This window comes from Sulfitobacter sp. IGS-18, assembly GCF_059628195.1.
Genome location: NZ_CM184556.1, coordinates 2,578,471 through 2,691,333 on the forward strand (window position 1 = coordinate 2,578,471; position 112,863 = coordinate 2,691,333).

Annotated in this window: 106 protein-coding genes (2 of these 106 cut by a window edge); 52 read left to right on the forward strand and 54 right to left on the reverse strand. The window is 63.8% G+C overall.

Translation table 11 applies throughout. The annotated features are described in order from the left end of the window. The 3 genes from ACWNZ3_RS12450 to ACWNZ3_RS12460 form a co-directional block, all read left to right on the forward strand. Window positions 1–134 carry the final stretch of a sugar transferase gene (locus tag ACWNZ3_RS12450; RefSeq protein WP_269363895.1) on the forward strand. It extends 631 nt beyond the left edge of the window, so the window shows 134 of its 765 coding nt (coding positions 632–765); the start codon falls outside the window, past its left edge; it ends in the stop codon at window positions 132–134. 76 nt (window positions 135–210) lie between these two features. After that, window positions 211–1,272 (forward strand): CpsD/CapB family tyrosine-protein kinase, encoded by a 1,062-nt coding sequence (locus ACWNZ3_RS12455; protein ID WP_496900129.1) that lies wholly within the window; start codon window positions 211–213, stop codon window positions 1,270–1,272. A 227-nt stretch (window positions 1,273–1,499) separates the two neighbouring features. Then, window positions 1,500–2,810: a GumC domain-containing protein gene (locus tag ACWNZ3_RS12460; RefSeq protein WP_496900130.1), complete on the forward strand. Its 1,311-nt coding sequence runs from the start codon at window positions 1,500–1,502 to the stop codon at window positions 2,808–2,810. An 876-nt stretch (window positions 2,811–3,686) separates the two neighbouring features. Here ACWNZ3_RS12460 and ACWNZ3_RS12465 read toward each other — a convergent pair. Continuing rightward, on the reverse strand, window positions 3,687–4,991 hold the full coding sequence (locus ACWNZ3_RS12465; RefSeq protein ID WP_496901905.1) for an oligosaccharide flippase family protein: 1,305 nt from the start codon (window positions 4,989–4,991) through the stop codon (window positions 3,687–3,689). 151 nt (window positions 4,992–5,142) lie between these two features. Between ACWNZ3_RS12465 and ACWNZ3_RS12470 the strand changes: the two genes are divergently transcribed. After that, complete coding sequence (locus ACWNZ3_RS12470) at window positions 5,143–6,339, forward strand: glycosyltransferase (protein WP_496900131.1); 1,197 nt, start codon at window positions 5,143–5,145, stop codon at window positions 6,337–6,339. Window positions 6,340–7,026: 687 nt separating this feature from the next. Here ACWNZ3_RS12470 and ACWNZ3_RS12475 read toward each other — a convergent pair. The 9 genes from ACWNZ3_RS12475 to ACWNZ3_RS12515 form a co-directional block, all read right to left on the reverse strand. Next, window positions 7,027–7,860: a glycosyltransferase family 2 protein gene (locus ACWNZ3_RS12475; RefSeq protein WP_496900132.1), complete on the reverse strand. Its 834-nt coding sequence runs from the start codon at window positions 7,858–7,860 to the stop codon at window positions 7,027–7,029. Then, the gene (locus tag ACWNZ3_RS12480; protein WP_496900133.1) at window positions 7,857–10,394 is read right to left on the reverse strand and encodes a hypothetical protein; all 2,538 of its coding nucleotides are present in this window, start codon (window positions 10,392–10,394) and stop codon (window positions 7,857–7,859) included. The genes ACWNZ3_RS12475 and ACWNZ3_RS12480 overlap by 4 nt, the downstream gene beginning before the upstream one ends. Then, window positions 10,391–11,347 (reverse strand): hypothetical protein, encoded by a 957-nt coding sequence (locus tag ACWNZ3_RS12485; protein ID WP_269367409.1) that lies wholly within the window; start codon window positions 11,345–11,347, stop codon window positions 10,391–10,393. The genes ACWNZ3_RS12480 and ACWNZ3_RS12485 overlap by 4 nt, the downstream gene beginning before the upstream one ends. 4 nt (window positions 11,348–11,351) lie before the next feature. Beyond that, the gene (locus ACWNZ3_RS12490; RefSeq protein WP_496900134.1) at window positions 11,352–12,029 is read right to left on the reverse strand and encodes a 4'-phosphopantetheinyl transferase family protein; all 678 of its coding nucleotides are present in this window, start codon (window positions 12,027–12,029) and stop codon (window positions 11,352–11,354) included. Next, window positions 12,022–16,644, reverse strand: coding sequence for a MupA/Atu3671 family FMN-dependent luciferase-like monooxygenase (locus ACWNZ3_RS12495; protein WP_496900135.1), 4,623 nt, complete (start codon window positions 16,642–16,644; stop codon window positions 12,022–12,024). The genes ACWNZ3_RS12490 and ACWNZ3_RS12495 overlap by 8 nt, the downstream gene beginning before the upstream one ends. Next, entirely contained in the window at window positions 16,641–17,633 is a 993-nt protein-coding gene (locus ACWNZ3_RS12500) for a glycosyltransferase family 2 protein (protein WP_496900136.1), read from the reverse strand. The genes ACWNZ3_RS12495 and ACWNZ3_RS12500 overlap by 4 nt, the downstream gene beginning before the upstream one ends. Next, the gene (locus ACWNZ3_RS12505; RefSeq protein WP_496900137.1) at window positions 17,633–24,085 is read right to left on the reverse strand and encodes a type I polyketide synthase; all 6,453 of its coding nucleotides are present in this window, start codon (window positions 24,083–24,085) and stop codon (window positions 17,633–17,635) included. Before ACWNZ3_RS12505 ends, ACWNZ3_RS12500 begins: the two co-directional genes overlap by 1 nt. 328 nt (window positions 24,086–24,413) lie before the next feature. Continuing rightward, entirely contained in the window at window positions 24,414–24,743 is a 330-nt protein-coding gene (locus ACWNZ3_RS12510; protein ID WP_496900138.1) for a hypothetical protein, read from the reverse strand. A 78-nt stretch (window positions 24,744–24,821) separates the two neighbouring features. Then, entirely contained in the window at window positions 24,822–26,279 is a 1,458-nt protein-coding gene (locus tag ACWNZ3_RS12515) for a hypothetical protein (RefSeq protein WP_496900139.1), read from the reverse strand. A 205-nt stretch (window positions 26,280–26,484) separates the two neighbouring features. Between ACWNZ3_RS12515 and ACWNZ3_RS12520 the strand changes: the two genes are divergently transcribed. Next, complete coding sequence (locus ACWNZ3_RS12520) at window positions 26,485–27,231, forward strand: WecB/TagA/CpsF family glycosyltransferase (RefSeq protein WP_496900140.1); 747 nt, start codon at window positions 26,485–26,487, stop codon at window positions 27,229–27,231. Between the two features lie 9 nt (window positions 27,232–27,240). Here ACWNZ3_RS12520 and ACWNZ3_RS12525 read toward each other — a convergent pair whose 3' ends face one another. From ACWNZ3_RS12525 to ACWNZ3_RS12555, 7 genes are all read right to left on the reverse strand, one after another. Next, on the reverse strand, window positions 27,241–28,176 hold the full coding sequence (locus ACWNZ3_RS12525) for a glycosyltransferase family 2 protein (protein ID WP_496900141.1): 936 nt from the start codon (window positions 28,174–28,176) through the stop codon (window positions 27,241–27,243). Further along, entirely contained in the window at window positions 28,173–29,216 is a 1,044-nt protein-coding gene (locus ACWNZ3_RS12530; protein ID WP_496900142.1) for a glycosyltransferase family 2 protein, read from the reverse strand. The genes ACWNZ3_RS12525 and ACWNZ3_RS12530 overlap by 4 nt, the downstream gene beginning before the upstream one ends. Window positions 29,217–29,304: 88 nt before the next feature. Next, window positions 29,305–30,339: a diguanylate cyclase domain-containing protein gene (locus tag ACWNZ3_RS12535; protein WP_496900143.1), complete on the reverse strand. Its 1,035-nt coding sequence runs from the start codon at window positions 30,337–30,339 to the stop codon at window positions 29,305–29,307. Beyond that, window positions 30,336–30,923: a heme NO-binding domain-containing protein gene (locus tag ACWNZ3_RS12540; protein WP_269367399.1), complete on the reverse strand. Its 588-nt coding sequence runs from the start codon at window positions 30,921–30,923 to the stop codon at window positions 30,336–30,338. The genes ACWNZ3_RS12535 and ACWNZ3_RS12540 overlap by 4 nt, the downstream gene beginning before the upstream one ends. Before the next feature lie 382 nt (window positions 30,924–31,305). Continuing rightward, window positions 31,306–32,868, reverse strand: a complete 1,563-nt coding sequence (locus ACWNZ3_RS12545) for a trimethylamine methyltransferase family protein (protein WP_496900144.1) — start codon at window positions 32,866–32,868, stop codon at window positions 31,306–31,308. 91 nt (window positions 32,869–32,959) lie between these two features. Continuing rightward, window positions 32,960–33,670: an HAD family hydrolase gene (locus ACWNZ3_RS12550; RefSeq protein WP_496900145.1), complete on the reverse strand. Its 711-nt coding sequence runs from the start codon at window positions 33,668–33,670 to the stop codon at window positions 32,960–32,962. Beyond that, window positions 33,667–33,951, reverse strand: a complete 285-nt coding sequence (locus ACWNZ3_RS12555) for a DUF3572 domain-containing protein (protein ID WP_269364947.1) — start codon at window positions 33,949–33,951, stop codon at window positions 33,667–33,669. Before ACWNZ3_RS12555 ends, ACWNZ3_RS12550 begins: the two co-directional genes overlap by 4 nt. A gap of 100 nt (window positions 33,952–34,051) precedes the next feature. Between ACWNZ3_RS12555 and ACWNZ3_RS12560 the strand changes: the two genes are divergently transcribed. Continuing rightward, window positions 34,052–35,473 (forward strand): diguanylate cyclase domain-containing protein, encoded by a 1,422-nt coding sequence (locus ACWNZ3_RS12560; protein ID WP_496900146.1) that lies wholly within the window; start codon window positions 34,052–34,054, stop codon window positions 35,471–35,473. 73 nt (window positions 35,474–35,546) lie between these two features. On the opposite strand, the gene ACWNZ3_RS12565 is transcribed toward ACWNZ3_RS12560, so the two are convergent. Continuing rightward, entirely contained in the window at window positions 35,547–36,155 is a 609-nt protein-coding gene (locus ACWNZ3_RS12565; protein WP_496900147.1) for a thiamine diphosphokinase, read from the reverse strand. A 246-nt stretch (window positions 36,156–36,401) separates the two neighbouring features. Between ACWNZ3_RS12565 and ACWNZ3_RS12570 the strand changes: the two genes are divergently transcribed. Then, the gene (locus ACWNZ3_RS12570; protein ID WP_496900148.1) at window positions 36,402–38,660 is read left to right on the forward strand and encodes a hypothetical protein; all 2,259 of its coding nucleotides are present in this window, start codon (window positions 36,402–36,404) and stop codon (window positions 38,658–38,660) included. Window positions 38,661–39,175: 515 nt separating this feature from the next. Here ACWNZ3_RS12570 and ACWNZ3_RS12575 read toward each other — a convergent pair. Together ACWNZ3_RS12575 and ACWNZ3_RS12580 are read right to left on the reverse strand one after the other, a co-directional pair. After that, on the reverse strand, window positions 39,176–39,400 hold the full coding sequence (locus ACWNZ3_RS12575; protein ID WP_496900149.1) for a DUF2842 domain-containing protein: 225 nt from the start codon (window positions 39,398–39,400) through the stop codon (window positions 39,176–39,178). A 9-nt stretch (window positions 39,401–39,409) separates the two neighbouring features. After that, window positions 39,410–40,702 carry an adenylosuccinate synthase gene (locus ACWNZ3_RS12580; RefSeq protein WP_114275760.1) on the reverse strand — a complete coding sequence of 431 codons (1,293 nt, stop codon included), beginning with the start codon at window positions 40,700–40,702 and terminating at the stop codon, window positions 39,410–39,412. Between the two features lie 181 nt (window positions 40,703–40,883). Between ACWNZ3_RS12580 and ACWNZ3_RS12585 the strand changes: the two genes are divergently transcribed. Then, window positions 40,884–41,279 (forward strand): DUF6524 family protein, encoded by a 396-nt coding sequence (locus ACWNZ3_RS12585; protein ID WP_067293478.1) that lies wholly within the window; start codon window positions 40,884–40,886, stop codon window positions 41,277–41,279. Window positions 41,280–41,306: 27 nt separating this feature from the next. Here ACWNZ3_RS12585 and ACWNZ3_RS12590 read toward each other — a convergent pair whose 3' ends face one another. From ACWNZ3_RS12590 to nthA, 3 genes are all read right to left on the reverse strand, one after another. Continuing rightward, window positions 41,307–41,630, reverse strand: coding sequence for a nitrile hydratase accessory protein (locus tag ACWNZ3_RS12590; RefSeq protein WP_496900150.1), 324 nt, complete (start codon window positions 41,628–41,630; stop codon window positions 41,307–41,309). Continuing rightward, window positions 41,627–42,304, reverse strand: coding sequence for a nitrile hydratase subunit beta (gene nthB, locus ACWNZ3_RS12595; RefSeq protein WP_496900151.1), 678 nt, complete (start codon window positions 42,302–42,304; stop codon window positions 41,627–41,629). The genes ACWNZ3_RS12590 and nthB overlap by 4 nt, the downstream gene beginning before the upstream one ends. A gap of 102 nt (window positions 42,305–42,406) precedes the next feature. Continuing rightward, on the reverse strand, window positions 42,407–43,015 hold the full coding sequence (nthA, locus tag ACWNZ3_RS12600) for a nitrile hydratase subunit alpha (protein WP_114275947.1): 609 nt from the start codon (window positions 43,013–43,015) through the stop codon (window positions 42,407–42,409). 351 nt (window positions 43,016–43,366) lie between these two features. Between nthA and secG the strand changes: the two genes are divergently transcribed. Beyond that, window positions 43,367–43,723, forward strand: coding sequence for a preprotein translocase subunit SecG (gene secG / locus ACWNZ3_RS12605; RefSeq protein WP_269364930.1), 357 nt, complete (start codon window positions 43,367–43,369; stop codon window positions 43,721–43,723). A gap of 175 nt (window positions 43,724–43,898) precedes the next feature. Continuing rightward, entirely contained in the window at window positions 43,899–45,545 is a 1,647-nt protein-coding gene (gene pyrG / locus ACWNZ3_RS12610; RefSeq protein ID WP_496900152.1) for a CTP synthase, read from the forward strand. A 66-nt stretch (window positions 45,546–45,611) separates the two neighbouring features. Here the strand turns inward: pyrG and ACWNZ3_RS12615 are convergent, their stop codons facing one another. Further along, complete coding sequence (locus ACWNZ3_RS12615) at window positions 45,612–46,277, reverse strand: hypothetical protein (RefSeq protein WP_496900153.1); 666 nt, start codon at window positions 46,275–46,277, stop codon at window positions 45,612–45,614. 638 nt (window positions 46,278–46,915) lie between these two features. Between ACWNZ3_RS12615 and ACWNZ3_RS12620 the strand changes: the two genes are divergently transcribed. The 6 genes from ACWNZ3_RS12620 to ACWNZ3_RS12645 all read left to right on the forward strand — a co-directional run bounded on the left by ACWNZ3_RS12620 (window position 46,916) and on the right by ACWNZ3_RS12645 (window position 50,951). After that, window positions 46,916–47,755, forward strand: coding sequence for a hypothetical protein (locus tag ACWNZ3_RS12620; protein ID WP_496900154.1), 840 nt, complete (start codon window positions 46,916–46,918; stop codon window positions 47,753–47,755). A 525-nt stretch (window positions 47,756–48,280) separates the two neighbouring features. After that, window positions 48,281–49,054: a 23S rRNA (adenine(2030)-N(6))-methyltransferase RlmJ gene (locus ACWNZ3_RS12625; RefSeq protein WP_496900155.1), complete on the forward strand. Its 774-nt coding sequence runs from the start codon at window positions 48,281–48,283 to the stop codon at window positions 49,052–49,054. 9 nt (window positions 49,055–49,063) lie between these two features. Then, on the forward strand, window positions 49,064–49,357 hold the full coding sequence (locus ACWNZ3_RS12630; protein ID WP_496900156.1) for a DUF1330 domain-containing protein: 294 nt from the start codon (window positions 49,064–49,066) through the stop codon (window positions 49,355–49,357). A 21-nt stretch (window positions 49,358–49,378) separates the two neighbouring features. Continuing rightward, window positions 49,379–50,029, forward strand: a complete 651-nt coding sequence (locus tag ACWNZ3_RS12635; protein WP_496900157.1) for a hypothetical protein — start codon at window positions 49,379–49,381, stop codon at window positions 50,027–50,029. Between the two features lie 10 nt (window positions 50,030–50,039). Beyond that, complete coding sequence (locus ACWNZ3_RS12640; RefSeq protein ID WP_269364918.1) at window positions 50,040–50,477, forward strand: tellurite resistance TerB family protein; 438 nt, start codon at window positions 50,040–50,042, stop codon at window positions 50,475–50,477. Window positions 50,478–50,513: 36 nt separating this feature from the next. Further along, window positions 50,514–50,951 (forward strand): tellurite resistance TerB family protein, encoded by a 438-nt coding sequence (locus ACWNZ3_RS12645; RefSeq protein WP_269364916.1) that lies wholly within the window; start codon window positions 50,514–50,516, stop codon window positions 50,949–50,951. Between the two features lie 120 nt (window positions 50,952–51,071). Here the strand turns inward: ACWNZ3_RS12645 and ACWNZ3_RS12650 are convergent, their stop codons facing one another. Next, a complete protein-coding gene (locus tag ACWNZ3_RS12650; protein ID WP_496900158.1) occupies window positions 51,072–52,241 on the reverse strand; it encodes an MFS transporter in 1,170 nt (389 codons plus the stop codon). Between the two features lie 90 nt (window positions 52,242–52,331). Here ACWNZ3_RS12650 and ACWNZ3_RS12655 point away from each other — a divergent pair, with 90 nt between their 5' ends. From ACWNZ3_RS12655 to ACWNZ3_RS12665, 3 genes are all read left to right on the forward strand, one after another. Continuing rightward, entirely contained in the window at window positions 52,332–53,690 is a 1,359-nt protein-coding gene (locus ACWNZ3_RS12655) for an aminotransferase-like domain-containing protein (protein WP_496900159.1), read from the forward strand. A 156-nt stretch (window positions 53,691–53,846) separates the two neighbouring features. Then, a complete protein-coding gene (locus ACWNZ3_RS12660; RefSeq protein ID WP_269364910.1) occupies window positions 53,847–54,623 on the forward strand; it encodes an ABC transporter ATP-binding protein in 777 nt (258 codons plus the stop codon). A gap of 34 nt (window positions 54,624–54,657) precedes the next feature. Then, window positions 54,658–55,392 (forward strand): transporter substrate-binding domain-containing protein, encoded by a 735-nt coding sequence (locus ACWNZ3_RS12665; RefSeq protein ID WP_269364908.1) that lies wholly within the window; start codon window positions 54,658–54,660, stop codon window positions 55,390–55,392. Between the two features lie 47 nt (window positions 55,393–55,439). Here ACWNZ3_RS12665 and ACWNZ3_RS12670 read toward each other — a convergent pair whose 3' ends face one another. Then, window positions 55,440–55,673, reverse strand: coding sequence for a hypothetical protein (locus ACWNZ3_RS12670; protein ID WP_114275775.1), 234 nt, complete (start codon window positions 55,671–55,673; stop codon window positions 55,440–55,442). Window positions 55,674–55,778: 105 nt separating this feature from the next. On the opposite strand from ACWNZ3_RS12670, the gene ACWNZ3_RS12675 reads away from it, so the two are divergent. The 7 genes from ACWNZ3_RS12675 (at window position 55,779) to ACWNZ3_RS12705 (ending at window position 63,594) form a co-directional block, all read left to right on the forward strand. After that, entirely contained in the window at window positions 55,779–56,660 is an 882-nt protein-coding gene (locus tag ACWNZ3_RS12675; RefSeq protein ID WP_269364962.1) for an ABC transporter permease, read from the forward strand. Continuing rightward, complete coding sequence (locus ACWNZ3_RS12680) at window positions 56,657–57,463, forward strand: ABC transporter permease (protein WP_274577690.1); 807 nt, start codon at window positions 56,657–56,659, stop codon at window positions 57,461–57,463. The genes ACWNZ3_RS12675 and ACWNZ3_RS12680 overlap by 4 nt, the downstream gene beginning before the upstream one ends. Before the next feature lie 89 nt (window positions 57,464–57,552). Then, window positions 57,553–58,887: a glutamine synthetase family protein gene (locus tag ACWNZ3_RS12685; RefSeq protein WP_274577691.1), complete on the forward strand. Its 1,335-nt coding sequence runs from the start codon at window positions 57,553–57,555 to the stop codon at window positions 58,885–58,887. Between the two features lie 8 nt (window positions 58,888–58,895). Next, window positions 58,896–59,573 (forward strand): type 1 glutamine amidotransferase, encoded by a 678-nt coding sequence (locus ACWNZ3_RS12690; protein WP_496900160.1) that lies wholly within the window; start codon window positions 58,896–58,898, stop codon window positions 59,571–59,573. Further along, window positions 59,573–60,931 carry a glutamine synthetase family protein gene (locus tag ACWNZ3_RS12695; protein ID WP_496900161.1) on the forward strand — a complete coding sequence of 453 codons (1,359 nt, stop codon included), beginning with the start codon at window positions 59,573–59,575 and terminating at the stop codon, window positions 60,929–60,931. The genes ACWNZ3_RS12690 and ACWNZ3_RS12695 overlap by 1 nt, the downstream gene beginning before the upstream one ends. A 38-nt stretch (window positions 60,932–60,969) precedes the next feature. After that, window positions 60,970–62,274 (forward strand): NAD(P)/FAD-dependent oxidoreductase, encoded by a 1,305-nt coding sequence (locus tag ACWNZ3_RS12700; RefSeq protein WP_496900162.1) that lies wholly within the window; start codon window positions 60,970–60,972, stop codon window positions 62,272–62,274. 141 nt (window positions 62,275–62,415) lie between these two features. Continuing rightward, a complete protein-coding gene (locus ACWNZ3_RS12705; protein ID WP_496900163.1) occupies window positions 62,416–63,594 on the forward strand; it encodes a DegT/DnrJ/EryC1/StrS family aminotransferase in 1,179 nt (392 codons plus the stop codon). Window positions 63,595–64,119: 525 nt separating this feature from the next. Here the strand turns inward: ACWNZ3_RS12705 and phaR are convergent. The 3 genes from phaR to ACWNZ3_RS12720 form a co-directional block, all read right to left on the reverse strand. Continuing rightward, window positions 64,120–64,695, reverse strand: a complete 576-nt coding sequence (gene phaR, locus ACWNZ3_RS12710; protein WP_114275949.1) for a polyhydroxyalkanoate synthesis repressor PhaR — start codon at window positions 64,693–64,695, stop codon at window positions 64,120–64,122. 127 nt (window positions 64,696–64,822) lie between these two features. Next, window positions 64,823–65,266 (reverse strand): phasin family protein, encoded by a 444-nt coding sequence (locus ACWNZ3_RS12715; RefSeq protein ID WP_269364892.1) that lies wholly within the window; start codon window positions 65,264–65,266, stop codon window positions 64,823–64,825. A 178-nt stretch (window positions 65,267–65,444) separates the two neighbouring features. Further along, complete coding sequence (locus ACWNZ3_RS12720) at window positions 65,445–67,250, reverse strand: PHA/PHB synthase family protein (RefSeq protein ID WP_496900164.1); 1,806 nt, start codon at window positions 67,248–67,250, stop codon at window positions 65,445–65,447. A gap of 100 nt (window positions 67,251–67,350) precedes the next feature. On the opposite strand from ACWNZ3_RS12720, the gene phaZ reads away from it, so the two are divergent. Together phaZ and ACWNZ3_RS12730 are read left to right on the forward strand one after the other, a co-directional pair. Then, window positions 67,351–68,631 carry a polyhydroxyalkanoate depolymerase gene (gene phaZ, locus ACWNZ3_RS12725; RefSeq protein ID WP_269364888.1) on the forward strand — a complete coding sequence of 427 codons (1,281 nt, stop codon included), beginning with the start codon at window positions 67,351–67,353 and terminating at the stop codon, window positions 68,629–68,631. Window positions 68,632–68,634: 3 nt separating this feature from the next. Further along, window positions 68,635–69,222 (forward strand): DUF6151 family protein, encoded by a 588-nt coding sequence (locus tag ACWNZ3_RS12730; RefSeq protein ID WP_496900165.1) that lies wholly within the window; start codon window positions 68,635–68,637, stop codon window positions 69,220–69,222. A 15-nt stretch (window positions 69,223–69,237) separates the two neighbouring features. Here the strand turns inward: ACWNZ3_RS12730 and ACWNZ3_RS12735 are convergent, their stop codons facing one another. The 7 genes from ACWNZ3_RS12735 to ACWNZ3_RS12765 all read right to left on the reverse strand — a co-directional run bounded on the left by ACWNZ3_RS12735 (window position 69,238) and on the right by ACWNZ3_RS12765 (window position 76,141). Continuing rightward, window positions 69,238–69,948 (reverse strand): alpha/beta fold hydrolase, encoded by a 711-nt coding sequence (locus ACWNZ3_RS12735; RefSeq protein ID WP_274577746.1) that lies wholly within the window; start codon window positions 69,946–69,948, stop codon window positions 69,238–69,240. 31 nt (window positions 69,949–69,979) lie between these two features. After that, the gene (locus ACWNZ3_RS12740; protein WP_496901906.1) at window positions 69,980–70,651 is read right to left on the reverse strand and encodes a hypothetical protein; all 672 of its coding nucleotides are present in this window, start codon (window positions 70,649–70,651) and stop codon (window positions 69,980–69,982) included. Window positions 70,652–70,668: 17 nt separating this feature from the next. Then, window positions 70,669–71,097 carry a VOC family protein gene (locus tag ACWNZ3_RS12745; RefSeq protein ID WP_269364883.1) on the reverse strand — a complete coding sequence of 143 codons (429 nt, stop codon included), beginning with the start codon at window positions 71,095–71,097 and terminating at the stop codon, window positions 70,669–70,671. A 4-nt stretch (window positions 71,098–71,101) separates the two neighbouring features. Next, window positions 71,102–71,854 carry an alpha/beta hydrolase gene (locus tag ACWNZ3_RS12750; RefSeq protein ID WP_496900166.1) on the reverse strand — a complete coding sequence of 251 codons (753 nt, stop codon included), beginning with the start codon at window positions 71,852–71,854 and terminating at the stop codon, window positions 71,102–71,104. Between the two features lie 103 nt (window positions 71,855–71,957). Next, entirely contained in the window at window positions 71,958–72,203 is a 246-nt protein-coding gene (locus ACWNZ3_RS12755) for a hypothetical protein (RefSeq protein WP_269364879.1), read from the reverse strand. 85 nt (window positions 72,204–72,288) lie between these two features. After that, window positions 72,289–73,542 carry an MFS transporter gene (locus ACWNZ3_RS12760; protein ID WP_496900167.1) on the reverse strand — a complete coding sequence of 418 codons (1,254 nt, stop codon included), beginning with the start codon at window positions 73,540–73,542 and terminating at the stop codon, window positions 72,289–72,291. 157 nt (window positions 73,543–73,699) lie between these two features. After that, window positions 73,700–76,141 (reverse strand): GcvT family protein, encoded by a 2,442-nt coding sequence (locus tag ACWNZ3_RS12765; RefSeq protein WP_496900168.1) that lies wholly within the window; start codon window positions 76,139–76,141, stop codon window positions 73,700–73,702. 370 nt (window positions 76,142–76,511) lie between these two features. Between ACWNZ3_RS12765 and ACWNZ3_RS12770 the strand changes: the two genes are divergently transcribed. From ACWNZ3_RS12770 to ACWNZ3_RS12795, 6 genes are all read left to right on the forward strand, one after another. Beyond that, a complete protein-coding gene (locus ACWNZ3_RS12770; RefSeq protein ID WP_496900169.1) occupies window positions 76,512–76,898 on the forward strand; it encodes a VOC family protein in 387 nt (128 codons plus the stop codon). 1,068 nt (window positions 76,899–77,966) lie between these two features. Then, entirely contained in the window at window positions 77,967–79,952 is a 1,986-nt protein-coding gene (gene thrS, locus ACWNZ3_RS12775; RefSeq protein ID WP_496900170.1) for a threonine--tRNA ligase, read from the forward strand. Between the two features lie 201 nt (window positions 79,953–80,153). Further along, complete coding sequence (locus tag ACWNZ3_RS12780; protein WP_269364958.1) at window positions 80,154–80,459, forward strand: BufA1 family periplasmic bufferin-type metallophore; 306 nt, start codon at window positions 80,154–80,156, stop codon at window positions 80,457–80,459. Between the two features lie 75 nt (window positions 80,460–80,534). After that, window positions 80,535–81,383 (forward strand): MNIO family bufferin maturase, encoded by an 849-nt coding sequence (bufB, locus tag ACWNZ3_RS12785; RefSeq protein ID WP_496900171.1) that lies wholly within the window; start codon window positions 80,535–80,537, stop codon window positions 81,381–81,383. Continuing rightward, window positions 81,380–82,120, forward strand: coding sequence for an HvfC/BufC family peptide modification chaperone (locus ACWNZ3_RS12790; RefSeq protein ID WP_496900172.1), 741 nt, complete (start codon window positions 81,380–81,382; stop codon window positions 82,118–82,120). The genes bufB and ACWNZ3_RS12790 overlap by 4 nt, the downstream gene beginning before the upstream one ends. Window positions 82,121–82,133: 13 nt before the next feature. Next, window positions 82,134–82,682 carry a DoxX family protein gene (locus ACWNZ3_RS12795; protein WP_269364866.1) on the forward strand — a complete coding sequence of 183 codons (549 nt, stop codon included), beginning with the start codon at window positions 82,134–82,136 and terminating at the stop codon, window positions 82,680–82,682. A gap of 10 nt (window positions 82,683–82,692) precedes the next feature. On the opposite strand, the gene ACWNZ3_RS12800 is transcribed toward ACWNZ3_RS12795, so the two are convergent. Next, the gene (locus tag ACWNZ3_RS12800; RefSeq protein ID WP_496900173.1) at window positions 82,693–83,016 is read right to left on the reverse strand and encodes an arsenate reductase family protein; all 324 of its coding nucleotides are present in this window, start codon (window positions 83,014–83,016) and stop codon (window positions 82,693–82,695) included. 165 nt (window positions 83,017–83,181) lie between these two features. Between ACWNZ3_RS12800 and ACWNZ3_RS12805 the strand changes: the two genes are divergently transcribed. Beyond that, window positions 83,182–83,388, forward strand: a complete 207-nt coding sequence (locus ACWNZ3_RS12805; RefSeq protein WP_114275799.1) for a cold-shock protein — start codon at window positions 83,182–83,184, stop codon at window positions 83,386–83,388. Window positions 83,389–83,432: 44 nt separating this feature from the next. Here ACWNZ3_RS12805 and ACWNZ3_RS12810 read toward each other — a convergent pair whose 3' ends face one another. The 3 genes from ACWNZ3_RS12810 to ACWNZ3_RS12820 form a co-directional block, all read right to left on the reverse strand. Continuing rightward, a complete protein-coding gene (locus ACWNZ3_RS12810; RefSeq protein ID WP_269364862.1) occupies window positions 83,433–83,726 on the reverse strand; it encodes a hypothetical protein in 294 nt (97 codons plus the stop codon). 112 nt (window positions 83,727–83,838) lie between these two features. After that, entirely contained in the window at window positions 83,839–85,023 is a 1,185-nt protein-coding gene (locus ACWNZ3_RS12815) for a cytochrome P450 (protein WP_496900174.1), read from the reverse strand. Window positions 85,024–85,243: 220 nt separating this feature from the next. After that, the gene (locus tag ACWNZ3_RS12820) at window positions 85,244–85,570 is read right to left on the reverse strand and encodes an arsenate reductase family protein (protein ID WP_496900175.1); all 327 of its coding nucleotides are present in this window, start codon (window positions 85,568–85,570) and stop codon (window positions 85,244–85,246) included. Window positions 85,571–85,599: 29 nt separating this feature from the next. Here ACWNZ3_RS12820 and ACWNZ3_RS12825 point away from each other — a divergent pair, with 29 nt between their 5' ends. Then, entirely contained in the window at window positions 85,600–86,109 is a 510-nt protein-coding gene (locus tag ACWNZ3_RS12825; RefSeq protein ID WP_496900176.1) for an REP-associated tyrosine transposase, read from the forward strand. A 423-nt stretch (window positions 86,110–86,532) separates the two neighbouring features. Here ACWNZ3_RS12825 and ACWNZ3_RS12830 read toward each other — a convergent pair whose 3' ends face one another. Both ACWNZ3_RS12830 and thyX read right to left on the reverse strand, forming a co-directional pair. After that, the gene (locus tag ACWNZ3_RS12830; protein WP_496900177.1) at window positions 86,533–87,453 is read right to left on the reverse strand and encodes a DUF4238 domain-containing protein; all 921 of its coding nucleotides are present in this window, start codon (window positions 87,451–87,453) and stop codon (window positions 86,533–86,535) included. A 234-nt stretch (window positions 87,454–87,687) separates the two neighbouring features. Next, complete coding sequence (thyX, locus tag ACWNZ3_RS12835; protein ID WP_496900178.1) at window positions 87,688–88,602, reverse strand: FAD-dependent thymidylate synthase; 915 nt, start codon at window positions 88,600–88,602, stop codon at window positions 87,688–87,690. A 199-nt stretch (window positions 88,603–88,801) separates the two neighbouring features. Between thyX and ACWNZ3_RS12840 the strand changes: the two genes are divergently transcribed. The 5 genes from ACWNZ3_RS12840 (at window position 88,802) to ACWNZ3_RS12860 (ending at window position 93,164) form a co-directional block, all read left to right on the forward strand. Beyond that, window positions 88,802–89,764, forward strand: a complete 963-nt coding sequence (locus tag ACWNZ3_RS12840) for a thymidylate synthase (RefSeq protein WP_496900179.1) — start codon at window positions 88,802–88,804, stop codon at window positions 89,762–89,764. A 9-nt stretch (window positions 89,765–89,773) separates the two neighbouring features. Further along, on the forward strand, window positions 89,774–91,192 hold the full coding sequence (locus tag ACWNZ3_RS12845) for a tetratricopeptide repeat protein (RefSeq protein WP_496900180.1): 1,419 nt from the start codon (window positions 89,774–89,776) through the stop codon (window positions 91,190–91,192). Window positions 91,193–91,279: 87 nt separating this feature from the next. Continuing rightward, on the forward strand, window positions 91,280–91,714 hold the full coding sequence (locus ACWNZ3_RS12850) for a VOC family protein (protein WP_496900181.1): 435 nt from the start codon (window positions 91,280–91,282) through the stop codon (window positions 91,712–91,714). Window positions 91,715–91,731: 17 nt separating this feature from the next. Continuing rightward, window positions 91,732–92,409 carry a DUF1194 domain-containing protein gene (locus tag ACWNZ3_RS12855; RefSeq protein ID WP_496900182.1) on the forward strand — a complete coding sequence of 226 codons (678 nt, stop codon included), beginning with the start codon at window positions 91,732–91,734 and terminating at the stop codon, window positions 92,407–92,409. Then, complete coding sequence (locus ACWNZ3_RS12860; protein ID WP_496900183.1) at window positions 92,406–93,164, forward strand: DUF1194 domain-containing protein; 759 nt, start codon at window positions 92,406–92,408, stop codon at window positions 93,162–93,164. Before ACWNZ3_RS12855 ends, ACWNZ3_RS12860 begins: the two co-directional genes overlap by 4 nt. Here ACWNZ3_RS12860 and ACWNZ3_RS12865 read toward each other — a convergent pair. After that, on the reverse strand, window positions 93,158–93,658 hold the full coding sequence (locus ACWNZ3_RS12865; protein WP_269364848.1) for a MarR family winged helix-turn-helix transcriptional regulator: 501 nt from the start codon (window positions 93,656–93,658) through the stop codon (window positions 93,158–93,160). The two genes, ACWNZ3_RS12860 and ACWNZ3_RS12865, sit on opposite strands and share 7 nt — an antisense overlap. A gap of 565 nt (window positions 93,659–94,223) precedes the next feature. Between ACWNZ3_RS12865 and ACWNZ3_RS12870 the strand changes: the two genes are divergently transcribed. Then, window positions 94,224–94,976 (forward strand): SDR family oxidoreductase, encoded by a 753-nt coding sequence (locus tag ACWNZ3_RS12870; RefSeq protein WP_496900184.1) that lies wholly within the window; start codon window positions 94,224–94,226, stop codon window positions 94,974–94,976. 88 nt (window positions 94,977–95,064) lie between these two features. Here ACWNZ3_RS12870 and ACWNZ3_RS12875 read toward each other — a convergent pair whose 3' ends face one another. Together ACWNZ3_RS12875 and ACWNZ3_RS12880 are read right to left on the reverse strand one after the other, a co-directional pair. Then, entirely contained in the window at window positions 95,065–95,337 is a 273-nt protein-coding gene (locus ACWNZ3_RS12875; RefSeq protein WP_496900185.1) for an FAD assembly factor SdhE, read from the reverse strand. Beyond that, complete coding sequence (locus ACWNZ3_RS12880; protein ID WP_269364840.1) at window positions 95,330–95,728, reverse strand: helix-turn-helix domain-containing protein; 399 nt, start codon at window positions 95,726–95,728, stop codon at window positions 95,330–95,332. The genes ACWNZ3_RS12875 and ACWNZ3_RS12880 overlap by 8 nt, the downstream gene beginning before the upstream one ends. A 97-nt stretch (window positions 95,729–95,825) precedes the next feature. Here ACWNZ3_RS12880 and ACWNZ3_RS12885 point away from each other — a divergent pair, with 97 nt between their 5' ends. After that, entirely contained in the window at window positions 95,826–97,028 is a 1,203-nt protein-coding gene (locus tag ACWNZ3_RS12885) for a pyridoxal phosphate-dependent aminotransferase (RefSeq protein WP_496900186.1), read from the forward strand. A 10-nt stretch (window positions 97,029–97,038) separates the two neighbouring features. Continuing rightward, a complete protein-coding gene (locus ACWNZ3_RS12890) occupies window positions 97,039–97,440 on the forward strand; it encodes a hypothetical protein (RefSeq protein ID WP_269364835.1) in 402 nt (133 codons plus the stop codon). Window positions 97,441–97,953: 513 nt separating this feature from the next. Here ACWNZ3_RS12890 and ACWNZ3_RS12895 read toward each other — a convergent pair. Genes ACWNZ3_RS12895 through ACWNZ3_RS12905 form a run of 3 tightly spaced genes read right to left on the reverse strand, consistent with a single transcriptional unit; the run spans window position 97,954 to window position 100,179 of the window. Beyond that, window positions 97,954–98,376, reverse strand: a complete 423-nt coding sequence (locus tag ACWNZ3_RS12895) for a VOC family protein (RefSeq protein WP_269364833.1) — start codon at window positions 98,374–98,376, stop codon at window positions 97,954–97,956. Then, complete coding sequence (locus ACWNZ3_RS12900; RefSeq protein WP_496900187.1) at window positions 98,373–99,740, reverse strand: MATE family efflux transporter; 1,368 nt, start codon at window positions 99,738–99,740, stop codon at window positions 98,373–98,375. Before ACWNZ3_RS12900 ends, ACWNZ3_RS12895 begins: the two co-directional genes overlap by 4 nt. A 52-nt stretch (window positions 99,741–99,792) precedes the next feature. Continuing rightward, entirely contained in the window at window positions 99,793–100,179 is a 387-nt protein-coding gene (locus ACWNZ3_RS12905) for a DUF4260 domain-containing protein (RefSeq protein ID WP_274576987.1), read from the reverse strand. A 91-nt stretch (window positions 100,180–100,270) separates the two neighbouring features. On the opposite strand from ACWNZ3_RS12905, the gene ACWNZ3_RS12910 reads away from it, so the two are divergent. The 8 genes from ACWNZ3_RS12910 (at window position 100,271) to ACWNZ3_RS12945 (ending at window position 107,325) form a co-directional block, all read left to right on the forward strand. Further along, window positions 100,271–101,131: a LysR family transcriptional regulator gene (locus tag ACWNZ3_RS12910; RefSeq protein WP_496900188.1), complete on the forward strand. Its 861-nt coding sequence runs from the start codon at window positions 100,271–100,273 to the stop codon at window positions 101,129–101,131. A 142-nt stretch (window positions 101,132–101,273) separates the two neighbouring features. After that, a complete protein-coding gene (locus ACWNZ3_RS12915) occupies window positions 101,274–102,152 on the forward strand; it encodes an alpha/beta fold hydrolase (protein ID WP_496900189.1) in 879 nt (292 codons plus the stop codon). A 159-nt stretch (window positions 102,153–102,311) separates the two neighbouring features. Next, a complete protein-coding gene (locus ACWNZ3_RS12920; protein WP_269364823.1) occupies window positions 102,312–102,443 on the forward strand; it encodes a hypothetical protein in 132 nt (43 codons plus the stop codon). Window positions 102,444–102,601: 158 nt separating this feature from the next. Further along, complete coding sequence (locus tag ACWNZ3_RS12925) at window positions 102,602–104,563, forward strand: DNA gyrase/topoisomerase IV subunit B (RefSeq protein ID WP_496900190.1); 1,962 nt, start codon at window positions 102,602–102,604, stop codon at window positions 104,561–104,563. 11 nt (window positions 104,564–104,574) lie between these two features. Next, on the forward strand, window positions 104,575–105,279 hold the full coding sequence (locus tag ACWNZ3_RS12930) for a hypothetical protein (RefSeq protein ID WP_269364819.1): 705 nt from the start codon (window positions 104,575–104,577) through the stop codon (window positions 105,277–105,279). Between the two features lie 703 nt (window positions 105,280–105,982). Continuing rightward, entirely contained in the window at window positions 105,983–106,111 is a 129-nt protein-coding gene (locus ACWNZ3_RS12935) for a hypothetical protein (RefSeq protein ID WP_274576978.1), read from the forward strand. Window positions 106,112–106,196: 85 nt separating this feature from the next. Then, window positions 106,197–106,598 (forward strand): PaaI family thioesterase, encoded by a 402-nt coding sequence (locus tag ACWNZ3_RS12940; protein WP_496900191.1) that lies wholly within the window; start codon window positions 106,197–106,199, stop codon window positions 106,596–106,598. A 49-nt stretch (window positions 106,599–106,647) separates the two neighbouring features. After that, entirely contained in the window at window positions 106,648–107,325 is a 678-nt protein-coding gene (locus tag ACWNZ3_RS12945; RefSeq protein WP_496900192.1) for a hypothetical protein, read from the forward strand. Here ACWNZ3_RS12945 and ACWNZ3_RS12950 read toward each other — a convergent pair. The 6 genes from ACWNZ3_RS12950 to proS all read right to left on the reverse strand — a co-directional run. After that, entirely contained in the window at window positions 107,322–107,732 is a 411-nt protein-coding gene (locus ACWNZ3_RS12950) for a c-type cytochrome (RefSeq protein WP_496900193.1), read from the reverse strand. The two genes, ACWNZ3_RS12945 and ACWNZ3_RS12950, sit on opposite strands and share 4 nt — an antisense overlap. Window positions 107,733–107,833: 101 nt before the next feature. Further along, window positions 107,834–108,817 (reverse strand): Ldh family oxidoreductase, encoded by a 984-nt coding sequence (locus tag ACWNZ3_RS12955; protein ID WP_496900194.1) that lies wholly within the window; start codon window positions 108,815–108,817, stop codon window positions 107,834–107,836. A gap of 91 nt (window positions 108,818–108,908) precedes the next feature. Beyond that, window positions 108,909–109,592, reverse strand: coding sequence for an ABC transporter ATP-binding protein (locus ACWNZ3_RS12960; RefSeq protein WP_496900195.1), 684 nt, complete (start codon window positions 109,590–109,592; stop codon window positions 108,909–108,911). After that, window positions 109,585–110,874 carry a lipoprotein-releasing ABC transporter permease subunit gene (locus tag ACWNZ3_RS12965; protein ID WP_274576972.1) on the reverse strand — a complete coding sequence of 430 codons (1,290 nt, stop codon included), beginning with the start codon at window positions 110,872–110,874 and terminating at the stop codon, window positions 109,585–109,587. Before ACWNZ3_RS12965 ends, ACWNZ3_RS12960 begins: the two co-directional genes overlap by 8 nt. Before the next feature lie 47 nt (window positions 110,875–110,921). Further along, on the reverse strand, window positions 110,922–111,446 hold the full coding sequence (locus tag ACWNZ3_RS12970; protein WP_331284236.1) for a DUF2937 family protein: 525 nt from the start codon (window positions 111,444–111,446) through the stop codon (window positions 110,922–110,924). 96 nt (window positions 111,447–111,542) lie between these two features. Beyond that, window positions 111,543–112,863 carry the 3' portion of a proline--tRNA ligase gene (proS, locus tag ACWNZ3_RS12975; protein ID WP_496900196.1) on the reverse strand. The gene runs 20 nt beyond the window's last position, so only the last 1,321 of its 1,341 coding nucleotides appear in the window; the start codon falls outside the window, past its right edge; the stop codon is at window positions 111,543–111,545.

Genomic DNA, 112,863 nt, shown 5'->3' on the forward strand with positions numbered 1-112,863 from the left:
GCGCCCGGAACAACAACAAGTTCACCTACCGCCATGGGGTCGACGAGGCCTATGAAAACGCCCTGACCTTCCGGCTCGACCTGACCATCCTGTACAAGACGGTGGGTGTGGTCCTGCGCCAGACGGGGTATTGAGCCTTGCCTTGCTTTTGCACCGATAAACACTGTGGTATCATCCCTCCCCATGTCAGACACCCCGAAGGAGCCCGGTATGAAGGATAATCTTCACAGGGCCGCCGCCACAGCACAGAGCAATGACAGTGAATCCTGGGCCCGGACCAGCGGCCTGCGGCACAGCATCAGGCCGCGCCGCCGCTTGCCGGATGATCTGATGGCGTCGGATGATCTGAAGGCGTCGGATGATCTGATGGCGGAGGTGATGCGCGCCAGGGCACCGGCACAGACCGCGCCGGAGGTGGCGGAAACAATCGCTGAGCCAACATTGGCCGAGCCCAGCGTTCAGGCCCCGGCGCGGTCCGCTGCGGCCCTGTCCATCCCTGCCCTGTCCGTCCCGGCCGAAACCGCCATGCGCCATGTGCCGGGTGCCGGGCTGGCAGAGCGGAACGTGCCGCAGTGGGAAGACCTTGAGCTGGTGACACCGGGCAACCGGCCCAACCGCGCAACGGCGATCCCGGTGCTGGATGCGGCGCGCGACAGCCTGGCCGTGCAGGCCTTTGACCTGCTGCGCACCCGTCTGCGCAAGACCACCGGCGAAAACGGCTGGGTCAATATTGCGGTCACCGCGCCGACCCGGGGATGTGGCACCACCTTCACCGCGCTCAACCTCGCGCTGAGCCTGTCGCGTATTGCCGGGTCCCGCACCGTGCTGATGGATCTGAACCTGCGCGATCCGGGCCTGGACCGCGCGCTGGACGTGACGGCACCGGGCGAGATGCGGGATTTTCTGAGCGGTGACGCGCGGATCGAGGATCATGTCCAGCGGGTCAGCGACACCCTGGCGCTGGGGCTGAACGCCCGGCCGGACATGGATGCGGCGGAAACCCTGCAGCACCCCGCGCTGTCGCGGACCCTGGACCAGATGCGCGCGGCGCTGCGCCCCGATCTGGTGATCTATGACATGCCGGCCATGCTGGGCCATGACGATGTTTCGGCCTTCCTGCCGCAGCTTGACGGCATCCTGCTGGTTTCCGACGGGTCGCAGACCATGGGCAAGCAACTGGTCGAATGCGAACAGATGCTGGACGGCCAGGTCCCGCTGCTGGGGGTGGTCCTGAACAGGGCGCGCAGCAACAGCCTGCCGCACTACAAATAAGGCGTTTCGGGAAATCGTCGCGTCAGGTAGATCGCAGATGTCCCGAGAGCGCGAAGCGCGGCAGGGTATGTGCGATTGAACATTTTCCCGAAACGCTACAGGTCGGAAAACCGGTGCGATCCGGCAAATTTGTGCCTCAACTTCGCCCGATTTCCATGGTGAAAGCCGAAGAACCCCTTGATGGCCGTGGCTGTCCCGGGGGCATTTTGCATTGAGGTGACGGGTACATGGGGCCGATCTATTCCCTGGCGGATTTTCTGGACATGGTGCGCCGCCGCATCGGGGTCATCTCGTTCGTCTTCATCGCCGGGTGTTTCGCCTCGCTCTACTGGGCCCTGTCGCAGCCGCATGTCTATGAATCCGCCGAAGTCATCCAGATCGAACAGCCCAAGATTGCCGATTCGCTGGCTCCCTCGACGGTCGAAGGATCCTCGGCGCGGCGGCTGCAGCTGATCCAGCAGCAATTGATGGCGCGCAGCAGCCTGTTGGAAATCATCGAGAAATTCGACCTGTTCGAGAATCTGACAGCCCTGCGCATGTCCGAAAAGGTCGATCTGCTGCGCCGCTCCGTCACGATCAACGGGGTTGCCGCCACGCGCGAGGGTTATGCCGATGACGGCACCATCGCGGTTCTGACCATCACCGCGCGGCTGGACAATGCCGAACAGGCCCAGGCCGTCGCCCATGAATTTGCCAACCGCACCCGCGATCTGACCGCCGCCCAGCGGCGCGAACAGACCCGCGAGACGCTGGAGTTCTTCTCTGCCCAGGAAGACCAGCTGATCGCGGAAATCGCCCGGCTGGACGACGAAATGGCCGCCTACCGCAGCGCCCATGACATCTCCATCGAGGGGACGCTTGAATTCGTCCGCTCCGAAATCGCCAGCCTGAATGACGCCTTGCTGGAACTGGACCGCGAGATCATCGCGACCCAGCTTGCCCGCAGCCGGATCGACCGCAACGCGCGCGCCGCCACCGTGGCCAAGGAAGAGGCCGAACTTGACGGGGAACTGGCCAGTCTGGGCACCCAGCGCGATCTGCTGCAGGAACGCCGTGCGGAACTGGCGGCCAGCATTGAAACCTCCCCCGAGGTCGAAAACACATTGACCAAGTTTCAGCGCCGCATGGAGCAGTTGCAGGGCCAGCTTGACGTGATTGCGACCCGCCGGAATGAGGCGGAAGTGGGATATTCACTGGAAACCGCTGCGCGGGGCGAACGGCTGATCACCCTGGAAGAGGCCCGTGTGCCGGATTTCCCGGTCAGCATGAGCCGCAAGAAACGCGCGGTGATGGGGGCCGGCGCGGCGCTGATGGCAGGGCTTGCGCTTGCGTTCCTGCTGGAGCTGCGCCGCCCCGTCATCCGCACCGCCCGCCAGATGGAGCGGGAAACCGGCCTTGTCCCGGTTGTGTCGATACCGCAGGTCGGCCGGGTGAAGCGCAGCAAGGGTCTTGCCAAACTCTGGCAGGAACGCAGCGAAGCCGGTCAGAAAGGGCGCAATGCCCGTCTGGCCCGGCAGACGGATGTCCGGCGCAGCTGAGCGGCGGTTCTGTCGAATGTCGCGCAAGCCGGCTCCTGGCGGCGCATTTGCTGAATCATGTCGCTGGGCCGTGGCGGTCATGCCTGACCGCGCTGCCAGGCATTTCTGATCCAGACCGGACTTCAGGCGTGGTATGGATCGAGGCCAGGTGAGCGGGGCTTTGCTGCCGTTCGCAACGAAACCCCAAGCCGCGCATTGACGGGCCGTGGTACGGCGATCTGACCTCAGTGACTGGCACTTTATGGCAGCCAAGCACATCCAAGCCATCCGTGGCACACGACAGCAGCCAAATCGCCGTGCCAGGGGACGGCCCGGCGATGCGCGGCGGCCTGCGGCCTTGATTCCGCGCTTGAGAAAGCGGAAAAGGGCTCTTTCCGGACGTTCGCTGCGACACGTGTGAAGGCCAGGTGAGCGGGGCTTTGCTGCCATGTCCAACATCCGAAATTGGTCGCGCCCGAACCGAGGGGTGGGCGAGTAGCGCCCGCCCCGTGGGGGCGGTTCGGGCGCTGCCAAAGCTTTGCTTTGGCAATAGGTCTTCACTTTGAGCGCACAGGCTGGGCTCCCTCCCCCCGTCCGCTGCAATTTTCACGAGTGACCGCGGGGGTGGGTGCGAAACGCTGCGGCGCATCAAACCGCAACGGACGACATGTCATACATGACATGTCAAAAATGACAGGTCTTGCATGACATGTCTGCAAGTGCGGGAAGTGGGCGGCACATGTCGGCAGCCAAAGCGCAGAGCGTTAACAGCAGAGCGCGAAGTGTGAAGAGCAAAGCGCGAAGCCTGGCGTTCCGGCTTTGTCCCCAACCACCTGAAGTCACCTGAAATCAAGGATTTCAATGCGTCAATGCCCGCACGAAACACCCCCTGCCGGATCAGACCGAGGCGCCAAGGGCGCGCAAGGTGTCAAGATGAAGCCAGAGCGCAAGGGCAGCGGCGACCACGCCCGCCACGAAGAAGGTCAGATCATGCCGCGCATCCCAGACGGCATGGACCCGCGCCAGCCAGATCAGCACCAGATGCGACAGCGCCATGGCCAGCCCCATGCCCAGGATCGCCCCCACCAGCCCGGCATGGATCGCGCCTACCAGCAGCATCGACACCTGCAGGCTGGACCGCGCCGCCGAATAGATGAAAAAGCGCCGCGAATCCCCTGCCGCAAGGGCGGCCTGATCATAGGTCATGCCGATCACCTGCGGGATCAGCGCCAGGGCCAGCAGCACCACAACCCCGCCGGAACTGGCGTAGCGGCTGTCATAAAGGTGATCGACCAGCCAGGGCCCGATCAGCGCCATCACCACCAGCATGCCGCCGATGCCAAGGGTCAGCCCATAGCGGATCCGGGCCAGCCGGTGCGGCTCTGCCCCCTCGCGGTAGATCGGGATCATGACCCGGCCCGTCACGCTCAGCCCCAGCAACAGCGGGAAACTGGCCAGGAAATAGCCGATGTTGTAGATGCCCAGCGTCTCCAGCGTCAGGAACTTGCCCAGGATCGCCTTGTCGCCCTGGCTGGCAAAGAACCAGAACAAGGTGGAGAGGAAGATCCACTTGCCGAAATGGATCAGCTCGGTCGCGGCGGTCCTTTCCCAGCGGAAGCGGTTGCGCTGGCCCGGCAGGCCATAATGGGTCAGCAGCAGCTTGGCCCCTGCCCCCACGACACCACCGATGACCAGGGCGGAAACCGATTGCAACACCACCGCAAGGCCGATCATCACCGCGATGCCGATCACCTGAGAGCTCAGGTCCAGCACCGTCAGCCGCCCCATCAGCAGGTGGCGCTGCGCGGTTTCGATCCGGGTCGGGTTGAACCCGCCCAGGATCAGCGCCAGACCGGCAATGGGCAGATAGCGGGCCAGGTCGGGCTGGTCGTAGAACAGGGACACCGGATAGGCCAGCACGCAGGCCGCACCCCAGAGCCCGATGCCGCGCAAGACCTGGATGGTCCAGGCGGTGTTGAGGAAATCCGGGTCATCGCCCCGCTTGCTCTGCGAAATCGAGGGCGAGATGCCGACATCGGAAAACAATGTCAGGCCCACGGTGATCACGCTGATCAGCGCCATCAGGCCAAAGGCTTCGGGGAACAGCAGCCGTGTCAGGATCAGGTTCGATGCCAGCCGGATCGCCTGCGAAGCGCCATAGCCCAACAGGATCCACGAGGCCGAGCGCAACGCGCGCGCCATCAGCCGGTTGTCCTTCAGCACTTCAAAAACCCGTGCAAACACTCGAAAAAAGCCTCACTTCTGCCTCAGGCGCTGAATAGAGCGTCCTTGCGTCCTGCGCCAGCGCCATGACACGGCAATGGGGCAAAGTTGTGAAGAACAAGGAAGAGCCGTGAAGATCGCCTATATTCTCAATACCTATCCGCAACCCTCGCAGAGTTTCATCCGCCGCGAGATCCGCGCGCTGGAGCGTCAGGGCCACGCGGTGACCCGGATCGCGATGCGGCGCTTTGACGGCCAGCTGGTGGACCCGCAGGATGTCGCCGAGGCGGAACAGACCGACTATCTGCTTGCCAAGGGGCCGATGACATTGCTGCGGGGCAGCCTGCGCGCCCTGGGCCGCAATCCCGGCGGGTTCCTGACCGCCTTGCGGATGGCGCTGAAACTGGGCCGTCGCTCCGAAGCGGGCCTGTTGCGCCATATGATCTACCTTGCCGAAGCGGCCCATGTGGCGGCGCAATGCCGCGCTGCCGGGGTTACACATGCCCATGCCCATTTCGGCACCAATGCCCCTGCCGTGGCGCTGCTGGCGCGGATGCTGGGCGGGCCGAAGTTTTCCTTTACCGTGCATGGCCCGGAAGAATTCGATGCGCCCCGCGCCCTGTCGCTGGGGGCCAAGATGAAGGCCGCCGATTTCACCGTCGCGATCAGCCAGTTTGGCCGCTCGCAGCTGATGCGCTGGGCCGATCATGCGGATTGGGACCGCATCCATGTGGTGCATTGCGGGGTGGAGCCCGAGCGCTTCAGCGATCCTGCCCCGCTACCCGAAGGGCCGCGCCGGGTGGTGGCGATTGGCCGGCTGGTCGAGCAGAAGGGCCAGATGATCCTGATCTACGCGATGGCACAGGTCAAAGCCGACCTGCATCTGACCCTGATCGGCGACGGCGAGATGCGCGACCAGATCGAGGCGCTGATCGACCGGCTTGACCTGCGGGGCCGCGTCACACTGACCGGCTGGGTTGATGAGACACGGGTGAAGGCGGAACTGGCGGCGGCCCATGCGATGGTCATGCCCAGCTTTGCCGAGGGCCTTCCCATGGTGGTGATGGAGGCGATGGCCGCCGCCCGTCCCGTCATCGCGACCTATGTCGCGGGCACCCCGGAACTGGTCCGCCCGGGGGAGACCGGCTGGCTGGTGCCTGCGGGCGATGTCTCTGCGCTGGCACAGGCGATGGATGACCTTGCCACCCTGCCACAGGCCAGATTGGCCGAGATGGCCGCGGCCGGGCGGACACGGGCGCTGGCGCGCCATGACATCGACACGTCGGCGCAGAAACTGGCGGCACTGATGGGACCCGCTGAGGCGTAGGCTCTGGACCCATTAATTCTATATGCTCAGCGGCGATTTCACGAAATTTCAATGGTTTGGGGCGTGCAGCCAATCCCCTCTCGTGACATTTGCTTTGCAAATGCACTGCCGGGCAGTGGTAGGTTCTATTTGCAAGCGACCCAAGACATTGAAATGAAGTGAAATCGCCGCCCGTCGCTCCGAAGGAGCGCCGAGTCATGTTGGCACGCCTTTGGCGTGACGGGTTTGACGGATTTTCCCGCAGCCCATTGCCCGGCAGGGCATTGCGCAGCAATGTCCCGAGAGGAGGCGGCGCATCTGCTTGAAATAGAACCACTATTCTTGCGCAAATGCTTCTTGTCTGCGAAAAAATCTGTCAAACTGAGTATATAGAACTAATGGGTCCAGAGCCTAGGTCGTGTTGACATTCATTGTCGCCCACCCGCGCGAGACGGATTTTGCCGCTGGCGCCCTGATGTGAGCGCAGCAATGTGATCATTGGAAGCGAACATCCGGGATGGCAGAGGCAAAATCCGCCGCGCCCCGTAGGGGTTTCGCCAAAATTGCCCATTTCTGCGTTAAGAGAGCTTGAAATAGCTGGCTATTCCTGCGCTCTCTTGCCTGGAACTGAGCAATTTTGGACTGAAACGGGTGGACGACAATGAATGTCAACACGACCTAAGGCGCCGAGGGCTGTCAAAGCCCCGGTCAGCGCCCCCGCGCCCAGCGGTTCTTGCTGCGCAGGATCGGCAGGTGGATGGCGATGCGCAGGGCGCAAAAGGCGGCAAAACCCAGCGGGTCGGCCAGGGCGCGGCGCCACAGCGGCACGGCGCCCGCGCCGGGATCATCGTTTGCGATCAGCGCCGGGAAGCGGCTTTCGATCTCGGCCACGCCCAGGTCCTGCCTGCGCCGGACCTGCACCAGCCGCGCAAAGCCTTCGACCATGGGCCAGTCATAGGTCGCAGGCACGGCGACGCGTTCCTCGGGGGTGAAATTCAGCCGCGCATAGGTGTCATCCGAGATGATGTCCGGCCAGTCCCCCCAACGCGCCCGGCCCGCCCGGTTCATGGCAAAGACGCCAAAGCCCGGCACACCGCGCGTCATGAAAGGTGTTGTCAGCCAGAACCTTGTGTAGGGTCCGGTGACCCCGCCGCCGCGCAGCGTCACATGTGGCCGTCCGCTGGCATAGCGCGGCGCATCCACGTCCAGCACTTCGGCCAGCTGTGTTATCAGCGGCGGTGACACGATCACATCCGCATCGAGATAGATCAGCACCCTGCCCGCCGCCGCAGCCTCGCCCGCGTTCAGCGCGCCCAGCTTGTTGCCCTCGGCCCGTTCCAGCACCTGCAGATGCCAGCCCTTCAACCCGGCCTGTTCGGCAAAGCCGCGGGCAATCTCTGCGGTGTCATCGGTGCAGCCATTGGCGATCACGATCACCTCCACGCCGCCCGCGACCTCCTCCGAGGCCAGCAAGGCCCCCATGCAGGCGGCCAGATAGGCGGCCTCGTCATGGGCCGGGATCAGGATGCTGGTGCGGGTCACTGGAAGGCCACCAGCGCATCCCAGCGCGGATTGTCGTCATCCAGATGGCGCAGCGCCCCCCAGGAGCCCCATTTTGTCGGGGCATAGACATCGGAATAGGCGTTGAACAACTGCCCGCCCAGGGCTTTCCACCCCTCCAGCAAGGTGGTGTAGAGCGCGCCCATCTGCGGCGCATAGTTCAGCGCCTGAAAGAAGGCCGTCAGCTCCGCGTCATCGACCATCGCGCCGATGCCCACCACATGGCTGCCGCCCTCGTACATGATCAGGTCCAGCCCATGCGCCTGGGCCACCTGCGCGTGATAGGGCCAGACGCGGGTGATCAGATCACCGACCGTATCGGCAGCGTCACCGCTGACCGCCCCGTCGCGCAATTCGCGCCCTGCCAGTTCAAAGGCAAAATCAAAGCGGTGCCCGGTGATGTAATCCTCTGCCGCCTCACCGGTCAGACCTTCTGCATTGGCCGCAGCCGCGGCCCGTGTCCGGCTTTCCTCCAGCCATGTGCGGACCATCGGCGCGCGTTCTGCCGTGCCAAGCCCGCCCGCGAAATAGCCCGACACCGCATAGGCGTCAAAAGCCTCTGCCGGGGCTGGCAGCCCTTCTGCCACCGCCAGCGGGGCGGTCAGCGCCTCGGTCTCCAGCCCCAGCCAGCCGGTCTGGCTGGAGATCACATTGACCAGCCGCGCGCGGTCTTCCCCGGCAAAGACCCCGGACCAGATCCGCGCCACCTCTGCCGCGCGCAGCCCGTAGAACTGCATCCATTTGTCCTGCGCGTTCCAGCGCGCGCGGGCCTGCACATCGGCCCAGCGGGCCTGTTCGAACTGCCAATTCCAGACCTCGTTGGAGAATTCCACATAGACCTTCAGCGCGGGATCGAGCCTGTCTTTCACCAGTTCCGCGAACTGGCGCAGGAAATCATCATCCGCCAGATGCGGCATGTTCACCCAGATGTCGGTCTCAAGCTCATTGGCAAGCTGCACCATCACTTCGACCGGGACACCGCCCGCCCAGGTCACATCGCTGGGCAAGGGGCGGTCCGCCCATGTGGCCAGCGCGGAATCATTGGTCTCCATCCAGTCCATCATGCGCAACGCGCTGAACTGGCCGATCCGCGCCGTCCAGGCCGGATTGAACAGCTGCCCGGCGGCGTGGCGTTTCAGGTTCTCGACCTTGACGACGGAAATGTCATGCGGCGGGTCGGAGGTGTTGATCCGCTGGATCCGGATGTCCACGCTGCCGGGACCGGGGGTATAGTCAAAACTCACTTCGCCCTTGCCATAGCGCACGTTTTCCGCGCGTCCCGTCACCTCGATCACGCCCTTGCCGTCAAAGGCCAGACGATACCGCCCCTTGAGCGATGCGGCCTCCGGCGGCATGTCGGTCAGGATCAGGGTGCCGATCGAGCTGAGGCTGCGGGGCAGCCGGATCGGCCAGCCGTTTTCATCCAGATGCCCGCCCGCCAGCAGCTCGGCGTATTCCATGCCCCCGAAGCGGCCGGGTTCATGGCCCAGCCAGGGCCGCGCCGTCTTCATCAGGTCTATGAACGGAGCCTGGGTGCTCCAGTCCGTGACGGCGGCAAGGCCGATGGCCACCCGGTTGGTGCCTTCGACCGCCCCCTGCGCTGCCGCGACCAGATCGGCGGCAGGTGCCTCTGGCAGAACCGGCGGGCCGGTGGGGGCCGCAGGGGCGGTGCTGGCCCGCGCCTGCCCGTTGGCCGGGGGCACCGGTGCCACCACCCCGCCGCCATAGGCCTGCACGGCCTCATAGGCCACACGCTGCAGCTGGCGGGCCAGGTCCGCGTCCGGCGTATCGAAGGGCTGCCCCCAGCGGTCGCTGAAATCCACCGGCAGGCCCAGCGGGTCCTGCCCGGTCAGCGTGGCATATTGCACCATGGCGACAAAGTAATGGCCCATGTCATTCAGGTGGATGTCATCGGCAAAGAGCGCGGAAATATCCGCAAGCCCCGGTATCCGCTCTGCCGAGATCTCATCATGAAGACGCGCCATCGCCTGACCTGCGGGGATCAGCCCGACCTGCGCACTGTCCGAGCGGGTGGCGGCGGCGACCTGTGCCACGATCTCTTCCCAGAGCGGCAGATCCTGATCCAGCCGCTCCCGCCAGGGCGTGCCGGCCCCTTCGTCGTGATCCACTGCCGCGCCTGTCCCGCTTTTCAGCGAATGCCAGGTTTCCTGCACGTAGATATGCACATCCGGATTGGCCGAGGCCGCAAGCCCGGCAAAGGCCTGGGCATAGACATAGGTATCTGACCATTTCACATGGTTTGCCAGCGGGATCGCCTCGGTCAGGATCAGGTGGGTGGTGCCGCCCTCCGGCAGGACAGAGCGCGCGTCGATCCCTTCGGCATTGGCGGATTCGTCCCAATTGTATTTCAGCGGCGCGCCATTGATGATCTGGGCGCGCACAATGCCCTGGCCCATGCCTGCGCGCAGGGCCTCCTGCAGCATGTCCGGCCCATCGGAGCCGAACAGGCTGTGGCCGACCATCACGACCGATGCGGCAACCCCGAGCAGGTTCATGCCGCCACCCCGGTTTCGGGATGGCGCGCGATGACTTGCCAGACGACCGCCTGCATCGCGGCGGCGGCATCCGGCGAGGGGGCCAAGGCCCGCGACCCGTCGGCGCGCATCAGTTCATGCGGCAGGCCGCGCGGATCGCGGTGATAGAGAACGGCATAATGGGTCAGCGCCACCAGATAGGCCCCCAGATCGTTGAAATGAATCGTATCCGGCGTGCCATCGGCCCGTTTGGTAAAGAGGTCGAACAGGCTGGTGATGCCGCCGAGGCTGCCTGCGGCCTCAACCTCGCGCACAAAGGCCGCCATGACCTGACCGGCGGGGATCAGGTGGATCGGCGCATCGGTCGCGGCCAGCGCGGGGTATTTGACCCGGCCCTGCCAGAATTTGCGCAGATCCCTGTCGATGCGCAGCAGCCAGCCATTGCCATCGTCGGTGTGATGCCAGGTCTCGTAAAGGTAGATCCGCGTCTGCGGGTTGGCGTCCCAGGCCAGCCCGGCCCAACGGGCGAGATAGGCCGCCGCATCGTGATAGCGGATCGCATCGCGGATCTCGACCATCTCGGTCAGCACCAGGGCGTCATAGCTGCCGCTGGCCAGCGCCTGTTTCGCGGGGCGAAACCGGTCATGGGCGTTTTCCTCGGCAAAGCCGTTGATGGGCACGTCTTCCTCCCAATGGTCGCGCAGGGAGGTGCCCCAGCCCAGCTGCGAATGATAGCGATGACCCGCCCCCGCAAGCTGCGCCAGCATCGCGGGCATGTCGCGCCCCACAAGGCTGTGACCCAGATGATAGACATTGAGCGCCGCATCTGGCGGGTTGAGCGGCACCGCATAAAGCGCCGCCGCCTCTGCCGCGCCCTGTCGCCGGTCGCGGGTCCGCAGATGCTGCCCTGCAGCCGCCGCCAGCGCGAGGGCTCCCAGCCCCGCTAGGGCAGTTCGGCGCGTGGCGGGTTTCATCGGGTCAGGCTCCTTCGCCGTCACGTTGCCCAATCGCAACCCCGGTGACAAGATGCCCGGCCACTTCGGCAAAGCGCCCCGGCAGGCTCTCGCCGATGGCAAAGGGGCCGATGGGCTGCAGGAAGGTCGCGTCGAAGCGGCCCCCGGCGACATCGAATGTCACATCCAGAACTTCAAAGCCAAAGAGCTGGCCCGTCAGCGGAAACTGCGCCTTGTAGGCGGCTTCCTTGGCGGCAAAGATCATCAGGCCAAGGCGCGGCAGCGCAATATCGGCGTGACGCGATATGTCCATTTCAGAACAGATGATTGGAATGATATCTTCATCCAGTCTGTGAAGCTGTTCGGCGTCGAGGCCCAGCGATCTGACGCCGTTCGACACAACCGCCAGGCAAAGCTTATCGGTATGGGTGATGCTGCCCGCCAGCCCCGGCGGCCAGTCCGGCGCGCGGTTGGCCTGAACCGGAACCGCCCTTGCAGGCAAACCGGCATCCTGCATCGCCATCCGCGCGGCGGCGCGGCCGGCTGCGAATTCATTGCGGCGTGCGGGAGTTGCCCCGGTCATGGCCTCCGCCTCGCCGGGCCAGACCGGGGGTTGCGGCAGGCCGGGATCGGTCAGGCCAAGGCCCAGGGGCACTTCGAACAGGCCGCGCACCGCCCGTTCGATTGCCGTGGCATCAGGCATCCATTTTGCGCCGCCCCGCCCGCATCTCCCGGCGTTTCTGAACGATATCAGCGGTTTCGGGCGAAAGAACCGGCAGCGTCGGGCGCATCTCCGCGCCCTGCCGCGCCTCTGTACCCGGCTGTTTTACCGGGCGTCTGCGCCTTGTGCCACCCTTGGCCCTGTCCAGATGCCCGGCCAGCGCCCCAAGGGTCGGGAAGCGGAAGATATCGGTGATCGACAGCGCCACGCCGCCCAGTGCCGCCTTGATGTCGCGGTGCGCCTGCACCGCCAGCAGGGAATGCCCGCCGAGGGAAAAGAAATTGTCCTCCGCCCGGATGTCCGCAACACCCAGGAGCCCGGTCCAGACCTCTGCGATGCGCTGGATCGTCTCTTCGCTGCCCTGCGGCGCGGCCTCCTCGACCAGAGCCGTCGGCGTTCCGGGCCGGGGCGCGGCGGCCCGGGCCTTGGCCTTGGGCGCGGGCAAGGCCTTGCGGTCGATTTTCTTGTTGGGGGTCAAGGGCATGGCGTTCAGTCCGACGATGGCACTTGGGACCATGATGGCAGGCAGATCCTGTGTCAACACGGCCTTGGCCTCGGCCTCCGTCACGGCGTTTTCCGGCGTGACATAGCCGACCAGCTGCGCACCACCGGGGCCATCGCGCGCGATGACAACCGCCTGGGTGACGCCCGGCAGGCCCGCCAGACGCGCTTCGATCTCGCCCAGTTCGATCCGGTGACCGCGTATCTTGACCTGCGCATCGGCGCGGCCTGCGAAATGCAGGCAGCCGCCCGCGTCCCAGGAGACCACATCGCCGGTGCGGTAGAGCTTGCCGGCACCAAAAGGATTGTCCACGAACCGCTCCGCCGTCATCTCCTTCCGGTGCCAATAGCCGAGGGTGACACCATCACCCCCGATCCACAATTCACCCGCAACACCAACGGGTTGCGGCAGCATCTTGTCATCCAGGATGAAGACCTGTGTATTGGCGATGGGGGTCCCGATGGGGGCGGTCACCTCCGTTGCATCCGCCACCATCTGCGTGGTTGACCAGATCGTCGTTTCGGTGGGGCCATACATGTTCTGGATGCTGGCCTGCGTATGCGATTGCAGCGCGGCGACCAGCGTAGCGGGCAAGGCCTCCCCCCCGATCATCAGCTGGGTGACCCCGGCCAGCGCCTGCTGCGCCTCTTCGTTGATGACCAGCATCTGCGCCATCGAGGGGGTGCATTGCAGATGCGTCACCCCGTGGCGCTGGATCTGTGCGGCGATGGAGAAATCATCCGCCGCCAGTTCGGTCCCGCGATTGGCCTCGGCCAGGACCTGCGCCAGCGGTTTCAGCCCTTCCAGCACATCCCGGACGGGAATGCCGTAGTCGATCAGGCAGGCAACCTCGTCCACGCCGATGGATTTGAGCTTTTCGGTGCGGGCAAGCCCATCTGCCACGGTGCCGAACATGCCGCTGTCGTTGAAATAGCGCTGGAATGCGAATTCCAGGATCGCGTCCATTTCCTCGTCGGAGAGACCTTCGAGGTTGACGTCAAAGGGGTTGGTCGCGCCTTCGGGCTTCTTGAAGGCGGGGAAGGCCCAGGCGTATTGCTTGATCAACCCGGCAGCGGAGCGCAGGTAATCCTTCATCGGTTCGCGTGCGACCTCTTCGGCCGCTTCGCGGGTTTCGGCCAGATAGGTGTGCAACATCACCGTCACCTTGAAATCCGCCGGGTCATGGCCCGCCTCGCGCAGGGCGGCGTGGTAGATCTTGATCTTGCCGGCGACTTCATCGACCGATTGGCCCAGCAGGTGGGTCAGCACATTGGCGCCAATCTCGCCCGCTTCTTTCCAGGTCTGCGGGTTGCCGGCGGTGGTGACCCAGATCGGCAGCCTGGCCGAGACCGGGCGCGGCTGGGTGATGACGGCGTGGGGCGTGCCGTCTTTCTTTGGGAATTCAACCGCTTCCCCGGCCCAGAGCTGGCGCAGCTGGTCGATGGCCGCATACATCGCGGGCTTGTTTTCAGGCGGTGTGTTTTCCGGGCGCAGCACAAAATCATCGGGCTGCCAGCCGCTGGCGATGGCCAGCCCGACGCGCCCGTTGGTCAGGTTGTCGATCACCGCCCATTCCTCGGCGATGCGGGCGGGATGGTGCAGCGGGGCGACGCAGGAACCGGCCCGGATGGCGAGGTTCGAGGTCACCGCAGCGACAGCAGCGCCAGTGACCGAAGGGTTCGGATAGGGGCCGCCAAAGGCGTGGAAATGCCGCTCCGGCGTCCAGACCGCGTTGAAGCCATGGGCATCGGCGAATTTCGCGCCTTCCAGCAGCAGCTCGTATTTGGCAGGGCCGACGCCATCGTCATTGCCCCAGTAGAAGATGTTGAAATCAATCGCCTGGGCGGAGCGGGCAAGCGGGCCGTTCGACACCAGCGTGCGGCTTTCGTCGCCGGTCAGCACCAGTTTCACGCCGCGCGAGATTGTCCAGAACAGCTCAAGCACCGAGATGTCGAAGGAGAGCGAGGTCACTGCCAGCCAGACGGAATTGCTGTCATGGTCGATGCGGTCATCCATCCCGGCAAAGAAGTTGGCGACATTGCCGTGACTGACCATCACCCCCTTGGGCGTGCCGGTGGAGCCGGAGGTATAGATCAGATAGGCCAGATCCTCCGGCGTGGCGCTTGCATCGGGGTTGTGGCCGGACATGGCTGCATGATCCGCATCCACCATCACGATTTTTGATTCGTTTTCAGGCAATTGTGCGGCGATCTTCACCTGCGTCACGATCAGCGGCGCGGCGCTGTCGGTGATGTAATGGGCGATGCGGTCAGCCGGATATGCCGGGTCCAGCGGCACATAGGCGCCGCCCGATTTCAGGATCGCCAGCGCCCCGATCATGAGGTCGGGCCCCCGCGTGCAGTAAAGCCCGATGGGCATGCCCGGCCCGGCCCCCTCGGCCAGCAGCGCATGGGCCAGCCGGTTCGCCGCCGCATTGAGCGCGGCATAGGTGAATGTCTGATCCTCGAACACCAGCGCGGTTGCATCGGGCGTGCGGGCCACCTGCGCCTCGAATGCGGCATGCAGGGTGGTGCGGTCATAGGCGCGGTCGGTGGCGTTCCAGCCGGTGAGCATCTGCGCGACCTCGGCCTCCGGCAGCGCCCAGAGCGCCCCGCAGGTGGCGGCATCGGGCAGCGCGGCAAAGGCGGTGTTCAGACGCTCGGCAATCAGGCGGGCCGCCTCCCCGGTCACCCGCGCGGCATCGTAATGCAGCCTGCCGGACAGGCTGACCGTGAGGGCGGTTTGGGGGAGCAGCAGATCCTTGTCGGAGAGGCCAAGGTCGGGCATCGCGCCGGGGTCGATTTGCGGGTCGCGCAAGCCCAGGTCGGCGGCACAGCCGCCGCTCGCGCGCGCGCGGTCCATGCCCCTGGCGATGACCTCGGCAGCGGTTGCAAGCGGCGTGTCATCCTCTGCCCTGACGGCGAGGGGCAGCCAGGGGGCCAGCAGCGCGCTTGTCCCAGCGGCCTCAACCGCCAGCGTCGCCGCCGCCTGGCCGGAAGCGCGCAGCGCGACAAGGGCTGCGGCGCAGGTGATCTGATCCTTGCTCAGGCTGCCGGTGGTCAGAGGCAGGGAGGCCGGTTGCACCGGGCCGGAGGGTGCCGCCGCCAGCAGCAGGTTCAGCGGTTCACTGCCCGCCAGAACCCCGCGCCAATGTGCCTCGTCCGCGACCGGAACATCCGGCAGGGACGACATCGGCAGCACGTCGCCCACCTTCAGCCATTGGGTCAGGTCAAGGGGCGTGCCGTCAAAATCGCAAAACGCGCTCAGGCGCAGGGCCTGTGTTGCCGTGCCAAGGGTGACGGCGTTGCGGGACAGTTCCAGCACCGTGCCGGGGGCGGCGGTCTGGGCAGTGACCTCAAGCGCGCCGATCACCACAATGCCCTGTTCCAGCGCCAGTTTCGGCAGGCAGAGCGGGTTCCAGTACTCCCCGAAGTCCAGCCCCCGCACCAGCGCGGAGAGGTCGGCGGCAGGACGGGTCAGGTCCAGAACGCCCTGCCCCCCGGGCCGCTGGTCGCGGGCGAAATAGCTGCGCTGGGTGAGGTCCTGCGGCCTGCGCTCAAGCTGGTCCGCCTCAAGCTGCGACAGCACCGCGGCAAAACTTTCCATCCCGGCGGCATAACATTTCGAATTGAGGGTGAAGGCGGTTTCATCCGGGGCGATGTCGATCATCTTTTGCGCCAGCAGGTCGCCCTCGTCCACGCCGCCTTCGATCACATGCCAGGAGACGCCATGGGTCGTCTCACCGTTGATGATGGCCCAGGCGGGGGTGTTGAGCCCGGCATAGGCGGGCAATGGTCCGTCGTGGAAGTTGATCGCGCCCTTTGCGGGCAGGGCCAGCACCGCCTCGGGGATCATCCGCAGGTTGGCGATGCTGAGCAGCCAGTCGGCGCTCACCTCTGCCTCCAGCAGGTCGCGGGGGGCTGTGAGCGTGGCAATCCCCTGCCCCTCGGCCCAGCCGCGCACAGTGGCATCGCGTGTGACAACGGCGGTGATGGCATGGCCCCCGGCAAGGATCATGTCGCCACAGGCGATGGTCAGGCTCTCATCCCCGATCAGGATCGCGCTGAAACCGGCGGGCTGGAAGGTGGCGGTCATGTTCTGTCCTCCGAAACGGGGCGACGGGCTGTGGCTCTGCCGGATCCGCTGCGCAGGCCAAGCCCGTGCCGCGCGAGATCGCGGGTGAAGAAGGCGGGGTCCTGCGGGTTGCGCCCGGTCAGGGCGCAACGCAGGGCGTGCAGCGCCGAACCGGTCAGCCGCGCGCCCCAGGCGGCAGCGGCATAGGCCCGGCCATGGGTCTTGATGAAATAATGGCGGCGCGAGGCGAACCAATAGGCCGGCATGCGCTGCCATTCCTTCATGCCGGTGGAGACGGAGCCGATGTGGACCACCCTGGCCTCCGGCACATACCAGCAGGACCAGCCCGCACGCGCGCCGCGCTTCATCAGGTCGGTTTCCTCGAAATAAAGAAAGAAGGTCTCATCGAACCTGCCGATCTCCTCCAGTGTCGCGGCGCGGATCATCACGCTGGCGCCCGCGGCCCAATCGACCCGGGTGGTCTTTTCCGGCAGCGGCGGGGCCACGATGGCATGGGCCAGCAGGCGCGAAACGGGGCCGAAGCGCACCGCCCCTTCGAATTCCCCGGCGATGGAAGGGAAGCGGAAGGCGGTGGTATGGGGCAGATCATCCTCGCCCCGCACATGGCTGGCGGCGAACCCGGCGCGCGGATGGCGGGCCATATGGTCCAGCAGGGTTGCGATGCAGCCCGGATCAGGGAAGGCATCGGAATTCAGCAGATAGAAGAAATCCGGCGCGCTGCCGTCCGACATCTGCTCGGCCAGGCCGATGTTGCAGCCCGCCCCGAAGCCGCCGTTGCGCCCCGACAGGATCAGGCGCACCCGCGCGCCCAGGTCCCAGTCGGCCAGCGCCTGTTCGAAAATGCCCATCGACCCGTCGCCGGAGGCATTGTCGACGATCACCAGTTCCGCCGTTTCCGGCATGTCGGCCAATGCCGCCTTTGCCGCGCGCAGGGTCATCTGCGGGGTGCGGTAGTTCAGCAGCACGACAAGCAAGCGGGGATCAGACATCATTCCGCCGCCGTCGCCCGGACATCATCATGTTGCACCAGCGCCGCTGCGATGACCTCGCGCAATTCCTGCGCCAGCACCGTCACATTCGGGGCCAGCACCATGCTGACGTGATCGCCCGGCACCTCGATGATCTCCATATGCGGGGCGTATTTGCGCCAGTCGTTGTCCGCAAAGACATATTCGCGTTCGGCGCTGACCCAATTGCCCTTTGTCACCTGCCAGTGGAAATCCTGCGGCGGACGGAACAGGGTCATCGGCCCGTCCCAGTCAGGTGTCTGATACTGGCCGACCGCGCCGAGGAAAGCCGCCTGAATCTTGTGGTTGTTGAACTCCGCGCCCGGCGCATCCTGACCGGGGCTGTGCAGGCCCTTGCGTTTCTCCATCTCCCAGGCCCAGCGGTTGCGCGCCCATTCGATCAGATATCCCGGCCCCTTGGCGCGCAGTTCCGCCAGTTTGATCAGCGCCTTGTCCATGCGGTTGAGCGAGGGGCGCACCGGCAGCGGCGTGTCGAGCATCGCAAGCACCGCAACCTCGTCGCCTGCGGCGCGCAGCTGCTGTGCCATTTCATAGGCGGTGATCCCGCCACCGGAATAGCCCGCCAGAAGATAGGGGCCTTCGGGTTGCAAGCGTTTGATTTCGTTCAGGTAATCCTCTGCCGCCTCGGGGATCGTCGCATGGGGCGTGGTCTCTCCGATCAGGCCGCGGGCCTGGACGCCGATCACCCGGCGCTCGGCGCTGAAGGGCAGCGCCATGTGCCGCAGGTTCAGCACGTTGCCGAACATCCCCGCCACCACGAAAAGCGGTGCCGCCTGTTTGTGGCTGCTCTGGTTCAGGGGCACGAGGAACTCGAACTTCTCCGGTGCCACAACCCCGTCACCGGGACCACCCGACACCTCTCCGGCGCCGCCGGTTTCCGCCGCGATCAGGGCGGCGCATTTCGCGATGGTCGGGGCCTCGAACAGGACCGAGATCGGGAATTCCACCTTGAAGGTGCGTTTGACGCTGGCAAAGAGGCGCACGGCGATCAGCGAATGACCGCCAAGGTCAAAGAAACTGTCCTCGACCCCCACCGGGCTGACGCCCAGCAGGTTTTCCCACATCCCGGCCAGACGTTCCTCTATCCCGTTGCGGGGCGCGACATAGCTGCCGTCAAGATCCGGGCGTTCAAAGCTCTGGCCGCTTTTCACCGGGGCCACGGCGGGCACATCGGCCTGCGCCATCAGCGCTTGCAGCGGCAGCGAGGAGACCATGACCTGCGGGCGGTTCAGGGCAATCGCGCGGCGCATGGCCTCGGGCCCCTCAGCGGCGCGGATGCCCTGCGACACCAGATAGGCCAGCCGTTCCTCGGCGGCGGAAAGCGGCGTGTCGTCGCGGGTCTCGTCCTCAAAGCGGACTTCGGCGGCGGTCAGGGGCGTGGTGCCGAAGCCGCCCTCAAGGCGTTTCATCGCGAAATCGCGGACCTCGACCAGCACCTTGCCTGACGGGTCTGTCAGGGTGACGTCGAAGCGGGCAAAACCGTCGCTGGCCTTGCCGGAGGCCAGCCGCACATGCGAGCGGATCTCTGCAGGCAGGCTGCCATGCACCCGGATCAGCCCATAGGAGACCGGCACCCAGAGATGGGTCGCGCCATAGCCCGGCACCAGCGATATGGCCCAGCCGGTTGCAAGGTCCATCAGCCCGGGATGCAGGAGATGCCCGGCTTTGAGGTCATCGCGCGCATCCTCCGGCAGGGCGAGTGTTGCCAGCCCCTCGCCCGCGCCAAGGGCGGTTTCGCGCAGGACGTGCCAGCGCGGCCCAAAGGACAGATGCGCCTCCTGCGGGGAGACAAGGCGTGTCGCGCCCGGTTTTTGCACGGTGCCGCAGCGCGCGGAAATGGCTGCGAGGTCAAGGGCATGGGGCCGCGCCTCGGCCAGCGGGGCCAGATTGGCCTGGGCGTTCAATTGCCAGCCCTGCTTGCCGCCGAACAGGCAATCGCTGCGCATTTCGGCGCTGAAGCCCCGGCCACGGCCCTGAAGCGTGATCCGCATCTGGCGCGCTTCGCCCTCTGCCACCGGCATGGCGCGCAGGAAATAGAGGTCTTCGATATCAAAGGTCCTGAGCCCCTGCGCCGCCGCCGCTTCGGCCAGCAGTTCGATGTAGCCGGTGCCCGGCAGGATCGCCTGCCCGTCCCGGGTGCGGTGCTGGTCGAGCAGCCAGTGGTCGGTGCCCAGCGGGGCGGTGAACACCGGATCGCCGCCCGCATCCGCGCCGGCGGTGCTGATCAGCGCCGCCTCCACGGGGCGCGGTGGCAGCACGTCGCTGGCCGCACCCGGCAGGGCATTGGCCGCCATGCCGACATCCGCCCAGATGCCCCAGTTCACCGCCACAACCCGGGTCTTGCCGCCCCGCCGCGCGGCGGCAAAGGCGTTGAGCCAGGCGTTTGCGGCAACGTAATCGACCTGCCCCGCCGAGCGGGTCGCGGTCGAGGTCGAGGAGAACAGCACCAGCAGTTCCAGCGCGCCATCGGGCAGCAGTTGGTCCAGCACCCGCAGCCCCTGCACCTTGGGCGACAGCACCGCATCCATCTGCGCATCGCTCTTGCCCAGCATCGGGGCGTCATCCAGCACGCCGGCGGCATGGATCACACCGGTCAGCCCGCCGTGCCGCGCTGTCAGATCGTCGATGACGCGGCGCATCTGGGCAAGGTTGGCCACATCGCCGCCCGCCACTTCGACACTGCCGCCCTTGGCTTTTGCGATCGCTTCCAGACGCATCACCGCCTGCATCCGCCGCGCGCTGCGGTCGGCGGTGCCGTTCCTGGCGATATGGGCCTGCCAGGCCGCGCGTTCTGGCATGGCCTCGCGTGCCAGCAACACCACATTGGCCTTGTGCCGGGTCAGGATATCCGCCGCCAATGTCTGGCCGATCCCGCCGAAACCGCCGGTGATCAGATAGGTGCCGCCATCGCGGAATTGCGCCGTCTCCGCCGGGGTCAGCGGCAGGGGTTTATAACCCATCTCGAACCGCTTTTCGCCCCGGAAGGCGCCGATGCGGTTGGCGGGCGTGGCCATCAGATCCTCGATCAGCCGGTTGGTGAGGTCAGGCTGCGCAACCGCCGGGACGGATCTGGCAAACCACCCTGCCCGCGCAATCACGGGCTGCACCGCTTCAAGGTCGATCTGTGTCGCGGTGACACCGGGCACCTCGCGGGTGATCACGCCAACCGGGCCGGACACCAGCGCCTTTTCGGGATGCGGCAGGGCTTCATCCGTCACCTGCGCCGCACCGGTGGTAAAGACGCTCAGATGCAGGGGCGCGTCGATGCCTGCCTCGGTGATGGCCTGGGCCAGCCAGGTCAGGCTCCAGAAACCCTGTTCGATGTTGCGGTCAAAGGTGCTGGAGCCGGGGCGCGGGGCCACCTGATCATCGGTCAGCCAGAAATGCGCGATCCGGTCGGGCATCCGCCCGGCCTCGCGCAGGGTAGCGATCAACTGGTCATAGCCTGCCCGCCCCTGTTCGGCGGCAAGGGTGAAACTGTCTTCGCCGGTCTTGGCAAAGGCATCGCCCGCGCGCACGGTGACAACCCTGTGGCCGGCTTCGCGCAGCTTTGTGCGCAGCGGGGCGGAAAGCCCGGCCTCATCCGCGAAGAACAGCCAGGTCAGCGGCGTTGCCGCCAGATCGTCCAGGACATCGACTGCCACATCGGCAAAGGCAGGCCGCCATGTGGGCACCGCCCCCCAATCGGCAATGTCATCGGCCCGTGTCAGCGCGGGCGCAGGAGCGGCGCTGACCGCCTTGCCGGGTTCGATGAAAAAGCGGGCGCGCTGGAACTGATAGGTCGGCAGCAGCACCCGGTTGCGCCGCGCCTCGCCCCAGATCTGCGACCAGTCGGCAGTGACGCCGCAGGCCCAGAGCCGCGCGAAGACGGAGATGAAATAGACATCATCGGCGATTTTCTGTTCGGGGTGCCGCAGCGACGACATCACCTGCCCCACGCCGACATCGGGATGCATCATCGCAAGCGAGGACAGCGCCTTGCCCGGGCCGACCTCCAGATAGACCCGTTTGCGCGCGGCGCTCAGCGTGCTGATGCAATCGGCGAAATTCACCGTATTGCGCAGCTGCGCGACCCAGTAATCGGGGTCGGTGGCCTGCTGTGCCGTGATCATCTCGCCCGTGCGGTTGGAGGCAAAGGGCATCTGCGGCGCCTGCAGGTTCATACCCGCAAGGAAGGCGCGGTAGAGATCCAGGATCCCTTCCAGCATCCGGCTGTGCGCGGCGATGTCGATGGCGATGCGCCGGTGGTCCAGCCCGGCACCGGTCAGCCGCTGCTGCATGGCATCCAGCGCCGCCTGCGGGCCGGAGACGGCAATAAGCTCTGCCGCGTTCACCGATGCGATGTCCAGATCGTCACCCAGCAGCGGTTCGATCACCGCCAGCGGGGCCGAGATCGACAGCATGCCGCCTGCGGGCACCTCGTCGAACAATCGTCCGCGCAGCAGGACCAGGTCGATCAGGTTCTCGAATGTCATCACCCCTGCCAGACAGGCCGCGACGTTTTCGCCCATGGAATGGCCCACCATGGCGGCGGGTTTCACGCCCCAGGACATCCAGAGCCGCGCCAGCGCATATTCGGTGATGGCGATCAGCGGCAATTGCACGGAAGGTTTTTTCAGCGTCTCGTCGGCGGCCTGCAGCTGGGCGGCGTCGGGCAGCCAGAGCGCGCGGATGTCATAATCCAGTTGCGGTTGCAGATGCGCCAGACCCCGGTCCATCCACTCGGCAAAGACCGGCTCCGTCTCGTAAAGATCGCGCGCCATGCCGGCATATTGCGCGCCGCCGCCGGGGAACATGAAGACCACTTCGGGGTTCTCGCCCAGCGCATCATGGGTAAAGACGCGGCGGGCATCGCCTGCCTCCAGCAGGTCGGCGGCCTGCGCCGCGGTTTCGGCCACCACCACCCGGCGCTTGTCAAAGGCGCGGCGGCCCTGTTTGAGCGTGAAGGCCACATCGGCCAGCGGCTGATCCGGATGGGCGCGCAGATGGGCGACAAGGGCGGTGGTATTGGCATCCAGTGCCGCCTTGCTATGGCCCGAAATCACCAGCGGCTGGAACGGCCAGTCGCTGGCGTCCGAGGCGGCGCGTTCCGGTGCTTCCTCGATGATTGCATGGGCATTGGTGCCGCCCACGCCCAGCGCATTGATCGCGGCGCGGCGCGGTGTGTCGCCGGCGGCCCAGTCGGTCAGCTGGTCGTTGACGCGGAACGGGCTGCCGGCGAAGGGGATCGCGGGGTTTGGTGCCTCGTAACCCAGGGAGGGCGGGATCTGCTTGTGATGCAGGGCCAGCGCGGCCTTGGCAAAGCCTGCGACCCCGGCGGCGGTATCCAGATGGCCGATGTTGGTCTTGACCGATCCGATGCGGCAGAAATCGGTGGCGTCGGTCTCGCTCCGGTAGGCTTCGGTCAGGGCCGCGACCTCGATCGGGTCACCCAGATAGGTGCCGGTGCCGTGGCATTCGACCATGCCGATGCTTTGCGCCGCGACACCTGCGGCATCCAGCGCCGCCGTGATTGCCGCCGTCTGGCCATCGACCGAGGGGGCCAGGTAGCCGGCCTTGGCCGCGCCATCGTTGTTCACCGCCGACCCCTTGATCACCGCCCAGATGTGATCGCCGTCCGCCACTGCATCGCTGAGCCTGCGCAGCGCCACGCAGCCCGCGCCGGAGCCAAAGACGGTGCCCTGCGCCCGGTGGTCGAAGGCATGGCAATGCCCGTCCGGCGACAGGATTTCGTTCTCCTTGAAGAGATACCCCCGCCCCTGCGGCAGTTCGATGGTGACACCGCCCGCCAGCGCCATGTCCACCTCGCCCGCGCGCAGGGCGGCGCAGGCGTAGTGGATTGCGACCAGCGAGGTGGAACAGGCGGTTTGCAGGTTGATCGACGGCCCCTTGAGATCGAACACATGGCTGACGCGGGTGGACAGGAAATCCTTGTCGTTGCCGGTGTGGCGCAGCAGGAACATGCCCACATCGTCCACCAGATCGGGGTTGGAGCAGATGTTGAAATAGAAATAGCTGCCCATGCCGCAGCCCGCATAGACCCCGATGTCGCCGGGAATCGTTTCAGGCGGATGGCCCGCCTGTTCCATCGCTTCCCATGCCACTTCGAGGAACTTGCGGTGCTGGGGATCGAGAATGGCCGCATCCTTGGGGGAAAAGCCGAAGAAATCTGGATCGAATGTCTCGAATCCGTCCAGGACGGCGGCGGCTGGCACGTAGTTCTTGCGGGCGATGGTTTCGGGGCTTTCGCCCGCCTCCAGCAGCGCCTGCTCCGACAGGCGGCGGATGCTTTCCACCCCATCGCGCAGGTTCGCCCAATAGGCGTCAACACTGGCGGCACCGGGGACATTCACGGACATGCCGACAATGGCGATGTCGTCACCGGTCAGGCTGCGGTTTTTAGACGTGCTCATTTTCAAACTTCCCATACCTGAAAGCGCGACAGATCTGGGCCCCATATTCGAGTTCTGAAATACCGGGCGTTTCAACAGGGCAATTACGGCATTTTTATGCCCCATTTCATCGAACATTCATATTTTTAAGAGGTTTTGCAGCAAGTTCGACGGTTCTCAGGCCTTATTTAGCACAACAATCGACGGGCTGTCCGGGGAATTTTGCCGCAGGTGGAAACAGTGGCGCCATATTTGCCAGAATCGGTCGATTCCGCCGGTGACAAAACGGTTGAGTTTTGGCACATTCTGTGGTGCGGAGAAGGTCCGGAACGAGCCCTGAGCAGACAAGCTATTCCCGATATCTTCTTCTGCTGCTTCCTACCAGGCTAACGAATTCGTCAGCTGAAAATTCCTCGGGTTCACAGGCATCCCAATCCTGCAAGAGCGTCACAGTCTGGGCGCGCGGGTCTACTTCCAAGGCGAACGTATTGAATTCCAGTGTGGTAGTATCTTCTTTTTTCAGGGCACTCTTCACACGTTTCATCACTCCAGAAACCCCAGAGCCAGCAATTTCGATATCCAGGTATTGTATCGCAATTGTTTTGTTTGACGGCTTCATTGGAGTTATCTGCACGAGAACATTTAATTGCAGATTCCACGCTTTGAAGCACTGTGTCAAACAGCAGCTCCGTCCCGCAGACCGGACATAAACCCGTTGCCAGAACCTGTGCGGCAAAAACGGTGGTTTTGCCCCGGATCAAAGCACGGTGCGCTTGCCCTCCGGGCGGTTCGGGGACATCGCCGTTTGTCCCAGCGCATGGCGCGGCGCTGCGACCCCTCGCGGCATCAGGCGTTCCGCATGCCCCAGAAGCGCGCCTGCGGTGAGCCAGGTCAATGGCGTCAGCGTGGCGTTCAGCAGCATGTCCACCATGGTGATCCCCAGGATCAGGCACAAGGGCGCCACCAGCGGCGACAGCGCCGCCTCCCCCTGCCGCCGCATGTAGAGCGCCAGCATCGCCAGTGGCAGGGCCAGCAGGCCGAATTCGCAGATGTACCCCAGCCAGCCGAAGGTGCCGAAGATGATGATCCAGCGGCCATCGGGGATTGACAGGATCTGCCCGGTTTCGCCGTCGCGGATCAGGCTGCGGCCCCAGCCGCCCCAGCCGAACAGGGGCTTTTCCGCCGCCCGCGCCAGCAATTGTTCCTCGTTGTTGAAACGGTATTCCAGCGATTGCGCGCGCGCGGGGTTGATCGCCTCGGCCTGGGCGATGATGGCGTCCAGCGGGATCAGCTGGAAATTGCGCAACATCGGATAGACCACTGCAACCACGGCAAAGAACAGCGCCAGCCGGATCTGCCAGCGCAGCGGTGCAAACAGCACCAGCGGGGTCAGCGCCATGCCATAGGCCAGCGACGCAAGGCTTTTGCACAGGATGAGCAGCACCGCGAGATAGGCCACCACGCAGAAGGCCCGCAGCTTTCGTTCCGGTTCGGCCACCCGCGCCAGACCGGCTGCGGCAATCAGCCCGGTGCAGACAAACAGCGCCAGCCACAACCCATGCGGCAGGAAGACGATGGGTCTGAACCCGCCGTCGCGCATCATCTGTTCGAAGGAATGCTGGAAGAAGCCGTAGATCCAGACGTTCATCTGCGGGCTGAGGCGGATTTCGATCAGCGAGGGCACGGAATAGATCAATGTCCCGACCATCAGCGCCGTCAGCAGTTCGCGCAGCCCGCCCTCTGTCGCCAGAAACTGGCGTGCCAGCAGGAAGGGCACCAGGCTCAGCACTTGCGCGATCAGCACCGACCCGATGTCGCGCACCGATTGCCCCGGCAGTTGATCCACCACAAAGACGATCGGGTCGGTATTGCGCAGCACCTCGAAAATGATCGGATCGCCGTTGGTCAGCACCGTCGGGATGGCCGAGAGCACCAGCCCCACCGTCAGCAGCTGCGCCAGCCGCGCATCGGGCCAGAGGGCCACCCGGTGGTGTTTCACCCCGAACAGCAGGATCAGCAGCACGCTCAGATTGGGGATCGAGGTCTTGTCCATTGCCGGGACCAGCGGCAGGTTGAACTCCGCCAGCGGCGGCAGAAACAGATATCCCCCCAGGATCGACCAGATCAGCGCCCGCTCCAGTTTCTGGGTGCGGAACAGGATCAGGCAGACCATCGGCCAGATCAGCAGCATCAGATAGGCAAGGCCGTTGGGCATGGGGTCGGGGCGTATCCTGAGGTCGCGTGAGGGAATAGAGCAGGTAAATTACCATCTGGCCCGCGCCCTGTCATCTGGGTAGATTTGGCAAAACCTGTTGGATTGATCCGGAAGAACCCCGCAAGGCATTGTTAATGAATGGAAATATATCAGTGAATTCGGCATGGCCCCAGGGCGTCCCGTGCTGCGCTTGGGCAGGTGACGTGTGAAATTTGGCACGCCCCCGGCCGAAGTCGCGGTCAATGTGCCGACACGCGCAGGATTGTTTCGCGCCGTCAGGGAAAAATTCAGCGCCCGCGACGGATTCGCGCTGGCCACCCTGAACCTTGATCACCTGACCAAACTGCCCCGTGATCCGGCCTTTCTGGCGGCCTACCGTGCCCATGACATGGTGGTGGCCGATGGCCGCCCCATCGTCTGGCTGTCGAAACTGGCGGGACAGCCGGTCGAGCTCATGCCCGGCTCTGACATGATCCTGCCGCTTTGCGCCCTCGCGGCAGAGATGGGGACCAAGGTCTCGCTGATCGGCAGCAGCGACGCGGCGCTGCAAGGGGCGGCGCAGGCGTTGACCGACCGCACGGCGGGTCTGGAGGTTGTCCACATCCACGCCCCGGCCTATGGGTTCGATCCGCAGGGTGCCGCTGCCGAGGCGCTGCTGGCGGAGCTTGCCGCCTCTGGCGCGGGCCTGTGTTTCATCGCGCTGGGCGCGCCGAAACAGGAGCTGTTTGCCGCCCTGGGCCGCGAAAAGGCACCAAGGGTCGGCTTTGCCTCCATCGGGGCGGGGCTGGATTTCCTCTCAGGTCATCAGGTCCGCGCGCCGCGGATCATGCGGATGCTGGCGCTGGAATGGCTGTGGCGGGCGCTGCAGGCCCCGCGCCGGATGGTGCCGCGCTATGCGAAATGTTTCGCGATCCTGCCCGGCCTTGTGGCGCAGGCGCTGCGCCAGCGCTGAGGGCCGGGGTCATTTGTATTCGATGATCCGGCCCTTGCGGCGGCCCAGAAGGTATTGCAGCGCGCCCTGCGCCTCGGGGAACTTGCCCAGCACGGTGAACACCGCCTGAACCACCCCGCCGCGCCGCGACAGCCGCAGCACCTGCAGTGGATAGACCAGCAGCAGGAGCAGCGCCCAGGGCGTCACAAGAACCGCCAGCACCAGGACCGTCAGCGGCAGGCCCGCGCCCCAGAGCAGCGCGCGCCGGGTTTCGGTCATCCAGTGACGCTCCGGCGGGGCGCCGTGCAGCGCCGCCCCTTCGGCAAAGGCATGACCGGCCCGGCGGCTGCGTTTCCACCATTGGCCGAAGCGGGTGATGTCGGCATCATGCCAGGTCATTTCCGCCTCCAGCCGCCAGACCTGCCATCCGGCGGCGCGCAGGCGGACGCAAAGCTCCGGCTCTTCCCCCGCGATCAGACTGTCGCGGTAGCCGCCCACCGCGCGCAGGGCAGTTACACGCATCAGGGCGTCGCCGCCGCAGGCTTTGGCCTGTCCCGGGGCGGTGTCCCATTCCGCGTCGATCAGCGCGTTGTAGATGCTGGCCTCCGGATGACGTTCACGGCGGCGGCCACAGGCCACGGCGGCCTGCGGATGGTCGGCCAGAAAGGCGCGGGCCGTCTCGATCCAGCCGTCGCGCAAGACGCAATCGCCATCCAGCAGCTGCACCAGATCGGCATCGGCTGGCAGCGCCGCCAGCCCTGCGTTGCGCGCCCGCGCGGCGGTGAAGGGCTGCGTCATGTCCAGCGCGATCACCTGTGCGCCACGCGCCTGCGCCGCCGCGACGGAGTCATCGGTTGAGCCCGAATCCACATAGATCACCGGATCGGCCCGGCCCGAAAGCGCATCGAGGCAGGCCATCAGCCGTGCCCCTTCGTTGCGGCCGATGACAATCGCCGCGACCTTCACGGCGACAGGTCCGCCAGGTGGTCGGCATAATCCTGCGTTGTCACGGTAAAGCCCGCACGGGCCAGCAGTTCCACCCGGTTCCAGCGCCGCGCATCCAGCGAAAACAGGCTCACATCGGGGCTGTCCGACAGCACTCTGGCGCGGGCCGCGTCCTCGCCATGGGCCAGATCGCCCGAGGCCAGCGACGCCGCATCGCGGGCCAGCGGATTGTTGGCAAACTTGTAATGCTGGATCACCGCTGTCACATCCGACACCGTCACCCCCATCGACAGATGCGGATGCGGCGCGGGCGTGACCCCCGGCCCGTTGAAGATCAGCGGATGTTTGGTCAGGCAGCAATTCTCGCCAAACACCTTGCCCCGCACCCCGCCAAAGCAGAATTTGACCGCATCGCTGGCAGTCCGGTTGTCGCGCAGCAGGTCGGAAAAGGCGATCTCGGTGCTGTGGTAGTCATGGCGGGTGATCTGGCTGATGTCGTAATAGACAAAATCGCGCAGCACACGGTCATAGGGCAGATCGGCCACCTGCGACAGTGGCGCCTTGGGGAACATCTCAAGCATCTGCGCCACCATCGCGGTATGGCCCCGCGCCTGCATATAGGTGGTCAGCGCGCGGATGCCGTGGGTCGTGGCCCCCTGGAAATCCAGGATCTCGTCCATATCGACATAGAGGCACCAGCGATTCTGCCCGTAGGTCCGGGCGGGATAGGCGCGCAGCAGGTCCTCGTAGCCGGCCAGCGGCAGGGTGCATTGGTCGATCACCGTATTAGGCTCTGCCGCGATCCGGGTCAGCGTATCATCGGTCGAGCCGTTGTCGATGAAGACGAAATGCCGGATGCCGATGCTGCGGTAATGATCGAGAAAGGCGTCAAGGTAATAGCTGCCGTTGCGCACCAGCACGATGGCAATCACCTCGTCCTTGCCGGTCTCCAGCAGTTTTGGCCCGTGGATATGGCGCAGGGAAGCCGCGAACCGCGCCCGGCGGCGGCGTTCGGCGGCACGCTGCAGGACACGGCGCAGGATATGGAGCGGTGTTTTCATGCATGGGGTGATACGACAGCCCCGCGCTTGGGTCCATGACCCGCCTGCATCTGCCGTGGTTTTGGCGCATCTGTGGCGGCGAAAGACCTCAGGCGGGCTGTTGGCCCCCGGCGCCCTGCGCGGCACCCTTCCCCGCAGTCTCACGCAGTGAAGGGTCATATATGGTCTGGCGGGCGCGCCCGGCGTGTTTGGACGCATAAAGAGCGACATCCGCGTCATCCATCAGCTTTTCCATTGCCGGGCTGATGCCGGATTGAATCCAGACGGTGCCGATGCTGGCGGAAATCCGGCAGAGGTGACCGCTGTAGGCGATCGGTTCCTCCAGCCGGTCGATGATGCGCCGGCCCACGCGGCGCAGGATGTCGGCATCGCGCACATCCACAAGCACGACGGTGAATTCATCCCCGCCGACCCGCGCCACCGTGTCCTTGTTGCGGGTTTCCTCGACCATGATCTGCGCAACGGTCTGCAGGACATGATCGCCCGCCGCATGGCCCAGGGTGTCATTGACGGATTTGAAATAATCCAGGTCGATCTGCATGACGGCAAAGGGCACCCGGCCCGCCACCATCCGCGTCAGCACATTGTTCAGCGCGCGCCGGTTGCCAAGGCCGGTCAGCGCATCGGTATCGGCCTCCTGCTCCGCCGCGATCTTGGCCCCCTGCAGGCGCAGGTTGAGACGGCGGGATTCGTCCATCGCCGCTGTTTTTGCCTCGATCAGGTAGAGCATTTCGATGGCCAGGTCCGTGGCGGCGAAATCGGCATTGCTGAGCGCATAGTCCCGCACCCCGTCCACGATGGAGATGCCGAAGGACAGGTTCACGATCATCTTGCCCTCCCCCTCCGGCAAGGGGACCAGCACCGCCTTGAGCCTGGTCCGCGGTGCGGCGCGCGTTTCAAGATGCAGTTTCGTGCCACCGGACCGCCGCAGGTCTGCCATGCTGGCAACGGCGCGTGGCCGGTTGACGGCAAAGACCTCCAGAAAGCGGGCACCGACCATGGGACTGTCCCCGGCCAGCTTGCGGGCGGTCGGCCCGGCATGGGTGATATGCCCCGTCGCGTTGATCACAAGATGCATGGGACACAGGATATCCAGCACCGATGCGCCGCCCTGCCCCGTCATTGCGCCCGTGCCCCCAGTTCAAAGGCCCGCCCTTCGGCGAAATCCGGTTCGATCAGCGAGATCGAAAGGGTTTCAATCCCCTTCTCCGAGCCGGTCGGCTCAAGCAGCGCCAGCGCGCCGTAGTCATCGGCCATGGCGCGCAGGACACCCATCATCAGATGGGCAAAGCCCGCCAGGGGCGATCTGCAGATCAGACTGTATCTGCCCTCCCCCACGGCGCGCAATTCGATCTGCGGCAGGTGCAGGTCCGGCACCGCCAGCCGCGCCCGGTCCGGCAGATCATCGAGCGAATGCAGAAAATCCTCAAAGCTGACACCCCCGAAGCGCAACAGCCGACGCACCCCTTCAAACTTGGGGTTCGCCACAAGGAACGTCCCGAAATCCTCAAGCAGGTCACTGCGGCTGCGCCGGGTGACATCGACCAGCGCGTCCAGAACGGCATGAGTCAGACTGTCCTCATAGGTCAGCATCGCCTCGAAATTGTTGAATGCCATTCCGGCATGCCGCACGACATCGTCCCACCTGTGCGCGCCGAAACTGTCGCAGATGTAGTTCTGGATGCTGCGGTTGATAAGACCGTGCATTGTTCCCTCATTCCCATAACGCCCCGCTGGCACCTTGGGCCAAAGGAATTAACAGGAGGTCAACAGCTTCAATTGTCTGCAATCTTCCTGCCGTTCGAACACAGGGAACAGAGGCCTAGGTCGTGTTGACATTCATTGTCGCCCACCCGTTTCAGTCCAAAATTGCTCAGTTCCAGGCAAGAGAGCGCAGGAATAGCCAGCTATTTCAAGCTCTCTTAACGCAGAAATGGGCAATTTTGGCGAAACCCCTGCGGGGCGCGGCGGATTTTGCCTCTGCCCTTCCGGATGTTCGCTTCCAATGATCGCATTGCTGCGCTCACATCAGGGCGCCAGCGGCAAAATCCGTCTCGCGCGGGTGGGCGACAATGAATGTCAACACGACCTAGAAATCTGTCGGTGCGCCGCCTTCGGACTTCCGCCGCGCCACGAAATCCGCCAGTTCGTCGCGGATCGCGATGTCCATCGGGGGCGGTTCGAAACTGCTCACGATATCCTTGAACATGTGATGCGCCCGCTCCGGGGTCCAGATCGCGCCCGCGGCCTCCCAGCCCTCGTAGTTCTTCCAGTCGGACAGGAAAGGCTGGTAAAACGCGGTGGTATAGCGGTCCTGGGTGTGCTGAATGCCAAAGAAATGGCCCGTATTGCCCACCGACTTGATCGCATCCAGCGCGATCTCATCCGGGCCGGTGGCGCAGATCTCGGGCTGCATGTAGCGCTGGATCTGCTGCAGCACCTCGCAATCCATGATGAACTTTTCGGGGCTGGCGATCAGCCCGCCCTCCAGCCATCCGGCGGCGTGATACACCATGTTGGTGCCCGATTGCACCGCGGCCCAGAGCGAATTGGAGGTTTCCCACATCGCCTGCCCGTCCGGCACATTGGCGGCGCAGACGCCGGAGGACCGCAGCGGCAGGCCGTAGAAGCGGGCAAGCTGCCCGGTCATCTGGGTCGCGCGCATGTATTCCGGGGTGCCAAAGGCGGGCGCGCCCGATTTCATGTCCACGTTGGATGTGAACGTGCCGATCGCGACCGGGCAGCCGGGGCGGATGATCTGCGCCAGCACCACGGCGCAAAGCGCCTCTGCCAGCGATTGCGCCACGGCGCCGGACATGGTGACAGGGGCCATGGCACCGGCCAGGGTGAAGGGGGTCACCACCAGCCCCTGCCCGCGCCGCGCCAGCCGCATCCAGCCGTCCATCATCGGAAAATCGTGTTTCAAGGGCGAGGTCGAATTGATGTTGGTGTACATATGCGGGGTGGCGTCGAATTCATCATGGGTCAGACCACCCGCGATGCGCACCATTTCCATCACATCCTCGACCCGCTCGCGGCCCAGCGAATAGGCGTGCATGACCTTGTCGGTCAGCGTCAGCTTGTCATAAAGCACGTCAAGGTGCCGCACCGAAGCATGCACATCCACCGGTTCGACGGGATAGCCGCCCGCAAAGTGGATGCAGTTGAAATACTGCGTCAGCTTCAGCAGGTCGCGGCACATCTCGCGGGTGCCGGGGACCTTCTTGCCAATCGCCATATCCCAGTAGTTGGGCGGTGAGGACACATTGCCGAACAGCAGGTTCCTGCCGCCCACGGTGATCCGGCGGTCCGGGTTGCGCGGGGTCAGGGTGAATTCGGCAGGGGCCTTGCCCACCCATTCCATCACGAAGTCGCGCCCCATGCGGACATTCTCGCCATTGACGGTGCAGCCCGCCCTGCCCAGGATTTCCAGCGCCTCGGGGTTCAGAAACTCGATCCCGATTTCTTCCAGTATCCGCATGGCACCATCGTGGATCGCCGCGATGCCTTCTTCGTCCAGAGGTTCGGTGGGGCGGTCGATGTTGACCGGCGGGTTCCAGGGCATCTGCTCGATGACCGCGCTGCCACGCCGGGTCTTGGCCCCCGCGCGCCCGCCGCTGCGCGTTTTGCGTCTGGGTTGGGTCTCTGTCATGGTTGCTCTCCTGAGGTTGCTCTCAGAAAGCCCCAGCCCAGCGGCCACATCCGTTCCGTTCGCGACGAAGGATGTCGCTTCCGGGCCGCCGTTAGCCGGTTATCGGGTGGCGGGCGTCGAGCCAGGCGGGCAGATGGCCGATATCGGGCAATACGGCATCGGCCAGCGGGGCCAGCGTTTCCGCCGTGGCCATGCCGGTGAGGACCGCGACACAGACCATGCCTGCGGCGCGCCCGGCCACCAGATCATGGGTGCTGTCGCCGATCATGGCGATCCGTTCGGCCGGCAGGCCGGTCGCCTCGGCAAAGGCCCGCATCTGGCCCGGCTCCGGCTTGCCGCCATGGCCGCTGTCGAAGCCGGCGATGAAATCGAACTGGTCCTCGATCCCCGCCGCTGCCAGATGCGCCCGTGCAGGCACGATGGCATCATTGGTCGCCACACCCAGCGCCAGGCCGCGTCCGCGCAACCCCGTCAGCAAGGGAATCAGCGGCACCGCCTCGCGCTGCGGCGCGCGGGCGGCTTCCTCGTTCAACACGCCGATCAGCTGCGGGCCGGAAAGTTCGGGAAAAAGCGGCAGGAGCGCCGCCGTCACCTCTCCCGGTGTGCCCGCGATGACGATGCTGTCAGGCGCGAAGACGGCTGCATCATAATCAAATCCGATCCTTGCGCCCGCCTGCAACGCGCGGTCATGGTCGCCGCCGCACAGCCGGGTCAGAAAGGCAGCGGCCCAGACCTCCCATGTGGCGGCAAAGTCGAACAAGGTGCCATCCTTGTCAAAGAGCAACCCTTTGATTTCATTCATGTCCAATTCACCTGCTCGCCACCGGGCAAGGCCGCCCGTGCCATCATCGGCCTGTCATAGGATGCTTTCACCGCGTCACAGAAAGCCACCACCCAGGCATCATCCATCATCAGGAAATCGAGCACACCGCCCAGGAAGGCGGGATCGGCCGCGCGTTCGCGCAGATCGGTCTCGGAGGTCCCGGTGCTGCCCAGGAACACCGGCAGAAGGTCATCATTGCCAACCAGCCAGGCCAGCGCCTGCAGGGCAAAACTTTCGGCGGACTCCCGCGTATCGGACATGGCTCTTCCGTTTTTTAAGGTTCCAGCAACGCTTTGTTAACCAATGGGTTCAAGAAAGAACCTATGGAATGCGTTCTTACATCACGCGGAGGTCGGGGGCATGCAAGCTAGAATCCTCATCGCCGACCCGATTGTCACCAACCGCATCGTGCTGAAGGTCAAACTGGCCAGCGCGTTCTATACCGTCATTCAGGCGGGAACGATGGCCGAGGTCACGGAAATCGCGCTTTCCGATGCGCCGGACCTGATCATCAGCGCCCTGGAACTGCCCGACGGATCGGCGGCGGAGCTTTGCGCACAGCTGGCCAAATGGTCCCAGACCCGGCAGATCGGCATCCTGGCCCTGGCCGGTCAGATCGACCATGCCACGCGCATGGCCACGCTGGAGGCAGGTGTGCATGATATCCTGGTCAGACCCTATGACGAGACCCTGCTGCTGAGCCGGGTGCGCAGCCTGATCCGCACCTATAATGCAGAGGCGGAGTGGCAGATCCGCGACGATACCACGCGCGCCTTGGGCTTTGCCGAACCGGAGGTAACCTTTGGCCCGCAGGGCGAATTCGTGCTGGTGGGGCAGGACCGGACCACAATCCAGCGATGGGCCATCGGGCTGCGCCCCCTGCTGGGCGGCAAGGTCACGCTGGCCAGCGACAAGGAGATCATGGGCAAGCGGCTGGACAAGGGCCCGCCGGACGTCTTTGTCCTTGTGATCGGGCCGGAGACCGCCGGGTCCGGCGACAGTCTGAGGCTGATCTCGGCCTTGCGGACAAATGCAAGGTCGCGCCATTGCGGCATCCTTGTCCTGCAGACGCAGCCCGATGCCACATTGGCAACCAATGCGCTGGACATGGGCGCGGACGACCTGATGACCGATGGTTTCGACGCGGCCGAACTTGCCCTGCGGCTCAAGGCCTTGCTGCGGCGCAAGCTCCTGTCGGAAAAGTTGCGCCAGACCGTCCGGACGGGGCTGAAAGCGGCGATGTACGACCCGCTCACCGGGCTTTACAACCGGCGCTATGCCATGCCGCATCTGGTGCGCGTGGCCGAACAGGCGCGCAGCACCGGACGCCCCTTTGCGGTGATGGTCTGCGACCTGGATCATTTCAAACGCATCAATGATCTTTACGGCCATGCCTCGGGCGATGCGGTGCTGGTCGAGGTGGCCGAACGGCTGCGCAGTTCCCTGCGGGCGATGGACATGGTGGCCCGGATCGGGGGGGAGGAATTCATGATCGTGATGCCCGCCACCACCCTGCCCGAAGCGCGCCAGGCGGCGCTGCGCCTTTGCGACCTGATTGGCGGAAGCCCCTTCGACCTGCCCGGCAGCGCCGATCCGGTCCGCATCACCATCAGCATCGGCATGGCGCTTGATACCCAGCCCCAATCGCCGGAGGGGGCGGGCGATGCCGATATCTCGGCGGAGGATGCGGGGGCCAGGCTGATGGATCAGGCGGACAAGGCGCTTTACGCCGCCAAGGTCAAGGGCCGCAATCAGGTCAAGCTTGGCCGTCCCGCCGCCTGAACCGCCGCCGCCTGAACTGTCGCCGCCTGAACCTCCAATATCACCATGATCGCAATTGCGGCGGGGTCCGAATTCATTCCGCCTGACGGGGCCAGCGCCGTGCATCCGGCGCGCCAAGCGCTGCCACCACCGGAGCAAGCAAGCGCCGGGGCACCATCATCAGGAGCGCCGGCGCATCAACCGTGACCGTCATCGGCCCGGTGGCATGGTTCGATGTGCCGGACTGGACGCCGGGCGCGAAATCAAGCCCGTCGAGCGGCCAGTGCAACCCGGTGCTCTGCGCCGTGACCGGGGCCAGCGGAAACAGGGAGATCACCTCGGCGCGTTCGGTCGGCAGGCTGATGCGGGGCGGAGCAAGGAACAAAAGCTCCTCTGCCCCGATCAGCACACAGGGGCGATCCGCACAGACCATCAGCGTGTGCAATGCCGCCAGCTGGTGGTCGATCCGCCCGCCGGTAAAGCCCACCGCGATGACAACGGGGGCCGTGATGCGGGTCAGCGCCTTTTCGAAATCCGTGCTGTCCTGCTCCGCGATCAGATGCAGGTGACCCGCCGGTATCGCGCGCCGCGTTTCGGGCGAAAGCGAGTCGAAATCGCCGATCACGGCTTCGGGCATGATCCCGGCTGCAAGGGCAAGTGCCGCGCCGCCATCCGCTGCAACGCAGCGGGGTGCCAGCGTCAATGCTTTGTGAAGATCTTGTGGCGTAGCCTGCCCACCACCGACCAACGTGATTGGACCCTTCCCGTGAACAATGCCCTTCGTTTTGGCGACAATGCCGTCAATCATGGCTCATTTGCCCTTATTCCGGAAACAGATCACATTCTGGCCTTAAAATGATACGATGCCTTGCACAGATTCGGACCTCTTTGGTCTTGGACATCGTGGTAAACAGATATCTGCAGAACCGCAGAGGACGAGCATCCGATGATGAGTAACAACAAGATCCTGACCGTCTCATATGGCACGTTTTCGTGCACGCTGGAAGGTTTCGATGACAGCTTCGGCACCATGAAGGCGATTGCGGAGTATTTCCGCGATCTGGCGGCAGATGACCGTTACTTTGGTGCAGAACCTCCGCAGCCCGATGCCGAAATGCTGACGCGGATTGCTCAGAAGGAAATTTCGCGCCGGGTTCAGGCCCGCGAGCATGATGGCAAGATCGTGCTGAGCGCGCTGGAAGATCACAGCGATGCGCCCGAACAACCCGCAGCCAAGGCGCCGGAAGCCGCTCAGGCAGAGGCCAGCGCGCCTGCTGCCGCCGGTATCGCAGCGCTGGCCGGCGCCGCCGCGCCTGCCGCCCCTGCCCCCGTTGAAGCAGCCCCTGCACCCGTCGATGAGGCTGACGCCGCCATCGCCGCAGAAGCGCATGTTGACCTGGCCGATCTGGCCCGGGAAGAACCGGCCGGGGCTGACAGCGACACACCCGCAGAAGAGACAACAGCGCCGGAACCGATCCGCGACCTCACCGAAGAGGCCGTGGCCAGCTCGGCACCCGAGACCTCCGTTCAGGACGAAGACGAGAACGACATCGTCCCGGGCCAGCCCGATTCGGAGGTCGAAGCCTTCTTTGCCGAAAACGCGGCAGAGGGTTCCGTCTCTGACGATTTCGAGGATGACCTGGCAGAGGCCGCCGAACCGGCCGGGACGGCAGAGCCGGTTGCCGCTGCCCCGGCAGCCCCCGCGCCCGACAGCATCGCCGCCAAGCTGCAGCGCATCCGTGCGGTTGTGGCGCAGCATGACGATGCCGACGACGAAGAGGCCTATGCCGAAGACGAAGATGCCATCGCAGGCAGCAATGCCGCGGCTGCGTTTGACGATCTGGAAGACGCCGCAGAGGATGACCACGCCGATGACAACGCGGAGCAGGATCTGATCGCCCGCGCCCGCCATGACATCGAAGACGCCCTTGATGCGGATGACGCGGCGGATCAGGCCGAAGCGGAAGACGATTACAGCGACATCCTGAACCGTCTTTCGATGGATGAAGATGACGCCGTGGCGGAAGCCGTGGAAGACGAGGCCGAAGGTGAGGACGACGGGTCTTCCGAGGTCGAGGATGCACTGGCGAACCTGTTTGACGACGAGGACGAGGCAGAGGCAGAGATCGAGGAAGCCGCCGAAGCGGAGGATGCCTTCGACGCCATCGAGGATGCCGAGGTAGAAGCCGCGCTTGCGGCCGAGCCCGAAACCGCCCCGCAGCCCCGCGCCCGCGTGATCAAGGTCAAGCGCGCCGATCTGGAAGCGGCGATCAACCGTGGCGAGCTGGAAGAATACGACGACGAGGAAGACGACGATTTCGACATGTCCGACCTGGATGATGTGGACCGGGCGCTTGACGATCTGGCACCTTCGAAATCGGCCGACACCTCGCTTTCGCCCGAAGACGAACAGGAACTGGCCCGCGAGCTGGCCGAGCTTGAGAAAGACATCGAAGGCGACAACATCCTGCCGGTCGGGCAAAAGGGCGATGACCGCGCGGCCGGCACGTCCCGGCACACCCTGCCCGCCATCGAGGATGAAGCAAGCGACGACATGTCCCGGCTGATGGCCGAAGCCGACCATCACATGGACGAGCCCGAAAGCACGACACGCCGCAATGCCTTTGCCCATCTGCGTGCCGCGGTTGCGGCCAAGAAGGCTGATGGCGGGATCGGCACCGATGCCGAGCAGGAAAAGAAGGACCGCGCCTTCCGCTCCGACCTGGCAGAGGTTGTGCGCCCGCGCCGCCCGGTTGGGTCCGGCAACCGCACCGCCCGGCCCGAAGAATCGCGTCCCGCACCGCTGAAACTGGTGGCCGAACAGCGCATCGACGTTGAAAAGACCCGTGCCGCGGGCCCGGTGCGTCCGCGCCGTGTTTCCGCCGTTGTGACAGAACCGAAGGCCACCGCCGAGGGCACCGTCAGTTTTGCGGAATATGCCGAGGAGATGGGCGCGCATTCCCTTCCCGAACTTTTGGAAGCGGCAGCGGCCTATATGTCCTTTGTCGAAGGGTTCGAGCAGTTCTCCCGCCCGCAACTGATGACAAAGGTGCGTCAGGTCGGCCCGGAAGAGGGTTTCAGCCGCGAAGACGGTCTGCGGTCCTTTGGCCAGCTGCTGCGCGCGGGCAAGATCGAAAAGATCAAGGGCGGGCGGTTCACCGTCTCCGAGGATATCGGTTATCGCCCCGACCAGCGCGCCGTGGGGTAACCCCGGCGCACCCGCTGCGAAATGGCCGCCCCTCAGGGCGGCTGAGGCTACTGAAAAAGCACGTTCCTGCACCCGCTCCCCCCGAAACAACGAAATCGTTCTTCCACGACGCCAGCCACAAGCCTTGGCGCGGGCTGAAAGCCCGGGCCGCGCCCGACCCTCCCCCCGGGAGGGCGCTTTTGGTGACTTCTCGTATCACACTGACAACATTGATATTTGTTAGGGAAGCGCTCCGAATGCGCGTCTCAATGCGCCCTCCCAGGCTCGGGCGCGGCCCTTCGTTCGAAAACGGAACGCAGAGCGCAGAAGAACGAATTACCTCCGGCGGCAGCCGTTTCCGGGTTTGTCAGCAATCTGGGCCGCCCCTCGGGGCGGCTTTTTCATTTCAGATCAGAGCCTTGCGGATGCCTTCAGTAAACGCGGCAGCTTGCCGGACAAGGGCGGCGGAGTGGCCTCGGCGACCATCGCGTCAGATTTGCGGCTCAGTGAACATTGCTGCCTTGCCCGCAGCCGCTTCAATCGTCGCGCGCTTCCGGGTCCGCCTGGCCGATCCCCTTGAACACGAACTTGAACGGGATCGCCCAAACCACCCCAAGACCCACGTAGATCGCGAGTTCCACGAGAATCGAAGGCCGGTCGAAGAGCGCCACCAGGTTCAGCGCCACGACGATATAAAGCGGCAGACCGACCAGCAGAATCACCAATGCCCAACGGCGGCGTGCCTTATAGCTCAGGGCCATGAAGCCTCCTCAGTCCGCGAAGGGATCGGTGACCAGAATCGTGTCTTCCCGCTCCGGCGAGGTGGAGAGCAGTGCCACGGGACATTGGATCAACTCTTCGACGCGGCGCACGTATTTGATTGCCTCGGCGGGCAGATCGGCCCAGCTGCGCGCGCCTTCGGTCGATTGCGACCAGCCCGGCATTTCCTCGTAGACCGGGGTGCAGCGCGCCTGCTGGTCAGCGGCGGTGGGCAGATATTCCAGCGTCTTGCCGTCCAGCTCATAGCCGACGCAGATCTTGAGGGTTTCAAAACCGTCCAGCACATCCAGCTTGGTGAAGGCGATGCCGTTCACGCCGGATGTGGCGCAGGTCTGGCGCACCAGCACGGCGTCGAACCAGCCGCAGCGGCGCTTGCGCCCGGTCACGGTGCCAAATTCATGCCCCCGCTCGCCCAGCCGCTGACCATCCGCGTCGTGCAATTCGGCGGGGAAAGGCCCCTCGCCCACGCGGGTGGTATAGGCCTTCACGATGCCGAGGACAAAGTCGATGGAGCCGGGCCCGATGCCGGTGCCGGTTGCTGCCTGACCCGCGATCACATTGGAGGAGGTGACAAAGGGATAGGTGCCAAAGTCGATATCCAGCAGTGCGCCCTGTGCGCCCTCGAACAGGATCCGCTTGCCCGCCTTGCGCTGTTCGTTCAGCACCTTCCAGACCGGTGCCGCATATTCCAGAACCGCCGGGGCGATCTCTTTCAGCGCCGCGATCAGCGCGTCGCGGTCCACCGGCTCAAGCCCCAGACCCCGGCGCAGCGCGTCGTGGTGCACCAGCGCGCGGTCCACGCGCAGCTCCAGCGTCGCCTCATCCGCCAGATCGGCGACACGCACCGCGCGGCGGCCCACCTTGTCCTCATAGGCCGGGCCGATGCCGCGCCCTGTCGTGCCGATCTTGGCCACCGAATTCTGCGCCTCGCGGGCGCGGTCCAACTCGCCGTGGATCGGCAGGATCAGCGATGTGTTTTCGGCAATCATCAGGGTCTCGGGGGTGATGGTGACACCCTGGCTGCGCAGCCCTTCGATTTCCTTGACCAGATGCCAGGGGTCCAGCACGACACCATTGCCGATCACGCTCAGCTTGCCGCCGCGCACGATGCCCGAGGGCAGCAGGCTCAACTTGAAGACCTCACCGTCGATCACCAGCGTATGGCCCGCGTTATGCCCGCCCTGGAAACGCGCGATCACATCGGCACGCTCGGACAGCCAGTCGACAATCTTGCCTTTTCCCTCGTCGCCCCACTGGGCTCCGACAACAACGACATTGGCCATATTGAACTTCCCCTTTTGGCAACCGGCCTTGCTATAACGTCGAAGCGGCGCGGGTGAAACTGAAAAACGCGGCATTGCACCGAAGGCCGCATTTTCCCGCGCGCTGCGGGCGGGGACAGCCATGGACTTTCCCCGCGCGAGAGCGGTAATTTCAGCGTGAAACGGTGAAAGGGTCCGCAATATGGGTTTCGTGATGCGCTGGGTCTGCGCCTTTGTCCTGCTGGCAGTGACCTTCAATCCGACCGAATACAATTACACCAACTGGGTGATGGATTACGGCAGCGCCAATATGTCCATCGCGGTGCTGCTGGGGCTGTTGCTGCTGATCGGCTACATCATCTATCTGCGCGCCACACTGCGCTCCATCGGGGCCTTCGGCATGTTGCTGGTGCTTGCGGTCGTGGGGGCCGCGCTTTGGGTGCTTTATGATCTGGGGGTGCTGCGGCTGGACAATTCCAGCTTCAACGTCTGGCTGTCGCTGGTCGCACTCAGCTTTGTCCTGGGCATCGGGCTCAGCTGGAGCCATGTGCGCCGGGCGCTCTCCGGTCAGGCCGATATGGATGATGTGGACGAATAACGGGACGGCGGGCGGGGCGCACTGGCGTCAGCCAGCAGCGTCGTCCAGCCGGACGGGCGCGCCATGCGGGGTGCGTAGATAGGCCGCTTCCCAGGCGTCCCGCAATGCCGCGACATCGCCGGTCTCGGCGAGGCCCGTCTCTGCCAGGAAAACCTCAAGCGTTTCCAGCCAGGCGGCAAAGTAATCCTCGCCGCCGTTCAGTTCCCGCGCCAGACCGTGCCGCCGCAGGGTTGCGCCGAAACGCGCGGCCCAGTCGCCCCAGCTGAACTGGCCGGATTCGTTCAGATGTACCGTCAGGGCAAAGACCTGCGCATGCCAGGGTGCCTCAAACACCGGTTCGGGCCGGGTCATGGGGCAGCGCTCAGATAGCTTTGCCACAGGTCCACCACCACTTCGTCATCCGGGTGTTCGGGGTGGGCCCAAAGTTCGGAGGCCGGGAAAACCACGGCGTAAAGCGGCTCGGGCGCCTCGCCCTGCCCATGGGCATTGCTGTCGGGAAAGACATGTGACCCGTGCAGCCGCAGGATGCGCCCCCGCGCCCCTGCCGCATAGCCGGGCAGCCGTGTATGCCCGCCCGGCACCGCGGCGTTCTCGGCCTGCGCCCGTGTCACCACCGCGTCGCCTGCCGCAAAGAGCGGCTTCACCGCGCTGGGGCGCTCCACCGGGCCGCCGCGCGCCAGAACCTCGGCCACCCTGGCACGCGTCAGCACCTTGTCCGCCAGGGGGCTGGGCCCTGCCTCTGCCGCGCCTGCCAGTTCGTCGCGGGTGACAAGGCCCCGTTCCACCAGCAGGTTCGCCAGCGCCGCCATCCACTTTTCATAATAGGAGAACCGCGCGTAATCCTTTGGGGCCAGGCATTCCCGCGCATGGCGCGACATGTCGATGTTCCATTGCCCCAGCGGGCTGGTCGCCACAGTGACCGCCATGGCACGCGGGTGCCAGTCTGCGTGAAAGATCACGCTTTCGTCTTCGGGCACCACCGCGCCGTCGCCGAACCGCCCGCCCATGTCGTGGACGCGGGTCACGCGGCTGCGCCAGTATGGTTGTGGACGCGGGTCATGGCCGCTGCGCCAATATGGTCGTGGACGCGCGTCACGCGGCTGCGCCAATATGGTGGCAGAAGCGGGTCATGGCTGCCGCGCCAGGCCGGTGCCGATCATACTGTCGCGGCTGACAAGGGCCATCAGCGCCTCCTCCTCCATGCCTTCGGTACCCTCGGGCCTGCGCGGGATCACCAGATAGCGCATCTCGGCAGTCGAATCCCAGACCCGCACCGCTGTTTCCGGCGGCAGTTCAACCCCGAAATCCGCCAGCACCTTGCGGGGTTCGCGCACCACGCGGGCGCGGTAGGCATCCGATTTGTACCAGCCCGGAGGGATCCCCAGGAGCGGCCAAGGATAGCAGCTGCACAGGGTGCAGACGACCATGTTGTGCTGCTGCGCCGTGTTCTCGACCGCCATCATATGTTCGCCCTGACGCCCGTAGAACCCCATCTCGGCCACCACGGCGGTCGCATCCGCCATCAGGGCGGCGTGAAATCCCGGATCGCGCCAGGCCCGCGCCACCACCCGCGCGCCGTTGCGCGGACCGATCCGGTTTTCATAGGTGTCGATGATTTCATCCACCGCCGCCGGGTCGATCAGCCCCTTGCGCGTCAAAAGCGTTTCAAGCGCCTTGACCCGCAGGGCGGGGTCGGAGGGCAGCAGGCTGTGCGGTTCATCATGATCGTGTGGCATGGCCAATCATTGCCAAAGGCCCGCGCGCTTGTCCATGGGCTGAAACCGGCCCGATCGGCCAAGTCCTTCTGATTTCAGATCACTTTACAGGCGAAATGCGCCGAAAAATATGTTATACAGATTGCATGAAGCGAGTCTGATACACCTCATTTCCAGGGAAAACCTCTTAAACAAAGGCGTGGTTGAGCACCGCTTCGAGAAAGACCGCCCACCGCAATGGGCGGTCTTTGTTTTGGGCCGGACAGCGGGGTTTCACCGCTGACCCGCGGCTGATGTGCATCGGGCCAATCCTCCCTTGCCCCGCGTGGCAAAGACGCCTAGATACGCCCAAACTAAATCGAAAGCGGTCCCATGGAAAACGTCCTTCTGATCATCCACCTTCTGCTGGCCCTTGGCCTGATTGCGGTTGTCCTGCTGCAGCGGTCAGAGGGTGGCGGTCTCGGCATGGGCGGCGGCGGTGCCGTTTCGGGCCGCGCGGCGGCAACCGCATTGGGCAAGCTGACATGGCTGCTGGGCGCGGCGTTTCTGGTCACGTCGATTTCGCTGACCATCATCGTGGCGCAGAAATCTTCGGGGGCCTCCGTCATCGACCGTCTGGGCGCGGCACCGGCCACCCAGTCCGAAGATGGCGGCACAGCGCCGGCAAGCGATAACCTGCTGCCGCCGACGGCGGATGACAATGCGCCGCTGGTGCCCGCAGCCGATTAACCTGCAAACACAATACCTTGAGGATGGGATGATTTTCGCAACATGATGTTGCGGGCGACTCTTGCCTCGACCAACCGAATCCTGTTAGGCTTAAGTCCCGTGGTGTTGCGGTTTTCTGCAACGCATCTGGCTGGTTTTTGCCACAGAAATGCGAATACACGGGGGCTGTCCGAACATGGCGCGATATATATTCATCACCGGTGGTGTGGTCTCTTCACTGGGCAAGGGGCTGGCCTCCGCGGCGCTGGGGGCCTTGCTGCAGGCGCGGGGCTTTTCGGTGCGGCTGCGCAAACTGGACCCCTACCTGAACGTCGATCCTGGCACGATGTCGCCTTTCGAACATGGCGAAGTCTTCGTCACCGATGACGGGGCGGAAACCGATCTCGACCTGGGCCATTACGAACGCTTCACCGGGGTCCCCGCAAGGATGACCGATTCCGTCTCCTCCGGCCGCATCTATTCCAACGTGCTGGAGAAAGAGCGCCGCGGCGATTACCTGGGCAAGACCATCCAGGTGGTGCCGCATGTTACCAATGAAATCAAGGAGTTCCTAAACATCGGTGACGATGAGGTCGATTTCATGCTCTGCGAGATCGGCGGCACCGTGGGCGACATCGAAGGCCTGCCCTTTTTCGAGGCGATCCGCCAGTTCAGCCACGACAGACCGCGCGGGCAATGCATCTTCATGCATCTGACCCTCCTGCCCTACCTTGCCGCCTCCGGCGAGTTGAAGACCAAGCCGACGCAACACTCCGTCAAGGAATTGCAAAGCATCGGCATCGCCCCCGACATTCTCGTCTGCCGCTCGGAACAGCCGATCCCGGAAAAGGAACGCGAGAAAATCGCCCTGTTCTGCAACGTCCGCAAGGAATCCGTTGTTGCCGCCTATGACCTGAAGTCGATCTACGAGGCGCCGCTGGCCTATCACGCGCAGGGGCTGGACCAGGCGGTGCTGGATGCCTTCGACATCTCTCCGGCGCCACGTCCGGACCTGGCCATGTGGCACGATGTCTATGACCGCATCCACAACCCCGAGGGCGAGGTGAAGATCGCCATCGTCGGCAAATACACCCAGCTTGAGGATGCCTATAAATCCATTGCAGAGGCGCTGACCCATGGCGGCATGGCCAACCGGGTCAAGGTGCGCGTCGAATGGGTGGATTCAGAGATTTTCGACAAGGCCCAGGATGTCGGCCCGCATCTGGAAGGGTTCCACGCCATCCTCGTTCCCGGCGGTTTCGGCGAGCGCGGCACCGAGGGCAAGATCAAGGCGGCGCAATATGCCCGTGAACACAAGGTGCCCTATCTGGGGATCTGCCTGGGCATGCAGATGGCGGTGATCGAGGCGGCGCGCAACCTGGCCGGCCTGAAGACCGCAGGCTCCGAGGAATTCGACCACGAAGCCGGGAAAAAGCGTTTCGAGCCGGTGGTTTACCACCTCAAGGAATGGGTGCAGGGCAACCACAAGGTTGAACGCAAGCTGGGCGACGACAAGGGCGGCACCATGCGTCTGGGCGCCTATGACGCGGTGCTCAAGGCCGGGTCCCGCGTGGCCGAAGCCTATGGCACCACCCAGATCGACGAACGCCACCGCCACCGCTACGAGGTGGACATCGCCTATCAGGAAACGCTTGAGAAAACCGGTCTGGTGTTTTCCGGCATGTCCCCGGACGGCCGCCTGCCCGAGATCGTGGAATGGCCCGATCACCCGTGGTTCATCGGTGTGCAATTCCATCCGGAGCTGAAATCCAAACCCTTCGCCCCGCACCCGCTGTTCAAGGATTTCGTCCGCGCGGCCAAGGAGAATTCGCGGCTGGTCTAGGGCCTGTGGACAATCATCTTCCTGCGCTTTGTCTCATTGCCTCGACTTCGTTTGTCAGATGGCGATTCAGCGTGAGATTTGGTCCAGGAGATGTTTTAGCTCCGCTGAATTTTCTTCGATGTACTCAATCGCGAGGTTGGCGAATTCTTCCGGGTTGCTGGCAGACAGTCTCTTACCACCAATGTGAGTAGGAACTCTTACCGTAAGCTTTTTCTTTGGATTGTAGATAGGCAACAATCGAACATTGGCCAGGTTTTCTGTTATATGTGTGTTGGGGGCGTCAGAGAGTTTGGTCAGGTTCCCATTTTTTGTTTCTAACGAAAAAGTCCCGGTATTAACTGCGACACCGCCTCTAATAACAATGTTATTTGAATAGTGGACACTTGAAGTTCCACTGACCGGTCCAATGCCACCAACACCAACAAATGCTTCGCGAAAATCGGAGAACGGGGTAAGTCCGTGCTCGGTATGATTTCTTGCCTCTCGCAAATACAGCAAGCCCTCATCATCTTTGGATGAGTGGTTTTTAAGTTTGTGCGCCCAACCGCGAGTCACCTTAAAGTTCATACCGTTTGAGATTAGCCATCCAATCGTAAGGCCAAAGGCATTTACAAATTCTTCCCAGCTTCGTCTTAGGTCGACTCCGGTATCGGCACTTGCAATCCTGTCGAAACACGATTTTGCCTTTTCAAGGCGATAGTTGAACTCATCCCAGTCGACTTTTTTCTTCATCAAAAAAACTCCAAAAAATTATCGTGGATATTGTTGGCCGACTGGCCGCTATCATCATGCCTTCCAAAATCCGTAACATGCAAAGTATTCGGCCTGAACATCGTGAGAAATTAGAGAACCCAAATATCCAAGACAGTTGTGTTCAACAAATGTAAACAGGCCCTTCATCCTAGTATGGCGGAAACGAAATGCGCACCATTTCCCCATGCCTCCGGATCGCTTGCGATCCGGTTCGCACCCGACCCCGCCCCCCAGGGCGGGTGCGAAACTCCGACCTCGCAAGATGCTGCGAAGTATGGAAAAATGGAAATGCCCCGCCAAATGGAGGGCCGCCCTCGGGGTCGGGTGCGAACCTGCCGTTGAGAGCTGCATTCAATGAGCCAAACTTTGATTCCGGGTGACTAGTTGCGCACCCCAAATTAAGCGTTGGACCCTCGTCCTTGCTGAGCCACCAACATATCTACCCTGCGAGACACCTCGCGAACGTGTACAAGCAGGAACAATTGGCCAACCTCACCCGCAAGGAGAAACCGCCCAAACCGGGCAGCGGGGCGGCAAACCCTCCCGTCTTGCGGGAATGATGCATTGGCAGTAGCCTTGGCGGCATTTCACCTCCGCCATTTCAGAAAGCCATACCCATGCAAGTCTTTCAGACCGGTGCCGACCGGTATCAAAATGCGTCAGAAGATCCCTATGCGAAGATCAACCAGCGTACCCTGGCCTTTTTCGTAGGGTTGGTTGCGCTTGGCCTGCCCACCATCATGCTGATCGGCGTGTTCAACCCGGTCTGGCCGACCTGCTACCGTGCCTCCATCAGCCATTATTATTACGCGCCCTTCCTGAGTGGCCCTTTTATCGGGGCGCTGGTCTTTATCGGCACCTATCTGTGGGTCTATCAGGGCGAGGACAAGGACGGCGCGGAGGGGCGTCTGGCCACCTGGGCCGGCATATTTGCCATTGGCGTGGCCCTGTTCCCCACTTCCGGCTTTGGCTGCGATGCGGACAGCTTCACCGCCCGCGCCATGGTCAGCTTTGGCCCCGATCCCGACCATCTGGACCTGATCAAGGTGCCGCCCATCGACGGGCTGCCCGATCTTGCGCCCTACTTCCGGCTCACCTCCTTTTCGGCCAGCCTGCATTACGCCTCAGCGGCGCTGCTGTTTTCGTTCCTGGCCTGGTTCGCGCTGGTGGTCTTTACCGCCGTGGAGCCGCATCAGCGCAATCCCGACGGGTCGCTGAAACAGGCCAAGATCATCCGCAACAGCCTTTATATCGCCTGTGGCGGCATCATGATCTTCTGCATCCTGGCGATGGGGCTTTACGCGGCGCTGGGGGCCTGGACCAGCCTTGACCTGTCCTGGTGGCCCCGCGCGCGGCTGACCTTCTGGTTCGAGACGGTGGCGCTCTGGGCCTTCGGGCTGTCCTGGATGGTCAAGGGCCGGTTCTGGGGCCGCGCGCTGGAGGATGCCCGCTGTTGAATGCCATGCGAAAGTGACTCGAACCAAGGGATTTCCTGAATCTTGTCGGAAGGCCGTGCCGGGCAATTCCGTCTCAAATGCCAGTAATTGCCGACCCGAAGCGGACCCGCGACGCGGCACAGCGGGTGTCTGCTCAGCGGGCATTGCTGCGAAACGTCAAGCCGCGCATCGACGGGCCGTGGTTCGGCGATCCGACCTCAGTGACTGGCACTTTATGGCAGCCAAGCACATCCTAACTAACGATGTGGCATTAGAGCAGCCAAATCGCCGTGCCAGGGGACGGCCCGTCATGTCGGAGACATGCCTCTGGCATGATGCGCGGCGGCCTGCGGCCTTGATTCCGCACCGGGGGGAAGCGGAAAGGGCTCTTTCCCGTCCTGCGCCGCAAAGCGCACGAACGGCAGCTTCTCCCAGGCAGAAACGATCCGGGTCAGCGACCTGACAGGAAAGCCGCTTTTGTCTGACACCTGACACCCGCGAAAGCTGAGCCCTTGCCACGCCGCTGCAATCCACTACACCCGTGCCATGCTGAGTTACCAACATATCTACCACGCGGGGAACCTCGCGGATGTTCACAAACACGGGCTGCTGGCCTGGATGCTGGCCTACCTTACCCGCAAGGACAAGCCGCTGACCTATCTGGAAACCCACGGCGGCCGCGCGCTTTACGATCTCGACGATGCGGCGGCGCGCAAGACCGGCGAGGCGGCGCAGGGCATCGACCGCGCGGCGGGCTGGTTCGGCGCGGATCATCCCTTTCTCCAGGTGCTGAACGAGGTGCGCGCCGACCACGGGCCGCGCGCCTATCCCGGCTCTCCGCTGATTGCGGCGCGGCTGCTGCGCCCCGATGACCGGATCCACCTGGCCGAGCTGCATCCCGCGGAACATGCCGCCCTCGACCTTGCCATGTCACCCTATCCCGCGACCTGCCATCTGCGTGACGGGGTGGAAATGGCCTTTGCCCTGACCCCGCCCACACCGCGCCGGGGGCTGTTGCTGATCGACCCGAGCTATGAGATCAAGACCGACTACGAGAGCCTGCCGCGCAGCATCGCCAAGCTGGCGCGCGCCTGGAACGTCGGGATCATCGTGCTGTGGTATCCGATCCTGACCAGCAAGGCGCATCAGCCGATGCTGGCCGAGCTTGCCCGCAGCCACCCCGAGGCCCTGCGCCATGAAGTCCGCTTTTCCCCCGCGCGCCCCGGCCACGGGATGGTGGGATCGGGGCTTTTCGTCATCAACCCGCCCTACGGGCTGGAGGCCGAGGCCAAACGGCTGGCCACGCAATTTTCAAGATAGGAGCCACCGATGCCCAAGGGATACTGGATCGCCCGGATGGACGTGAAAGACGCGGAAACCTACGACAGCTACCGCGCGGCCAATGCGAAACCCTTTGCCGACTTCGGGGCAAGGTTCCTGGTGCGGGGCGGCACCCAGGACCTGCGCGAAGGCAGCTGGCGCAGCCGCACCGTGGTGCTGGAGTTTGACAGCCTTGCCGATGCGATTGCCTGTTACGAAAGTGATGCCTACCAGAAAGCGAAGGAGATCCGCCTGCCCGTCGCCGAAGGGGATATGATCATCGTCGAAGGGTACGACGGCTGAAATCTATGCTAGGCTGCGCCGATGATCCTCATGCGCGCGCTCTTTCTTTCCCTGCTCCCCACCGGCCTGCTTGCCTGTGGCGCGCCGGTCTGTCTGGTCAACCCCGACAGCCTGGCGCTGACCCGTGTCATCACCTTTGACGACATTCCATCCGGTGCCGGACCGGGCCTGCGGGTGGATGATGTCATGAACCTGGACGGTGCCCAGTTCGGTGAAATCTTCGCAGGCCAGGGGCTGGCGGCGGCGGGCGCCCATGATCAGGTCATCGGCGCGGCGCTGGGTCCGCTGATCCTGCTGCCGGGTGCCCCGGGGCAGAACCTGTCGGTGGTCAACTTCTACGGCAATACGGTGTTGAACGGCTATGGCCCCGCCGGGTTTCCGCGCCGTGAAGGCCAGGGGGAGGGCGCGATTGCCGTGCTCTTCGACAATGACCAGAACGCCCTGTCCTTTGCCCTGCGCGGCGGCGAATCCGGTGCCGCACTTGCCCAGTTCCTGCGCCGCGACGGCTCGGTCATCGGGGCGGTTCCGATAGAGCCCACAGGCGAATTCACCCTGGGGTTTGCCCGCGCCGATGACATCCGTGACATCGCGGGCATGGTTTTGACAAATACTGACCCCGAAGGCATCGCCATCGACACTTTACGCTTTGGAAATCCGCCGGACCTGAGCTAGACAGGCCGTCATGTTCGAACGCCTCTTTCCCCGCCGCAAACCCGCGCCGAAACCCCTGCCGCAGCCGAATGCGCAGCTTGCCCTTGGGGCATTGCTGGTGCGCGTGGCGCTTGCCGACCGGAATTACAATGCAGCGGAGGTCGGCCAGATCGACCGCATCCTTGCCCGGACATTCGGGCTGAAACCGCTGGAGGCCGCAAAACTGCGCGCCACCTGCGAGGCGCTGGAACGGGATGCGCCGGGCACGCCGGAATTCGTGGATATCCTGCGCGAGGAAGTCGATTATGCCCACCGCAGGGCTTTGGGCGAAGCCATGTGGTCCGTCGCGCTGGCCGATGGTGATCGTGACGAAAAGGAAGAAATCCAGCTGCTTGCCATCGAAACCGCGCTTGGGCTGACCGATGACGACATGCAGGCCGCGCGCGAGGATGCGCTGCGCAATCTCTGAGTTGGCAAGGCTCCTGCGCGGGTCTATATCCTGATCATGTTTGCTGATTTCATCAAACGGCTGACCCAGCCGGATCCCGCCCCGCTTGCCGATACCGATGCCCGCCTTGCGCTGACCGCGCTTCTGGTGCGTGTTGCCCGGTCGGACAATGACTATGACGCCGGCGAAATGCGGCGGATCGAGGAAATCGCCCGCGACCGTTATGGGCTGACCCCGGAACAGGCCGCCGCCCTGCGCGCCGAGGCCGAAGCGCTGGAGGCGCAGGCCCCCGATACCGTCCGCTTTACCCGCGCGATCAAGGAGGCGGTGCCCTATGAGAATCGCCTCGGGGTGATCGAGGCGCTGTGGAAGGTGGTTCTGGCCGACGGCACCCGCGCCGACGAGGAAGACGCGCTGCTGCGCCTTGTCGCCAGCCTGCTGGGTGTCGAGGACAAGGACAGCGCCATGGCCCGCCAGCGGGTCGCGGCGCGGTAAAGCGTTTCCAGTTTTCGTTGAAACGAAGCATCGCCAATGTCCCGGGAGCGCCAAAGGCGCGGCAGGGTATTGGCGATACAGCATAAACTGGAAACGCTCCAGGCAAGGCTCAGCGCCGGGTCATGATCCGGCGCCCAGCGCCCTGCTCCGCAAGCGGTCGGTCCTGCGCGCAAATGTCACGATGATCAGGGTCGCCGCGATCTGCAGAGCTGCAAAGACGATCATCGCGGGCAGCAGCCCCAGCACATCCGCCAGCGCGCCGCTGGCGATGACCGGCAGCGAGAACCCTGCATAGGCATAGACAAACAGCCCCGCAGCGGCGCGCGCACGGTCCTGCGGCGCCCGCAGCGACACCTCTGCCAGCGCGGCCAGATAGGTGAACCCATAGCTCGCCGCACTGGTGATGCAGGTGCCGAGCAACACAAGGGCCAGCACCTTGAGCCAGACACCGGCCAGCAGCACCAGAAACCCCAGCGGGATCAGCACAAACCCCAGATTCAGCGCGCCCTGGTTTGTCATGCGCCGGGCCAGCGGCTGGCACAGGAAACCCGCAAAAATCGCCAGAAAGATCACCAGACCGGTCCATCCGCCCAGGTCGTTCGCCGCCAGTTCCAGCGGCACGATGGCAATGGTCATGCCGGTCGTGGACCATGCCAGCGCCATCGCCGCCCCGAAGCGCCAGCTGCCTGCCGGAAACACCGGCAGCCGCAGCAATGACACCGGTCGCAGGCTGTCGTTCCGGGGCAGCATCAAGGCCGTCACCGCAAGCAGGGGCGCCGCGACGAACAGGGCGATATAGCTGACCGGCAGCAGCGTCGGCCCCTGCAGCCCAAGGCTGATCCCCGTTGCCAGCGCCCCGCCACCGAACCCCAGCGAAGTCGCCGAGGTGACAGCCAGCGCCGCGTTCCGCGCCTGCGCCGTTCCCATGATCTCGGCCATATAGGCGGTGCCCGCCGTGGTGGCGAGGCCGGTACCGACCCCCAGCAGACAGCGGGCAACCACAAGCGTGGTCCAGCCCGGCATCAGGACCAGAAGCCCCGTCGCCACTGCCCCCAGGATCAGCGCCAGCGCCAGCGGAATGCGCCGCCCGATCCGGTCAGACAGACCGCCCAGCAGCAGGAGCGTCGGCATCAGCCCCCCGACATAGGCGGCAAAGGCCAGGGTGACCGCCGTCGCGCCCACGCCGCTTTGCGCCGCATAGATGTCATAGAGCGGGGCCTGAAGGTTCACCGCAAAGGTGACAGTGAACAGCGCCAGCCCAAGCAGCGCGGCGGCAAGATTTCCCGACATGGCAAGACCCTCAAAGATTGACTTGCACGGGGCATGCCATGCGCCATAATGCATGACAATTTTTTGATTGTACCAGGTACAGAGGGTGTGATGGGCAAAGCCAAATATCTGCGCCTTGCCGACGCGCTCACCGGCGCCATCGAGAACGGCAAACTTGCGCCGGGCACCAGATTGCCCACGCACCGCGCCTTTGCCGAACAATTCGGCGTCGCCCTTGCCACGGCCACGCGCACCTATGGCGAACTTGAACGCCGGGGCATGGTCCTGGGCGAGGCGGGGCGCGGCACCTTCGTGCGCGATCCAGGCCTGCCGCTCACCCTGGGAGTGCGGCAGACCGACAGCGAAGGGCTGGTCGATCTTGTCTTCAACATGCCCGGCGGTGCCGGGGATGCGGATATGCTGCGCTCCGGGCTGCGGCGGCTCGCGGCCTCGGGCGATCTTGAGGCGATGCTGCGCTATCAGCCCCATGGCGGCCGCCCCCACGAACGCCGGATCATCGCGGAACATCTCTCGACCAGCCTCGGCCCGGTCGATCCGGAGGCGCTGCTGGTCACATCGGGCGCGCAGCACGGGCTGGCGATCACCGCACTTGGGGTGCTGCGGCGCGGGGATGCGGTGGCCACCGACATGCTGACCTATCCCGGCTTCAAATCCGTCGCCGCCCTGCAGGGGCTCGATCTGGTGGGCATCGAGGGGGTGGATGGCGTGATGAACCCCGATGCGCTGGACCGGCAATGCCGCATCCGCAAGCTGCGCGCGCTCTATCTGATCCCGACCGTACAGAACCCGCTGGGCGCGGTCATGGACCTGCCCACCCGGCAACGCCTGATCGAGGTGGCGCGAAAGCATGATCTGTTGATCCTGGAGGACGCGGCATATGCCTTTCTCGAACCGGATCCGCCGCCGGGCTTCCTTGCCCTTGCCCCCGATCTGACGATCCATCTGGGCGGTTTCTCCAAAAGCCTCGCGACGGGGCTGCGGCTTGGCTATCTGATTGCCCCGGCGCGGCATCTCGACGGGCTGCTTGATGCGATCCGGGCAACCACATGGAACGCGCCCGCGCTGATTTCCGGCCTGGTCACCGGCTGGATCACGGATGGCACGCTTGCAGCCTCCGAGCAGACCCGCCGCGCGGATGGTGCCGAACGTCAGCGCATCTGCCGCGCCGTGTTTGGCGCGCGGCCGGTGCTGGGGCATCGCAATGCGGGGTTCGCCTGGCTGCCCCTGGACAGGGGGCTGCGCGCCGGCCCCATCGTCACCCATCTGAAACAAAAGGGGCTTTCCGTCTCCGGTGCGGAGCCTTTTGCCACCACCGCCGCGATTCCCCAGGCGCTGAGGCTGGCCTTTGGCGGCATGAGGACAGAGGAGCTGACCGCCGCCCTGCAAACGGTACTGGACGCCATCGAGAGCCACACGCCCGTGAAACCCACCCCGCAGCCGGGCCCGTGACGCAGCTTTGCCACCGCCCGCGCCGGGTGCCTGCCCTGTCCTTCAGCGATTGACCCTAGGTCAGCCCGCAAATTATGCGGCCCTGCCAAACACGGCGTTGCAATCTGAGGGAAATTATTCCCTTATGTCACATCGAAACGGTAAGAAGTGACACTCGTGGACCCTGAGACCCCCGTCATCCAGATCAACGACCTGCACAAGGCCTATGGCGCGCTCGAAGTGCTCAAAGGCGTCAGCCTGAGCGCCCCCAAGGGCAATGTGATTTCGCTGATCGGATCATCCGGGTCGGGCAAATCGACGCTGCTGCGGTGCTGCAACCTGCTGGAAGACAGCCAGCAGGGCGACATCCTGTTCAAGGGCGAACCCGTCACCTGGAAGGGCAGCCACCATGGCCGCAGGCCCAGCGACCCCAAACAGGTGCTGCGCATCCGCACCAATCTCAGCATGGTGTTCCAGCAATTCAACCTGTGGTCCCATATGACCATCCTGCAAAACGTGATGGAGGCGCCGCTGACCGTGCTGGGGCGCGACCGGGCAGAGGTCGAACAGGCCGCGCGCGGCTATCTCGACAAGGTCGGGATCGGTGACAAATGCGATGTTTACCCGGCCCAGCTTTCCGGCGGCCAGCAGCAGCGCGCCGCAATTGCACGGGGGCTCTGCATGGAGCCCGAGGCGCTGCTCTTTGACGAGCCGACCAGCGCGCTTGACCCGGAGCTGGAGCAGGAGGTGGTCAGGGTCATCAAGGATCTGGCCACCGAGGGGCGCACGATGCTGATCGTCACCCATGACATGAAACTGGCCGCTGATGTGTCCGACCACGTCATTTTCCTGCATCAGGGCCTGATCGAGGAACAGGGGCCGCCCGACCGGCTGTTCGGCGCGCCCACATCAGAACGCCTGCGCGGGTTCCTTTCGGCGACCCACGCAACGTAGACCAGAACGAAAACCAGAACGGGAGTAACACGTTATGAAAAAGATTATCCTTTCCGCCACGGCGCTGGCGATGATCGCCGGAGCGGCCTTTGCCGATTCGCATTCCAGCACCGTCCGCATGGGGACCGAGGGCGCCTACCCTCCCTACAACTTCCTCAACGATGCGGGTGAAGTCGACGGCTTCGAGCGCGAAGTGGGCGACGAGCTTTGCGCGCGGGCCGAGCTGACCTGCGAATGGGTCACCAATGAATGGGACAGCATCATCCCCAACCTGACCTCCGGCAACTACGACACCATCATCGCCGGCATGTCGATCACCGACGAGCGTGATGAAGTCATCGACTTCACGCAGAACTACTTCCCGCCCGCCGCCTCCGCCTATGTGGCGAAATCGGCTGATGCGGATCTGACCGGCGGTGTCATCGCGGCGCAGACCAGCACCATCCAGGCCGGTTATGTTGCTGAATCCGGTGCCACCCTGCTGGAATTCGCCACCTATGACGAAACCGTCGCCGCCGTGATGTCGGGCGAAGCCGATGCGGTTTTCGCCGACAAGGACGCGCTGGCCCCCACGGTCGAGGAATCGGGCGGTGAGCTGAGCTTTGTTGGCGATGACGTGCCGCTGGGCGGCGGTATCGGCGTCGGCGTCCGCGAAAGCGACACCGAACTGAAAGGAAAGCTCGACGCGGCGATCCAGTCCATGAAGGACGACGGCAGCCTGAACGAGCTGATCATCAAATGGTTCGGCGCAGACGCCAAAACCTTCTGATACAACAAAGGCCGGCCCGATGCGGCCGGCCTTTCCGCCCCGAAGCCCTAGCCCAGCAGCGGGTCTTCAAATGCCACAGGAACGAGGAAATCAGTGCCCGCGTCATCCAGACTGAAAGACTGCGGACCGGTCGCGCCAAGCAATGGGTCTTCGAAGCCGTTTTCGACCACCAGACCCAGCACGCGGGGCATCGTCAGACCCAGCAGCGGATCCTCGAACATGCCAGATCCGTTGTCGATCACGGTGGCGGCGGAGCTTTTGAAAATGAATTGGTCTGACATGTGTTTTCCTTTGGCTGAATGCGGATCTTTGAATGCTCCGAGCATTCCAGACCTGTCTCTTGCTGAACAGTCGGGTATTCCTGACCCCGTCGGAGGGCCCTGCTGATCCTTCCCGATTGTACAGATCCCGGAACGCTGGACGGCCTGATCTGGCTGACCTGCTACCTGACCACGGGCAAGCATGTGGCCTTTTACGGCGCCTTCGGCACCGTGCTGCTGCTGCTGGCGATCACCGCCCCCACGGCGCTGGCCTTCGGCTTTGGCGGGGCGATGGCGGCGCGGGCGCAGTTTGCGCCGCTGCGCTGGTTCGGCAAGGGCTATATCGCCATCGTGCGCGGCGTGCCGGACATCGCCTTTTTCCTGTTTTTCGTCATCGCGCTGGACCAGGCCGTGGAATACATGCGCCACCTGTGGAAATGCCCCGACTGGGATCAGCCGATCCGCCAGGGCAGTGATTTCCTGGTCTGCCAGGCGGCCAAGATGCCGCTGGGCAACTCCCCCCAATGGGTGCATGAAACCTATGGTTTCGCCCTTGCGGTGCTGACCTTTGCCATCGTCTTTGGCGCCTTCGCGGCCAATGTGCTGTTCGGTGCCATGCGCGCCGTGCCCCATGCACAGCTGGAGACCGCCGAAAGCTATGGCATGTCCCCGCGCCAGACCTTCTGGCGCATCCTGGTGCCGCAGATGTGGGTCTATGCCCTGCCCGGCCTGTCGAACCTCTGGATGGTATTGATCAAATCCACCCCCCTGCTGTTCCTGCTGGGGGTTGAGGATATCGTCTATTGGGCGCGGGAACTGGGCGCGGCCAAGACCCCGCGCTTTACCGATTTCCCGCATGGCGACTGGCGCGTGTGGTACTTCCTCGCCCTGCTGGTCTTCTACCTCGCCTTCACGCGGGTCTCCGAAATCGTGCTGGGCCGGCTGATGACCCGGCTGACACGCGGGCAGGCCACCATGGGCGGCGAAGCGCAGAGGAAGAACGCATGAGCTGCCTTCAGACCATCCAGGATTACGGCCTGCGGTCGCTGGGCATCGGTGAACGCCTGCTGCCGCGTGACAATTTCACGCTCTGCGACCAGTTCACCCTGATCGGCTCCGGCATGCTGTGGAACATCTATTTCGGCACCCTGGCGCTGATCACCGGCTTTTTCCTGGCCACCGCCCTTGGCCTGGGCAAGGCCAGCCCCAACCCGCTGCTGCGCAAGCCGTCGGAATGGTTCATCTTCATCTTCCGGGGCTCACCGCTCTTTATCCAGTTCTTCTTTGGCTACTTCCTGTTCCTGACCCTGAAACAGCAGGCCGCCTTCTTTGATCCCTTCTCTGCCGCCTGGCTGGGGGCGCTGGTTGTGCTTTTCTGCAACACCGCCGCCTATACCGGTGAAATCTTTTACGGCGCGCTGCTGTCGGTGCCCAAGGGCGACATCGAGGCGGCGGATGCCTATGGCCTCTCGGGCTGGAAACGCTTTCGCCGGGTGATCTGGCCCACCATGCTGCGGCTGGCCTGGCCCGCCTATACGAATGAGGCGATTTTCCTGTTTCACGCCACAACACTGGTATTTTTCAGTGGGTTCCCGGCGGTTCAGCAAAAAGGCGACGCGCTTTATTACGCCAGCTATTTCGCGGACAAGACCTTCAACCCCTTTGTCCCCTATCCGATCCTGGCGGGGTATTTCATCCTGCTGACTTTGGTCGTGATCACGCTTTTCGGGCTGATCAACAAACGGCTGAACCGGCACCTGCCGCAGGAACGCCGCCAAAAATTACGCTTGCGCCCTAATCTGATCCGGTAGTATCAAACTTTTGATCAAATTATCCGGCGGTGGTTGACGGCTGACAGGCTGAAGCCTGAACGCTTGTCCCACAGCCTATCAGGTGTGCAATGAAAAACTGGCTCCGCAAGAACCCTCATGTCCGCACGATCCGTGTGGCCGCCGCTGACCTTAACGGTCAGCCGCGTGGCAAACGTGTCCCGACCCGTTTCGCGGACAAGGTGACAACCGAAGGCACGCGCTTTCCCTTCTCCGTACTGAATCTCGACATCTGGGGCGAGGACATCGACGACAGCCCGCTGGTCTTTGACAGCGGCGACCGTGACGGCGTGCTGAAACCGACCGAGCGCGGCTTCCTGCCGATGCCCTGGCTTGAGACCCCCTCTGCCCTGCTGCCGATCTGGATGTTCCACGAGGACGGCCGCCCCTACGAGGGCGATCCGCGCCATGCGCTGCGCGCGGTGCTTGACCGGTTCAAGGCCCGTGGCCTGACGCCGGTCTGCGCGGTGGAGCTGGAATTCTTCCTGATCGACGATTCAGGCCGCAACCTGCAGGTGCCGATCTCGCCCCGCTCCGGCAAGCGGCGCAAGGCGGCTGAAACCCTGTCGATCCGCGCCCTGGACCAGTTCGACAGTTTCTTCACCGATCTCTACGACGCCTGCGAGGAAATGGACATTCCCGCCGATACCGCGATTTCAGAGGCCGGGCTGGGCCAGTTCGAGATCAACATGATGCATTGCGACGACGCCCTGCGCGCCGCCGACGATGCCTGGCTGTTCAAGATGCTGGTGAAAGGGCTGGCGCGGCGGCACGGCTTTGCCGCCTCTTTCATGGCCAAACCCTATGAGGATTATCCCGGCTCCGGCCTGCACACGCATTTCTCGGTCCTGGACCAATCCGGCAAGAACGTCTTTGACAATGGCGGGCCCGAAGGCACCGACCTGATGAAGAACGCGGTTGCGGGCTGCATTTCCGCCATGCCCGGTTCCGCACTGGTCTTTGCCCCGCATCTGAACAGCTATGACCGGCTGGTGCCGGGCAACCATGCGCCCACCGGGGTCAGCTGGGCCTATGAGAACCGCACCTCCTCCATCCGCATCCCCTCGGGCAGCAGCTCGGCGCGGCGGATCGAACACCGCGTCTCGGGCGGCGACGTGAACCCCTATCTGATGCTGGCCGCCGTTCTGGGCGCCGCCATCACCGGCATCGAGGATGGTGCCACGCCGCCGCCCCCGGTCACCGGCAACGCCTATGACGCCGATCTGCCGCAGATCCCCGACAACTGGCAGGCGGCCATCGACGCCTTCGAGAGCGACCCCTATGTCGCGCGCATCTTCGCGCCCGAAATGATACGAAATCTTGTCCTGACAAAGCGGCAGGAACTGCATTACATGCAGGAACTTACCCCTGAAGAACGGGTCATCATCTATCTCGACACCGTATAGGAGAGGCTATGAAAATCGGCATCCTCATCACCGGCCATCCGCCCGAGGAAATGTCTGACGGCGGGCGTTACGACGCCTATTTTGCGCGGCTCCTGGGCGACCGCGATTTCACCTATCAGGCCTGGTCCGTCGTTGACGGCGAGATGCCGCAGGGCGTGCATGACGCCGAAGGCTGGCTGATCACCGGGTCGCGCCATGGCGCCTATGAGCCCCACCCCTGGATTCCGCCGCTGGAGCAGTTCATCCGCGACTGCTACGCCGCGCATGTGCCGATGATCGGCGTCTGTTTCGGCCACCAGGTCATCGCCCAGGCGATGGGCGGCAAGGTCGAGAAATTCGCAGGCGGCTGGTCCGTGGGCCGCGTGGTCTATCCGATCGAGGGGCAGGATTATGCCATCAACGCCTGGCATCAGGATCAGGTGGTGGAAAAACCCGCAATGGCGCAAGTGATCGGCGCGACGGATTTCTGCGCCAATGCGGCCCTGCTCTATGATGACCGCATCTGGACCATTCAGCCCCATCCCGAATACGAATCCGATGTCATCGGCGGGCTGATCCGCCATCGCGGCAAGGGCGTGATCCCCGATGCGCAGCTCGACAGTGCAACCGCCGCTCTGACGCAACCGCTCGACAATCATGCGATAGCTGCCAAGATGGCTGCATTCTTCAAGAAAGAGAGGGCCTGATGGCCGACAGGATGACAGATCTGCCCGAAGCGGCACAACTTTATCTCGAAGGCAGGCGGCTGGACGAGGTCGAGTGCATCATCTCCGACCTGCCCGGCATCGCGCGCGGCAAGGCCGTGCCCGCGTCCAAGTTCGCGCGCCAGGAATATTTCCACCTGCCCGACAGCATCTTTTTCCAGACCATCACCGGCGATTGGGGCGAAGCGGCGGGGGATGACGGGTTCATCGAAAAGGACATGATCCTGCGCCCCGACATGAGCACCGCAACCGCCGCCCCCTGGACCGCCGACTGGACGCTGCAGGTGATCCATGACGCCTATGACCGCAACAACAAGCCGGTCCCCTATTCGCCGCGCAACGTGCTGAAACGGGTGGTGGACCTTTACCGCGCGCAGGGCTGGGAACCGGTGGTGGCCCCCGAGATGGAATTCTTCCTGGTCGCGCGCAACCTCGACCCCGCGCATGAGATCCAGCCGATGATGGGCCGCTCCGGCCGCCCCGCCGCCGCGCGGCAGGCCTATTCGATGACCGCCGTCGACGAATTCGGCCCGGTGATCGACGACATCTACGATTTCGCGGAAGCCCAGGGTTTCGAGATCGACGGCATCACCCAGGAGGGCGGCGCGGGCCAGCTGGAGATCAACCTGATCCACGGCGACCCGGTCAAGCTGGCTGACGAGGTGTTCTACTTCAAGCGCCTGATCCGCGAGGCGGCGCTGCGCCACGACTGCTATGCCACCTTCATGGCCAAGCCGATCGCGAATGAACCCGGCAGCGCCATGCACATCCATCATTCCGTGCTCGACAGCAACACCGGCAAGAACATCTTTTCCGACGCGCAGGAGGGCGAGACGGACGCCTTCATGTATTTCATCGCCGGGTTGCAGAACCACATGCCCGACGCGCTGGCGGTGATTGCGCCCTACGTCAACAGCTACCGGCGCTACGTCAAGGATCACGCCGCCCCGATCAACCTCGAATGGGGCCGCGACAACCGCACAACCGGCATCCGGGTCCCGCTGTCGAAACCGAACTCGCGCCGGGTCGAAAACCGGATTCCGGGCATGGATTGCAACCCCTACCTCGGCATCGCCGCCAGCCTCGCCTGCGGCTATCTGGGGCTGATGGAACAGAAGAAACCGAAAACCGAATTCATGGGTGACGCCTATGACGGTGACGGTGACATCCCGCAGGTGCTGGGCAATGCGCTGGACCTGTTCGAAGAGGCCACCAAGCTGCACGAGGTTCTCGGACCCGATTTCGCGCGGGTCTATGCCATCGTGAAACGCGCGGAATACGACGAATTCCTGCAGGTCATCTCGCCATGGGAGCGCGAGCACCTTCTGATGAACGTGTAATGCCGCGCGCCGTGCAAAAGCCTGCATAGGAACCTGACGTGAACCTGCTCTATGCCAATGACCGGCGCGGCCAGTATCCCCAAAGCTGGTATGCGGCCACCGCGACCCCGCTGGAACGATTCGGGGTGCTCAAGGGGCATCACAAGGCCGATGTCTGCGTGGTCGGCGGCGGCTACACCGGCCTGTCGGCGGCGCTGCATCTGGCCAAGGCCGGGCGCGACGTCATCCTGATCGACGCGCAGCGCGTGGGCTTTGGGGCCTCGGGCCGCAACGGGGGGCAATTGGGCAGCGGTCAGCGCGTGGAACAGGATGCGCTGGAAAAGATGCTGGGCCAGGACCATGCCACCCGCCTGTGGCAGATGGGCGAAGAGGCCAAGGCGCTGGTCAAATCGCTGATCGCCGAACACGGAATCGACTGCCACCTGAAACCCGGTGTGGCCTGGACCGCCTCTGACAAGGGCGACCTGGCGCATCTGCACGCCTACGCCGCACATCTGGAAAACCGCTATGGCTATGACCAGATCGAGGTGCTGGACCATGCCGCCCTGCAGGGCGTCTGCCCCTCCCCCGATTACGTCGGCGGCATCCTCGACAGGGGCGCGGCCCATCTGCACCCGCTGAACTTTGCCCTGGGTCTGGCCCGCGCCGCGAAAGAGGCCGGGGTGCGGATATTCGAGACCTCCCCCGCCCATCACATCGACGAAGCCTCTCCCTGCACCGTCCAGACCGATGCCGGGCGGATCGAGGCGGATCACGTCATCCTCGCCTGCAACGGCTATCTCGGCGGGCTGAACCGCAAGGTTGCGGCACGGGTCATGCCGATCAACAATTTCATCGCCGCCACCGAACCGCTGGGCGACCGGATCAGCGAGGTGCTGCCGCGTGATGTGGCCGTGGCCGACAGCCGCTTTGTCGTGAACTACTTCCGCCTGTCCCATGACGGGCGGCTGCTGTTCGGCGGCGGTGAAAGCTATGGCTACCGCTTCCCCCAGGACATCGCTGCCAAGGTGCGCAAACCGATGTCGGTGATCTTTCCGCAGCTCAGCGATGTGCGCATCGACTACGCCTGGGGCGGCACATTGGGCATCACCATGAAACGCCTGCCTTATGTGGCGCGTGTCGGGCGCAACATCCTGTCCGCCTCGGGCTATTCCGGGCATGGGCTGGGCACCGCGACCCATGCAGGCGCCCTGATGGCACAGGCGGTGACGGGCGAGAGCGACGGGTTCGACACCATGGCAGCCATCCCCACCACGCCCTTCCCCGGCGGCCCTGCCATGCGGTCTCCGCTGCTGGTGCTGGCCATGAGCTGGTACAGCCTGCGCGACCGCCTGGGCGTCTGATCCAGGGCCTGTGGACGAAGATGAATGTCCACCGGCCCTGCAGCGGGTCACAAAAACTTAACGCGGTGACGCCGCGAAAACACTTTCTGCGTGCAGCTTTTTGTTTTACAAAAACGAAAATGACTATTTGGGAAAGATGAAATGACCCTTCCTGACCTGCACCGCGCCGAACCCATCCCGCCAGCGGCGATGGCCGAGATCACCCGGTTGATGGAGGATGCCGACCTGTTCCGCTATACCGCCGCATCCGACGCGCCGGTGACACTGCTGGAACAGGAATTCGCGCAGATGATGGGCAGCAGCTATGCGCTGGCGGTCTCTTCCTGCTCTGCCGCGCTGTTCCTCTCGCTCAAGGCGCTGGACCTGCCGGAAAAGGCGCCGGTGCTGATCCCCGGCTTTACCTTTGCCGCCGTGCCTTCCGCCGTCCTGCACGCCGATTGCCTGCCGGTGCTTTGTGAAGTGGGCGAGAATTACCGCATCGACATGGATGATTTCGCGGCAAAACTGCCCGGCGTGAAAGCGGTGATCGTCAGCCACATGCGCGGCCATACCTCCGACATGGATGCGATCATGGCGCTCTGCGATGCCGCCGGGATTCCCGTGGTCGAGGATGCGGCACATTCGCTTGGCACGCTGTGGAAGGGCCGCAGGATCGGCACCATCGGCCGGATCGGCTGTTTCTCCTTCCAGTCCTACAAGATGATCAACGCGGGCGAAGGCGGGATCATGATCACCGATGACCCGGACCTGGCGGCGCGCGCCGTCATCATGTCCGGCGCCTATGAGCACAACTGGAGCAAGCACGCGGTGCTCAAAGATGCCTTTGCCCCGCTTCAGAACAGCCTGCCCCTGTACAACATGCGCATGTCGAACCTTGCCGCCGCGGTGATCCGGCCTCAGCTGCCGGAACTGCCGCGCCGGGTGCGCGACGGGCTGCGCAACCACGATCATGTGGCGGCGCGCCTCTCCGCCGCGCCCCATATCCATGTGCCCGCCCCGCTGGAGGGTGAACAGCGCGCGCCGGATTCGATCCAGTTCAACCTGGTGGACATGGATGATGCCGCGATCCGCAGCTTTGCCGCAGCCGCCGATGCGCAGGGCGTCAAGGTGCAGGTCTTTGGCCAGAGCACGGACAACGCGCGGGCCTTCTGGAACTGGCAATTCATCCCCGACCTGCCGGAACTGCCGCGGACCCGCGCCATGCTGATGCAGGCCTGCGACGTGCGCCTGCCCGTTCAGCTGACCATGGAACAACTTGATGCGGTCTGCGACGTGATCCTGAACGCGCTGGCACAGACCACAAAGGCCGCAGCGGCCTGACCACAGGGCAGCGCCGGCAGCAGAGCAGCAGAATGCCGCACAATTCCGACCCAAACCAGACTTTGGGCGTGGTATGGGGCAAGGTCAGGTGAGCAGAGAAGTTGCCGTTCGCCACAACGCCCGGACGCCCCGCGTCCGGGCCGCGCCCGACCCGCCCCCAGGGCGGGCGCGACTGCGTCGCCCCCGGTGCTGCCGCACCCTCCGGCCTCAAAAGGTCCACCGGACCTTTTGCAAGACGGCCTCCGGCCCCGGGTCGGACGCGGCCCTCAGGTTTCGGGATGCCAAGGCACTATAGGCCCGGCCTGCGCCTCATGTCACTCTGGCCTCCCTCCCCCGTTCGCTGCAATTTTCACCAATGACCGCATCGCCCCTGCCCCGCCCTGCGGAGGTCGCGCCGCGCTCCGGGTCAGCGATGTGACCAGAAGCCGGTTTTGCATGGCAATTGGCAAGAGCCAAGGGCTCAGGCCCGCCACATGGCGCCGATGATCGCGCCGCGTGCCCTGTCAGGGGCGCGCGTCCGCAGGATCACTTCATCTTTGACAGCTTGTCCTGCAACTCGGCGAGTTGCTTCTTGATCGCGTCCAGATCCTCGGACTTTTCCGGCTCCGGCTCGTCTTCTTCCGACATGGTCGGCATGGTGGTGCCCATCGCACCCTTCTTGCCGCCCCAGCCGCCGGTCATCGCCTTCATGAAGGCTTCCTGCTGGGCCTTCACCGCTTCCATGCCGGGCATCGTCGCGATCGGATTGATCGTCGACATGTTTTCCATCATCTTGGCCTGCCCGTCGCGCAGCATGTCGAATGACGCCTGCAGGAATTGCGGCACCACGGAAACATTGCCGGACATGTAGCTGCGCACCAGGTCGTTCAGCACCTCGACCGGCAAGACGCTTTCGCCCCGGCTCTCGTGTTCGGCAATGATCTGCAACAGATACTGACGGGTCAGGTCATCGCCCGACTTCAGATCCACAATCTGCACCTCGCGGCCATCACGGATGAAACCGGCAATATCCTCCAGCGTCACATAGTCGCTGGTTTCGGTATTATATAGCCGCCGAGACGCGTAGCGCTTGATCAGCAAAGGCTTGGGTTGGTCCGCCACAATCATCCTCCCGATTACGTGCTGCAATGCAGCTTAGGCGCATGTTTCACAAAAAGAAAGGGCGGGTGCATCAGCACCCGCCCCACGGCATCTTCTTTCAGGGAGGAGGAGATACCGGTAATCGGTCTTACTTCGCTGTCGCCTTCTTGGTGGCGGCCTGCACGTCGCTCGAAGCTTTCTTCATCGCGGCGGTTGCGTCTTCCTGGATGTCCTTGCCGGCAGCCATCATCAGCTCGACGGTGTCCATCTGAACCTTCTTGGCGATTTCCGCGAAAGCAGCCATGTGCTCGGCTGCGGATTCAGCGGAAGCAGAAGCGAAGTCGGACATCGCTTTTGCGTAATCGGCGGGCTCGGACTTCGCCTTGGCCATCTCGGTCATCTTTGCGACGGTGTCTTTTGTCCACTTGGAGGAAACCTCGGTGGATTTCTCAACCGCTGCCAGGGCAACGCCGGACAGTTTTTCGTTCAGGGTCGCGCTTGTTTTGAACGCGCCTTCCATTGCGGCTGTGTCAACCGGGAAAGAGCCCATTACGTCTTTGAAGATCGCGGTCATATCAGGTGTCTTTGTCATGTCTGTATATCCTTAGGTTACGCTGTTTAGTTCGACGGGTCTGTCCCGCCTTTCGCGTCCAGTGGTGAATCCAGCCTTCCGCGTCTGCCTAAATTATATACATGCTGCACCGCAGCATTTCAAGTCTTTTTCTGCATCGCAGCATTAAACTTTCATGACGGCAAAAACTGCTTTCCGATCAGTGATTTGCCTTCTTTGCCACGTATTCTCCCGGCGCATCTCCCAGAATTTTCCTGCCATCATCCCCCGGTTTCCGCGCCTTGATCATCGCGCCGGACCGCTTTTTCAGCCAGGCTCCCCAGCGCGGCCACCACGACCCTTCGTGAAATTCCGCCGCTTCCAGCCAGCCGGTGTGCTCCGCTTCAAGCGAGGGGTTCACGTAATGGCCGTATTTCTTCTTGGACGGCGGATTCACGATCCCCGCGATATGGCCCGACTGGGTCATGATGAAGGTCTTGTCCGAGGATCCCATCTGCCGCACGCCGCGGTAGCTGTCTTTCCAAGGCGCGATATGGTCGGTCTCGCAGGCCACGGCACATAGCGGCACATCCACATCGCCCAGCACCAGATGATGCCCCAGAATGTCGAATCCCCCTTCCGCCAGCTCGTTGCGCTGACACAGGCCGCGCAGGTACTGCATCGCCATCTTGGCAGGCAGGTTGGCCCCGTCCCCGTTCCAGTAGAGCAGATCGAAGGCCGGCGGCGTCTCTCCCATGATGTAATGTTTGACGGCAGGGGCATAAACCAGGTCGTTCGACCGCAGGAAGGAAAAGGTGCGCGCCATGATGACCGAGGGGAGAATCCCCTTGTCCGCCGTCTCCCCCTCGATCCCGTCGATGAAATCGTCGGTCAGGAAGGGTTGGAACTCCCCCTGATCGGAGAAATCGGTCAGCGCGGTAAAGAACGTCGCGGATTTGACCGATTTGTCGCCGCGCTGCTTGAGCAGCGCAAGGACAAGCGACAGGGTGGTCCCGGCAATGCAATAGCCCACCGCATTCACCTTCTTCTCGCCGGTGATCGCCTTGACCTCGCGAATCGCGGCCAGATAGCCATCCTCGATGTAATCCTCCATCCCGACATCGCGATAGGTGCTGTCAGGATTGACCCAGGACACCATGAACAGCGTGTGGCCCTGATCCAGCAGCCATTTCACCAATGAGTTCTGTTCCTTCAGGTCGAGGATATAGAACTTGTTGATCCAGGGCGGGAACACCAGCAGCGGCGTCTTGTGTACCTTTTCGGTGGTCGGCGTGTACTGGATCAGCTCGAACATCTTGTTGCGATAGACCACCTTGCCCGGTGTGCTTGCGATATTCTCGCCCAGCTTGAAGGCCTTTTCATCGGCCAGCCGCACGATCAGCTCACCGTCGTTGGCCTCCAGATCGGAAATCAGGTTCTCGATTCCCTTCACCAGGCTCTCGCCCTCGGTCTCGATCGCGCGTTCCAGCGCGTCGGGGTTGGTGGCCAGGAAATTCGTCGGGCTCATCATGTCGATGATCTGACGGCTGAAATAGGCCAGCCGCTTTTTCTCATGCGGCTCCATGTCGGTGACATCTTCGACCGCCTGTTCCAGCGCCTGCGCGTTGATCATGTACTGCTGCTTGACGAAGTTGAAATAGGGATGGGTCTGCCACAGCGGATTGGCAAAGCGCCGGTCGCTGGGCGTATTGTCCTCCGGTGCGGTCAGCGTGCCCTTGGCCAGGGCCTGCTGAGCCTCGACGAAATGGGTCATCGTCCTGGTCCAGAACGACAGCTGATGTTCCATCAGCTTGGCCGGATTGGTCATGGCTTCGGTCAGATAGGCCTGCTGCGCCTTGGCGAACAATTCCTGGTTCGGTCCGTCCAGCGCCTGCCGGTGGGTCTGGCGATGTGCCATCACCTGCCCCAGCCGCTCGGTCAGCTGCTCCACCTTCTTGAGGTTTTCCACCATCCGGGACAGGGACGCGTCACTCAATGCCGGGTCGTTTTTAGTTTTAGTTGTCATCTTAACCTTTTGCTCCTATCTTCGCAGGTGCAGCATTTCATGGACCGCTTCAGGGGCCGGACCAAGGAGGTGCGCAATCTCGGGCCCAAAGGAGACCCCTATGCGTTACATGGCTTCCTACGATCTGATGGAGACCGTCAGAAATACCAACCAATGGCTCGGCGCGTCAGCGCTTGCCATGGCATCCTACCCTGCTTTTTCAATGTTTCCAAACCCTGGCTTGAACTGGATGGCGGCCTGGGGCGAAGTAACCGAACGGACCTTCAGCCGGATCGTCGTCAAACCCGACTGGAACATCCCCGCGATCCCCGGCAACGACGGCCAGGACCATGTCGTCAGCGCTGAAATCTCCCTGTCGCGCGACTTTGGCGATCTGCTGCATTTCAAGATTTCGGGCCGTCCCACACCGCCCCGCAAGGTGCTGCTGGTGGCCCCGATGTCCGGCCATTATGCCACATTGCTGCGCTCCACCGTGATCAGCCTGCTGCCCGATTGCGACGTCTATATCACCGACTGGCACAATGCGCGCGACATTCCCGTCAGCGCCGGCAAGTTCGATGTCGAGGATTACACCCTCTATCTTGTCGATTTCATGAAGCATCTGGGCCCGGACACCCATGTGATCGCCGTTTGCCAGCCCGCCCCGCTGGCGCTGGCCGCCACCGCCTACCTGGCCGAGGAAGCGCCAGACGCCCAGCCGCGCAGCCTGACCCTGATCGGCGGCCCGATCGATCCCGGTGCCGCCCCCACCGAAGTCACCGACTTTGGCCACAGCGTCACCATGGGCCAGCTGGAACACATGATGATCCAGCGGGTCGGCTTCAAATACGCCGGCGTCGGCCGCAAGGTCTATCCCGGCCTGCTGCAGCTGTCCTCCTTCATCTCGATGAACGCGGAAACCCATTTCAAGGCGTTCAGCGACCAGATCGGCCGCGTCGCCCGGGGCGAGGCGCATGAACACGACAAGCACAACAAGTTCTACGATGAATATCTTGCCGTGATGGATATGACGGCGGAATTCTACCTGTCGACCGTCGACCGGATCTTCAAGAACCACGAAATTGCCAGCAACAACTTTACCGTCGCAGGGCGCAAGGTGGACATCGGCAAGATCACCACCGTCGCGGTCAAGACCGTCGAAGGCTCCAAGGACGACATTTCCGCCCCCGGCCAATGCGTCGCCGCGCTGGATCTGCTGACCGGCCTGCCCGACAGCAAAAAGGCCAGCCATCTGGAAGAAGGGGCCGGACACTACGGCATCTTTGCCGGTGGCAGCTGGCGCGAGAACATCCGCCCGCTGGTGCTGAACTTCATCGACGAAAACAGCGGCGATCCGCAGCCCAAGACAAAAAAGGCGGCGAACAAGAACCAGGCGGCCTGATCCATGGCCAGGCCGCATGATATCGCATTCGCCTGCAACTGCGGCAAACTGGCAGGCACCCTGCGGGGGGCCAGCCCCGGTGCCGGCACCCATTCCGAGTGCTTTTGCCGCGACTGCCGCGCGGCGGAACTGCACCTGGGCCAGCCCGACCCGGCCCCCGGCCCGGTCGGCATATTTCAGACCACACCGGACCGGCTGACCATTACCAAGGGGGCCGATAGGCTGGCGGTCTTTTCCTTTGGCGCGAAAAATGTGCTGCGCTGGCAAGCCGCCTGCTGCGGCACACCGCTGTTCAACACGCCGCGCAGCGCGCGGTTTTCCTTCGTCGGCATCCGCACCAATATCCTGGGGGAAACCGCGCCGCTTGGCCCGGTGGTCGGTCAGGCCTTCCTCCCCACCGACAGCGGCAAGACCCGCCACAAAGGTCTGCCGCGGTTCATCTGGGGCACACTCAGCCGCAGCGCGCTTCAGCTCATCACCGGCAGATGGAAGAAAACACCGTTTTTCAAGGCCGATGGCGTCACGCTGGTCAGCCCGGTCGAGGTGCTGCCACAGGGCACCCGCAAAGCCCTGCTCGACGCCGCGTCCTGACCAAATCCGCTGCCGTTACCGCAACACCAGGGGCTGGCGCATCCATTTGCGCAGCGCCGCCGTGGTCTCTGCGGGTTGTTCCAGGGTTGGCAGATGGCCCGCATCCTCCAGCACCAGAAGCTCGGCATAGGGGATCAGCTCTGCCATGAAACTGTGGCGTTTGACCGGGCTCAACGTGTCATGCCGCCCGCAGAGCACCAGCGCCGGGGACTTGCATTTGCGCAGCACCGCCTGCTGGTCGCGCCGCCGCTGCAAGGCGCGGGACTGGCGGATGAACACCTCCGGCCCCAGCGTCTCGGCCATGTCCAGGGCCAGTTCCAGCACCTCGGCACGCTGGCCGCCGGGCGCCAGGCTGGCCGCCGGAATTTCGTCGCGCATCACCTCAAGCAGCCGCCCCGACCGGACCCGCACGATCTGCGGCTCGCGGTTCGCGGCGGCGACAGGGGTTTCGGCAAGCGGATTGGTGCCCATCAGGCAGATCCGGGTCACCCGGTCCGGCGCGCGCCGCAGCAGTTCCATCGCCACCACGCCGCCCATGCCCTGCCCCGCCACGGCAAAGCGGTTCGGCAAGAGGTCGAGAATGCCCGAGGCGATCTCCTCGATCCGTTCACCCTTTGTGATGGGGGCCAGCATGACAGCCATGTCAGCCGAAAGCTCGGCGATCTGGGGCCCGAAAAGCCGCGCGTCACACATCATGCCGGGCAACAGCACCAGCGGCTCGGCCATATCAGCGCACCTTGTTGATCTCAAAAGTCTTTCAGTCCGGGCGATTGCCCGCTTCATCCTCTATAGCATGGCCGGGGGGTGCCGCAACATCAGGCATCTTGATGCCGCGCAGGGGCGGAAAATCGGCATAGCGCCGCGCACGGGTGGCGGCACTTTCGTCTGGCGCCTCTCCGGCCCGCAGCAGCATCCCGCGCGGCGCGACATAGCTGGAAATCGTGCGCCAGGGCTGCGGACGCCAGACCAGGTTGAAGGCCGCCAGCTTGGGAAAGAACCACATCTCCGAATAGGGCAGATGGTCATGCACCCACCAGGCCAGATCGCGCCAGTCGCGCCCTTGGGCATATTGATCGGCAAACCAGGGGATCACGACGCTGGCCCCGGCCACGGCCCGGTCACCGCCGGCCCAGTCCCAGATATGGCATTCCAGCGGGTTGTCATTGCGCGCGCAGTTCAGGCGGTTCTCGTTGCCGTAGCGGTTCAGCGCCCGGCTGCGATAGCCCGACCGCACTGCGACCCGGCCAAAGGTTTCCTCCAAAGGGTCCATCAGCGCGCTGCAGAACGCCCGCCCGTTCGCGATTGCCAGATCGGGATCGTCCGGCACATTGGGAATGCCGTGAAAGCCCGAAATTTCCGAATAGAGGAAATCGCGCATGTAGAAATGTTTCGACAGGCGGACCCGGCCAAAGGTCTCAAGGCTCCACATGCTGGCCGGTCTGCGCATCAGCCGTGGCCGTTCCAGCGAAAGGCGCCATCCGGGGCCAGCGGCGCAAAGGGGTTGTGGGTGACCTCCCAGATATGCCCCTCGGGGTCCGCGAAATACCCCACATGCCCGCCCCAGAAGATGTCATGCGCGGGCCGCAGGATACGGCCCCCCGCGGCCTCTGCCCGCGCCAGCAGCGGCGCGACCTGTGCCTTGTCCCGCACATTGTAGGACAGCGTCATGGCCCCATGGCCCAGCGTTTCCACCGGCACGCCAATGTCCTCGGCCAATTTCCCGATCGGGTAAAGTCCCAGCGTCTGACCAATCAGATCATAGGCGACAACGCCGTCCGGGCTCTCCACCCGGACCCAGCCCAGGGCGTCGTAAAAGGCGGCCAGCCCGGCCTGATCCCCTGCGCCCAGCGTGATCAGCGAAATACGTTGTTCCATTTTTTCAGTCATTTGCAGCCAAAACCTCATCTATCGCCTGAACAATCAGATCCAGACAGGGACCGTCGGAAAACCGGTGATCCGCATCCTTGACCAGCAGCAGCCGCATGTCCGGCCCGGTGGCATGTTCCAGCAGCCGCGTGGCGGTGGCAACGCTGACGGCGGTATCTGCCGTGCCCTGCAGGAACCGCACCGGGAACGGCAGATGCAGCGGTGCGCGCAGCACCAGCTGTTCACGCCCGTCCGCGATCATGCGCGGCGTGACCAGATAGGGCTCCATGTAATCCGAGGGCAGCTCCACCATCTGCCCCGCCTCGATCTGCGTGCGCTGCGCATCGGTAAAATTCGCCCAATATCCGTCTTCGGTGAAATCCGGTGCCGCGGCGATGGTCACCAGCCCCGCCAGCCGCTCCGGCTGCGCCCGCGCCAGCAACAGCGCCTGCCAGCCCCCCATGGAGGAGCCCACGGGCAGGATCGGCCCCTGCGTCAGCGCCGCCACCGCCTCGGCCGTGTCCTCGGCCCAGTCGCCGATGCAGCCATCGGTGAAATCGCCCGACGATTCGCCATGTCCGGAATAATCGAAGCGCAGAAAGGCCCGCCCGTTGCGGCGCGCCCATTCCTCCAGAAACACCGCCTTGGTGCCCATCATGTCGGATTTCAGACCGCCCAGAAACACGATACAGGGCCCCGCCCCCTCGGTCCGGTGATAGGCCAGCCTGCGCCCTGATTTCGTGTCCAGAAATGCCGGTATGGTCATGGTGCCCCCTTTTTCGGGTCATCATGCGCAACACCGGGTCCAAGGGCAACCGCGAGAATCCCGCGTTACCGTTGTACCGGCGCGCCCGGCGGGCGCGCAGGCCTCAGCCGCTGACGTAGGTCGATGTCTTGGGCCGGTAAAAGATCTTCTGACCGTGAAGCCGCCCCAGCAGTTCCTCGTTCTCGCGCTGGTCATCCTCGATCACCCGGATCGATTCCATATGCGCCGGGTTGTCGCTGCCCAGGGCAAGCCGCATGCGGGACAATTCACGACCACGGGCGCGCAGCGCTTCCTCGATCATGTCGACATCCGCAATCGTCAGGTTGAATGTCCGGTTGTAGCTTGCCATGCCGCGCTCCTTCACGGAAATGTTGCCGGGGTCCTAGTGTCGCTTTTACGCTCTTGAACGTCGCAGTCAACGTATAGTTTGACATTCACAGCCCTTCGGCCTCGGTCAGCCCCCGCGCGGTGAAAAATGCGGCAATCGCCATGACGGCAAAGAGCGTCAAAGTGGCCTCGGGCCCGATCAGCGCCGCCCCGCCGCCCAGCACCCCCACCCCCAGCAGCAAGACCCCGATGACGGTATTGGTGACAGCGGCATAGGCCGCGCGCCGGCCCTCTGGCGCGAGGTCCACCAGATAGGTGGACCGGCCCTGCCGGACCCCGTGATAGGCGATCATCAGGACAAAAAGCACCAGCGGCATCGCCATCCACTGCCCCGCCAACCCCAGCGCCCAAAGGGCAACGCCCGCGCCCATGGCAACAGCCCCGAGAAGGCCCGAGAACATCAGAACCCGGCGGCTGGAGTGATCCGCAAGCCGCCCCCAGACATAGGAGCTGACCAGCGAGGCCAGCGCCGAGGCCAGCACAAGGGCGCCGAGCCTGCCCAGCGTGCTTTCCCCGGACAGGACCACCAGATAGGGCGGCGCCAGTGCCGTCGACACCAGCAGCCCCCGCGTGATGATGAAACGCCACAGCACCGGGTCTTCCCTGAGCACCGCGAAATGGGCAATGGTATCGCCGCCGGTCTCGCTCCTTTCCTCCTCCAGGGTGGTGAACAGCAGGGCGGCAGCCCCCCAGAACAGGGCGGCCAGGGCAATCGCGGCAATGACCAGCCCCGCGCTTTGCCCCGGCCCCAGGATCAGCAGGGCGGCAAAGACCAGCACACCGACAGAGGAGGCCGACCCCGCCAGCCCGGTCACCGCACCGCGCCGGGACAGCGACACCGTCTTGCCCAGGATCGCCTTGTAAGAGACCGAACAGGCCGCCCGGCAGACCGCCAGCAGCGCCAGCGCCGCGCAGATGGCAAGGCCCGCCGCCTGCCCCTCCAGCGACAGCGCCGCCAGCACGATCATGCCCGCCGCCAGCCCCTGACCGGCGCTGCCCAGCACCCATATCCATTTGCGCCGGGCCAAGCGCTGCAACAGCGCCGCAAGCGGCATCTGCGGCAGCAGCGCCCCGGCCTCGCGGATCGGCACCAGCGCGCCCGCAAAGACCGCAGGCGCCCCCAGCGCCGTGAGCAGCCAGGCCAGCACCAGCTTGGGGTCGATCAGCCCGTCCGCCACCTTGGTCATCGACAGCGCCGCGATATGCCGCAAACCGTTGCGCCCTTCGCTCGGGCCGGGCTGGCCGGCCCCTTCCTCACCCGCGATCCTGCTGAAAACGCCCTCTGCCGTGCTGTCCGTCATCCACTTTTCCGCCATGCCCTTGATGCAGATGCAGTTAGGGCGTCGCCTGCGAATGGAAAGCGCGGCCAGTGGCAGATGGCGGGGCTATGGCTTGCGGGCGGTGCAAAACGGAATCGCCGCCTTGCCCTGCCCCCTACATCTACCTCTACCTCTACCTCTACATCCGCGCGCGCGCGCTCGCGGGATCATACATGCTGTCATGGGTCACCACCGCCTCGCGCATCTCGCCATGGACGGAGACCTGCAGCGCCGTGCCTTCGGCCGAAAGGGCCGGTGGCACCAGCGCCATCGCGATGTCATGGGCGAAGTGATAGGAATAGCCGCCCGATGTCACGCGCCCGACCAGTGCGCCCTCCTGATACACCCCCTCGTCCGCGAGGACGGAAGTATCGCAGGACGGCAGTTTCAGCGTCACCAGAACCCGCGCCGGCCCCGCCGCCGCTTCCGCACGCAGCGCATCGCGCCCCAGGAAATCGCCCTTGTCCAGCTTGACGAAACGGCCCAGCCCGGCCTCCAGCGGCGAGATGTCCTGCGACAGCTCGCGGTTGATCGCGCGGTAGGATTTCTCCAGCCGCATCGATTCCAGCGCCCGCAGGCCAAAGGGCACCATCCCATGCGCCGCCCCCGCGTTCAGCAGCAGATCGACCAGATGCCGGTTGTAGGCGACGGGGTGGTGCAATTCCCACCCCAGCTCCCCGGTATAGCTGACCCGGATCAGCCGCACATCCCGTGCATAGCCGACCTCGCCCAACTGGGCAGAAAGCCAGGGGAAGGCCGCGTTCGACAGGTCGTTGTCGGTCAAGGGCTGCAGGATCTCGCGGGATTTCGGACCGGCGATGGCAATGACGCCAAGCTGCTCGGACAGGTTTTCCAGGATCACGCTGCCGTCCTGCGGCAAGAGCCGCGACAGCTGGTCAAGGTTGCGGACCTCGCCGTTCGGCGTGCTGACGAGATAGAAATCGTCTTCGCCATAGCGCACCACCGTAAATTCCGCGTCGATCCCGCCGCGTGGATTGCAGACCACGCTCAGACTCAACCGCCCCACTTTCGGCAGCGCATTGGCCATGATCCCGTCCAGCCAGGCCGCCGCCCCGGCCCCGCGCACGCGGAACTTGGTCATCGGCGACATCTCGATCAGCCCGGCCGCGCTGCGGGTCGCCCGCACCTCGGCCTCGACATGTTCCATCGACCGTGTCCTGCGAAAGCTGGCCTCCGGCAGCGCCAGCTCGGGCGATGGCGCGTACCAGTTCGGAACCTCATAGCCGTCAAGCACGGTCCAGACCGCACCCTTCGCCGTCAGAAGGTCGTAGGACCCCACCGTCTTCAGCGGGCGGCCCGCCGGCGTATCCTCACCCGGGATATGGGCCAGCATGTGCCGCCCCCAGGTCTCGCGCACCTTGTCGGCGGTCCAGCGCTTGGTCACGTAATCGCCAAAGCGCCGCGGGTCGAGCGCCGACATGTCCATGCCCGGGTCGCCGTTCAGGATCCAGCGGCTCAGCCGCGCGCCCATGGTGCCGCCCCAGAGGATGCCACCCGGCACCCCCTCGGCCAGCCACAGCCCCTCGTGGCCCGGGGCAGGACCGCACAGCGGCATCTCGTCCGGGGTCATCTGGAAGGGTCCGCGCGTATTGGCCTTGATCCCCACCTCGCCCAAGGTTGGCACCCGCTCGATGGCCCGCTCCCACTGGCTTTCGACGGCATCGAAATCCTCCGGCAGCAGATCCGCGCCGAAATCCTTCGGCACCCCGTCCACGGCAAAGAGCTTGAGATCCTTCTCGAATTCATAGGGTCCGAACTGAAAGGCGCCCGTGTCCTCGCGCAGATAGGCGCCGTAATCCTCGTCGCGCAGGATCGGCAGTTCGGGCAGCCCCGCAGCCTTGCGGTCTTTCAGCGCGGGCACCACTTCGGTGGTCCAGTATTGATGGACAATCGGAATGCAGGGCAGATCGAGGCCCACGCGCTTTGCATTCTCGCGGGCATAATTGCCGGTGGCAAAGACCAGGTGATCGCAGGTGATCTCGCCCTGCGAGGTGACAACCTTCCAGCCGCCGCCGGGCCGCTTCTCATAGGACAGCGCCTCGGTGTTCTGATAGATCTTGGCACCCTGATCCCGCGCCAGACGCGCCAGCCCCTGGGTGATGTCGGCCGGGTTGATATAGCCATCCTCGCGGTGAAGGATCCCGCCGAAAATGGAGTTGCTGGGCGAAAGATAGGGATGCTGTTCCTGCACCTGCTCAGGCGTCAGCAGCTCTGCCGGAACGCCTGCCGCCTCCGCGATGCTGATATAGCTCTGGAACTCGTCCCAGCGGTCCCGGGTGTTGGCAACGCGCAGCTGGCCCACCTGACGCAGCCCGCAGGAGGTGCCCAGCCGGCGTTCCACATCCGCATAGATCCGGATCGTTTCCATCGTCATCTGGCTGATGACATGCGAGCGCACGAAGGTGACCAGCAACCCCGCCGCATGCCAGGTCGACCCGGCGGTCAGCTGGCTGCGCTCCAGCAACACGGCATCGGAACACCCCTGTTCGGTCAACCCGAACAGGATGGATGCGCCAACACATCCCCCTCCTACGACAACGACCTTGGCATGTGATTGCATGAGCATCCCCTTTGAAATTTCTGGGCGAGGCTATTCCGCCAAACCGCAGTTGTCCCGTGCAAAACCGCAACCCGAAAATCGCGCCGCGCAGCTGCGGCGCTGCGCCCGAATCCCGCTGGACGACCTTACAAGGGCGGAGACTACGGTCAGTTGCCGCAGGGTGAAAGCCGGGGATGCATTTGCGCTCGTCCGTCTGTCAGCCTGCAGCAACTGACCCGGCGCGCGGCGCTCTGACCGAAGAAGGACGGGCCAAAAGCCAAGCGGTCAGTCGTGAGAATGCAGCGATGGGCGGGATCGCGCCCCTTGCGGCCATTCTCCCATCTCGCGACAATGCGGGCAGACAATGGAAATTGAGTGTCAGGCGAACCGAATGCTGGAAATTTCACATCTGGACCATCTTGTTCTTACGGTTTCTGACCTGGACAAGACCTGCGCGTTTTATGAAAAAGTTCTTGGCTTCGAGATCATCACCTTCGGGCAAGGAAGGAGGGCGATGGCGTTTGGCAAACAAAAGTTCAATCTGCATCAGGCAGGTCAGGAGTTTGAACCAAAGGCACTGCGCCCCACACCAGGGTCGATGGATCTGTGTATGATAACGTCGCTCTCTCCGGACATCGTTGTGGAAATGCTCAGGCGTGCGGCCGTTCCGATAGAGGCCGGGCCCATCGCACGCACCGGCGCCCAAGGGCCTATACTGTCGGTCTATATACGCGACCCGGACCATAACCTGATCGAGATTTCGAGTTACGACGCATGACCGGTTGACCCCGGTTCTGCGCAAATGAAGACATGTCATTTTTGACATGTCAGATTGCTGAAAAAGCACGTTCCTGCACCCGCTCCCCCCGAAACAACGAAATCGTTCTTCCACGACGCCAGCCACAAGCCTTGGCCCGGGTGTCAGCCCGGGCCGCGCCCGACCCTCCCCCCGGGAGGGCGCTTTTGGTGACTTCTCGTATCACACTGACAACATTGATATTTGTAAGGGAAGCGCTCCGAATGCGCGTCTCAATGCGCCCTCCCAGGCTCGGGCGCGGCCCTTCGTTCGAAAACGTAACGCTGAGCGCAGAAGAACGATTTACCTCCGGCGGCAGCCGTTTCCGGGTTTTTCAGCAGCCTCACATGTCATTTTTGACATGTCTTCATTTGCGGATCAGCGCCGCGCGCATATGGCACCTTCATGGTTGGCGCAGCGGAGGTCCGGAAAGCGCCCGGAGTCAGGCGAAGCGCAAGCCGGGCCGTCGCCTGCCCGGGGTGGGCGATGCCGACTTGTGTAAATGCCACTTAATTTCTCACCCATGATGAATCCCGTCAGTGGAACTCCTGGCCTCTCCAAATCGCCCGCCCGTCATGCCAAAGGCATGCCAACGATCAAGGGCGCACCTTTGGTGCGACCGGCGGGCAGGCGATGGCCCGGCGCCTTCGGCTTGTTCCGGGCCTGGGTGCCTTTGATCGACGGCTGTTTCGTCCACGCAGCGGTCTTTCACGCATCCCGCATCAATGCTCCGGTCCGGGTCGGAAATGGCTGGCGGTAGGGTCAGGATTGCCCACCGCGACTTCCCGACAGGTTTCAGAAAATCCGTGGGTTCGGATCGCATTGGCAAGGCGGTCGACACTCTCGCAAGGGCCAGCCCCCCCGCTGCCGCCCGCCGCGCAAACATCACGGCGAAACCCGGCTTTCCCGACACCATCCGCCAAAAATTCCCACCGCGCGCCGCCTTCGGTGCCGCCCGAGGTTGACAAGCCCCCGACCAGGCGCGATGTCTGCGCCCTCATAACCCGCAACCGGGCGTCTCGTAGGCGCCAAACCGACGAGGAGGCCCAGATGGCCCAGATCACCCTTACCCTTCCCGATGGCAATGCACGACAGTACGACGCAGGTATCACTGCGGGCGAAGTCGCGGCAGACATCTCCAAATCCCTCGGCAAGAAGGCCATCAGCGCCACCGTGAACGGCGCCCATTTCGATCTGGCCTGGCCGATCGAGGGCGACGCCGACATCGCCATTCACACCATGGCGGACGAGGATCAGGCCAACGAACTGGTGCGCCACGACCTGGCCCATATCATGGCCCGCGCCGTGCAGGAAATCTGGCCCGACACCCGCGTCACCATCGGCCCTGTCATCAAGGACGGCTGGTACTATGACTTTGACCGCGCCGAGCCCTTCACCCCCGAAGATCTGGGCGAGATCGAAAAGAAGATGAAAGAGATCATCAACAAGCGCGATCCCGTCCGCACCGAGGTCTGGGACCGTGATGTTGCACTCAAATACTACGAAGAGCGGGGCGAGCCCTACAAGGTCGAGCTGATCGAAAGCATCCCGGGCGACGAGCCGCTGCGCATGTATTGGCACGGCGACTGGCAGGATCTCTGCCGGGGTCCGCACCTGCAACATACCGGCCAGGTGCCGGGGGACGCCTTCAAGCTGATGTCCATTGCCGGCGCCTATTGGCGCGGCGACAGCAAGCGCCAGATGCTGCAACGCATCTACGGCGTGGCCTTCACCGGCAAGGAAAAGCTGCGCGCGCATCTGAACATGCTGGAAGAAGCCGCCAAGCGCGACCACCGCAAGCTGGGCCGCGAGATGGACCTCTTCCACATGCAGGAAGAAGCCCCCGGTCAGGTCTTCTGGCACCCCAACGGCTGGACCATCTACACCACCCTGCAGGACTACATGCGCCGCAAGCAGCGCGCGGGCGGCTACCGCGAGATCAACACCCCCCAGATCGTCGACCGCAAGCTGTGGGAACTTTCGGGCCACTGGGACAAGTACCAGCACCATATGTTCATCGTCGAAGTGGACGAGAGCCGCGACGGCGAGAATGACGATGCCGCCGCAACCAACAAGGCCGAAACCCGCATCAACGCGCTGAAGCCGATGAACTGCCCCTGCCACGTCCAGGTCTACAATCAGGGCCTCAAATCCTACCGCGACCTGCCGCTGCGGCTGGCCGAATTCGGCTCCTGCACCCGCTACGAGCCCTCCGGCGCGCTGCACGGCATCATGCGCGTGCGCGGCTTTACCCAGGATGACGCCCATATCTTCTGCACCGAGGAACAGATCGAGGCGGAATGCGCCCGCTTCATCGAATTCCTCGCCGAGATCTATGCCGAGCTGGGCTTCCCCGAGTTCGAGATCAAATTCGCCACCCGCCCCGAAAAGCGCGTGGGCACCGAGGAATCCTGGGATTACGTCGAAAACGCGCTGGAGGAAGCGATCCGCAAGACCGGCCGCACCTACACGCTGGAACCGGGCGACGGCGCCTTCTATGGCCCCAAGCTCGACTTCTACCTGACCGATGCCATCGGCCGTGTCTGGCAATGCGGCACCTTCCAGGTGGACCCGAACCTGCCCGATCGGCTTGATGCCACCTATATCGGCGAGGACGGGGCCAAACACCGCCCCTTCATGCTGCACCGCGCCACGCTGGGCAGTTTTGAACGCTTCGTCGGCATCCTGGTGGAGGAACACGCAGGCAAGCTGCCCTTCTGGCTGGCCCCGCGTCAGGTTGTGGTCGCCTCCATCACTTCCGAGGCCGATGACTACGTGCAGGAGGTCGTGGCCGAACTGCTGGCCGCAGGCGTGCGCGCCGAAGCGGACACGCGCAACGAAAAGATCAACTACAAGGTCCGCGAACATTCGGTCGGCAAGGTGCCCGTGATCCTCGCCGTCGGCGCGCGCGAGGTTGAGGACAGAACAGTCTCCGTCCGCCGTCTTGGCGAAAAACAGACCAGCGTGCAGCCGCTTGCCGAAGTGGCTGTAACATTGGCCGCCGAGGCCACGCCGCCGGACCTGCGCGCGTTGTAACATTCACCGGGCGGTGCCTGCCGCCCGGCCCCCGCCTGAAACAATTTCGCCGCAATGGCGCTGTCTTCGCGCAACTTTCACCGGATTTCTCACGTTTCTCCTGACAGGATCGTGACACACCTGCTCGTGAATGGTGCTAAGGTCCGGTGACTGCTTTACTCAAGGCATCACATGTTCCACATGACGAATACAGGAGGCTTTATGTCCAACACCATGAAATCATTCGCCATTGCAGGCGCAGTTGCCGCCGCGATGACGGCGCAGGGCACCACGACCGCCGAAGCGGCGTCCAAGGAAAAATGCTACGGCGTCAGCCTTGCCGGTGAAAACGATTGTGCGGCCGGCCCCGGCACCACCTGTGCAGGCACCTCCGTGACCGATTATCAGGGCAACGCCTGGACCCTGGTTGACGCAGGCACCTGCGCCGAGATCGAGCTGCCGCAAATGGCCGACGGGACGCCACGCCAGGGCTCTCTTGAGGCGCTGGACCGCGACCCGCCCGCATAATCCAAGGATCCGCACCCCGGGCCAACTGTCCGGGGTGCCACTCCGCCCCCGACCCCAGCTGCCCGGAGCGATATGATGCTTGACGCGGCCCGCCCGTTTGACCACCTGCCGAATGCCCCCGGCGTTGGCTACAAACCCCAGCATTTCAACGACCTGCAGAACGACCCCGGCGATGTCGCCTGGATCGAGGTCCATGCCGAGAACTATATGGGCGACGGTGGCCGCCCGCTGGCGCAACTGCGCGCCCTGTCGGAAAAGTTTCCCCTCTCGGTACATGGTGTCGGCCTTTCCATCGGCGGCGAAGGGCCGCTGGACCGCGACCATCTCGCCCGGCTGAAAAAGCTCTGCGACTGGGCCAAACCGGCCAGTTTCTCCGAACATCTGGCATGGTCCACCCATGGGGCGGAATTCCTGAACGACCTGCTGCCGCTGCCCTATACCCAGGCCACGCTGGCCCGTGTCGCGGACCACATCAATCAGGTGCAAGACAGGCTGGGGCGGCGGATGCTGCTGGAAAACCCTTCCAGCTATCTTGTTTTTGACGAGTCCGACTTGTCTGAATGCGACTTTTTATCCGCGCTGACCCGGCAGACCGGCTGTGGTCTCTTGCTGGATGTGAACAATGTCTTCATTTCCGCCACCAATCTGGGGATCAGCGCGCAGGCCTATATCGACGCCTATCCGACCGACCGTGTCGAAGAGCTGCATGTCGGCGGCCATGACGAGGATCACGACGATCATGGCGCGCCGCTGCTGATCGACAGCCACGGCAAACCCGTGGCCGATCCGGTCTGGGCCCTGCTGGATTATGCGCTGGCGCAGACCGGCCCGAAACCGGTGCTGGTGGAATGGGACAATGATGTGCCCGACTGGCCCATCCTGCGGGCAGAGGCGCAGCGCGCCGCAAGGGCGCTTGCCGGATGACTGCGCAGGAGGCATTCCGGCAAGCGCTGCTGGACCCGGACCAGCCGGTGCCGGCCGGCCTCAGCGATGGCAAGGCCAGCCCCGCCGGCCGGCGCTATGCGGTCTACCGCAACAATGTCACGGTCTCGCTGACCGAAGCGATGAACACCGCCTTCCCGCTGGTGCGCAAGCTGATCGGGGGGCAGCGTTTTGACCGGCTGGCGCTGGAATTCATCCGCGCCTTTCCGCCCCGCTCGCCGCTGATGATGTTCTACGGCGCTGATTTTCCCGCCTTCATCCAGGGTTTCGCCCCCCTGTCGCAGATCGGCTATCTGGCCGATGCCGCCCGGCTGGACCTCGCCCTGCGCCGGTCCTACCACGCGGCGGATGCCGCAGCTTTCGATCCGGCCCCGCTGGCAAGCATGACCCCGGGGGCGCTGACGGAACTGCGCCTGCCGCTGGCCCCGGCCAGTGTGATCCTGCGCTCGGCCTGGCCGCTCTACGACATCTGGCGTTTCAACATGCAGCCCGATGCGCCCAAACCCGCCGCCATACCGCAGGACGTGCTGGTCACCCGGCCCGAATTCGACCCGGCGCCGCATCCCCTGCCCGCCGGTGCCGCCGACTGGCTCGCCGCCCTTGCAGAAGGTCACACCCTGGGCGCGGCGGTGGACAGGGCCACCGCATGCCACGCGGATTTCGATCTGGGCCGCAGCTTGACCGCCGCCCTGAATGCCCGGGCCTTTACGGCTCTTTGATCAAGGACACGCTATGTCATCACTCCTGTCTCATTATTTCGCCGTGACCGACAGGCTGGCACGGGCAGACTGGCTCCTGTCGACGCTTGCAAGGTTCCTTGTTGCCGCGATCCTGCTGGTCTATTTCCTGAACTCCGGTCTGACCAAGCTGGGCGATGGTCTGGCGGGCCTCCTGATGCCTTCCGCCGGCGCCTATGCCCAGATTTTCCCCAAGGCGTTCGAGGCCGCAGGATATGATTCCGACGCGCTTTCCGTGTTTCACCAGATCGTCGTCATCGCCGGAACCTGGGCCGAATTCATCCTGCCCGTCGCCATCGTGCTGGGGCTGTTCACCCGGCTCGCGGCGCTTGGCATGATCGGCTTTGTCGTGCTGCAATCCCTGACCGACATCTACGGCCACGGCCAGACCGATGCCCTGGGCGCATGGTTTGACCGCTTCCCCGATGCGCTTGTACTGGATCAGCGCGGCCTGTGGGTGTTTGTCCTGCTGGTGCTGGTGATCAAGGGCGCAGGCCCCCTGTCATTCGACCGGGCGTTGCGGGGCAGCATGGGCCCTGCCTGAGGGCCCGGGATCAGGAAGCAAGCGCTTTGACTTCGGCCTCGACCTGGCTGCTCCACCCCAGGAAAAGCGCATTTCCCGCCGCAATCAGCGGCCGTTTCATCACCGCCGGATGCGCCTTGATCAGGTCCCGCGCCGCCATGCCGCGCGCCGCCTCGTCCAGCCCCCGCCAGGTCGCCGAGCGCGTATTGACCAGTGCCTGCTGAAACTGCACCAGGGCCGCATCCAGCACCGCGTCGGGCAGGCCATCGGCCCGCACATCCACCAGTTCCGCAGCAGGCAGCGATTTCAATGCCTTGCGGCAGGTGTCACAATTCTTCAATCCATAGATGCGCATTTTGCGGGCCCTTTTGTTATTCCCCGGTTGTTTATTGCAGGAAATTTGGACGGGAAACTTGATTTTCCGGCACAGTGCTCAATCTTTTTACCTGTGGGCCCGGGCGATGAACGGGCACACCCTGCCGCGGCAGGAACAGCAAAGATCAAAGGAGGCACGGACATTATGCCAACTGGCACCGTGAAGTGGTTCAACACAACCAAAGGGTACGGTTTCATCGCACCCGAAGGTGGGGGGAACGACGTTTTTGTACATATCTCTGCAGTGGAGCGGTCCGGCCTGACCGGCCTTGCTGACGAGCAGAAAGTGAGCTTCGAGCTCACCGAGGGACGCGACGGGCGTCAGATGGCGACCGATCTGGCGCTGCTCTGACCGATCCGGTCCCGGCGGCATGACACCGGGACCGCCCGATCACATCAGTCGCAGCCCTTGAGGCCCGCCTGACAATGCGCACGCGCCGAGCGCACGTAAGTCTTCCTGACCGGTTTGTGTCTGCGTACCGGATGGGCCATGGCCTGCTGGTATGAGATGCTCTGGTTCGGCGTACCGCAGCAGATGACCCCCGCGATGGTGATGGGCTGCAGGCCCGCCGGGCAGTAATTTGCGCTGGCCGGATAGGCATAAATCTTGGGCTGAGCCGCGACCTGCGCAGGCATCAGCGTGGTAAATGTCATGGCGATGGCGGCCATCGCGCCGGTTGTGAAACGCATATTATCCCTCATTTATCATACCGCTATATGGCCAAGTGTGACCGCGCGGGGCGAAGCTGTCCAGCGTTTATTGCCGCATTTGCCGGTGTACCGGGGTGACTGGCGCCCGCCCCTACCCCAATTGTGCAGGCAGATGCTGGTAGCCGTGAAAGCGGATGCGCCCGCCGGGCACGCGACCCTCCGTGAGCCGGTAGGACGGATAGCGGCGCAGGAAACGGGCAATCGCAATACGCCCCTCCATCCGCGCCAGGGTCAGCCCGACGCAGACATGCGGCCCGCCGGCAAAGGCCAGATGCCGGTTGGGCCGGCGCGCGATGTCAAAGACGCCGGGATCCTCAAACACCGCCGGATCGCGGTTGGCGGCACCGATGCACAGGTGCAGATTGCTGCCCGGCGGAATCCCGTACCCGCCCAGCGTGACCGGGGCCGTTGTCTCGCGGTTGCCGAACTGGTTCGGAGACCGCAGGCGCAGCACCTCTTCCACCATCGTGTCGATCAGCGCGGAATCTTCGATAATCCGTTGTTTTTGATCAGGAAAATCATTCAACAAGGCAAGGCCGTTGCCGATCAGGTTGGTCGTGGTCTCATGCCCCGCATTCAGGATGAAAATGCAGTTCTGGATCAGCTCGGTCTCGGTCAGCCTGCCGCTGTCGTCACCGTTGATCAGGCGGGTCAACACATCGGTTTCCGGATCACCCGGATCGGCGCGGCGGCGGGCGATGAGGTCTTGCAGATAGGTCTTGAATTCCCTCACCGCCCGGTGGCCACGGGCCAGCTGCGCCTCGGTCAGGGTGGGTTCCAGCGCGCCGAGGATGGCCAGCGACCAGTCCCGCAGGGGCGCGCGTTCTTCCATCGGGACATCCAGCAGGTTGCCGATGATCTGGATCGGGATGGAGGCGGCGAAATCCTCGATCAGGTCGGCCTCCAGCGGCATGTCCTCCAGCAGGTGATCGACGGTGGCAATCAGCCCCGGCTCCATCCGCGCCAGCGCCTTGGGCGTCAGCGCCGAGGTCATGATGCGCCGCACACGGGTGTGCAGCGGCGGGTCGTTGAAAACGAGGCTGGTGGTGTGGTGTTCGTAAAGCGGCGAGCCGGGGCCGAACTTGGGCGCGAAGGCCTGTTTCTTGTCCGAGATATAGAGCGTGGTGTCGCGGTAGATCGCGTTCAGATCGGCATGGCGGCTGATCAGGAATGACCCGTCGGGCTGCGGGCAGACCGGGGCCTCGGCCAGCAGGCGGTCGTAATGCGGGAAGGGATTTTCAAGGAAATCCGCGGGGGGATGGGACAGGTCGAACATGGGCGGAGTCTGGGGGGATTTTCGCGGCTGTCAATGAGGTGCCGGAGGGCTCACAGTTGTGAACATTAAGTCATTGTTAATGTTTATTTATTTCTGGTTTCCGGTGCGCACCGTGAGGTCTTTGTCCGGGACCACGCGCCCGGACCGGGAAACCGCAGGCTGGGTTTCATCCCGCGGTGCCGCCGCGTAGATCGGGGCGTGCCCTGGCAATGGCCGCCGTTCAGCCCAGCCAGACGGCCTGTGCGGCATCGTCCCAGCCCAGCGTATACCGGCTGCCATCGGTGAGGATGGGGCGGGCCATCAGGGCGGGCTGGTCCAGCAGCTGCGCCTCGGCCTCGCTCTCGCGCATCCAGACGCTCAGGTTGCGGTAGGTCTGGGATTTGCGGTCGATGATATTGTCCCCGAATTCCGCGATCAGGGGCGCCCATTCGGCCTCGCTCAGCGGATCGGCACGGACATCGCGCAGGGTGACACGATGGCCCGCGTCGCTCAGCGCCTTGGTGGCTTTCTTGCACTCGGAACAGGTGGGCAGGCCGTAGAGGATCATGTTGGAGGCTTTCCTTGGGGTATGGGCATATGGCGTTTCATGTTCCATTAACCTTGATTTGCCACAAATTGACCATGCCCAATTACCGTCGTCCCCGCCAGCCTGGTGCCAGTGTGTTTTTGACCGTCACGCTGGCAGAGCGCGGCGCGTGGTGGTTGGTGGACCATATCGAAAGCCTGCGGATGGCGGTGCGCAGGACGCGGGAAGAGCGGCCCTTCAGGATTGATGCATGGGTCGTCTTGCCCGATCACATGCATTGTGTGTGGACCTTGCCCGAGGGAGACAGGGATTTCTCGACTCGGGTGAAGGTGATCAAGGCCAGGTTTTCGCGCAGAGTGCCAATGGGCCATCGGCGGTTGAGCCATGTCGTGCGGCGAGAGCGTGGCCTCTGGCAGCGGCGGTTCTGGGAGCATCATATTCGAAATGAGGCCGATTTTCACAACCATATCGCGTATTGTTGGCACAATCCGGTGAAACACGGATTTGTGGAACGCCCCGAGGATTGGCCATTTTCATCTTGGCATCGCGACCACCCGTAGGGTGCGCATTCATGCGCACCGACAGCACGAGGTTGTGAGGGAGAATCGACCGTAGGGTGCGCATTCATGCGCACCGACAGCGCCAGGTTGTGAGGCGGGATCGAACGTAGGGTGCGCATTCATGCGCACCGGCAGCGTCAGGTTGCGAGGCGGGATCGAACGTAGGGTGCGCATTCATGCGCACCGACAGCGAGAGGTTGCGCGGGGGATGGTGCGCAATGAATGCGCACCCTACGGTGAATTGAAAAGGACCATCGCGCCCGAACCGAGGGGTGGGCGAGAAGCGCCCGCCCCGTGGGGGCGGTTCGGGCGCTGCCAAATCGGAGATTTGGCATTGTGTGGGACGGTAGGGTGGGAAACGGTAGGGTGGGATTTTATCCCACGGTGCGTGCACGTGGGCTGGAACCCCACCCTACGGCTTGATCATTTTACATTTCCTCGTTCACTAAAAGGAAGCTCTCCAAAGCGAGACCGTTTGCCCGTAAGTGATTCAATCAATTTCTGTGAGTTTGAGGCAATTTTCTCACTATTTCTTACTGCATACTCATTTACCTGCCTAATATGATCAGGGGTATCAACATTCCGCACTGGATACTTGTTCTCAGGATCACGCAGTAAGACCAAAGATATCTTAGGGTCGATCGGCATCCAAATTTCCATATTCGGGTTCACCAGCCCATTCGAACCACCGTTTCCAATACGGTATGCGATCTTGCTAGATAGAATGTACGAATGTCTAGTTTCACTCACGGACCAACGTACAACGAAGTCTTTCATGGCGTTTTCAACGCGTTCGCCAGGCTGAATGATTGCTCTCACTCTAATATCGCGGCCATAATTTCGCAGCGTCTCTGTATGCTCTAAATCTTTCAATAACTTCTGACGCTGAACTAAATCAGCGCTCGATTTACCTAGACTCTCAACTATTTCCAGAACATATTCTCTCCCTATTTCAACGTCGTCGTAATCAATCGGAAATTCTGGCGTTCTCTTGATCATTTCGTAGACAACCCAGCGTAAATCTCGCAATCTTTGCCCTGAAAAAGTGGGTGTGAGGCCAGATTTAAAAGCACCTAAAACCTCCGGAAGTAGTTGACCCAAATAGTTGTCAATCGTTCCATAGTGCTCTTTTTCGACTATATCTGATAGGTCGTCTCCATCCCTCACGCTATAGTAATTCGGTATCTGAAATGCTTTATCCCTAAGCCTTAGTTCTGGATTATTAAAACTACCAGTTGGGCTTTTCTCTGCATACCAAATCTCATCACCACGAAAACAAAAGGATTTTTGCATTACACGTGGAACGAAGTGGTGGATTTTGCTTCTCTTCGAAATTTCGGTCACCCTCGACGCATAACTCATTTCTCTCGGCGCACCCGTTTTGAACTTGGAAGGCTCTACTGGAGCCTTCCACCCTTGCTACGTCGGGTCATTCAAAACCCCATCAAACTCCCGCCACGCCCCCTTCGACATCCCTGAATTCTCCTGCGTCACCTCTTCAGCATCCGGCGCAGGCTGCATTCATGCGCACCGGCAGCGCCAGGTTGCGCGGGGGATGGTGCGCAATGAATGCGCACCCTACGTGGGGTCGTTCAATACCCCCTCAAACTCCCGCCATTCCCCCTTGCTCATCCCCGACGTCTCCTGCGTCACCTCTTCCCCCTTCAGCATCCGCCGCAGACAGTCCAACGCCTTGCCGGAGAGCGTCGCCCCCCCCAGACGGTAATCCTCGAAGGCGCCGTAGGCGGCTGGCACCCAGTCGGCCACCACCTTGCAGATCGCATCGGCATAGACCCGGATCTCGTATTGCGCATGGGCGTCGGCGCGCAGCCTCAGGAAGTGGAACAGGTTGTGCAGGTCCACCTTCCAGTACCATTGGGTATAGACATTGGCGGGCAGGTTCATGCGGGCCAGTTCGCGGGCCAGACCGTCCTGGCCGTCCTGGTTGATCATCTGTTCGTAATGGTCATAGGCGCGGTTGCTGTCGGATTTCAGGATTTCGAGGACGCGGGCGGCCTCCTCCCCCTCCAGCACACCGCCGCGGCCCTGGTTGTTGACCACGGATTGCGCGTTGATGTGTTCCGGCGCGGGGATGTAGAATTCGCGGTCCAGGATCGAATAGCGGGCGGAATATTCGTTCACGTTGGCGGTGCGGTGGCGGATCCACTGGCGCGCGACGAAGACGGGCAGTTTCACATGCAGCTTGATCTCGCACATTTCGAAGGGGGTCGAATGCCAGTGCCGCATCAGGTAGCGGATCAGCCCTTCGTCGTTCTGCACGCTCTTGGTGCCCTTGCCATAGGAGACGCGGGCGGCCTGGCAGATCGCTGAATCGTCGCCCATGTAGTCGATCACCCGGATGAAGCCGTGGTCGAGCACCTCATGCGCCTTGTAGAGATGCGCCTCCATCCCCGGCACGGTGGCGCGCAGGGTCTGCTGCGACTGGCTGCGCAGGGTGTCGATTTCGGCTTGTTGCTCTGGCGTGAGGGTCATGGGGCGCGTCCTGTGATGGGCTTGGGATTCGGGATTTACTATATCTGCGACGGTGCACCACAGGAACCACGATATGCGGTATTGTTTTTGGGATGCACTGGGGCAGGAAAATGACACACCCCCCTATCGCGCGTTGACAAGGCAGGCAGGGGTTTGGGAGGGTGCGAAAAAACAAAGATATATATTGAGGGCAGAAAAAATGAAACGCACCGCAATTGCGCTGACCTGGGCCGCTGTTTTCTTGTCGGCCTGCGGCGGCACGCCGCCTTTTGGTGGGACAACCACGGATACGGGCGGCGATCCGGGCAATGGCGTTGCGCCAATTCCCGAGGCGCTTGCGGGCAATCTTGAGAGTTTCACCTATGATCCGCGCAACCAGACGCTGACAGTGGTCGGCACACCCGCCGACGACGGCCCGCTGACCGGCGTCTATCGGCGCCGTGCGGCGCTCGACCAGGCCGGATACCAGGCCTATACGGCGCAGGATGGCTCGCTCGACCGGCACAACACCGCCTTCGTGCGCGAGATTGACGGGGTGCAGGCGGCCGTGATCGTGAGCGGCGTGCAATTCCAGCAAGTCTTTGGCGGGTTGGCCTATTCCAACGAAGCCACGGCCTATTCCCCTCCGGTGGAGCCGGGATCGGAAACAGACGGCGGGCTGGTCAGCTATGCCGGCACCTATGTGGGATTGCTGAACGGTCCGGGCTCCAACGAGGATCTGCTGCCGACAGCCCCGGGCACCAACCCTGCCGTACTCTCGGCGCAGGCTGCCGAGACACGGGGCGACGTTCTGATCACCGCCGATTTCTCGGACGCGCAGGTGGCGGGGGTCATCTACAACCGGATCGCGGTCGATTACGACAACTCGGGTCCCGGCATCTTCCCGAACGCGGCGAACCCACTTCAGCTCGAGGATATTGCGCTCGATAACACGGGAATTGCCGAGGACGGGACATTTCAGGGCATCGCGACGCAGAACGACATCCCCGTAGGCGATTACGGTGGCATCTTTGGCGGAGACGGCGCGACGGCGGTGGCGGGCGGCATCCGGGTCGACGACCACATCGACGCTTTCAGCAACGAGATCGAATGGGGCATATTCGTGCTTGCCGCCTGCGGGCAGCCCCAGGCCGATCCGCTCTGCAACCAGCCCCACCCGTAAGCGCCAGTGATGTGCCGGGGGGGCAGGAAGCGGTGGCTGCGGGCGGCAGCCCTGGGCGCCGTGCTCTGCGCGCCGCTGACGGCCGGTGGCCAGACCCCGGCCCCGCCACAGGACAGGGCCCAGGAAACCCGCATCACCCTGCCCGAGGCTCGCGCGATCGCGGTGCAGGCATTGAAGGACGGGGAGCCGGTGCTGGCCTATCGCCTGGCCGAGGGGTTGCTGCAGGCCGATCCGCGTTCGGCCTTTGCGCATTTCACGCTGGCGCAGTCCTATAGCCAGTTACAGCAGCCGAGCGAGGCGCGCCGCGCTGCCGCCCGTGCCTACCGGTTGGCGGAAACGCCGCAGAACAGGTTCGAGGCGGCGCGCCTGGCAGCCTCCATGTCCTACCGCGAAGACCGCAAGACCCTCTCGCAGATCTGGGTGCGCCGGGCGGTCCAGAATGCGCCCGACGCGCGGACCGAGGCCCAGCTGGGCCGCGATTATGCGCGGCTGCGCGCCGAGAACCCCTGGCAGTTCAGCATCCAGGGCGGGCTGCGCCCGTCCAGCAACGTCAACAACGGCTCGGAAATGGCGGTGCAGATCATCGACGGGCTGCCCTTCATCGGCACCTTGAGCGGCGCGGCGAAGGCGCTGTCGGGAACGGTCGGGCATCTCGACACGCGGCTGGGCTACAAGCTGCGGCAAGACCGGACCAGCCGCACGACGCTGGAAGGGCGGCTCTACGTCCGTCGGGTGGCACTGAGCGACAGCGCCAAGGCGCAGGCGCCGACGGCCACGAACAGCGATTACGGCGCGACCTTCGCCGAGCTGGGGCTGAGCCATGAGCAGGTCCTGGGCGACGGCGGCACGCTGCTGCAGACCGACGTCGCTGCCGGTCGCTACTGGAGCGGTGGCGACGTATCGTTCGATTTCCTGCGGCTGGGCGCCGGGGCGGCCTGGCGGCTGAACAATGCCACGCGGCTGAACCTGGGCGCGAAGCTGGAACAACGGCAATCGGCCCTTGGCGACCGCTTCGACACCACGGTGCTGGACCTGGATGCCGGGCTGCGGCGCAAGCTGGAGAACGGAGACGGCATTTCGCTCGCCCTGAACCTGCGGCACACGGACAGCGATTTTTTCAACGCGCGCTACAGCGCCGCCACGCTGCGGGCCAGCTATGTGCTGGGGCGGCAGATCGGGCCGGCGCAGGTCTCGACGGGCATCACGGCGGGCTATTCCGACTACCCCGATTTCGCAGTCTTCTTCGCGGTGCCGGGCGGGCGGCAGGACCGGTCGGTCTTTGCCGATGTGAATTTCTTTTTTGCCGACCTCGACTATGCCGGTTTCGCACCGAACCTGCGCATCAGCGCCGGGCGCACCTCGTCCAACGTCAGCCGCTACGAGACGCGGGAACTCTCGGTATCGCTGGGCGTACGGTCGAAGTTCTGACGCCCCCTGCCCGCGCTGTTCGAAGGGCTGGCACTCTGCCCCGACCATGCTAGGTTCTGCCCGAGAATGCGAAGAAGGAGCCCCCGCATGCCGATCAAATACCTGCACACCATGGTGCGCGTCAAAGACCTTGATGTCTCGATTGATTTTTACAAGAAACTGGGGCTGATCGAACGCCGCCGGATCGACCATGAGGGCGGGCGGTTCACGCTGGTGTTCCTGTGCCCTCCCGGCATGGATGACGGCCATGCGGATGTGGAGCTGACCTATAACTGGGACGGGGATGATGACCTGCCCAGCGACAGCCGGCATTTCGGCCATCTCGCCTATACGGTCGAGAATATCTATGACATGTGCCAGACCCTGATGGACCAGGGTGTGACGATCAACCGTCCGCCGCGCGACGGGCGCATGGCCTTTGTGCGCAGCCCCGACAACATCTCGGTCGAGCTGTTGCAGGAAGGGGATGCCCTGCCCGAGCAGGAGCCCTGGGCGAGCATGGAAAATACCGGTCATTGGTAAGAGCCGCCGCCCTTCTGATGCTGCTTGCCGTTCCCGCGGCCGCGGCTGACTGCCGTCTGGCGCTGGCGCTGGCGATGGATGTCTCCAGTTCGGTGGATCCTTCCGAGGACCGGCTGCAGCGGCAGGGCACGGCGGAAGCCCTGGCATCGCCGGAGGTGGCCGCGGCCTTCTTTGCCGCGGATCTTCCGGTGGCGCTTGCCGTTTACGAATGGTCGGGGCGCTATAACCAGCAGGTCATTCTGGACTGGACGATGATCGACAGCCCGGCGGCCCTGACCGGGGCGGCAGAGACCGTGGCGGCGAGCCTGCGCGGTCATACCGAGTTTCCCACCGCCATGGGCTATGCGCTGGGGTTTGGCGCGGGCCTGCTGGCGCGCGCGCCCGATTGTCTGGACAAGACCCTGGACATGTCGGGGGACGGGCAGAACAACGAGGGCTTCGGCCCCGCCATCGCCTACCGCGAATTCGCCTTTGACGGGATCACGGTGAACGGGCTGGCGATCAATGCGGCCGATTTCGAGGGGGAATTGGGGCTGATTGCCTTTTACCGGCGCGAGGTGCTGCACGGGCCGGGGGCCTTTCTGGTAATCGCGGACGGTTTTCCCGATTTTGCCCGCGCGATGCGGCAGAAGCTGGTGCGCGAAGTCTCCCCGGCGGCGATCGGCGGTCTGGTGCGCCGCAAGGAGGACAGGTGATCCGCCTGGCTGTGCTTGCGGGCACCCTGATGCTGGGGGGCTTGCCGGGGGCGGGACAGGCCCTGGCGGATTGCCGTCAGGCGCTGGCGCTGGCGCTGGATGTGTCCGGCTCTGTCGATGCGCGGGAATATCGCCAGCAGATCGGCGGTGTGGCAGAGGCGCTGGACAGTCCGGAGGTGCGTGCCCGCATTCTGGCGATGCCGCAGGCCCCTGTCCGACTGATGGTGTTCGAATGGAGCGGCCCCCAGGAACAGGCGGAGCTGGTGCCCTGGACCGACCTGGACAGCGCAGCCACCCTTGACGGGGTGATCGAGACCCTGCGCCAGACCAGCCGCCGCAGCACGCCGCCCGGCACGGCGCTGGGGGTGGCGATGGCCGAAGGGGTGCGCAGGCTCACTGCGCAGAGCGACTGCTGGAAGCGGACGCTGGATATTTCAGGCGATGGCAAATCCAACCTCGGCCCCCGCCCCCGCACCGTCAGGACACAGCTTGAGGACAGCGGTGTGACCATCAATGCGCTGGTGATCGGGGTGGACAACCCCCGCTCCACCGACATCCGCCAGGCCGAGATCGCGGAGCTGTCCTCCTACTTCCGGGCGGAGGTGATCATGGGGCCCGGCGCCTTTGTGCAGACGGCCATCGGTTTTGCCGATTATGCCCGTGCGATGAAGGAAAAATTGCTGAAGGAACTGGAGGGTCTGGTGGTTTCGGAACTGGCATCCCCTGCCCCAGACACCCCGGGCACAGATCAGTAGATATACCGGATCTGGTCGGTCCAGTAGCGTTCCATCCGTTTCAGTGACAGGGTGATGTCGGCAATGCCCGAAGGCCCCAGCACGCCCTTCTCTTCCAGCCCGTCGGCATGGCGCGAGAAGAGATCCGACACCACATCGCGAATGTTGCGCCCCTTTTCGGTCAGGCGAACCCGGACCGAGCGGCGGTCAATCTCGCACCGGTTGTGGTGCATATAGCCCATTTCGACCAGTTTCTTGAGGTTGTAGCTGACGTTGGAGCCCTGGTAGTAGCCCCGGCTTTTCAACTCGCCCGCCGTCACCTCATTGTCGCCGATGTTGAACAGCAGCAGGGCCTGGACCGCGTTGATTTCCAGTACGCCGACGCGTTCGAATTCATCCTTGATCACGTCCAGCAGCAGACGGTGCAGACGCTCAACCAGCGAAAGCGCCTCTAGGTAGCCCATCATGAAGCCCTTTTCCCGCATGGGGATGGCCATTGGTTCCTGAATGCTCATTTCTCTCTCCGACTCGGTGGGTTGGAGCGAAACTGCGCAAAAAAGCAGAATATTTCGTTAAATCGCCCCGCCTTCAACTTGAAACGCCGATACCGGATGTATCAGGTCAAAGGCGGGACGCTCCAATCGGACCGTGAGGCTGGCGTGCGGTGGGGGTTTTCGCGGCGGAGCGGCGCCTGGTGACCTGCGCGGCACATCGCCGGTTTGACGATCAGGCAGAGACCAATGCGCAGGAAACGGGTCGGTTCGATGTCGCTTGCTTGTTTAGGCTCTGGACCCATTAATTCTATATACTCAGCGGCGATTTCACGAAATTTCAAAGGTTTGGGGCGTGCAGCCAATAGTGGTTCTATTTGCAAGCGACCCAAGACGTTGAAATGAAGTGAAATCGCCGCCCTTCGGGTTTGACGGATTTTCCCGCAGCCTGCGTCACATCTGCTTGAAATAGAACCACTATTCTTGCGCAGATGTTCCTGGCCTGCGAAAAAATCTGTCAAACTGAGCATATAGAATTAATGGGTCCAGAGCCTAAGCATCTCCCAATCAACAAAGGATGGAGATGGGAATGCTTCTGAACGGAAAGACAATTATCGTCACGGGCGCAAGCAGCGGCATCGGTGCAGCCGCCGCAAGGTTGTTCGCCGAGGAAGGCGCGAAACTGGTGCTTGGTGCGCGCCGCGCCGGATTGCTTGAAGAAATCGCGGAGGAAATCTCTGCCAAGGGTGGCGAAGCGGCCTTTCTGGCGGGGAATGTCGAAGACAGCGCCTATGCCGAGGCGCTGGTGGCACTGGCGCAGGAGCGCTTTGGCGGGCTTGATGGCGCTTTCAACAATGCCGGCATCACCGGAGACATGGGACCGGTTCCCGAGATGGCGGAAAGCAACTGGCACAAGGTGGTTGCGGTCAATCTCGACAGCGGGTTCCATGCGGCCAGGCATCAGATACCGGCCCTGCGCAAACGCGGCGGCGGCTCGATTGTCTTCACCTCCTCCTTCGTCGGGCAGGGCATCGGTTTGCCGGGGATGGCGGCCTATGCGGCGGCAAAAGCGGGACTTGTCGGCATGACGCAGGTCCTCGCGGCAGAGCACGGGCCGGAGAACATCCGGGTGAACGCGCTGCTGCCGGGGGGCACGATGACGCCCATGGCCGGGGATGATGCCGGTTTTCACGAGGTCGTGCGCGGCTTTCATGCGCTGAAACGCATGGCTGAGCCCTCCGAGATTGCCGGTGCGGCGCTCTTTTTACTTTCCGATCACGCGTCTTTCGTGACCGGGAGTGCCCTGTTCGCCGATGGAGGGAACGCCATTAACAAGATTTAGAAGCGAAGCGGGCACTGGATTTGAAAGGGCCAGTGTCCGCTTACCGGACGCGCGTGCCTTGGGGTAAACGGCCGTATGGGTCCTGAGCCTACGCCGGCCGAACCCCGCCTGCCAGTTGCTCCCGGATCAGGGTGATGAACCGCGCGTAGCGGTCGGGGGGCTGTGCCTGTTCGGAGACCCACAGATAGAGATCGTGATCGCTTTCGTTCAGCATCTCTTCGTAAAGGGTCAGATCCGCATCATCCATCGCGGCCAGATGCACCCTGGCAAAGGCGGGCAGGATCAGGTCCATTTCCTTGATCCCGCGCCGCATCGACCGCATGTGCAGCCGCTTGATCCGATGTTCGGCAAGTTCAGACATTTGCGGCATCGGTCATGACACGGCGCAGGCGTTTCTCCAGCCGCCCCATGTCTTCGGCCTTGCGCAGCAGGTCCGCGCGCATGCTGCGGATTTCCGACATGATCTCTGTCAGGCCCGCGGTGTCGGCGCTCTCCGCATCGGGCGCACCGACGCCTTCGCCTTCGCCGTTGATCAGCCACATCATCGACACGTTCAGCAATCCTGCCAGCATCGACAGCCGGTTCGCACGCGGCTCCGCATGGTCATCTTCCCAGCCCCGCAGGGTGGGCAGGCGCACCCCCAGCCGCTTGGCCAATTCTCCCTGGCTCATGCCCGCTTGTTCGCGCGCGGCGGCGAGCCTGTCGCCGAAAGTTGCCGCATCAGGTCCGTACCAGTCCGTTACATCGTTCATTCATCATCCCTTTCATCAGAACAAAGGCGTTCTTTCTTGATCGGTTTGTCTCGCCCCCCTAAGAGGGTCGCGCATACATCACATACCGAGGTCCGGAATGGAACTGCTCTCTGCAACGCTTGCCCGCGTCAAACCGTCCCCCACAATTGCCGTCACCACCAAGGCGGCGGAACTCAAGGCAGCGGGGCGAGACGTTATCGGCCTTGGCGCAGGCGAGCCGGACTTCGACACGCCGCAAAACATCAAGGACGCGGCCGTCGCGGCCATTGCCTCTGGAAAGACAAAGTATACCGCGGTTGACGGAATTCCAGAACTCAAGCAGGCGATCTGCGAAAAGTTCAAGCGTGACAACGGGTTGGAATATAAACCTTCGCAGGTCAGCGTCGGCACGGGTGGCAAGCAGATCCTCTATAACGCGCTGATGGCGACAATGAACCCCGGCGAGGAAGTCGTGATTCCCGCCCCCTACTGGGTCAGCTACCCCGACATGGTGCTGCTGGCAGGGGGCGAGCCTGTCATCGCCCCTGCAACGCTGGAAGACGATTTCAAGCTGACGCCCGAGGCGCTGGAAGCCGCGATCACGCCGAAAACAAAATGGTTCATCTTCAACTCCCCCTCCAACCCCACCGGTGCGGGCTACAGCCGGGAGGAGCTGAAAGGTCTGACCGACGTGCTGCTGCGCCACCCGCATGTCTGGGTGATGAGCGACGACATGTATGAACATCTGGCCTATGACGGCTTCGAGTTCTGCACCCCGGCGCAGATCGAACCCGCACTTTATGACCGCACGCTGACGGTCAACGGCGTGTCCAAGGCCTATGCCATGACCGGCTGGCGCATCGGCTATGCCGCAGGCCCCGAAAAGCTGATCGGCGCGATGCGCAAGATCCAGTCGCAAAGCACCTCCAACCCCTGCACCATCAGCCAATGGGCGGCCATCGAGGCGCTGAACGGCACCCAGGATTATATCGCCCCCAACAACGAGATGTTCGTGCGCCGCCGCAACCTGGTGGTTTCCATGCTGAACGAGATCGAGGGGGTCACCTGCCCGGTGCCCGAGGGGGCATTCTATGTCTATCCCTCCATCGCCGGGCTGATCGGCAAGACCTCTGCCGGGGGGGCCAAGATCGAGAATGACGAAGCCTTTGCCACCGCCCTGCTGGAAGAGACCGGGGTCGCCGTGGTGTTCGGGGCCGCCTTCGGCCTTTCGCCGAACTTCCGGGTCAGCTACGCTACCTCCGATGCTGCGTTGAAAGAGGCCTGCGGCCGCATTCAGGCTTTCTGCGCGGGTTGCGTGTAACGGGGTATCCATGTCGACTGAACTGCCAGAATACTATTTCCGGGTCCGGGAAAACGGCGCTGCAGTGTTTCGGATCGACACCGAAAACCGGCAGCGGCGGATCGAGATGGACCAGATCGCCCTTGCCAATATCCGCAATGGCGAGATCAAGCCCCATGGCGACCGCAGCCTGTCGGAAGCGGATCTCGACACCATCCGCAACTGGATGGAGGAGCGCCGGCAGGTTCTGGCACATCGCGACATCGACGACATCCACCGCGCCGTCGATTATCTGAACCTGACGACGCAATGGGTGCAGTCCAAGGCCACGGATGAGCAGCTGGAAGCGGTCACCGACGCGCTGCTGCTGGCGATGCATGACCTGCGCAGCACGCTGGTGCGCAAGAAGGCGGACCGGCTGCTGAAGGATTAGAGCGTCATGCGAAGAACCGGCATCACGTAACGCTGCTTGCTCCTAGGTCGTGTTGACATTCATTGTCGCCCACCCGTTTCAGTCCAAAATTGCTCAGTTCCAGGCAAGAGAGCGCAGGAATAGCCAGCTATTTCAAACTCTCTTAACGCAGAAATGGGCAATTTTGGCGAAACCCCTGCGGGGCGCGGCGGATTTTGCCTCTGCCATCCCGGATGTTCGCTTCCAATGATCACATTGCTGCGCTCACATCAGGGCGCCAGCGGCAAAATCCGTCTCGCGCGGGTGGGCGACAATGAATGTCAACACGACCTAGTTTCCCGCACTTGCAGACATGTCATGCAAGACCTGTCATTTTTGACATGTCATGTATGACATGTCGTCCGTTGCGGCATGGCACGCCAAAGCGTTAAGCGTGATGTCTTGAAGCGTTATCCGAAAACCTGACCTGCGTAACGCTGCCTGAAACCAGAGCGTTCAGCGCGTCACCTGATACCGGATGTTTCAGGTATTTCGTCAGGCGCTCTGGTCGTCCCTGCCCGGTTCATCCGGATTGCTGGAGAACAGGGCGATCTTGTTGCCCTGCGGGTCGCGCAGGTAGCCCACGTAAAAACGCGGGCCATAGGCCGCGCGAAAGCCCGGCTGCCCCTCGTCCTGGCCACCGGCGGCAAGGGCGGCGGCGTGCAGCGCGCGCACCTGAGCCTGGTTGCGGGCCTCAAAGGCCACCATGACGCCGTTCCCGGCCGTCGCCGGACGCCCGTCAAAGGTTGGTTTCACATAGAAATCCGGCAAGGCCGGCTGGCCCGCTGCCACGGGCAGCACATAGCTCAGCCCCTCGGGGCCTTCCGTGAGCCCGTAGCCGAGGGCGGGCAGCAGCGCTGCATAGAAGTGTTTCGCGCGGGCGATGTCATCGGCACCAAGAGTGACATAGGAAATCATGCGGTCTGATCCTTTCCGACGGTCTTTACCGATACGCCCCAGAAGCGGATGTTCAGCAGGATCGCGGCAATCCCCAGGCCGGTCACCAGACCGGACCAGACCCCGATGCCGCCGCCGCCCAGGGTGAACCCCAGCAGATAGGAACAGGGCACGCCCAGCCCCCAGTAGCTGAAGGCGGCGATCCACATCGGCACCCGGGTGTCCTGCACGCCGCGCAGCAGGCCCAGGGTAATCGCCTGCGCCCCGTCGACGAACTGGAACAGTGCCGCCATGGCCAGCAGACCGACGCCGATGCTCAGGATCTGCGCGCGCGCCGGTTCACCGTCTTGCATGAAGGCCGACAGCAGCGGCTCGGGCCAGCCGATGAAGACCACGGTGGCAAAGACGGAAAAGACCACCGACATCGCAGTGACCGTGATCGCGCCGCGCGACAGGCGTGCCGCGTCGCCCCGGCCATTGGCGTTGCCCGCCCGGATGGTGGCGGCATTGCTGAGGCCGAGGTGCACCATGAAGGTGATCGAGGCCAGCTGGATCGCGATGCCATGGGCGGCCAGAGGCACGGTGCCCAGCCAGCCCATCATCACCGCGGACCCGGCAAAGAGGCCAACCTCGCTCAAGGCCGTCAGGCCGATCGGCCAGCCCAGCCGGAACACCCGCCCCAGCATCTGCGCATCCGCCCGCCAGAGGCGCACGAAGATGCGGTGCTGCGGCACCACGGTCAGGATGTAGACCACCACGCAGATCAGCGAAACCACATGGGTGCTGACAGAGGCGATGGCCGCCCCCACCACACCCAGTTCCGGTGCGCCCCAGTTGCCGAAGATCAGCGCGTAATTGGCCAGCGCGTTGATCCCCGCCGAGATCAGCGTGATCCAGAACACGATCTGGGTGCGTTCCAGCGCCGCCAGATAGCTTTTGAGTGTCATCACCAGCAGGGCGGGCAGGATGCCAAACCCCATGACCCGCAGATAGCGACCCGCGTCGCGGGCCAGCTCATCGCTTTGCCCGATCATCCGCAGGATCGGCTCTGCCCAGAGCATCAGGGGCAGCGACAGCAGCGCGAAGCCAAGCGACAGCCAGAGCCCCATGCGGGTGGCGCGGCGGATGCCGGTGTCGTCCTCTTTGGCGTCAAAGGCCGCGACCATGGGCATCACCGCCCAGGCAAAGCCGGAACCGAATATGAACAGCACGAAAAAGAAGGTGGAGGCCAGCGTCACCGCCGCCAGTTCCTCGATCCCGTACCAGCCCATCATGACCGTATCGGTCACGCCGATCGCCACCTGCGCCAGGTGTCCGCCGATCAGCGGCAGCCCCAGTGTCAGGATTGCCCGCATATGGCCGCCGTATGTCAGAACCGGTGTCATATCCCAGCCATACGCCGGGTTATGGCGAAGGTGAAGAGGTGAAACGCCCGCCTCAGACCCGGCCCAGATGGGTCGCCTTGAAGCCGGTGCCGTACTTCAGGCCGTAGCCCATCGCGCGGTCCAATCCGATGTGCGCGCCCCAGATCAGCGCGAGCGACAGGGCAAGGTCACTGCCCGACCAGAGCCCTGCCCCGGCCAGTGCCAACGGCGTCAGGTAGCTGTGCCCGATGTTGTAGACCAGCGCCCCGGTCAGCCTGTCGCGCAGGTATCCCAGCATGAAGAGGTCGGGGGCCAGGATCAGCAGCGCGAAGAGCCCCCAGCCGCCGCCCAGCCGGGCATAGATCAGGATGCAAACCCCGGCCAGTGCCAGCCCTTCCAGCCGAAGGGTGACGGCCAGCGGCGCCGGGGCGGTTGAACGGGGGGTCGAGGGCTTTGTCATGGGATCGCCTTTTGTTGGGATGGCCTTGGTCTGGCGCAAGTACGCCTTGAAAGAAATTGACCAAAAAGGAATAGCCACCTATCAAAAAATGATGAGCAGACCCTCGCTTGACCTGATCCCGGCCTTTCATGCGGTGATGACCCACGGCAGCCTTTCGGCTGCGGCGCGTGTCCTGCGGCTGGCCCAGCCCACGGTGCGCCGGCAGATCGAGGCGCTGGAAGCGGAGCTTGGCACCCAGTTGTTCACCCGTGCGGCAAACGGGCTGACCCCGACGGGGATGGCGCAGACGCTGATGCCGCTGGCCGCCGCCGTCATTGCCGAGGCCGCCGCATTGGGCCGCGTGGCCAGCGCCGGGGCGCAGGCGCTGGAGGGTGTGGTCAGGATCACCACTAGCCGGGTGGTGGCGGGGCATGTGCTGCCCATGCTGATCCGGCAGATGCAGGCGGAGGCTGCGGGCTTGCGTTTCGAGGTGGCGGCGACCGACCGGGCGGAAGACCTGACCCGGCGCGCGGCGGACATCGCCATCCGCTTTACCCCGCCGCGCCAGCAGGCGCTGGTGGCCAGCCGTCTGCCCGATTGCGAGGTCGGGCTGTTCGCGGCCCCGGATTTTGCCCCGCCTGATCCGGATCGGCCCTGGCAGGAGCAGCCCTTTGTCGCGGACGACCGCGAAGACCTGATCCTGCCCGCGCTGACGGCCGCTGGCCTGCCCGCCCCGTCCAATGTGGTGCTGCGCTGTGACGATCCGCTGGCGCAGATCGCCGCCATCCAGGGTGGTGTGGGGCTGGGCTTCTGTCAGGTGAAGCTGGCCGCGCGTCTGGGGCTGCGCCGGGTTGCGCCCCGGGTCATGCATCCGATGCCGGTCTGGCTGGTGGTGCATGAGGATCAGGCGCGGATCGCGCGGATCGCATTTGTCTTTGACAGGCTCAAAAGCGCGCTGCGTCACCTTTTGTGACCCATTGCCTTGATGGACCCCAGGGGTCAGACTTTGCCCCGGAGGAAGCGCCGGTTTGACCGGAGCGGGCCGGTGGCCCCCGGCGCGGGCCCGTCGGGGTGCGGAGAATCGCGACGGGCCGGACAGCAAAAGGATACGAGACATGACCGAGCCGCGCACCGAAACCGTGACGCTGAATGGCAGGCCTTTCTTTCTGCGCCATTGGGGCAATGAACGCCTGCCCAAACTCCTGCTGTTGCATGGATTTCCCGAATTCGGCGGGGCCTGGGCCGATCTGGCCCCGCTGCTTGCCCACAGGTTTCACTGCATCGCGCCGGACCAGCGCGGCTATGGGCAGAGCTGGGCGCCGGAAGCGGTATCCGACTATGCGACCCCGAAACTGGTGAGCGATATGGCGGCCCTGATCGGCGATGCGCCCATCGCCGTGCTGGGACATGACTGGGGCGCGGCGGTGGCCTATGGCCTGGCGATTTCGCGGCCCGATCTGGTGTCGCGGCTGATCATCATGAACGGGGTGCATCCGGTTCCCTTTCAGCGCGCCCTGGCGGCGGGCGGGGCGCAGGCCGAGGCCTCGCAATATATCCACTACCTTCGGGCGGAGGGTTCCGAGCAAAAGCTGGCGCGGGATGGATTTGCCAAATTGCTGGCGATGTTCTCGGCCAACATGGACACGGGCTGGCTCAGCGGTGCGACGCGCGACGCCTATGTTGCGGCCTGGTCCGGCCCGGGGCGGTTGCGCGGCATGGTGAACTGGTATCGCGCCTCACCGCTGGTGGTGCCGAAGGCCGGGGGCAGCATCAAGATGCCCGATCTGCCGCTGGAGAAATTGAAGGTCCGTTGCCCGCATCTGCTGATCTGGGGCACCGACGACCGCGCCCTGCTGCCCGAGGCGACCGCGGGTCTGGAGGAATTCGCCGCCGATCTGACACGGGTCGAGATCCCCGGCACCGACCATTGGCTGCATCACCAGAAGCCGCAGGAGGTGGCGCAGGCGATTCTGGACTGGTTCCCCGACCGGTAAGGTCACACCCTGCGGCAGATGAGGCGCAGGGATATTTTAGGCCAAAAAGAAAGGAGCTTGGGGCGTTCAGCCGCAAGACCGGTGGTCGGGAATACCTGACTTGCCCGGATGCGCGGATTTGCGCAGGTTGACGGCATTTGAAAGAAGGGGAATTTTACCATGCTGCTTCGCATCGTGCCATTGCTTGCCGTCGCCATCATCCTGATCGCCCTGGTCTTTTCGGCCTTCTGGCGGCCCTATGACCGGAACGGGCTGAATGCGCCCGCGCATCAATATTCCGGATTGTTCTGAACCGGGGACAAGGGGCGCAGGCCCGGTTCCGCCGCGCAGATCCCGAACACCGGGCAGCTTCGGGAAATGCACGACAAGGCGGCCTTGGCCCTTCCCCCGCGCGGCGGGCTCTGGCATACTCGGTGACCAACAAAAATGAACAAAAACAGGCCTGCCTCATGTCCGATCTCCTCTCCGGTGCCCAGCCCAGCGGCAAGAACTATGATGCCTCCTCCATCCAGGTGCTGGAGGATATGGAACATGTGCGCCTGCGCCCCGGCATGTACATCGGCGGCAAGGACGACCGCGCGCTGCATCACATGGTGGCGGAGATCATGGACAACTCCATGGACGAGGCGGTTGCGGGCCATGCCACCTGGATCGAGCTGGAGCTGCATGCGAACGGCCATGTGACCGTGCGCGACAACGGGCGCGGCATTCCCATCGGGATGCACCCCAAGGACCCGACCAAATCGGCGCTGGAGATCATCTTTTGCACCCTGAACGCGGGCGGCAAATTCTCGGGCGACAGCTATGAGACATCGGGCGGGCTGCACGGGGTCGGCTCTTCGGTGGTGAATGCGCTGTCGGATCACCTGCGGGTCGAGGTTGCGCAGAACCGTGAACTTTACGCGATGGAGTTTTCGCGCGGGTTGCCGCAGGGCAAGCTGGAAAAGATCGGTGCCGCCCCCAACCGGCGCGGCACGGCGGTGACATTCCACCCCGATGCGGAAATCTTTGGCGCGCTGAAACTGCGCCCCGCCCGCCTGTTCGCCATGGCACGGTCCAAGGCCTATCTGTTTTCGGGGGTCGAGATCCGCTGGAAATCCGCCCTGCCCGATGGCGACACGCCGATGGAGGCGAGCTTTCACTTTCCCGGCGGGCTGTCGGACTATCTGAACGAGACGCTGGGCGGCTCCACCACCTATGCCGAGGCGCCCTTTGGCGGGATGGTCGATTTCAAGGAGAAATTCGGCACCCCCGGCAAGGTGGAATGGGCGATCAACTGGACGCCCTCGCGCGATGGCTTCATCCAGTCATACTGCAACACGATCCCGACGCCCGAGGGCGGCACCCATGAGGCCGGGTTCTGGGCCGCGATCCTGAAGGGGATCAAGGCCTATGGCGAGCTGGTGGGCAACCGCAAGGCGGGCACGATCACCCGTGAGGACCTGATCACCGGCGGCTGCGCGCTGGTCAGCTGTTTCATCCGCGAACCGGAATTCGTGGGCCAGACCAAGGACCGGCTGGCCACCACCGAGGCGCAGCGCATGGTGGAGAACGCGGTGCGCGACCATTTCGACAACTGGCTGGCGGCGGATACCAAATCCGCCGGCGCGATCCTGGATTTCCTTGTGCTGCGGGCCGAGGAGCGCCTGCGCCGCCGTCAGGAAAAGGAAACCGCGCGCAAGACGGCGACGAAAAAGCTGCGCCTGCCCGGCAAGCTGACCGATTGCACCAGCAAAACCCGCGAGGGCACGGAGCTGTTCATTGTCGAGGGCGACTCGGCCGGCGGGTCCGGCAAGGGCGCGCGTAACCGCAACACCCAGGCGCTGCTGCCGCTCAAGGGCAAGATCCTGAACGTGCTGGGGGCGGCCTCGGGCAAGCTGACGACCAATGCGGAAATCTCAGACCTCTGCGAGGCGCTTGGGGTCGGCATGGGGACGAAGTTCAACCTGGACGATCTGCGCTATGACAAGATCATCATCATGACCGATGCGGATGTGGACGGCGCGCATATCGCGTCGCTGCTGATGACCTTCTTCTTTACCCAGATGCGGCCGCTGATCGACAACGGGCATCTCTACCTCGCCTGCCCGCCGCTCTACCGGCTGACGCAGGGGGCCAAGCGGCTGTATGTGGCGGATGATGTCGAGAAGAACCACTGGCTGGAGAAGGGTCTGGGCGGCAAGGGCAAGATCGACCTGCAACGCTTCAAGGGTCTGGGCGAGATGGACGCGAAGGACCTGAAAGAAACCACGATGGACCCGGCAACGCGGAAATTGATCCGGGTGACGGTGGACGAGGATATCCCGGGGGAGACCGGGGACCTGGTGGAGCGGCTGATGGGCAAGAAGCCGGAGCTGCGGTTCCAGTATATCCAGGAAAACGCGCGGTTTGTAGAGGAGTTGGATGTTTGAGGCTCGGAAGATTGCGCGTTACGAGTTCACCATTACCTTTCTTCCTGAAAATTTTCGGTGTGATATTCTCCCTTGCTCCGATGCTGTGGCGATCAGCTAAGAATATTCTTTCACTCGACAAAATTGCCCGATCTGAAGATGGCCTAGAGTTTTTTGCGCAGTTGTTTGCATGGGCCCTGTTGTTCGGGTATTTTGCCCAGAATTCGAGTTCCGCAGTTTTGCTTGAACAGATATCAAGCTCTGAAGGTAAGCTCTCCAATTCGGTAGAATTCTTCGAGGCTGCGCAGAATCCGTTCTGGAGCGAGGTGCTCGTGCTCGTTCAGACGATTGTTGTGATGACGATCTGCTGGCCTGCAATTGAGCTGTGGAAAAGAAAGGGTTCTCAGGACACAGACGCGAATCTCTACTGGTGTATACTCATCGGTCTAACTGCACTTGGATATATTTTTTCGGCCACTTTATCTCTGGTCACGCTGGCATTTTGGCCCGATAGTTTTTCCGAAAGCATGGATACCTTACTGTCGATCTTGATCGCAATTGTTGCATTGGTCATCCTGTGGGTTAACTTGCGACGGATTGATCCGTTGCTACCTAAACCTTGGCTGGCCGCAGGATTGTTGATCTTGCTTACTGCGCAAGTAGCAACTAGCTTTATTAAGGCATTTCTTCCGCTACTTTTCCCCGACCTGTATGTGCTCCTGCTGTTGGAACCCTAAAATCTGCAGGACATGCGCGGGCCAAAGCATGTAAAAGTTACCCTCAGCCATAGCGAGGCCGCTTGGTGCAATAGCGCGGAACTTCAGCAAGAAACCGTAAGTGCTATCATCTCTGGGATCGCACCACCGTCCTAGACGCACCCCACAAATACGACCCCCACGGGCGCGCAGGGGGTCCACTCATCTCACGTCAACCGGCTTCTCGCAGCTTTCACTGCACCCCGACGCTGCCGCATCCCTGCGGCCTCCGGCCCGAGGTCGGGCGTGGATCTCATGTTGGGGACTGCCGTAGGGTGCGTGCTCTGCACGCACCGCAGCCTCGCCGACATTATCGGTGCGCGCGGAGCGCGCACCCTACGAGGTTTCTGTCCTCTGGGCCTTTCGCAAGACGGCCTCCGGCCCGAGGTCGGGCGCGGCCCTCATGTTGGGGTCTGCCGTAGGGTGCGTGCTCTGCACGCACCGCAGCCTCATCGACCGTATCGGTGCGTGCAGAGCACGCACCCTACGGGCTGATCATTCATCGGTTGGCCCGGCAAACCCCTTGCCAAATGCCCCTTGCACCCCCACCTTGTCCCTACGGGCCCGCGCCATCCGCGCGGCCTGTTGCCTCACCGGAAAAGCCGCGCGCGCGCCGCGCCCCTGCCCCCTGAGCATCGACCCGATGGGCTTTGCCGTTCGGGAACCCGATCAGAGGAATACCGCCATGTCCAAGGAAAAGAACAAGGGCAACAAGGAAGCCAAGAAACCCAAGAAGGAAAAGGTCAAGGTGCTGGCCACCGCCAACAGCGGCATGAAAGACGGCACCGTGATCGCGGGCAAGAAGGTCAAGTAACCGCGTCGCGGCGCGGGCCCCTGCCGGGGCTTGCGCCCGCGCGCAGCACGCCTAGGATCGGGGCACATTACGCCCCGGAGGCCCCATGACACCGCAAGCCGCGCAAGACATCCTTGAAAACGCCTTTGCCCCCTGGGTGCGCGCGTTGCAGCCGACCATCACCGAGATCGGGGTGGCGCGTACCATCCTGACCATGCCGATCAGCACGCAGATCATCCGCGTCGGCGGCATCGTCTCGGGGCAGGCGCTGGCGGCGCTGGCGGATACGGCCATGGTCTTTGCCTGTTTCGGCCATCTGGATGCGCCCGAACCGGTGGGCACCGTGACTCTGGATACGCAATTCCTGCGCCCCGCCAGCGGCGACAGCATCCGCGCCGAGGCGGAGGTGACCCGCGCGGGCAAATCCATGCTTTTCGCCCGCTGCACCCTGATCGCGGAACCCTCGGGCAAGCCGGTGGCGCTGGCCACCGCGACATTCGCGCGCTGAGGCGCATTCTCCGCTTGATCCCGGCCCCGCGCCGCGCCTTACTGCGCCCATGATCCGCCTCTTTCTCATCCTGTTGCTACTGGCCTCCTGCGGGCGACCGCTGACGGTGAACGAACGGGCCTTCCTCGACAGTATCCACGGCGACACGCTGGACATGAACGCGGTGCGCCTGCACAACGGATCGCCCACCCGCGCGGTAACCTTCCGCCGCAAGCCGCGCCCGCGCACCACCTGCCGCGAGCTGATCCTGCCCCCCGCAAGGGATGAGATCGTGACGACAAAGCCCGCCGCCGTCGCCCTTTTCAACACGATCCTGTTCGACAAGGACTGGTATCTTGAGGATTACCTGCCCGAATACCCCGATGCCATCGGGCTGGTGGCGGGGATGCTGCTGGCGCATGAGCTGACCCATGTCTGGCAGTGGCAGAACCGGGCAAGCACCGGCTATTCGCCGCTGCGCGCCGCGTCGGAACATACGGTCAGCGACGATCCCTATCTGTTCGAGATCGACACCCCCCGGAAATTCAGCGAATTCGGCTATGAACAGCAGGGCTCCATCGTGGAGGAATTCGTCTGCTGTCGTGCGCTGGCCCCGCAGGCGCCGCGCACCAAGCGGCTGCATGCGCTGATCTCGCAGGTGATGCCGGTGGCCCCGCTGCCCGCACGCCCGCAATCGGACGTGCGCCTGCCCTGGGACGGGGTCCAGATCAAGGGCATCTGCGGTTAGCGCTGGATGCTTTCCAGATAGGCCAGAAGTGCCGCAAGCGCGCGGGGTGTCGGGGTCATCACGCCGTCCACCTCCACCGGCACCAGATCATCCGCCGTGGCCCCGCCGAACTGCGGCATGACCCGGGCGAGATGGCCCTGTTCGGGATCGCCATAGATATAGCTGAGCGCCCGCGCCCGGGGAAAGCTGCCGCCGCTTGTCCGCGTCAGCATCGTCAGGTCGGCAGGTTGCGGGTTCAGGCCCGCCGCCAGCGGCCCGTCACCCCGCCCCGTCGCACCGTGGCAGGAGGTGCAATTGGCCGCATAGAAGGCCGCGCCGTCACCGGCGGTGGGCATCTCCTGCGGGGTGCAGGCTGCAGCGGTGCAGAGCAGGCAAAGCAGGGACAGGGTTTTGATCGGGCTGGGCATCATGGTTCTCCGGTTGGATTGAGGGTCATCTTGCGCCATCCCGCGCGCGCCGCCATGATGCAGATCAAACTGCAGCGGCGGAATGGCCTCAGGAAATGGCCTCAGCGCATATCTGCAAGCGCCTGAATGCGCGACCATACCGCATCCTCGACCGCGACCGGATCGGCGGGCTTTTTGCCCTGTCCCGGCATCCGCGCACCTTCATCCGCCGATGCCGCCTGCGCCAGGGCGGCCAGCCGCGCCCCGAATTCGGGCGATGCCGACGGGTCGATCACGATGTAATACTGGCCCAGGTCATGCGGCGGCCCCTCGGGTGCCTTGAGCGGTTTCACATCCTGCGACAGCGCGCCGCCGGTCATGCCCGCCGCCAGAATCTCGGCCATCAGGCCAAAGCCCCAGCCCTTGTAGCCGCCCAGGGAGATCAACGACCCCTCAAGCGCTTCCTCCGGGACGGTGGTGGGGTTGCCCCTGGCATCCACCGCCCAGCCTTCGGGGATGGTCTCGCCCGCCGCCCGGGCCATGGTGATCTTGCCCAGGGCGACCATGGTGGTGGATTGGTCGAACTGCATGGCGATCCCGCCCTGCCCGTCGGGCACCGAAAAGGCAATCGGGTTGGTTCCGATCACCCGCGTCCTGCCCCCCGGTGCGGCCACGATGGGCGAGGCATTGGTAAAGCCCAGACCGATCAGCCCTGCCCGGGCGATCTGTTCCGTGAAATATCCCAGCGATGTGCAGGTATGCGCATGGGCAACCGCCAGCGTGGCGATGCCGTATTGGCGCGCCGCGTCCAGCGCCAGGGTCAGCCCATAGGCAAAGGCCGGCTGGGCAAAGCCGAAGCGTGCGTCCACATGCACCACGGCAGCGCGGGCCATGGTCACGCCGGGGGTGACATCCCCCTTGACCCGGCCCGTCATCAGCTGCTGGCAGTAGCTTTCCACATAGTAGAGACCGCAGATCCTGTTGCCCACCGATTCCGCCGCCGCGACCGCGCGGGCCACCTCGGCGGCGGCAAAGGAATCGGCACCGTGACCCATCAGGGCGGCCTGAACCGTCTCGGCGATGTCTCTCAGGGCCACCTCGGGCATCTGTCATTCCTCTGGTTCGGAACCACCACTGTGTCCCCGGCACCAAAGGAGCGTCAAGCGCGATGATCCCGGGTGGCGGGTTGGCGCGGGTTCAGACCGGCACCAGACGGCCCGCGTCGAGCCGGATCTGGCGATCCATCCGCCCGGCAAGTTCGAGGTTATGGGTGGCAATCAGCGCGGCCAGACCGGTGCTGCGCACCAGCGCCATCAGCGTGCCAAAGACCTGATCCGAGGTCGCGGGATCAAGGTTGCCGGTGGGCTCATCCGCCAGCAGCAGGCGCGGCGCATTGGCCAGCGCACGGCAAAAGGCCACGCGCTGCTGTTCGCCCCCGGAGAGCGCCGCCGGGCGATGGTCTGCGCGCCCCTCGATGCCCACCTGCCGCAACAGTTCACGCGCCCGCGCCTCGGCCGCTGAGCGGCCCGTGCCCCCGGCAAGCTGCGGCAGCACGATGTTTTCCAGCGCGGTGAATTCCGGCAACAGGTGGTGGAACTGATAGATGAAGCCCACGTCCGCGCGCCGCACCGCAGTGCGGCGGCGGTCGCCCAGACCGGTCATGTCCTCGCCCCCGATGCCGACCTTGCCGGCATCGGGCGTGTCGAGCAGCCCCGCGATATGCAGCAGCGTGGATTTGCCCGCCCCGGAAGGGGCAACCAGCGCCACCACCTCGCCCGGGGCAACCTGCAGGTCGATGCCACGCAACACCCTGACTTCATTCGGCGCACCGGGGTTGTAGGATTTGGTGATGCCTTGCAGATCGAGGGCCGGATCATTCATAGCGCAATGCCTCTACCGGGTTCATCCGCGCGGCACGGCGCGCGGGAAAGATCGTGACGATAAAGGACAGGCCCAGCGACAGCCCCACCGCCGAAAGCACATCGCCCATCTGCAGCTTGGCCGGCAGGAAATAGATCCCCCGGATCGACGGATCCCAGGCGGTGCCGCCGGACAGATAGTTCACCGCCGCAAAGATCTGATCGACATAAAGCGCAAAGAGGCACCCCAGGATCACCCCCATGGCGGTGCCGATGATGCCGGTAAAGGCCCCGCAGATGAAGAAGACCCGCAGCACCGACCCCTCGGTCAGGCCCATGGTGCGCAGGATGCCGATGTCGCGGCCCTTGTTCTTGACCAGCATGATCAGGCCGGAGACGATGTTCATTGCCGCGATCAGCACCAGCACGCTGAGGATCACGAACATCACCCGGTCCTCGATGTCCAGCGCATTCAGGAAAGAGCCCGAGGCATCGCGCCAGGTCCAGACCTGGGCCCGGTCTCCCGCCGCCTCCAGCAGCGGAATGGCCAGTTTGTCCACCGCTTCGGGATCTTCAACCATCACTTCAAGTTCGTCCGCCAACCCCTCGCGATTAAAGAAGGATTGCGCCTCTGCCAGGGGCAGGTAAGCACGGGTACGGTCGATGTCGTACCGCCCCGCTTCGAAGATATAGACAACCTCATAGGCATTGACGCGCGGGCTGGTGCCAAAGGCCGTCTTGACCCCGTTGGGCGAGATCAGCTTGATCGTGTCGCCCACATCCACACCCAGCGTGCGGGCCACGCCGACGCCGATGGCGATGCCCTCGTCAAAGCGATCAATGTCCCCCCGCGCATGTTCCGAATGGGCGATGCGCGGGATCGTCTTGAGATCCTCTGCCGCTATGCCAAAGACTTCGACGCCCGCGTTGGACTGCCCCTTGTTGGCCATCACCTGCTGGCGCACCAGCGGCGCGGCACGGGTCACGCCGGGCACTTTCGACACTGCCGCAGCCATTTCGGCGTAATTTGATATGCTGCGGTCGATCTGCCCGTTCTGGGCCACTTCGCCCAGCTGATAGATGGTCACATGGGCATTCGCCCCCAGGATCGTATCCACGAATTCCGCCCGAAAACCGGAGCGCACGGACAGCGTGGCGATCAGGGCAAAGACCGCCAGGGTGATGCCGATCAGGCTGATCCAGGTCATCACGCTGACGCCGCCTTCGGCGCGGCGCGCGCGCAGGTAACGCCAGGCGATCATCCATTCAAACGGGGCAAAGGGGGCGGTGCTGTTCTGCGCCATGGGGGCTCCTGAGATTTGGCGCAAACTGGGCTTTCGGACCGGCAGGGTCAAGCGCCCATTCTGCGGCGAAACGGCCAGGCAAGAAGGCGCAGCACGGCCCCCAGCGCAACACTGCCGATCAGGAAACCGATCAGGGCAAAGCTGAGGCCCGCGAAATGGATCGGCACCGCCGGCTGATAGGCGGCCCAGGCCGCCCGGGCGATCTGGCGATCGGTCAGCCGGGCCGCGTGATAGGCCCGCATGAAGGGTCCCTGCCCCTCGACTTCCGCCAGATCCGCGCGCAGCCTGTCATAGCGCTGGAATGTCGCCGTCATATCCGCGCGCCTGCGCTCCAGGAAAGCGGTGCCCTGCATCTGCGCCAGCGCCTGATCCCGCGACAGGCCAACGGCGCGCGCGGATGCGTCGAAATCCGCAACCACTTCGGCCAGCGCATCCACCGCACCGCCCAGACGCTGGGCATATTGCTGGGAAAACTCGGGGAACTGCGAAGTGACCACCGCCCCGGCAAGCCCGCCCGCAAGCGTCAGCGCCCGCAGTATCATGGCAAAACCGGCACGGCGGGCACCGGGCACCGCTGCACCATGCCTGTCATTCTGACACCGATGAACATCCGGCCTGCTCCCTTTTTTCGAGCAACCCTACATCCCGGCCATTCGCCCGTCCAATGCTCAGAGAATACCGGCGTAAATCTGCGCAATCCGCTCAACCGCCTGTTCCGGCGGCATTTCCTCGCTCTCGCCTGTCCGGCGCGAGGTCAGTTCCACCACCCCACTCTTGAGCCCGCGCGGCCCCACCGTGATGCGCCAGGGCAGACCGATCAGATCCATGGTGGCAAATTTCGCCCCCGCCCCGCCCTTGGTATCGTCATAAAGCGGATCCAGCCCAAGCGCCTTGAGCGCGGCATAAAGCGCTTCGCAGGCCGCGTCAGCTTCGGCATCGCCCTGCTTGAGGTTCACGATCCCGGCATGGAAAGGTGTCACCCCCTCGGGCCAGATGATGCCGCGCTCGTCATGGCTCGCCTCGATGATCGCGCCCAGCAGGCGGCTGACCCCGATGCCATGACTGCCCATGTGGACCGGCACCGGCTTGCCGTCAGGGCCCTGCACCCTGGCCCCCATCGGTTCGGAATACTTGGTTCCGAAGTAGAAGATCTGCCCCACCTCGATCCCGCGCGCGCTGCGGCGGCGGTCCTCGGGCACCTGGCTGAAGAGCGCCTCGTCATGGGTTTCGTCGGTGCGCGCATAGCGCGAGGTGAATTCCTCCAGCACCGCGGCACAGGCGGCATGATCGTCATGGTCGATCTCGCGGTCGCCGAATTTCAGGTCGGTGATCTGGCTGTCATAGAAAACTTCCGATTCGCCGGTTTCCGCCAGCACCAGGAACTCATGGGTGTCATCCCCCCCGATGGGGCCGGAATCGGCGCGCATCGGGATCGCCTGCAACCCCATCCGCTCATAGGTGCGCAGATAGCTCACCAGATGGCGGTTATAGGCATGCAGCGCATCTTCCTTGGTCAGATCAAAGTTGTAGCCGTCCTTCATCAGGAATTCGCGCCCCCGCATCACGCCGAAACGCGGGCGGATCTCGTCGCGGAACTTCCACTGGATGTGATAAAGCGTCAGCGGCAGGTCCTTGTAGCTGCCCACATGGGAGCGGAAGATGTCGGTGATCAACTCCTCGTTGGTGGGCCCGTAAAGCATGTCACGGTCCTGCCGGTCGCGGATGCGCAGCATCTCGGGACCATAGGCGTCATAGCGGCCCGATTCCTTCCACAGATCCGCCGATTGCAGCGTCGGCATCAGCATCGGGATATGCCCCACCCGCTGCTGCTCCTCATGCACGATCTGTTCGATCCGGCGCAGGACCTTGAACCCCAGCGGCAGCCAGGAATAGATCCCCGCGCTGGCCTGCTTGATCATCCCCGCCCGCAGCATCAGCCGGTGGCTGACGATCTGCGCCTCGCTCGGGGTCTCCTTCAGCACGGGCAGG

What these genes read in the sequence shown, in the direction of transcription:
- ACWNZ3_RS12455 (WP_496900129.1), top strand. Translation starts at nt 211, where the DNA reads ATGAAGGATAATCTTCACAGGGCCGCCGCCACAGCACAGAGCAATGAC.
- ACWNZ3_RS12460 (WP_496900130.1), top strand. Translation starts at nt 1,500, where the DNA reads ATGGGGCCGATCTATTCCCTGGCGGATTTTCTGGACATGGTGCGCCGC.
- ACWNZ3_RS12465 (WP_496901905.1), bottom strand. Translation starts at nt 4,991, where the DNA reads ATGGCGCGCGCGTTGCGCTCGGCCTCGTGGATCCTGTTGGGCTATGGC.
- ACWNZ3_RS12480 (WP_496900133.1), bottom strand. Translation starts at nt 10,394, where the DNA reads ATGAACCTGCTCGGGGTTGCCGCATCGGTCGTGATGGTCGGCCACAGC.
- ACWNZ3_RS12485 (WP_269367409.1), bottom strand. Translation starts at nt 11,347, where the DNA reads ATGAAACCCGCCACGCGCCGAACTGCCCTAGCGGGGCTGGGAGCCCTC.
- ACWNZ3_RS12490 (WP_496900134.1), bottom strand. Translation starts at nt 12,029, where the DNA reads ATGCCTGATGCCACGGCAATCGAACGGGCGGTGCGCGGCCTGTTCGAA.
- ACWNZ3_RS12495 (WP_496900135.1), bottom strand. Translation starts at nt 16,644, where the DNA reads ATGACCGCCACCTTCCAGCCCGCCGGTTTCAGCGCGATCCTGATCGGG.
- ACWNZ3_RS12500 (WP_496900136.1), bottom strand. Translation starts at nt 17,633, where the DNA reads ATGTCTGATCCCCGCTTGCTTGTCGTGCTGCTGAACTACCGCACCCCG.
- ACWNZ3_RS12505 (WP_496900137.1), bottom strand. Translation starts at nt 24,085, where the DNA reads ATGAGCACGTCTAAAAACCGCAGCCTGACCGGTGACGACATCGCCATT.
- ACWNZ3_RS12515 (WP_496900139.1), bottom strand. Translation starts at nt 26,279, where the DNA reads ATGCCCAACGGCCTTGCCTATCTGATGCTGCTGATCTGGCCGATGGTC.
- ACWNZ3_RS12530 (WP_496900142.1), bottom strand. Translation starts at nt 29,216, where the DNA reads ATGAAAACACCGCTCCATATCCTGCGCCGTGTCCTGCAGCGTGCCGCC.
- ACWNZ3_RS12535 (WP_496900143.1), bottom strand. Translation starts at nt 30,339, where the DNA reads ATGACGGGGCAGGGCGGCGCATCGGTGCTGGATATCCTGTGTCCCATG.
- ACWNZ3_RS12540 (WP_269367399.1), bottom strand. Translation starts at nt 30,923, where the DNA reads ATGCACGGTCTTATCAACCGCAGCATCCAGAACTACATCTGCGACAGT.
- ACWNZ3_RS12545 (WP_496900144.1), bottom strand. Translation starts at nt 32,868, where the DNA reads ATGACAGAGACCCAACCCAGACGCAAAACGCGCAGCGGCGGGCGCGCG.
- ACWNZ3_RS12550 (WP_496900145.1), bottom strand. Translation starts at nt 33,670, where the DNA reads ATGAATGAAATCAAAGGGTTGCTCTTTGACAAGGATGGCACCTTGTTC.
- ACWNZ3_RS12555 (WP_269364947.1), bottom strand. Translation starts at nt 33,951, where the DNA reads ATGTCCGATACGCGGGAGTCCGCCGAAAGTTTTGCCCTGCAGGCGCTG.
- ACWNZ3_RS12560 (WP_496900146.1), top strand. Translation starts at nt 34,052, where the DNA reads ATGCAAGCTAGAATCCTCATCGCCGACCCGATTGTCACCAACCGCATC.
- ACWNZ3_RS12570 (WP_496900148.1), top strand. Translation starts at nt 36,402, where the DNA reads ATGAGTAACAACAAGATCCTGACCGTCTCATATGGCACGTTTTCGTGC.
- ACWNZ3_RS12575 (WP_496900149.1), bottom strand. Translation starts at nt 39,400, where the DNA reads ATGGCCCTGAGCTATAAGGCACGCCGCCGTTGGGCATTGGTGATTCTG.
- ACWNZ3_RS12580 (WP_114275760.1), bottom strand. Translation starts at nt 40,702, where the DNA reads ATGGCCAATGTCGTTGTTGTCGGAGCCCAGTGGGGCGACGAGGGAAAA.
- ACWNZ3_RS12585 (WP_067293478.1), top strand. Translation starts at nt 40,884, where the DNA reads ATGGGTTTCGTGATGCGCTGGGTCTGCGCCTTTGTCCTGCTGGCAGTG.
- ACWNZ3_RS12590 (WP_496900150.1), bottom strand. Translation starts at nt 41,630, where the DNA reads ATGACCCGGCCCGAACCGGTGTTTGAGGCACCCTGGCATGCGCAGGTC.
- nthA (WP_114275947.1), bottom strand. Translation starts at nt 43,015, where the DNA reads ATGCCACACGATCATGATGAACCGCACAGCCTGCTGCCCTCCGACCCC.
- secG (WP_269364930.1), top strand. Translation starts at nt 43,367, where the DNA reads ATGGAAAACGTCCTTCTGATCATCCACCTTCTGCTGGCCCTTGGCCTG.
- pyrG (WP_496900152.1), top strand. Translation starts at nt 43,899, where the DNA reads ATGGCGCGATATATATTCATCACCGGTGGTGTGGTCTCTTCACTGGGC.
- ACWNZ3_RS12615 (WP_496900153.1), bottom strand. Translation starts at nt 46,277, where the DNA reads ATGAAGAAAAAAGTCGACTGGGATGAGTTCAACTATCGCCTTGAAAAG.
- ACWNZ3_RS12620 (WP_496900154.1), top strand. Translation starts at nt 46,916, where the DNA reads ATGCAAGTCTTTCAGACCGGTGCCGACCGGTATCAAAATGCGTCAGAA.
- ACWNZ3_RS12625 (WP_496900155.1), top strand. Translation starts at nt 48,281, where the DNA reads ATGCTGAGTTACCAACATATCTACCACGCGGGGAACCTCGCGGATGTT.
- ACWNZ3_RS12630 (WP_496900156.1), top strand. Translation starts at nt 49,064, where the DNA reads ATGCCCAAGGGATACTGGATCGCCCGGATGGACGTGAAAGACGCGGAA.
- ACWNZ3_RS12635 (WP_496900157.1), top strand. Translation starts at nt 49,379, where the DNA reads ATGATCCTCATGCGCGCGCTCTTTCTTTCCCTGCTCCCCACCGGCCTG.
- ACWNZ3_RS12640 (WP_269364918.1), top strand. Translation starts at nt 50,040, where the DNA reads ATGTTCGAACGCCTCTTTCCCCGCCGCAAACCCGCGCCGAAACCCCTG.
- ACWNZ3_RS12645 (WP_269364916.1), top strand. Translation starts at nt 50,514, where the DNA reads ATGTTTGCTGATTTCATCAAACGGCTGACCCAGCCGGATCCCGCCCCG.
- ACWNZ3_RS12650 (WP_496900158.1), bottom strand. Translation starts at nt 52,241, where the DNA reads ATGTCGGGAAATCTTGCCGCCGCGCTGCTTGGGCTGGCGCTGTTCACT.
- ACWNZ3_RS12655 (WP_496900159.1), top strand. Translation starts at nt 52,332, where the DNA reads ATGGGCAAAGCCAAATATCTGCGCCTTGCCGACGCGCTCACCGGCGCC.
- ACWNZ3_RS12665 (WP_269364908.1), top strand. Translation starts at nt 54,658, where the DNA reads ATGAAAAAGATTATCCTTTCCGCCACGGCGCTGGCGATGATCGCCGGA.
- ACWNZ3_RS12670 (WP_114275775.1), bottom strand. Translation starts at nt 55,673, where the DNA reads ATGTCAGACCAATTCATTTTCAAAAGCTCCGCCGCCACCGTGATCGAC.
- ACWNZ3_RS12680 (WP_274577690.1), top strand. Translation starts at nt 56,657, where the DNA reads ATGAGCTGCCTTCAGACCATCCAGGATTACGGCCTGCGGTCGCTGGGC.
- ACWNZ3_RS12685 (WP_274577691.1), top strand. Translation starts at nt 57,553, where the DNA reads ATGAAAAACTGGCTCCGCAAGAACCCTCATGTCCGCACGATCCGTGTG.
- ACWNZ3_RS12690 (WP_496900160.1), top strand. Translation starts at nt 58,896, where the DNA reads ATGAAAATCGGCATCCTCATCACCGGCCATCCGCCCGAGGAAATGTCT.
- ACWNZ3_RS12695 (WP_496900161.1), top strand. Translation starts at nt 59,573, where the DNA reads ATGGCCGACAGGATGACAGATCTGCCCGAAGCGGCACAACTTTATCTC.
- ACWNZ3_RS12705 (WP_496900163.1), top strand. Translation starts at nt 62,416, where the DNA reads ATGACCCTTCCTGACCTGCACCGCGCCGAACCCATCCCGCCAGCGGCG.
- ACWNZ3_RS12715 (WP_269364892.1), bottom strand. Translation starts at nt 65,266, where the DNA reads ATGACAAAGACACCTGATATGACCGCGATCTTCAAAGACGTAATGGGC.
- ACWNZ3_RS12720 (WP_496900164.1), bottom strand. Translation starts at nt 67,250, where the DNA reads ATGACAACTAAAACTAAAAACGACCCGGCATTGAGTGACGCGTCCCTG.
- phaZ (WP_269364888.1), top strand. Translation starts at nt 67,351, where the DNA reads ATGCGTTACATGGCTTCCTACGATCTGATGGAGACCGTCAGAAATACC.
- ACWNZ3_RS12730 (WP_496900165.1), top strand. Translation starts at nt 68,635, where the DNA reads ATGGCCAGGCCGCATGATATCGCATTCGCCTGCAACTGCGGCAAACTG.
- ACWNZ3_RS12735 (WP_274577746.1), bottom strand. Translation starts at nt 69,948, where the DNA reads ATGGCCGAGCCGCTGGTGCTGTTGCCCGGCATGATGTGTGACGCGCGG.
- ACWNZ3_RS12740 (WP_496901906.1), bottom strand. Translation starts at nt 70,651, where the DNA reads ATGTGGAGCCTTGAGACCTTTGGCCGGGTCCGCCTGTCGAAACATTTC.
- ACWNZ3_RS12745 (WP_269364883.1), bottom strand. Translation starts at nt 71,097, where the DNA reads ATGGAACAACGTATTTCGCTGATCACGCTGGGCGCAGGGGATCAGGCC.
- ACWNZ3_RS12750 (WP_496900166.1), bottom strand. Translation starts at nt 71,854, where the DNA reads ATGACCATACCGGCATTTCTGGACACGAAATCAGGGCGCAGGCTGGCC.
- ACWNZ3_RS12755 (WP_269364879.1), bottom strand. Translation starts at nt 72,203, where the DNA reads ATGGCAAGCTACAACCGGACATTCAACCTGACGATTGCGGATGTCGAC.
- ACWNZ3_RS12760 (WP_496900167.1), bottom strand. Translation starts at nt 73,542, where the DNA reads ATGACGGACAGCACGGCAGAGGGCGTTTTCAGCAGGATCGCGGGTGAG.
- ACWNZ3_RS12765 (WP_496900168.1), bottom strand. Translation starts at nt 76,141, where the DNA reads ATGCAATCACATGCCAAGGTCGTTGTCGTAGGAGGGGGATGTGTTGGC.
- ACWNZ3_RS12770 (WP_496900169.1), top strand. Translation starts at nt 76,512, where the DNA reads ATGCTGGAAATTTCACATCTGGACCATCTTGTTCTTACGGTTTCTGAC.
- thrS (WP_496900170.1), top strand. Translation starts at nt 77,967, where the DNA reads ATGGCCCAGATCACCCTTACCCTTCCCGATGGCAATGCACGACAGTAC.
- ACWNZ3_RS12780 (WP_269364958.1), top strand. Translation starts at nt 80,154, where the DNA reads ATGTCCAACACCATGAAATCATTCGCCATTGCAGGCGCAGTTGCCGCC.
- bufB (WP_496900171.1), top strand. Translation starts at nt 80,535, where the DNA reads ATGCTTGACGCGGCCCGCCCGTTTGACCACCTGCCGAATGCCCCCGGC.
- ACWNZ3_RS12790 (WP_496900172.1), top strand. Translation starts at nt 81,380, where the DNA reads ATGACTGCGCAGGAGGCATTCCGGCAAGCGCTGCTGGACCCGGACCAG.
- ACWNZ3_RS12795 (WP_269364866.1), top strand. Translation starts at nt 82,134, where the DNA reads ATGTCATCACTCCTGTCTCATTATTTCGCCGTGACCGACAGGCTGGCA.
- ACWNZ3_RS12800 (WP_496900173.1), bottom strand. Translation starts at nt 83,016, where the DNA reads ATGCGCATCTATGGATTGAAGAATTGTGACACCTGCCGCAAGGCATTG.
- ACWNZ3_RS12805 (WP_114275799.1), top strand. Translation starts at nt 83,182, where the DNA reads ATGCCAACTGGCACCGTGAAGTGGTTCAACACAACCAAAGGGTACGGT.
- ACWNZ3_RS12810 (WP_269364862.1), bottom strand. Translation starts at nt 83,726, where the DNA reads ATGCGTTTCACAACCGGCGCGATGGCCGCCATCGCCATGACATTTACC.
- ACWNZ3_RS12815 (WP_496900174.1), bottom strand. Translation starts at nt 85,023, where the DNA reads ATGTTCGACCTGTCCCATCCCCCCGCGGATTTCCTTGAAAATCCCTTC.
- ACWNZ3_RS12820 (WP_496900175.1), bottom strand. Translation starts at nt 85,570, where the DNA reads ATGATCCTCTACGGCCTGCCCACCTGTTCCGAGTGCAAGAAAGCCACC.
- ACWNZ3_RS12825 (WP_496900176.1), top strand. Translation starts at nt 85,600, where the DNA reads ATGGCGTTTCATGTTCCATTAACCTTGATTTGCCACAAATTGACCATG.
- thyX (WP_496900178.1), bottom strand. Translation starts at nt 88,602, where the DNA reads ATGACCCTCACGCCAGAGCAACAAGCCGAAATCGACACCCTGCGCAGC.
- ACWNZ3_RS12840 (WP_496900179.1), top strand. Translation starts at nt 88,802, where the DNA reads ATGAAACGCACCGCAATTGCGCTGACCTGGGCCGCTGTTTTCTTGTCG.
- ACWNZ3_RS12845 (WP_496900180.1), top strand. Translation starts at nt 89,774, where the DNA reads ATGTGCCGGGGGGGCAGGAAGCGGTGGCTGCGGGCGGCAGCCCTGGGC.
- ACWNZ3_RS12850 (WP_496900181.1), top strand. Translation starts at nt 91,280, where the DNA reads ATGCCGATCAAATACCTGCACACCATGGTGCGCGTCAAAGACCTTGAT.
- ACWNZ3_RS12855 (WP_496900182.1), top strand. Translation starts at nt 91,732, where the DNA reads ATGCTGCTTGCCGTTCCCGCGGCCGCGGCTGACTGCCGTCTGGCGCTG.
- ACWNZ3_RS12865 (WP_269364848.1), bottom strand. Translation starts at nt 93,658, where the DNA reads ATGAGCATTCAGGAACCAATGGCCATCCCCATGCGGGAAAAGGGCTTC.
- ACWNZ3_RS12870 (WP_496900184.1), top strand. Translation starts at nt 94,224, where the DNA reads ATGCTTCTGAACGGAAAGACAATTATCGTCACGGGCGCAAGCAGCGGC.
- ACWNZ3_RS12875 (WP_496900185.1), bottom strand. Translation starts at nt 95,337, where the DNA reads ATGTCTGAACTTGCCGAACATCGGATCAAGCGGCTGCACATGCGGTCG.
- ACWNZ3_RS12880 (WP_269364840.1), bottom strand. Translation starts at nt 95,728, where the DNA reads ATGAACGATGTAACGGACTGGTACGGACCTGATGCGGCAACTTTCGGC.
- ACWNZ3_RS12885 (WP_496900186.1), top strand. Translation starts at nt 95,826, where the DNA reads ATGGAACTGCTCTCTGCAACGCTTGCCCGCGTCAAACCGTCCCCCACA.
- ACWNZ3_RS12890 (WP_269364835.1), top strand. Translation starts at nt 97,039, where the DNA reads ATGTCGACTGAACTGCCAGAATACTATTTCCGGGTCCGGGAAAACGGC.
- ACWNZ3_RS12895 (WP_269364833.1), bottom strand. Translation starts at nt 98,376, where the DNA reads ATGATTTCCTATGTCACTCTTGGTGCCGATGACATCGCCCGCGCGAAA.
- ACWNZ3_RS12900 (WP_496900187.1), bottom strand. Translation starts at nt 99,740, where the DNA reads ATGACACCGGTTCTGACATACGGCGGCCATATGCGGGCAATCCTGACA.
- ACWNZ3_RS12905 (WP_274576987.1), bottom strand. Translation starts at nt 100,179, where the DNA reads ATGACAAAGCCCTCGACCCCCCGTTCAACCGCCCCGGCGCCGCTGGCC.
- ACWNZ3_RS12910 (WP_496900188.1), top strand. Translation starts at nt 100,271, where the DNA reads ATGAGCAGACCCTCGCTTGACCTGATCCCGGCCTTTCATGCGGTGATG.
- ACWNZ3_RS12915 (WP_496900189.1), top strand. Translation starts at nt 101,274, where the DNA reads ATGACCGAGCCGCGCACCGAAACCGTGACGCTGAATGGCAGGCCTTTC.
- ACWNZ3_RS12920 (WP_269364823.1), top strand. Translation starts at nt 102,312, where the DNA reads ATGCTGCTTCGCATCGTGCCATTGCTTGCCGTCGCCATCATCCTGATC.
- ACWNZ3_RS12925 (WP_496900190.1), top strand. Translation starts at nt 102,602, where the DNA reads ATGTCCGATCTCCTCTCCGGTGCCCAGCCCAGCGGCAAGAACTATGAT.
- ACWNZ3_RS12935 (WP_274576978.1), top strand. Translation starts at nt 105,983, where the DNA reads ATGTCCAAGGAAAAGAACAAGGGCAACAAGGAAGCCAAGAAACCCAAG.
- ACWNZ3_RS12940 (WP_496900191.1), top strand. Translation starts at nt 106,197, where the DNA reads ATGACACCGCAAGCCGCGCAAGACATCCTTGAAAACGCCTTTGCCCCC.
- ACWNZ3_RS12945 (WP_496900192.1), top strand. Translation starts at nt 106,648, where the DNA reads ATGATCCGCCTCTTTCTCATCCTGTTGCTACTGGCCTCCTGCGGGCGA.
- ACWNZ3_RS12950 (WP_496900193.1), bottom strand. Translation starts at nt 107,732, where the DNA reads ATGCCCAGCCCGATCAAAACCCTGTCCCTGCTTTGCCTGCTCTGCACC.
- ACWNZ3_RS12955 (WP_496900194.1), bottom strand. Translation starts at nt 108,817, where the DNA reads ATGCCCGAGGTGGCCCTGAGAGACATCGCCGAGACGGTTCAGGCCGCC.
- ACWNZ3_RS12960 (WP_496900195.1), bottom strand. Translation starts at nt 109,592, where the DNA reads ATGAATGATCCGGCCCTCGATCTGCAAGGCATCACCAAATCCTACAAC.
- ACWNZ3_RS12965 (WP_274576972.1), bottom strand. Translation starts at nt 110,874, where the DNA reads ATGGCGCAGAACAGCACCGCCCCCTTTGCCCCGTTTGAATGGATGATC.